Source organism: Ochrobactrum sp. SSR, from assembly GCF_030067775.1.
Taxonomy (GTDB): Bacteria; Pseudomonadota; Alphaproteobacteria; order Rhizobiales; family Rhizobiaceae; genus Brucella; species Brucella teleogrylli.
Genome location: NZ_CP125969.1, coordinates 2,320,001 through 2,433,005 on the forward strand (window position 1 = coordinate 2,320,001; position 113,005 = coordinate 2,433,005).

Genomic DNA, 113,005 nt, shown 5'->3' on the forward strand with positions numbered 1-113,005 from the left:
TGCACAGGCGATGAAGGACGTGATACGCTGCGATAAGCGTCGGGGGAGGTGCGAATACCCTTTGATCCGACGATTTCCGAATGGGGCAACCCACCTTAGATAGCTAGAAAATTTGAATTGTTGGCGCTTTGGCAAGAACAATTCAACTTTCTAGTTATCGTAATAAGGTATCTACACCTGAATACATAGGGTGTTAGAAGCGAACCTGGGGAACTGAAACATCTAAGTACCCAGAGGAAAGGACATCAAACGAGACTCCGCTAGTAGTGGCGAGCGAACGCGGACCAGGCCAGTGGCTTAATTGAGTAAAGTGGAACAACTTGGAAAAGTTGGCTAAAGTGGGTGATAGCCCCGTACACGCAACACGAAATTAAGTCCTTGAGTAGGGCGGGACACGTGAAATCCTGTCTGAACATGGGTCGACCACGATCCAAGCCTAAGTACTCGTGCATGACCGATAGCGAACCAGTACCGTGAGGGAAAGGTGAAAAGCACCCCGACGAGGGGAGTGAAATAGTACCTGAAACCGAATGCCTACAAACAGTTGGAGCCCAAGGTTCGTCCTGGGTGACAGCGTACCTTTTGTATAATGGGTCAGCGACTTAGTCTGACGAGCAAGCTTAAGCCGGTAGGTGTAGGCGCAGCGAAAGCGAGTCTGAACAGGGCGTTCAGTTCGTCGGATTAGACCCGAAACCAAGTGATCTAGCCATGAGCAGGTTGAAGGTACGGTAACACGTACTGGAGGACCGAACCCATATCTGTTGCAATAGATCGGGATGACTTGTGGCTAGGGGTGAAAGGCCAATCAAACTTGGAGATAGCTGGTTCTCCGCGAAATCTATTTAGGTAGAGCGTCCAGCGAATACCCCCGGGGGTAGAGCACTGAATGGGCTATGGGGACTCACCGTCTTACTGATCCTAATCAAACTCCGAATACCGGGGAGTACTACTGGGCAGACACACGGCGGGTGCTAACGTCCGTCGTGAAGAGGGCAACAACCCTGACCACCATCTAAGGTCCCTAAGTTATGGCTAAGTGGGAAAGGATGTGAGGATCCCAAAACAACCAGGATGTTGGCTTAGAAGCAGCCATCATTTAAAGAAAGCGTAACAGCTCACTGGTCTAAATAAGGGTCTTTGCGCCGAAAATGTACCGGGGCTAAAGCCATACACCGAAGCTGTGGATGCACGTATGTGCGTGGTAGCGGAGCGTTCCGTAAGCCTGTGAAGGGACAGTCGTGAGACATCCTGGAGGTATCGGAAGTGAGAATGCTGACATGAGTAACGATAAAGGGAGTGAGAGACTCCCTCGCCGAAAGTCCAAGGGTTCCTGCTTAAAGTTAATCTGAGCAGGGTTAGCCGGCCCCTAAGGCGAGGCCGAAAGGCGTAGTCGATGGGAACCACGTTAATATTCGTGGGCCTGCAGGTAGTGACGGATCGCGTGTGTTGTAAGGTCTTATTGGATTGATCTTGCAGCGAAGCGGTTCCAGGAAATAGCTCCTGCATATAGACCGTACCCTAAACCGACACTGGTGGACTGGTAGAGAATACCAAGGCGCTTGAGAGAACTGCGTTGAAGGAACTCGGCAAAATGCACGCGTAACTTCGGAAGAAGCGTGACCTCCATGAAGGCAACTTTGTGGGGGTGGCACAGACCAGGGGGTAGCGACTGTTTACCAAAAACACAGGGCTCTGCGAAGTCGCAAGACGACGTATAGGGTCTGACGCCTGCCCGGTGCTGGAAGGTTAAGAGGAGATGTGCAAGCATTGAATTGAAGCCCCAGTAAACGGCGGCCGTAACTATAACGGTCCTAAGGTAGCGAAATTCCTTGTCGGGTAAGTTCCGACCTGCACGAATGGCGTAACGACTTCCCCGCTGTCTCCAACGCAGACTCAGTGAAATTGAATTCCCCGTGAAGATGCGGGGTTCCTGCGGTTAGACGGAAAGACCCCGTGCACCTTTACTATAGCTTTACACTGGCATTCGTGTCGGCATGTGTAGGATAGGTGGTAGACTTTGAAGCAGTGGCGCCAGCCATTGTGGAGTCATCCTTGAAATACCACCCTTGCCTATATGGATGTCTAACTGCGGCCCGTTATCCGGGTCCAGGACCGTGTATGGTGGGTAGTTTGACTGGGGCGGTCGCCTCCTAAAGAGTAACGGAGGCGCGCGATGGTAGGCTCAGAACGGTCGGAAATCGTTCGTCGAGTGCAATGGCATAAGCCTGCCTGACTGCAAGACTGACAAGTCGAGCAGAGACGAAAGTCGGTCATAGTGATCCGGTGGTCCCGCGTGGAAGGGCCATCGCTCAACGGATAAAAGGTACGCCGGGGATAACAGGCTGATGACCCCCAAGAGTCCATATCGACGGGGTTGTTTGGCACCTCGATGTCGACTCATCGCATCCTGGGGCTGGAGCAGGTCCCAAGGGTATGGCTGTTCGCCATTTAAAGCGGTACGTGAGTTGGGTTCAGAACGTCGTGAGACAGTTCGGTCCCTATCTGCCGTGGGTGTAGGAATATTGATAGGATCTGTCCCTAGTACGAGAGGACCGGGATGGACGTATCTCTGGTGGACCTGTTGTCGTGCCAACGGCATAGCAGGGTAGCTATATACGGACGGGATAACCGCTGAAGGCATCTAAGCGGGAAACCCACCTAAAAACGAGTATTCCCTATCAGAGCCGTGGAAGACCACCACGTTGATAGGCCGGGTGTGGAAGTGCGGCAACGCATGCAGCTTACCGGTACTAATAGCTCGATCGACTTGATCACTCCCATTATCTGTATCCATCAAGCTTCGCTTGACGAATACCAGCTTTAACTTCTGTCCTCACGCTGTCGCGGCTAAAGCCGCTTCGCTCCGGATAGGGCGCCGGAAAACCGGCGGCACGCAGTCGCGTGCTTATTGTTTATCAGTGCTCTATAAGAGCGTTGATGCCATCAGCACGAAAGACAACCAGCTTCTCAATTTGTGTTCTTCGCCGACCTGGTGGTTATGGCGGAGCGGCTGCACCCGATCCCATTCCGAACTCGGCCGTGAAACGCTCCAGCGCCAATGGTACTTCATCTTAAGATGCGGGAGAGTAGGTCGCTGCCAGGTCTGCAAAGCACACAAATCAAAACATCTTCTCAAATCATACAAAACACCGAAATTAAGCGACATTCGCCAAAAATACCGACTACAACAAATAAGTGAGACAGGCTCGGAGCAGCCCGTTCGGCCTAAAATCGATACTCAATCGATTTTTTAACGGCCTCACCTCATCAGGCTACGCCTGACTTCGCTCCCGGGCCATTGAGGTCTGCACTTAATAACGCGGGGTGGAGCAGCCCGGTAGCTCGTCAGGCTCATAACCTGAAGGCCGCAGGTTCAAATCCTGCCCCCGCAACCAAATCATCACAAAAGCCCCGCATAAACAATGCGGGGCTTTCCGCGTTCTAAGGGTGAATAAAGGAAGGGGAGGGCAGCAGCGGTCGAGGATGTGAAGTTTTACCTTGTTAGACCGGTACGAACCGCGATAAGCCGGTGATAGGTATCACACCTCAAGATGCATAATCTTATAGTTCTCCTTCCGATGGGGACCGGTTATGCCCTAATTGGACAAGCACTATGACCACGCATACCACCGGCCACGGCCTCAACGATCTTTCCTCGCTCATTCAGCAACTCTCGGACAAGGCGGAGCCGAATCTGATTGAGATTCGTCGCGATATCCACGCCCATCCGGAAACCGGTTTCGATGTGGAGCGGACGGCTGGTGTCGTAGCGCGCGAGCTGGAGCGTCTGGGCATTGAGCATCAGACGGGCGTGGGACGTACAGGTGTTGTCGGGTTGATCAAAGGTGGGCGTCCTGGACCGACGCTGGTTATCCGCGCCGACATGGATGCGCTGCCCATCGAGGAGCAAACTGGCCTGCCTTTTGCCAGCACGCATCAGGGCAAGATGCATGCCTGCGGTCATGATCTCCATACGGCGACACTGATCGGCATAGGCAGCGTACTCGGGCGAAATCGCGCCGCGTCTCAGTGGTAATGTGAAGTTGATGTTCCAGCCAGCCGAAGAAACGCTGGAAAGCGGCGCCCGCGCCATGATTGCTGACGGTATTCTGGACGGTGTTGACTATGCGCTCGGTTTTCATAACCAGCCTGAAGAACCAACCGGCACCTTCACTTTTGTAGAAGGCGTGGCCAACGGTTCTTCGGACGAGTTCGACATCACCGTTCATGCGGCTTCCGGCCATGCGGCGCGTCCGCATCAGGCGGTCGATCCGATTGTCGCGACGGCGCAGCTGATCAATCAGTTGCAGACCGTGGTGTCGCGGGAAGTCGACCCGATGCACACCGCTGTGCTGACCATCGGCTCGATCCATGGCGGACACACGCATAATATCATCCCGGATGCGGTGACGCTGATGGGCACGGTTCGTTGTCAGGATGCCGCGACGCGCAATGTGGTCGAGGCCGCAGTGCGGCGCATCTGCGCAGGGCTTGAAGCCTCGATGCGGGTGCGCTGCGAAATCAATTATGTGCGTGGCGTGCCGTCAATGGTGTCCGATCCTTATTTGATCGAAACGACGGGCGCGGCCATTCGCGAACATTATGGCGATGTCTATTTCAAGCGCGGCGGCAGCCTCGGTTCGGAAGACTTCGCCCTGGTGGCTGAGAAGGTGCCGTCGTTCCAGCTGGGCATCGGTGCATCGCAGGAAGGCCGTAACGACAAGCTGCACAATTCCGATTATCAGCCCGACGAACGCTCCATTAAAAATGGTGTCGTTGCGCTTTCGCTGGCGGCGATCCGTATTCTTTCCTGATGCAAAAAAAGGCGGCCATTTTGGCCGCCTTTTTCTTTTGAGATGAAGCGCGAGATCACGCGCAGAGATATTTGCTCGACAAAGCATGGATGTGATTGGTGCCGATACCGCAGCAACCGCCGATAATGCCTGCGCCGTTCTTCACCCAGCGCTTCGCCCAGCTGCCATAGGCATCCGGATCGAGATCGGTGCGTACTTCCGTCACCGTCGCATTGGCTTCTTCGTCGCCCTGCTGGGATGGAAATGCATTGGCATAAACCCCAACCGGAATGTCCTTGCCGAGTTCATCGAAGACGTTCTTTGCTGCCAGAATGGCGGCGTCCATCACTTCGGGCATGGCGCAATTGAACAGCAGCGCTTCTGCGCCGAGCTCGGCGGCAAGACGCGCACCTTCAGCGACGGTTTCGCCTGAACGAAGCTGGGCCTCGCCCATATCTTCCGGCGCAACATCATCGCGCAGCGTATAGGACACCCAGAGCGGCTTACCGGTGCCGCGCGTGGCTTCATGAGCGGCTTTCACTTCCGCGAGGCTGCTCTGGGTCTCAGCCAGCCAGAGATCGACTGATGGCGCAAGACCGTCAACCAGAACGCCGAGCAGTTCGCCCGCACGCGCCGGGTCGAACAGGTCCGGCTGGTAGGAGCCGAAAACCGGCGGCAGCGAACCTGCCACCTTCACGTCGCGGTCGGAGGCATCGGCGGCTTCGCGGGCAATCGTGCCGGAAAGGGCTGCAAGTTTGAGACCCTCGGCGGCAAAGCGCTCTTCGCCGATATGGAACGGCACCACGGCGTAGCTGTTGGTGGTGATGACGTCGGCACCGGCGGCAATATAACCGTCATGCACTTCACGCACGAATTGCGGGCCTTCGATCAAGGCAAGCGCCGACCACTCCGGCTGGCGGAACGGCGCGCCGACGCGCTCCAGCTCGCGGCCCATGCCGCCGTCGAGAATGATTGCCTTCTTGCTCATAATGTCGTGTCCTTTCAGAGATTATTCTGTGCCGTGCAGCTCTCGTCCGGCAATGATGCCGTCGAGCCAGCCGGGTTCCATTTGCGGAACGGAAGCCAAGAGCTTGCCGGTATAGTCATCGAAGGGCGGCGTTAGCACACTGGCCTTCGGGCCATAGCGCACCACCTGTCCGCGATGCATGACTGCAATGCTGTCGGCAATGGCGCGCACGATGGCCAGATCGTGTGTCACAAAGAGATAGGATGTGCCGGTCTCGTTTTGCATCCTGCGCAAGAGATCGAGTATCCCTTCAGCCACTAGCGGATCGAGCGCCGAGGTCGGTTCGTCACAGAGCAACAGCTTTGGTCGTGCGGCAAGTGCACGCGCAATGCAGACGCGTTGCTTCTGGCCGCCGGAAAGTTCAGCCGGATAGCGCTCCAGAACGGCCTGCGGCAGCTCGATGCGATCCATCAGTTCGGCCACGGCCTTGCGCCGGTCTGCGCGCCCCATGCCGAAATAGAACTGCAACGGGCGTCCGACGATGTCGGCAATGGTGCGGCGGGGATTGAGCGCCAGATCGGGCAACTGGCTGATCATCTGGATATTGCGCAGCGTTTCCTTCGACCGGCCTTCAAGGCGCGGCGACAGGATTGCGCCATCGAAGTGAATCTCACCGGCGATTGGCGGCAGAAGCCCGCACACCACACGCGCCAGCGTCGATTTGCCGGAACCGGACTCGCCGACAATGGCGAGCGTACGGCCCTTTTCCAGCTCCAGCGAGATATCGCTCAGAACCGGATTGGCCGGGTCATAGGCAGCGCTGATCTTGCTGACGGTCAGGAGCGGTTCGGCGGCCAGTGGCTTGCCTTCCACTTCCTTCTGGCGCACGGCAACCAGCTGGCGCGTATAATCTTCGCGCGGCGCGTCGAATATCTGGCGGACGGGACCTTGTTCGACCATGCGGCCATGGCGCAGCACCATGATGTCGTCGGCGATCTGCGCAACGACCGCAAGGTCGTGCGAGATATAAAGCGCTGCCGTGCCGGTACTCTCGATCGCCTTCTTGATGGCGATGAGAACTTCGATCTGGGTGGTGACGTCGAGCGCCGTGGTTGGTTCGTCGAAAACCACCAGATCGGGCTTCGGGCAAAGCGCCATGGCGGTCATGGCGCGCTGCAACTGGCCGCCTGATACCTGATGCGGATAGCGCTCGCCGAAATGCTCCGGGTCGGGCAGGCCAAGCATGGCAAAGAGTTCTATAGCGCGCTTTCTGGCTTCCGCACGCTTCATCAGCCCGTGCCAGACCGTGGCTTCGATCACCTGATCGATCAGGCGATGGGCGGGGTTGAAGGCAGCGGCTGCCGATTGCGCCACATAGGCGACACGGCTGCCGCGCATGGCCTGCATGTCCTTGCGCGACAGCGACAGGATGTTGCTGCCGTCGAGCGTCACGGTCCCGCCAGTAATCTGCAAGCCGCCGCGTGCATGCCCAAGGGCTGCAAGACCGATGGTGGATTTTCCCGCGCCGGATTCGCCGATGAGACCAAGCACCCGGCCTTTGGCAAGGGTCAGGTCGACCTTATCGACGACAAGGCCGTCGTCGGAGCGGATTTCCAGAGCGGTGATTTTGAGCAGAGGTTCAGCCATTATCCTGCGCACCTCGCTTCAGGCTCGATGTGCGCTGCAAGACCCAATCGACGACGAAATTGACGCTGATCGCCAGCGCCGCAATGGTGCCGCCGGGAATGAGTGCGGCGAAGACGCCGAACATCAACCCGTCCTTGTTGTCTTTTACCAGACTGCCCCAGTCGGCCACCGGCGGCTGTACGCCAAGGCCGAGGAAGGAAAGGGTGGACAGGAACAGGATTGCAAACACGAAGCGCAACCCGAATTCGGCCAGCAGTGGCGACAATGCATTGGGCAGAATTTCGTTGAAGATGATCCAGCCTTTGCTCTCGCCGCGCAACCGCGCGATTTCCACATAGTCCAGCACGACCACATCCAAAGCGATGGCACGGCTGACGCGGAAAACGCGGGTCGCTTCCAGCACGGCCATGACGGCGATGAGCACGAACACGCTTTTCGGCAGAACGGCGAGTACCACCAGTGCGAAGATCAGGGTCGGGATCGCCATCAGCAGATCGTTGGTGCGTGACAAAAGCTGGTCCGGCCAGCCTTTGGAGAGCGCAGCAAGAAAGCCGAGCGGCACGCCGATTGCAAAGGCCACGATGGTTGAGGCGGCGGCAATCGACAGCGTTAGCCGCGTGCCCCAGATAACGCGGGACAGAAGGTCGCGACCAATATTGTCGGTGCCGAGAAGAGCTTGCGGCGAGGGGCCTTGCCAGACAGCGCCCACCACTTCCGAAATTGGATGCGGTGCCAGAAAATCTGCGAAAATGCCGACGAACAGGAAGAAGGCGATGCCGCCGAAACCGATGATCGCCAACAGCGGCGAAGACTGTTTGCGCTTTTTCATCGCGGGTGCCTCAGCCGTGGATTGGTCAGGATCACAATAACATCGGCGATGATGTTGAGGCCGATATAGACGGCGGCAAAGATCAGGCCACAGGCCTGCACCACCGGCACGTCACGCTTGGCAACGTGATCGACCATATATTGCCCCATTCCAGGATAAACGAAGATGACCTCGACCACCACGACGCCAACCACCAGATAGGCTAGGTTCAGCGCAATGACATTGATGACCGGCGACAGCGCATTGGGTAAAGCGTGTTTCAAAAGAATGCGCCAGCGCGGCAGGCCTTTCAGCTGCGCAGTCTCGATATAGGGCGACGACATGACGGACAAAAGCGAGGCGCGCGTCATCCGCACCATATGGCCGGTCACGGCGATCACCAGCGTCATGCAGGGCAGGGCAACAGCCGTCAGACGCTGCCAGCCGCTCATCGACGACGTGACGAGCGCGCTTGATGGCAGCAGGCCGAGCGAGATCGCCAGATAGGCGATCAGAATATAGGCTACGAAGAATTCCGGCAGCGATATGGTGGCAAGCGTTGCCACGGCAATGCCCCGGTCGATCACCGTGCCGGCATAGAGAACGGAAATCAAGCCGAGCAGCAGCGCCAGCGGTATCGCGAACAGCGCCGACATGGCAGCAAGATAGAGCGTGTTCGACAGGCGCGGCGCGATGCTTTTGGCAATGTCCTGCCGGTTGGAATAGCTGCGACCGAGATCGCCTTGCACGGCATTGACCAGCCATTCGGAGTAACGCTGGATCGCCGGTCGCTCAAGGCCGAGTTCCTTGCGGATGTTTTCGACGGCCTGCGGGGTTGCCTGCTGGCCGAGCATGGCGGTTGCCACGTCGCCGGGCAGGATCTGCGTGCCCGCGAAAATGACCACTGAAATCGCCCAGAGCAACACGATACCGAGCAATACGCGCCGCACGATCAGCCCGAGAAGCGAGTTGCCGCGCAGAAAGCCACCGGAGCGTTTGCGTGAGGAAGGCCTATAGGCTCCCGCGACGGCGGCTTGCGCGTCGATATCGGGTCGCTCTGTCGGCATGTCTGTCATTCGTGGCTCAGTGTTGGGGCGTCGTTCTGCCCCGGAGAAAAGCTTGCGGCAAAAGGGGTCGCCCGGTTTTGGGACCTGCAACGTGTTAATGGTTCGCTGCGCCGCTGCCAAGCCCTGTTTGGGCTTCATTCCTATTTTCTATAAGTTTGCTTCCGGTTCGGAATGCGCCTCGAAGACGGGGAGGGCCTAAAAAGCAAAAATCCCGAACGAAGCCGGGATTTTGCGTGTGCCTTGCTGGAAACTGGAGCGGGCGAAGGGATTCGAACCCTCGACCCCAACCTTGGCAAGGTTGTGCTCTACCCCTGAGCTACACCCGCTCGCGCCAGTTTCGACCTGAAAGCGCTTCCGAAGGAAGTCGTTTCCGTCAGGCAGGCGGTATATGAACCAACGCTTTGCAGATTGCAACAGGCAAATCGAGCCTTTCGATGGAAAATTTTTCATCGCTGTGGATGAACGAAATCATGCTCCCAAACGGTGAGCGCCGAGGCGCGAAAAGCTGATTACCGATGCAAACAGCGCAAAGCCCGAAGCGATGAACAGGATATAGGGCGAGCCTTCCACGCCCCATTGCGCCAGCAGGAACGCCACGAAGGCAGCGCCCAGAGACTGGCCGAGCAGACGAGCGGTGCCGAGCATGCCGCTTGCAGCGCCGGAGCGCGCACGCGGCGTCGAGGTGATCATCATGCGGTTGTTCGGCGCTTGGAACAGACCGAAGCCGATGCCGCAAATGGCCATGCGCCAGCAAATATCACCAATCGTCGGATGGGCGGGCAACATGCCGACCAGCGCCAGCCCGGCAGCAAAAGTGATGAGGCCGAGCAGCCCGAGTATCGCCGGGGAATATTTGTCGGAAAGCTTGCCGGATAAAGGCGCGACCAATGCCAGCGCAATCGGCCATGGCATCATCAGAAAGCCCACCTCAATCGGCTTGAAGCCGAACACGGTCTGAAACAGGAACGGCAGCGAGATGAAGGCCATCATCTGCGCGAGGAACGACATGATCGACGTGCAGATCGAGAGCGTGAACACCGGAATGCGCAACAGATCGAGCGGCAGCAGCGGGTCTGTGGTACGCAGCGAGCGGCGTGTCAGCAAAATGCCCGCCACGAGACAGGCCACGGCCTGCAGCACGACGACAGTTTGACTGACCTCGTTGCCAGCACTGTCGATGGTCGTGATCAGAAGGCCGATGGTCAGGGCGCTGAGGATGGCGCTGACGACATCGAACTTGCGCGCCGAGCGCTCATTTTCCGGCAGGGTTCGTAAGCCCATCGCGACCGCTGCGATGCCGAGCGGAATATTGATGACGAAGAGCCACGGCCAGGTCAGCGAGGACAGGATGACGCCTGCGAGCGTTGGCCCGATGGTCGAAGAAACCGCCACAAAGAGGGCGTTGAGGCCGATGGCCGTACCGAATTTGGCCTGCGGAACGGTATAACGCAACAGCGCGGTATTGACGCTCATCAGCCCCGCCGCGCCCAATCCTTGCACGATGCGCGCGAGGGTCAGCGTTTCCAGCGAGCGCGCGAAGACGCAAGCCACCGATGCGACGGTGAACAGCGTCACACCCGCCAGATAGATGCGGCGATAGCCGTAGATTTCGCCAAGCGCTGCCAGCGGCAACAGGCTGATGACGATAGCGAGCTGATAGCCGTTAACGATCCAGATCGAGGCTGCGGGTCCGGCGGAAAAATCGGCGGCGATTGTCGGCAGCGCGACATTGGCAATGGTGCCGTCGATGACGGCAAGCGTCAAACCGACCATCAAGGTTGCCCATGCCCAATAGATTCTCGGCTTGGGCAATCCGTCCGGTGCGACGGACGTGCCTTGCTTGATGACGGTTTCGTGCTTCATGTCATTGACCAGTCTGAGGGATGGCGCCAACCTTAACCCGAAAGGGAAGGTGAGCAAGCTCTCTAACCCAAAAATGCCAGCCGAACATCGTTTTTGCCCGATAAATTGATTGGGTAACGCTATTGTGTGCCATTCGCTGGCGAAACCGGCAGGTTCATCACCCGCGCATAATGGCGGGGATTGAAGCTCAGATAGAGCGGGCAGATCGCCGCGACCAGAACAAGGTGCAGGATCCAGCCGGAAGCAAAGCCGCCGGTGATACTATGAAGAAGCGCGGTTGCGACGGGTCCAAGTGCTGCAATCAGAAAACCGCCGCCTTGCATCATGGCGGCCAGAGCGCCTGCTTCCTCCGGTTTCGGCAAATGGTCCAGCGAGGTGATCATCGCAAGCGCGAAGCTGCCGCCGAGGCCGGCACCACAGATCGCCGACCACAAGACCGGCGAGATGTCCGGCGCAAAGGCAAGCCCGGCAAATCCCACAACCTGCATCAAAAGGCTGAAAAGCAGCCATGGGCGGCGGTCGGTGCTGCGTCGTGCAAGCATGGGCAGGGCGAGGGCGCTCAGAGCCTGCGCAATCGCCATGGTCGCGACAAGGCTGCCCGTCGCCGAGGCTTCAAGCCCGAGTGTCTGATAATAAGGTGCAAGCCATGCGACCATTGAGGAATAACCGGCATTGACGAGGCCGAATGCGGCCATCAGCGCCCATGTGCGCGGACGCCGTAAAAGCGTAGCTGTAATGCCCGACTTCTGGCCTGCTGCTTTCGTTGTGCTTGGGGCCTCTTTCAGGATCGGCACGGCAGCGATCAAGGCGAGCACGGCAGGTATCGCCAACAAAGAGAGCGCATAGCGCCAATTGTGGGCGGCACCGGCAAACCATGGCGCCAATCGCGCACCCAGTGCACCCCCGCCCATGATGGTTGCAGAGTAAAGCCCGGTGATCGTGGCGATGGACGATGGAAATCTGGCCTTGATGAGACCGGGCATCAGCGCCTGTATCATGGCAACGCCAGCGCCGCAGAGAATGGCTGTGAATATCAGCGACAGGCCGTCCGGCACGATGCCGCGCAGCGCCGATCCGGCTGCGAGGATTGCGAGTGCTGCGAACATGCTTCGGCGCTTACCGAAAAGCGACTGGATGCGCGGCGTGACAAATGCGCCAAGCCCCATCAGCAGCATCGGCAGAAAAGTCAGGAGTGAAAGCGCACCAAACCCCATGCCTGTATCGGCGGCGATATCCGACAGAACCGGCCCGGGGCCCGTCAGGAAAGGTCGCAGGTTGAAACCGATCAGCGCGACGAGCGCGACAAGGGCAATGGGTGCGGTCCGATTACCGCCGGTGCTGGCAGGGTTGTTCTGCATGATGAGACTTTACTGGGTGTCTGTCCGGTCCTGCCATGCGCGCAGCAGGCGTTCGCCTTCTTCCGACGGGCAATGTTCAAAGCGGATACCGGTCTGCGCGCTGACGGGCTTGGCCAGTTCAGCAGCGATTTTGGCGGTGGAAAGGCCATAGGATTCGGCCTGTTCGTTGGAATTGGCGAACAGGATCTTGTCCACGCCTGCCATGCGCATGGCGGCATAGCACATGGGGCAGGGCTGGCCACTGGCATAGACGGCGCAGCCGTCGAGACGTGGCGATTGCAGGGCCTTGCCCGCCGCGCGCAGCGCCAGCAATTCGGCATGGGCCGTTGGGTCGCAATCGGCCTGCATGCGGTTGACGCCGGTGGCAATGACGTCGCCGTCCTTGACCACCACGGCGCCGAACGGGCGTCCGCCCTGATCGACATTGTCGAATGCCAGCGCTATGGCCTGATCGAGAAAGATCCGGTCGGTGTTCATTTCGCACCTGCCTTTTCGAGAAGGGCGACCATCGGTGCATAGCCGCGCTGGCGCGCATGCTGCAATGGCGTCACGCCGTCCTTGTCGGCGATGTTTACATCGGCACCGGCATCGATCAACTGCTTGACGATTTCGACATGGCGCTCGCCGCCATCGGCCAGAATGATAGCCTCCAGCAAGGCGGTCCAATGGAGATTGTTGACGTGATCGACTTTCACGCCCGCCGCAATCAGCGTGCGAACCGTCTCGACATGGCCACGTTCGGCTGCTGGGATGAGCGCCGTTCCGCCATAGCGGTTGGTGCTTGTCAGGTCGGCACCGTGCGCCAGTGTCAGTTTCAGGATTTCCAGATGGCCGCGCGCACCCGCATATAGATAGGGGCTGTCATTGATTGCGTCCTTGGCATTCACATTCGCGCCCGCCTCGATCAAAGCGCGTGCGACATCGATGTGATTGGCATGGGTGGCGGCGAGGAGGGCCGTTTCGCCATTCTTGCCGCGCACTTCAAGATCGGCTCCAGCCTTGATGGCGGCCTTTACGGCGGCGAGGTTGCCGGCTCTGGCTGCTTCGATAAGACCGGTTTCGGTTTGTGCGATGGCCTGATGGCCGGGCAAGGTGGGTTCGCTCATGACAATGGCTCCTGCAATCAATGCCAAGGCACTCAAGCTGAATAATGTTCGGCGCATTTACGGCTCCCTTGGTTGACGGTTTTCATACAGCGTGGTGGTTATATTTGAAAATTAAATGTTGAACTGATATCCAGTGGATTTATGAATATTAACTTCAATCTCGATCTGATGCGGGCCTTTGTGGTTGTCGTCGATAGCCGCAGCTTCACGGTTGCGGCGCAGCAATTGCATTCGACGCAATCGACCATCAGCCAGAAGATATTGCGGCTGGAAGAGGCGGCGGGGCAGGCGCTGCTGGAGCGCGCACGTCGCGATGTGCGACCCACCGATGCCGGGGAAAAGTTGCTCGGTTATGCGCGGCGCATGCTGCACCTGCATGATGAAGCCGCTGCCGCCATGACCGGCAGCGCGCTTGCGACGGTGTTTCGTCTGGGACTGCCGGAAGATTTCGCATCGCGACTGGTCACGCCTGCCCTGGCGGCGTTCATGCGCGAACATCCGAACATCAAGCTGGAAGTGACGAGCGGTCTCAGCCGCGACTTGCAGAAAGGTTTTGAAACGGGTGATTTCGATCTCGTCATGGTCAAGCAGAAGCGCGGCGAGACGGCAGGCAAAATGCGCTGGCCCGAACCTTTGACCTGGCTGGAGAGTGCGGACTTTCCGGTGTCTTCAATGTCGCGGCTTGAGCCGCTGCCGCTAGTCGCCTTTCCGCCGAACGGGCTTTATCGCAGCGACATGATGGAGGCGCTCGACCGGATCGGCAGGCCATGGCATGTGGTGTTCACCAGCTCCAGTCTGGTGAGCATTCAAAGTGCTGTGGCGGAGGGGCTTGGCGTCAGCCTGTTGCCGATGCGCGTTATGCTGCCCGCCCACCGCGCCGTGCCGGAGCTTGCGGGCCTGCCTGCGGTCGAACCGATGGAAATCGTCATCCGGCACATGGATCACGGCCCCGAACAAATCCGGCAACTGGCAGGGATACTGGCCGAAACCGTCGAAAACTGATGATGACCGTTTGAAGAAAACGACCGGGCGTGCCAACCCGACGCAATTTATCCGGTCAGCATACCTTCCAGAAATTTTCAGTCGTCAACAGCCTGCAATCTTTTCAGAAAAGTCGTTGAAATTCGGATTGACCGATTTTGTATCCAGGATATAGTTTGCGAAAAGTTGGGAGGCTTTTCGATTGGCGGCTTATGAATGGCGTAGTCAGACCCGTTTGCTGGACGAAGTGGCAGAGGCGCTTCGGGAGCAGATCTATGCGGGCGTTTATGCGCCGGGCGCGATCCTCCGGCAGGAGCATATAGCCACCGAATTCGGCATCAGCCGCACGCCCTTGCGGGAAGCCTTGCGTGTTCTGGAGCGCGACGGGCTGGTCATCCATCTGCCGGGCAGGGGGTGCGTGTCGCCTCCGCCGATCTCACCCGCCTGATTGATGCTTATGCCGTGCGCGAAGTACTCGACGGTGTGGCTGCGCGTTTTGCCGCTGAACGGGCGAGCGATGCGGATATCGCCAGGCTGCGCACCCATGTCGCGGGTCAGTCGGCGGTGGTCGATCCGTGGGATGCCAAAGCCTATACCCAGTCCAATGTCGATTTTCATATGGCGGTGATGAACACGGCAGGTAATGCCTCGCTGATCGCCTTCGTGCCGTTGTTGCGCATGACATCGCAGGTTTTCGCGCCATCCTTTTCGCTATCGGTAGATCGTGCACGCGATGCAATCCGCGAACATGGCGCGATTGTTGAGGCCATTGCCGCGCGCGATGGCGAGCAGGCTGAGCGGCTGGCGCGGGCGCATATCCGCGCCACCACTGCAAGATTGGAGGCGGAACAGCCTCTTCGGGAGAATGAAGATGAAGCATGAGAACCAGACGGGAGGAGCGGGCTTGCTCCGTTACGGCAATTTTATCGCGGGTCAGTGGCAGGATGCGGCTGGCGGCGAGCATATCACGGTCAAGAACCCTTCCGATGGCAGCGATCTGGCGCTGATTGCGCGCGGCGCCAAGGCCGATATCGATCAGGCTGTAGCAGCAGCCCGCAAGGCGCTTTCCGGCGACTGGGGCAAGCTGACCGCGACCGAGCGCGGTCGTGTACTGCATCGCATTTCGGAAGAAGTGCTGAAGAATATCGACCTCCTGACGGATCTGGAATCGAAGGATGTTGGCAAGCCGGTCGGCCAAGCCCGCGCCGACGTGGTGGCGCTGGCGCGTTATCTCGAATTCTACGGTGCATCCGCTGACAAGGTGCATGGCGATACGCTGCCCTATCAGAACGGCTTCACGGTTCTGTCGATCTATGAGCCGCACGGCGTCACGGGCCATATTATTCCGTGGAACTATCCGATGCAGATTCTGGGGCGCAGCCTTGGCGCAGCATTGGCCATGGGCAATGCCGCCGTGGTCAAGCCTGCCGAAGAAGCCTGCCTGACCATTCTCGAATTTGCGCGCATTGCCGAAAAGGCCGGTCTGCCGAAGGGCGCGCTCAATGTGGTGACCGGGCTTGGCGCGGAAGCGGGTGCAGCACTCTCCGAACATCCCGATGTCAACCACATCTCGTTCACGGGATCGGTGCGCACCGGTGAAGCGGTACAGGCCGCAGCAGCGAAGAACACTGTGCCGGTGACGCTGGAACTTGGCGGAAAATCGCCGCAGATCGTTTTCGCTGATGCCGATCTCGACCGCGCTTTGCCGTTTCTGGTCAATGCCGGCATTCAAAATGCCGGTCAGACCTGCTCGGCTTCGTCGCGCATTCTGGTCGAACGCAGCATTTACGAAGATGTTGTCGCGCGCATGAGCGAACGCTACCGCGCATTGAAGGTTGGCCCTGCAAGTGCTGATCCGTCCGTCGGTCCGGTGGTGTCGCAGCGCCAGAAGGCGATTGTCGAAAGCTATCTGGATCTCGCCAAGGAAAGCGGACTGTCCATTGCCGCGCAAGGCGTGCTGACCGAAGACGCGCCGGAAGGCGGGGCCTATGTGTTGCCGACGCTGATCCGCGACGTGCCTGCCGATCATCGACTGGCGCAGGAGGAAATCTTTGGTCCGGTGCAGGTTATCCTGCCGTTCGATACCGAAGAGGAAGCCATCGCCATTGCCAATGGCACGTCCTACGGTCTCGTTTGCGGCATCTGGACCAAGGATGGCGGACGCCAGTTCCGCCTCGCCCATGCGATCCATTCGGGGCAGGTGTTCATTAACAATTACGGCGCTGGCGGCGGTATCGAACTGCCGTTCGGCGGCGTGAAGAAATCCGGCCATGGCCGCGAAAAAGGTTTTGAGGCGCTCTACGGGTTTGCCTCGCTGAAGACGATTTCCGTGTATCACGGTTAAGGAGAAGCATAGTGTCGCTTGAAGGTAAGGTCGCGCTCATTACAGGAGCAGGTTCGGGGTTTGGCGAAGGCATGGCGAAGCGCTTTGCTTCAGGCGGCGCAAAGGTCGTCATCGTCGACCGCGACAAGGCAGGCGCTGAGCGCGTCGCAGGCGAAATCGGCGATGCGGCGCTGGCCGTGGCTGCCGATATTTCCAAGGAAGCCGATGTTGATGCAGCGGTGGAAGCCGCGTTTTCGAAATTCGGCAAGGTCGATATTCTCATCAATAATGCCGGTATTGGCCACAAGCCGCAAAATGCCGAACTGGTAGAGCCGGACGAGTTCGACCGCATTCTCGGCGTCAATGTGCGCGGCGTCTATCTGATGACGCGCAAGCTCATCCCGCATTTCAAGGGCAATGGCGAAGGCGTCATTTTGAACGTCGCTTCGACGGGTGCTGGTCGCCCGCGCCCGAATCTTGCCTGGTACAATGCCACCAAGGGCTGGGTCGTTTCGGTCACGAAGGCGCTCGCCATTGAACTCGCACCGTCGAAAATCCGCGTCGTGGCGCTGAACCCGGTTGCCGGTGAAACGCCGCTGCTCACCACGTTCATGGGTGAGGACACGGAAGAAATCCGCAAGAAATTCCGCGATTCCATCCCGATGGGCCGCCTGTTGAAACCCGACGATCTGGCTGAAGCGGCGGCTTTCCTTTGCTCGCCCGCTGCCTCTATGATTACCGGGGTTGCGCTCGACGTGGATGGCGGGCGCTCGATTTAAATCCAGAAAGGTTGTAGGGGAACCATGGGTAAACTGTTTAAAGCCGGGCTTATAACGGCTGCGATGCTGGCATCGATCAACGGTGCGTTTGCAAAAGATACGCTGGTGGTCGGCGAAGTGCTGGAGCCGCCGGGTCTGGACCCGACCGCCAATGCCGCCGCCGGTATCCGGCAGGTTACCTATGCCAACCTTTATGAGGGTCTGGTGCGCATTGTCGAGGATGGCACGGTGAAGCCGCTTCTGGCTGAAAGCTGGACCGTCTCCGACGACAAGAAAACCTATACGTTCAAGCTGCGTCAGGGCGTGAAGTTCCATGACGGCACGCCGTTCGACTGCTCGGTGGTAAAATTCTCCTATGAGCGCGCCGTCGCTCCGGATTCCACCAATGCGCAGAAGGGCCTGTTTGCGCCGATTGAAAGCACGCAATGTCCTGATCCTGCGACCGCTGTTGTCACGTTGAAGCGCCCAACGTCGAACTTCCTGTTCAATATGGGCTGGGGCGACGCGGTGATGGTCGCGCCGAATTCGGCTGGCGACAACAAGACCAAGCCGGTCGGCACGGGTCCGTTCAAGTTCAAGCGCTGGGTGCAGGGCGACCGCGTCGAGTTGGAACGCAATGCGGATTACTGGGGTGAGCCTGCAAAGCTTTCCGCCGTCACGTTCCGCTTTGTGAGCGATCCGTCGGCAGCGGCAGCAGCCATTCTTGCCGGTGACATCGACGTATTCCCGATGTTCCAGGCGCCGGAGCTGATCAGCCGCTTCAAGAGCGACGACAAGTTGCAGGTTGAAGTGGGCGATACGGCGGGCAAGGTCATCCTGTCGTTGAATAATGCCAAGGCGCCGTTCGACAATGTGAAGGTGCGTCAGGCGCTGGCCTATGCCATCGACAGCAAGGCGCTGATCGAAGGCACCTATTCCGGTTTCGGCACGCCGATCGGTTCGCATTATTCGCCGGTCGATCCGGGCTATGTCGATCTCTCGCAGACCTATCCTTATGATCCGGCCAAGGCGAAGCAACTGCTGGAAGAAGCTGGCGTACCAGAGGGCACGTCGATTACCATCACGCTGCCACCACCGGCCTATGCGCGTCGTGGCGGCGAGATCATTGCGGCGATGCTGGCCGAGGTCGGCATTCAGGTCAATCTCGTGCCGATCGAGTTTGCGCAGTGGCTGGATCAGGTGTTCAAGCGGTCGGATTTCGACGCGACGATCATCGCCCATACCGAAGCGCGCGATCTCGATATCTATGCCCGCGACAAGTACTACTTCAACTACAATAACCCGGATTATAAGGCGCTCTACAAGTCTTATGCCGAGGCTGGCAGCGACGAGGAACAGCTGGAACTCGTCAAGAAGTTGCAGGAAAAGCTGGCCGCCGACGAGCCGAATGTCTTCCTCTATGCGCTGCCGAAAATCGGCGTCTGGAACAAGAACGTAAAAGGTCTTTGGAAGAACATGCCGATCCCGGCTGATGATCTGACCCAGGCTTACTGGGCCGAATAAGAACCTCCGCCCTGGCGCTTTGGCAAAGGGGCGGAAGACATAACGAATGGCCGTGCACCCCATAAATATAAGGGGAGGGCGTATGGTGAGTTGGAATGTGGAAAGCGGATATCCGTCTTTTCAAGGAGGTCGTTTTGCTGGCTTATATATCCGGGCGGTTGGTTTCGCTCTTGCTGACGACGCTTGCGGCTTCCGTCATCGTCTTTCTGTTGATGCAGGTGCTGCCGGGCGACCCGGCAGCGGTGATCCTTGGCATCAATGCGCAGCCTGAAACGCTGGCCGCGCTGCATGCCCAGCTCGGTCTGGATCAGCCGCTCTGGTGGCGCTATCTCACATGGATCGGCGGCTTTCTCAAAGGCGATTTCGGCACGAGCTATACCTATTCCGTGCCGATCAGCGAATTGCTCGGCCCACGCATCATGGTCACGCTGCCGCTGGCTTTTTTGTCGATGGTTCTGTCGGTCGCGGTCGCCATTCCGGTTGGTGTCTATGCGGCATCGAAGCGCGGCAAAACCGGCGACGTCGTCTCCATGGGGGTGGCGCAGGTTGGCGTCGCCATCCCGAATTTCTGGCTCGGCCTGCTCCTGATCCTGCTGTTTGCCTTGCAGCTCGGCTGGTTTCCGGCTTCGGGTTTCGCGGGTTGGGAAGGCGGTTTCTGGAACGGCATCCGCTCGCTGTTTCTGCCAGCACTGGCGCTGGCGCTGCCGCTTGCCGCCATTCTGGCGCGTGTCACCCGATCCGCCGTCATCGAAACGCTGGGTGAGGATTTCGTGCGCACCGCGCGTGCCAAGGGCCTGACGCGCAAGTCCGCGCTCTGGCGTCATGCGGTGCCCAATGCGCTGATCCCGGTCGTCACCATCATCGGCCTGCAATTTTCCTTTCTGCTGGCGGGAACCATCATCATCGAAAACGTCTTCAATTTGCCCGGCCTTGGAAGGCTGGTGTTTCAGGCCATCGCGCAGCGCGATCTCGTCACCGTGCAGTCGCTGGTGACGCTGCTTGCCGCTTCCGTGATCGCGGTCAATTTCATCGTCGATCTTGTCTATGGCTTCATCGATCCGCGCCTTTCGACGGGAGGCAGCCGATGAGCGACACGCAAATTCTGCCGAAGCCCGGCATTTTCCGAACGGTGCTTTTGAGCCGCAGCCTGACCATCGGGACGCTGATTACGGTTATCCTCGTTGCGATGGCGCTCATCTCCTTTTTCTGGACGCCCTATTCGCCGACGGCGATGAATTTTCGCGACAAGTTGCAGGGGCCGAGCCTCAATCATCTGTTCGGCACGGATAATTTCGGTCGCGACGTGTTTTCCATGATCATGGTCGGCGCGCGCAATTCCATCGCCGTGTCGATCATTGCCGTGCTTGTCGGTGCCGGGATCGGCATTCCGCTGGGCGCTTTCGCGGCGGCACGCGGCGGCATGGTGGACGGTTTCGTCATGCGCATGACCGATCTGGCTTTCGCCTTTCCCGCGCTGCTTACTGCCGTCATCATCACGGCGGTCTTCGGTCCCGGTGCGGTGAATGCGATGATCGCCATCGGCATTTTCAACATTCCGGTGTTTGCCCGTGTCACGCGCGGCGCGTCGCTGGGGCTGTGGAAACGCGAATATGTGCAGGCGGCCCGTTGCGCAGGGCGTGGCGATGTATCGATCACGCTTTTGCATGTGCTGCCCAATATCAATCATGTGCTGATCGTACAGGCGACGATCCAGTTCGCGCTCGCCATCGTTGCCGAGGCGGGCCTTTCCTATGTCGGTCTTGGCACCCAGCCGCCGATGCCAAGCTGGGGCAAGATGCTCAACGACGCACAGACCTTTATTTACGACGCGCCTTGGCTCGCCATTTTCCCCGGCCTCGCCATCACGTTTGCCGTGCTGGGCCTCAACATGCTGGGTGACGGATTGCGCGATGTGCTCGACCCGCGCGTGCGGAGGCAGAGATGACAGCACCCCTTCTTGAAATGGACAATATGTCCGTCGAGCTGCCCTTCGGCACTCGTTCCGCAGATATTGTCTCCGGCATCACGCTGACGCTGAACCGTGGCGAACGCCTCGGTGTCGTTGGTGAATCCGGTAGCGGCAAGTCGATCACCGCGCTTGCCGCCATGGGCCTGCTGCCGGAACGGATGCGTGTGCGCGGCACGTTGCGCTTCGACGGTCAGGACCTTGCCGCCACGCCGGAAGCGGAACTGTGCAAAATGCGCGGACGGCGCATGGCGATGATCTTTCAGGAGCCGATGACGGCGCTCAATCCGGTCAAATCCATCGGCGCGCAGATTGCCGAAGGCCGCCGTCTGCATTTGGGCGAAAGCCGTGCGGATGCCGAGCGTAAAGCGCGCGAACTGCTCGACCGCGTTGGCCTGCCTGCGCCGCGCTTCAATCTCGATCTTTATCCACACCAGCTTTCGGGCGGGCAGCGCCAGCGTGTGATGATCGCCATGGCGATTGCCTGCGAGCCGGACCTGCTGATCGCCGATGAGCCGACCACTGCACTCGACGTGACGGTGCAGGCGCAGATTCTTGATCTGATGGACGAACTGATCGACGAAACCGGCACGGCGCTGATGCTGATTACCCACGATCTCGGTGTGGTTTCGGAAATGACCGACCGGATAGCCGTCATGTATGCGGGCCGCATCGTCGAGACCGGACGCACGCAAGCCGTGTTTCAACGCATGGCGCATCCCTATGCACGCGGGCTGTTTGCAGCCTCGCCGCATGGCGCCGCCCTTGTGCGCAGTCACGCGACGGGCAAACGCCTGCGCCTTGCCGCCATTCCCGGCGTGGTGCCCGATCCGCTGACGCGTCCGCCTCATTGCACCTTCGCCGATCGTTGCGCCTTTGTGCAGGATGATTGCCGAAAGGCAATACCGGGTCTCGATTTCATCGCCGAGAATGACGGCATCGTGCATCGTGCCGCCTGCCTGCACTCGCGTGAAGGCGAGGTGGTTTCATGAGCCAGATGATTTTGCAGGTGCGCGATGTGGTGCGCGAATATCAGCTTCCGCGCGCGTCTTTCTTTTCGAGGCCGGGCTCCTTGCGTGTTCTGCATGGCGTCAATGTCGAGATCGAAGCAGGACAAAGCCTTGGCATCGTTGGCGAAAGCGGTTCCGGCAAATCCACGCTGGCTCGCGCCGTGATGGGGCTGGAACGTCCGCAGTCGGGTCAGATTCTCGTCAACGGGCAGGATATTTACGCTCTCGACCGCGCTGGTCTGCGCGAGGCACGCAAAGGCTTTCAGGCGATTTTTCAGGACCCCTATGGCTCGCTCGATCCGCGCCATACGGTGAAGCGGATTATTTCCGAGCCGATTGTGTCGCTTGAAAGCGGCACGAGCGCCAAAGATCGCGACGACCGTGTGGCGGAAGTGCTGGAAGCGGTCGGCCTGCCCAAAGCATCGGCGGAAAAATATCCGCATGAGTTTTCCGGCGGGCAGCGCCAGCGCATAGCCATTGCCCGCGCTTTGATCACCAGACCGGCGCTGATCGTGGCCGACGAGCCGGTCTCCGCGCTCGACGTTTCCATTCAGGCGCAGGTGTTGAATCTGATGATGGATTTGCAGGAAAAGTTCGGCCTTTCCTATCTCTTCATCAGCCATGATCTCGGTGTGGTGCGCGCAATTACCGACCGTGTTGCCGTGATCTATCGTGGCAATATCGTCGAGCAGGGACCGACCAATGCGGTGTTCGACAATCCGCAACATGACTACACGCGGGCGCTGGTCGATGCCGTGCCAAAACCTTTTTCCGGTCGCCGCAAGCGCGTGCGGCGATCCGATTCCACACTGAAATTGCCTGAGTGATTTGAGGAAATATCCAATGTCGAATCTTGCCGATTTGTCAGCCGTTGAACTCGTGTCCGCCTATCAGGCGAAGTCGCTTTCGCCGGTCGAAGTCACGGAAGCCGTCATCACCCGCATCGAAGCCTATGAGCCGAAGCTGAACGCGCTTTGGGCCTATGACCCGGATGCTGCGCGGGCGGCGGCCAGGGCTTCCGAAGCGCGCTGGGCGAAGGGTGAACCAGCAGGCCCCATTGATGGTGTGCCGCTGACGATCAAGGAAAACATTGCGACCGAGGGAACGGCGGTTCCGCTTGGCTGCGCGGCGCTGCCGCTGAAGCCTGCCGCCGCTGATGCCCCACCTGCGGCCCGTACCCGTGAGGCTGGCGGCGTGCTGCTCGCCAAGACGACCATGCCCGATCTCGGCATGTTGTCTTCGGGGCTGTCGAGCTTCCACAAGCTTGCGCGCAATCCATGGGACCTCGGCACCAATCCGGGCGGTTCAAGCGCCGGTGCAGGCAGTGCCGGTGCCGCTGGTTATGGTCCCTTGCATATCGGCACCGATATTGGCGGCTCTATCCGCCTGCCGGCTGGCTGGTGCGGTCTCGTTGGATTGAAGCCGTCCTTCGGGCGTATTCCGATTGATCCGCCATTCCTCGGTCGCGTGGCCGGTCCGATGACGCGCACGGTTGCCGACAGCGCGCTTTACATGTCAGTGCTGTCGCGTCCGGACCGTCGCGACGCCATGAGCCTGCCCTATCAGGACATTGACTGGATGGACCTCGCCCTCGATGTGAAGGGGTTGAAAATCGGTCTCTGGCTCGATGCCGGTTTCGGCGAGCCGACCGGCGATGAAACCCGCGCCGCGGTGGAAGCAGCCGCGAAAGCTTTCGCCGATGCGGGCGCGATCATCGAGCCGGTTGCGCCGTTCCTCAATCGCACCATGATCGACGGTCTCGACCGCTTCTGGCGCGCGCGCTCCTGGGCCGATGTGAAGAAGATGACGCCGGAAAACCGCGCGAAAATCCTGCCTTACATCTATCAGTGGACCGAGACCGCCGAAGGCTTGAACGGCGAGGAGGTCTATTCCGGCTTCGCGCAGATCGACGCAATGCGCCATGCGGCGCTCGCCGCGTCCAAGGATTTCGACTTCATCATCTCGCCGACTGCTCCAATGCCGACGTATCCGGCGGAATGGGCATCGCCGATCAACGATCCGCAGCGTCCGTTCGAACACATTGCCTTTACAGTCGCGATGAACATGTCGGAACAACCGGCGATCTCGATCAATTGCGGCTATACATCGACGGGCCTGCCGATCGGCCTGCAGATTTTCGGCCAGCGTTTCGATGATCTGGGCGTGTTGCGGATGGCAAAAGCGTATGAGGGGATGCGGCCTGCGCAGAAGCCTTGGCCGGTTCTCGGCTGATCCATAGAGGCGAGATGATCGCCAACCCCGCATCCCTCACCCTGAGGAGGCGCGAAGCGCCGTCTCGAAGGGCGAGGGGGGCTGCAAGGCCAAAATTTTGTCCCGTCTCATCCTCACCCTTCGAGACGGTGTCCTTCGACAAGCTCAGGACACCTCCTCAGGATGAGAGGGGACGCTGAGCGGCCCTTCTTATCTGTTGGGCCTGAGCGGCGCGCGTTCCTTGTAGCGGTCCACGGCGGTGAGCTTCTGGATGAGCGGCTCGGCGTCGCGCCAGCCGTAAATCTCGGTGCGCAGATAGTCGAGTTCGGCTTCGAGTTCGTCTTCGCCGATTTCGGTCCACCATGATTTCGGACGACCGTCGCTGCCGTCCGACCAGCGATAGCGACGCTCCTTCAGCTTGTCCTTCATTTCGAAGGGGCTGTTCTCGGCATAGATGCGCAGGCGCGATTTCTGGCTGGCTTGCAGCAGTTCGGCAAAGGGCGTCACATCGCCGGACTGTTCCTTCAGCACCGCAAGCAGCGCCTGACAATCATCCTCGGCGCGGTGCCCGTTATGGAAATACCCGCTCTGGCCGATCAGATAGCCAAGCTTGGTGCCTTCGAAACCGCGTGCGGTCCAGTCGATTTCCTTGACAGAACAGGCCCACGGCTTGTTGGCGAAGACCGGTGAGAACCGCTCCAGAAACGGACGGTCGAAACCGGCATTATGCGCGATGATCAGATCGGCATCGGCGATCAATGCTTCCAGCTCCGCCAGCGGGATCGTCTGCCCCTTCACCATCTCATCGGTGATGTTGGTGATACGGGTAATGTCTGCCGGGATCGGCTTTGATGGTTCCTGCAAAGCGCCGAAGGTGGCGCAGACATCGCCAATCGAGCCGTCATCGGCGTAGCAGAAGGCGACGGCGCCGATTTCGATGATTTCTTCCTGCGCGGCATTCAGTCCAGTCGTTTCCGTATCCACGACAACGCCAAGGCGAGGGAAGGCCATTCTGTCGGCATCAGGCACCACAGGCAGAGGATCGAGTCGTTGCAAAATGCGATAACGCCCGCTGTCGTTCAGCTGACGCACCATTTCCGCCTCGTTCAAGGCAGGTGCTTTGCCGATGTCGCGCTTCGGTTTCGCGCGGGCAGGACGCAGCTCCGCCCGTTCTTCCCCAGCCTTCGCAGCGGGAGTAAAAAGGTCGAACTGGTGGCGCATCGAAATTCTCCAAACAGAGCGTCACCGGCCAGATTGAGGCCGGACCCGCTCGAATAGCATGGGCACAGGATGACATTTAGCCTTTTCCAGACCAAGCCTTCATTCGCATTAGTAACAGGTAATAATGGCCGGAAATGGCTTCAAGCGCATGCTGTTTGACTTTCGCGAGCAATAACTGGGGATAAACATTATGCGCCTATTTAAGAATAGAATTCAGCGTTTGCGTGGAGGTCATTGTTTGCAATTTTATATTAGCGCTTCCTTTATTTAAATAAGTGAATATTTTATTCTGTAACTATTAATTGTGCTACAAAAGTTAATTTGACTCATATGTGCAATTGCACTTCCAGATGGGCACCACTACTTGTTGAATTATAATTCAATCGATTTTTGGTTCGGCTTCTCGTGAAAATTGTTCCCTCTTTGCTGATCATGCTGTTTGCGGTCGCGATGTCGAGTCTATGGGTGCTCGACAGGCGGCGGACGCATATGCTGCTGTTCGGCCTGAGCTTTGCAGCATTTTCGCTGGGGCATTTCGTACAGATTTCACCGTTTCTGCCCAATCTGCGCCATACATTCCTTTTGGCAATCTTGCTGCAATTTGCGGCTGGCTGGCTGTTCTGTCAGGCGGTAATGGTGCGGCTGGGGCGCGGCTTTCCGCCGAGAACCGCGTCGCTGATCACCATTTCGACGCTGGCGGTCGTCGGCCTCCTTGCATGGTATGGCGCGATCTACAGCTATCTGGTCGTTGCTGCCAATATCGGCCTTGGAACGCTGGCCGCTCTTTTGTGTGTGTATGCCCGGCGTGTGCCGGGCGACCGGTGGGTGGAATCTGCGCTGCGTCTGGTGCTGGTGCTGCTGGCGGCGCATTTCTTCCTGCGCAGTGTCTTCACGATCATCATGCTCGATGATGTGTTGAGTTCCAGGCAATTGCTGTCCTTGCCTTATTGGTCATGGGTGACGGTGGCTGCGTCGATGGGCGGCGTGCTGCTCGGCCTGTTCATTCTGACGGTGGCCGCGCTCGATAACATCGACAAATTGCGCAATGAACGCGATGCCGATCCGTTGACGGGCCTTCTCAACCGGCGTGGCATGGAACAATGCGCAAAGCGCGCGCTGGCGCAGGCTCCGCTGGACGCGACCCATGCGGTCATCATTGCCGATATCGATCATTTCAAGGCGATCAACGACCAGTTGGGCCATGCGACCGGTGACCGGGTGCTGGTCGAGTTTGCACATCTGCTGCAGTCGTTGGTCGGAAAGGACGCGCTTGTCAGTCGTGTCGGCGGCGAGGAATTCGTTCTGCTGGTCGCGGGCAGCGCCCAATATTGCGAACGCTTCGCCAAGCGACTTTGCAACCGGGTTGCCCGTCATGACTTTGCGGCGCTGCCCAGTGGTCGTCATGTGACATGCAGTTTCGGTGTCGCCATGCTGCGTCGCAACGAAACCTTATGGCAAACGGTGTCCCGGGCCGATCTTGCCTTGATGCGCGGCAAGCATCGCGGGCGCAATCGCACGGTGACCGAGGGCAAGGAATTCCCCGAAATTTCGGACGATACGCCGCCCCCTTATCGCCTGACGGGTTGATGAGGCGTTCCTCTCCGCGAGAGGAATTATCAGACGGACGCCGTTCGTAAAGACTTTGGTTACCATAATTCGCCATGCTGGAAGCGACCATTGCGGTCACTGCTTTGCTTCGGCCACTGCTTTGCCATGTCCTGTTCGCTTTTTTGCCGAACTGCCATGCGAGGCGAGGGCCCGAAAGTGGGGCCGCGAAGTCGAATTCCAGTCGGGTTAGTATCATGGCGTGTGTGACAGAAGTGTATGGCTATGCGGTTCCGCGTAGCAGCCGTATCAGCGTTCCGTTCAGTTTGCGCGGTTTTGCGCGCTTGACGGCTTTTGCCGTTACAGGGCTTTTCGCCGGTGGTTGGATGCTGACCACGCTCGGCGCGCTTGAAACGGTCATCCCGGCATTTGCACCTGTCGCGCCAGTCATGCGGCGCGCGCCCGGGGCCATGCCGCAGGCGCTCGCCCTTGTCGATCAGACCCGAACGCCATCGCACAAGATGCGCGAGAGCTTCATCAAGGCCTATACGGCGGATGGCGCCTATTCCAATCTCGATTGGCACCGCAACAAAGTGACCGACGATCAGCCGATCATTGCCGATATCGGTCCGGATTCGGTCATCGAACCAAAATCCGTAGACGTCGCATCGGTGGTCGAACCGCGCGCCGACCGGGTCAAACTGCCCGAGCCGGTTGCAGTTGCTTCAGCCGCCACGGCCATGGATAAAACGGGCGACACGGCGGCGAAACCCGCGACAGCAGCGGCTGTCACGCTTGGCTATGCAAGCGCGCCGCAAACGCCTGCCGCTCTTGTCGCGCTGGCCCAGATACAACCGCAGAACCCGTCCGGTATTTTGCCTCTGTCGCAGGCCGAAGAAGCTGATGCAGAGGGTAGTGCCACGTCCAATCTGCCGGTCGGCAAGGCGATACCGTTGCCGCAATCCGCGCCTGACCAGAAAACGAACATGGCGGCTGACGACGATACCGATAGCGATATGTTCGTGCCGGATGATGTGCCTTTGCCGGGTGCCAAGCCTGCGCTGCGCGCCTCGCGCATGCGTCCGAAGACGCAGCTTGCCTACGCGCCCGAAAGCGGCCTGACGGACAGTCCTGAGCCGGGCCTTTTCAGCCCATTGCTCAATCAGGCTGCGCGCAGCCGCGTGGCGATCTATGACATTTCCGCTGCAACCGTCTATTTGCCGAGCGGGGAAAAGCTCGAAGCCCATTCCGGCATCGGTCGCATGCGCGATAACCCCAGCTATGTGAACCAGAAGAACCGCGGCCCCACGCCGCCGCACAGCTACAATCTGCGCATGCGCGAGGCGCTCTTCCACGGCGTTGAAGCGATCCGCCTGACACCCGCTGACGGCAACAACCGCTACAATCGTGACGGGCTTCTGGCGCATACATTCATGCTGGGACGCAACGGCGATTCCAATGGCTGCGTGGTGTTCCGGGATTATCCGCGCTTCCTGCGCGCCTTCAAGCGCGGCGAGTTCAATAAGCTGGTCGTGGTGCCCCGCATGTCGTCATCCAAGCCGGCGCGCATTGCGTCACTTTTCTGATCGAAACATATCTGCGCAAAGAATTTCCGGCATCAGCTGAGTACACGAAAAATTGCCCCCGACAATATTGCAGGGGTAGCGGGAACTGATAGACATCCCGCGTTGCAATTCTTCGGAGACATCTTTCAGTGAAGCTCTATTACAAAGCCGGTGCCTGTTCGCTCGCACCGCATATCGTTCTCAGCGAAACCGGCCTGCCTTATACGTTTGAAGCCGTGGACCTGAAATCCAAGATCACCGCCAGCGGCGCCGATTTTCTGGTGGTCAATCCGCGTGGCGCGGTTCCGGCGCTGGAGATCGAGCCGGGCGTGGTGATCACCCAGAACGCCGCTATCCTGCAATATATCGGCGATCATTCGGATGTCGCAGCGTTCAAGCCTGCCTATGGTACGATGGAACGCGCACGCTTGCAGGAAGCACTCGGCTTCTGCGGCGATCTGCATTCTGCCTTCGGCGGCTTGTTTGCACCGAACCTGACGGAAGAAGCGAAGGCGGGTGTGCTTGCCAATATCACGCGCCGCATGGGCCAGTTTGAAGCCATGCTGGTGGATGGTCGCAGCTATTGGTTGGGCGAAGAACTGACCCAAGCCGATGTTTATGCGTCGGTCGTCCTTGGCTGGGGCTTTGCGATGCAGGTCGATCTCAGCGCCTATCCGAAGGCGCTCGCCCTGCGTGAACGCGTCATGGCGCGTCCAGCGGCGCAGAAGGCGCTGAAGGAAGAAGGTCTGATCTGATCCTTCGCAGCCGGAGCCATTATGGCTCCGGCTGTTATGCTTCTATTGCTTCGCTTTTCGCTCAAGGCTTTGAGCCCTCGCATCGACCGGCTGCTTATTGCCCGGCCTGCAAGAGCCATTCTTTTCATTGCGATTTTCTGGATGTGTCGGCCTCCCTTTGCGCATGCTTGGGGAGGTATGTTTTTTGCTATTTGGAGCGCAGTTAATTTCCGAAAATTATAATTATAAAATGTATAAATTTCTAATTTAGTATTTATATAATCGTAATATTGAATATATGAGTGCAATTTCATTAAATATATGAGCATAAAATTGCGATTTATTATAAATATAAGCGTATTCTGCGTTGTACGAATCTTCAACATTAGATATGGATTCGGTGTGATCTGTAAGTATTCTGCATTTTATTTGCGGAATTGCTAAATTTATTTGTTGGATTATTCGCCATGGGCCGGGGGGGCTGTAGGGGCGCATTTAGGGGCAATGATGTCGGTCATTTCAAAAGATCTGGTGCGGGTGCTGGGCTCAACAGCCGTGGCTCTCATTCTGACGAGCACAGTGGCTGCGGCGACGAGCGTTGTGGTAAACGGCGCAGCCTACCGTTATGCCGGGGGCAGTACGGCCAACCTGGACGGCTCGGGCGCGACCTACGAAGTGGCGACGACCAATAATGGGCGCGCATGGGGCGTGCTTGTCTCGACCGCAGCCGGATCAGCTTCGACGCTGAACGTGTCGAACATCAACGTCATCACGTCGGGATCGAAAGCACATGGCATTCAGGTCGGTGCGAAGGGAAGCAACGCGAATGGCATGGATCATTCGCTCATTCATCTGCTCGGCGGGGTAGCTGTCACCACTGACGGCGTCGGTTCCTATGGATTGCATGCGATTGATGGCGGCACGATTGACGGCTCAGTTCAGATCACGACGACGGGCGCCAGCGGCTTTGGCGCGTTCGCAGAAAGCTGGTCGACGATAAATCTATCGCACTCGGCAATCAACACGTCCGGCCAGAAGGCATTCGGCCTTATCGCAAATAATGACATGGGCACTGTCGCCGGGCAGATTTCCGGCGATGCGCTCACCATCACGACCGCTGGAGCCAATGCATCCGGCGCTTATGTCGATGGCGGCGGCCAGGTTCTGCTTACAGACAGCAATATTACGACAAGCGGCGCTACCGCGCACGGCGTCGAAGCCCTGTCGGGTGGCGCCGTCACGTTGAACGGTGGTTCGATCACCACTTCGGGCAGCAACGCAAGGGGCATCCAGGCCGACAATGCGACGGTCATCGCCAATGATGTGGCAATCGTGACCAACAACGCGGCCCGCTTTTCCGAAGGCGTCCAGTCGCACAACAATGCGAGCGTGACGCTCAACGGCGGTTCAATCACGACCCATGGTCTGCGCAATTACGGTCTGCTTGCCAGCAATGGCGGCTCGATTACGTCAAGCGCTGATATCACGACCTTAGGCAACAATGCCCATGCCGTGCAGGCGGGCGCATTCGGCACCAACCACCCGGGTTACGCTTATGACGGAACCACGTCCGGCACGGTCTCTCTGACTGGCGGCACCATCCGCACCGAGGCCAGCAATTTCGCTGTCGGCCTGCATACCGTCGATGAGGGGCTGATCGATGCCGAGAATATCGCCGTCGAAACCGTTGGCGCATCGAGCTTTGGCGCCTTCGCCGAATCCGCTTCCACGATCAGGCTTTCCGCTTCAACCATCCAGACGACCGGCGATCAGGCCCATGGGCTTCTGGCCAATAATGATCAGGGAACGGTAGGCGGCTCGATTTCGGCCACAAATACGCAGATTGTGACTTCCGGTGCTGGTGCTGCCGGGGCCTTGGCGCAGGCGGGCGGTTCGATTTCGCTCACGGGCGGCAGTGTCACCGCGCAGGGCGAGGCAGCGTCCGCTCTGGCGATTTCAGGCTCGGGCACGATCGTCGCCGAAGGCACGGTTCTTAAAACTGCGCAGGGACCGACAATTGGCGTTGTTCTGGCCAGCGCTGACGATGTAGCGCAAATTCGCCTCCGCAGTGGAACCGTTGCGACAGAGAATAATGGCGTCTTGTTGCAGGTGGATCGTTCCAATGGAGCGGGTTCCGGCGGCATTGTCGATATCGAACTCGATGCAGGCTCCGTCAGCACGGGCGATATTATCGACACGCAGGCTAAAACCGGGGCAGGAAACACCGTTCTGACTCTGCAGAATGGCGCAGACTGGAAGGGCCAAATTCAGGGGATCACGCATATCGAGGCGAAACGCGGCAGCAGTCTGGTTTTCGCGGGGCAATCGGTGATCGAAGGAAACCTTTCCGGCGTCCAGAGCAATTTCGATTTTGGGGATGAAGGCGATTTCATCGGCGGCAATGTCCTGCTTGCGGAGGGCTCTGCAACCCGTGGCGGCACGATTGCGATACCGATTACCGTGAGTGGCGATGTCAGTGTCGATCCTACATCCACTCTTGGCGGCAACTGGCAAATAGCCGGAGGTCTGGCCAGCTCAGGCACGATCACGCCCGGCAATTCCGTCGGCATCGTGTCGGTCGATGGCGACCTGACGCTGGCATCGTCTTCGGTCTATGCGGCGGAAATCGACGCGCAGGGCGGATCTGATCTGATCAAGGTGGGCGGAACCGCCAATCTGGCGGGTGCGGTGACCGTATCTACGCTCGGTGGCTATCAGCTGAACCGGCCTTACACGATCCTGACCGCAGGCAATCTTGCAGGCACGACATTCAGCAGCGTTTCCTGGACCGGATCGACTGATTTCATCGCGCCAAGCCTCAGCTATGATGCGAATAATGTTCTCCTGACCATCGGGCGCAATGCAGTTTCGCTTGCAAGTGTTGCGCAGACAGACAATCAGCGGGCTGTCGCTGGTGCAATCGACAGTCTGAGGCTGGGCAATCCGGTTGCGAATTCTGTCGCCTTTCTGGGTGCTGCGGGGGCAAGGCAGGCTTTCGACCAACTGTCCGGTGATGGATATGCGTCCACTAAGACAGGCTTGATCGAGACATCGCATTTGGCGGCGGATGCGATAAACAATCGCTTGCGCTCGGCATTTGCCAGTGTCGGAGCGAAGGACGTTCCGGCACTTTCTTATGCGAAAACAAAAGAACCGTCCCGTGCGTCTGCCGCAATTGATGCGGTCAGCGATGGCGCATCCCTGGGGCAATATGGGTTCTGGGCGACAGGCTTCGGCTCCTGGGTTGAGCAGGATGGAGATGCCAATGCTGCCGGTGTCTCTACATCGACAGGAGGCTTCATCTCCGGTCTCGATGTTGGGCTGGGAGAGGGCTGGCGCCTTGGTTTCGCGGGCGGTTACAGCCGGGCGGATATCGATCTCAAGGAGCGACATGCGGCTGCGACGAGTGACAATTGGCATCTCGGCATCTATGGCGGCAACCAGTGGGGCCCGCTGGGACTGCGCGCCGGGCTGATCCAGACATGGCATAGCCTCGATGCATCGCGGTCGGTTGCATTTACCGGTCTCTCCAACTCGCTGGAGGCCGATTATGATGCGCGCACGCTCCAAGCTTTCGGCGAGGTCGGATATCGGATCGACACGACCGCCGCATCCTTCGAACCGTTCGCCAATCTCGCGCATATCAGATTGCGCACGGACGCTTTCACAGAAACGGGTGGCGCTGCGGCATTGAATGTCGAAAGCGAAACGACCAACACGACCTTTACGACTCTCGGCCTGCGGGCGGAGGCTCCACTGTTGCTTGGATCAACATCCGTTAATCTGAAGGGTTCGCTCGGCTGGCGCCATGCCTATGGCGACATCATACCGGTCTCAACGCAGGCCTTCGCGGGCGGTGATGCCTTCAGTGTGGCAGGTGCGCCGATTGCCAAGGATACGGCTTTGCTGGAAGCAGGGCTTGATTTCGATGTGACGCGGGCCTCGACGCTCGGTCTCAGCTATACCGGCCAGTATGGCAGCGGTGCCAGGCAAAACGGGTTCAAGGCCTCGTTCAATATTAAGTTCTGACCTGGCCCGGTCTGCAACATGACGCAGTAAAGCCAAACTCACGTGCGGTTCCCAGCTTATCGAGCGGGAGCCGCACGGGCGACTGACAGCGGATGTAACGCGTATTTCGGTTCCCCAAGTGAGAAAGCCTGCGCTATTTCAGGGGCTGTACCTTGTATGTCAGGCTGCCCGGCGTCACTTCCTCGATCTTGATGGTAAGATCACGGATCTCAATACTTGACTGGGCGACAGGGAATTCCATTGTCTGCCCGCTCGCTGGGTGCTGCAGGTCGTGGCCGGAATAGCCGCGAATTTCGAACTGCATTTTGTCTTTTTCGATCCCTATGAACAGGATGTCGTAAATAGTGCCGCTTTCATTCGCGTCATAATCTTGAGCGCGAGGAAGGTCGGTTCCTTTGCTGTAGGCGCGCGGCGGTACGATTGGGTCGCCGGACAGGATGAATTGCGTCCGGCCGAAGCCGTCCGTTGCGGGTGCTGGCCGTTCGTCGACGTTTTCGGTTTGCGCTACGACAGCTCCGTCCGCCGCTTGCGCAATGCTCTCCGTCGCAGAACTGTAAAAGCCGAAGGACAAGCAGGCGAGGCCTGTCAAAATCGCTCGTCTCACAAAATGCATTCGGTTTTCCGACTCCGTTTGAGCCCCATCACGTTGTTTCATGTCACGCTCTGCCATTTTTGCCACGAGCATTCCAGCTGAAAAGCATCCCAATTTCACATGAAAACAAGCCGCCTACGCATCGTCGCGAATGGGCGGCAAGCGCCATACATGGTTCGGTGATGGCGACCTGAACGTGATAGCGAAGAAGGGGGGATAATACTGGCGGAGAGAGAGGGATTCGAACCCTCGATACGGTTTCCCGTATACACGCGTTCCAGGCGTGCGCCTTCAACCACTCGGCCACCTCTCCGTCTGCCTTGCTGTCGGGGAAAACCGCGTTAACGGCGAAATCTGACTGCAAACGAGATACCGCATTTCGTCTGGCGCTGGTTATTCGCCAACATGCGGTAGCGGCGCGCAATATAGCCAGAATACGCATATGTTCAATAGCTCTTTGCAAGTTTTTGCGCCAAATCGGCAGGGGCAGCGTAAATAGCCTCCATGGTCAGATATCTTACTGTTTTTAAAAGATAAATTTATGTGTATAATTTAACAGCACGAAGGATTGAGGTGCGAAGCCTTCCTTCCGTGAGGATTTGGCGGTATGAAAAGGCCAGGTCAACGACGTCGGGATGTGCCCGACGCGCTTGAATATGTGCCTGAATGTCTGGGGCAGGGAATCGTGATCCGGTTTGTGTTGCGTAGTTTCGCGGTTGTTTTTCTGGCATTGGCGGTGATCTTCGCCATTCTCGATGGCGCCCGTTCGGTCGGCGCGTCGAAGTTGGTGGCCAAACCGCTGCTTTCCATGTGGTCGCGTAACGCGCCGGAAACGTTGGCCGATGCAGAAACGCTCGTGACGCACTATATAGGAGCTACATTCTGGAACACGGTCTGTGTTCCTTTGCTCGGGCAGCCGGGATGGCTCTTCTTCGGTGTGCTCGCTTTGTTGTTCTATGTGATCGGTCATCGGCGCGGACGTCCCCTGGGGCGCTTCACTGCCTGACGGTCAATCCCACCACAGGGCCATAGGAGGTAGAAATCTATGAGTTTCCTCGACAGCTATCGCAAGAAAGTACAGATGCCCTCCACGGATGAGGCTTTGCCGGGCCGCGCAACAGCCATTCCTACATCCGCGACGCATTTCGTCTCCGGCCATCCGTTGAAAGGCCCATGGCCTGACGGCCTCAAGCAGATCATGTTCGGGATGGGCTGCTTCTGGGGCGCGGAACGGCTGTTTTGGCAGGTGCCGGGCGTCTATGTGACGGCGGCAGGCTATGCGGGCGGCATCACGCCAAACCCGACCTATGAAGAAACCTGCACCGGATTGACCGGCCATGCCGAAGTGGTGCTGGTGGTCTATGATCCCAAAGTCGTGAGCCTCGATGAGCTGCTGACGCTATTCTGGGAAGAGCATGATCCGACGCAGGGCATGCGACAGGGCAACGATATCGGCACCACCTATCGGTCGGTGATCTACACTTTCGATGACGCGGATCGGATGGCGGTTGAAAAAAGCCGTGATGCTTATGCAAAGGCGCTGGCAGCGCGGGGTTTGGGCCCGATCACCACGCAAATCGAAGATGCGCCGGTATTCTACTATGCCGAGGATTATCACCAGCAATATCTGGCGAAGAATCCGAACGGATATTGTGGCCTGCGCGGCACTGGCGTGAGCTGCCCAATCCCGCTGGCACAGTAAAACGGTCTCAAAAAAAATCGCGCGATCCTATCGCGCGATTTTCTTGTTCAGGATCAGCATGTCGGCATAGTCGCCGTCGAGCTGTTCGCAATCCTCCCAGCCGATCTGCCGGTAGAGGTCAGGCTTGTTCGTATAAAGAAAGGCCTCGCCGTGACCAAGCTCTGCCGCGGCCTTCTCGATGGCCCGGACAAGGCTCTTGGCGATGCCCCGACCGCGATAGGCGGGCGAAACGAAAACGCTCGCCACCCATGGCTTCAAATGGGCATGCGTCTCCAGATCATTATCGATCAGCAGCGCAAATCCGGCCAGTTCTCCATCTGATAGCGCTGCGCGCGCGATCTGCCCATCGTTGGTTCGCACGAGATCGTGGAAGCCGGCGATGGTCTGTTCCAGCGTTCCGCCGTTGAATTCGCCCCATTCGCCAAAGTTCCATGTCGCGCAGGCAGCTATGAGGTCGGGGCGGTCGGCGAGGTCGATTATCTGAAGCATGATCTTACCAATGCGGAGGTTTGGTGACCGGCACGTCAGGCGCGGTCTGTTCTTCCAGTTCCAGAAAACGGTCGGTCAGAGCGCTGAGCTTCTTGGAAAGCTGGTCGATAAGCTTCCACTGCTCGGCCAGCACGGACGACAGTTCGTCGATGGTCTTTTCCTGTTCGGCGACGCGAATTTCGAGCTCGGTCAGGCGTTGGTCCGCAGTCATGGTCGGTTCCGTTTCGATAAGAATCTCAAGCGCGCATCCTATCAGAGAAACAGGTTACTGCGTGAGGATGAGCGCGCCATTTGCTACTTCATAATGGCGCAGGCGCTTGAGAAAACTCATGCCGAGCAGAATGCCGGACAGCGCTTCGTCGCGCAGCACGATTGCTTCGACATTTTCCACGCGAATGCGTCCGATTTCCACGCTGTTGAGCATAGCGCGCGCTGCCGATGTTTCGCCATTGGCCGTTGAAACGCGGTAGCGGAAATCGTCGGGCCGCAGCGAAAGCCCAATGCGTCGGGCGGTGCTGGCATTGATCGCAACCGAGCCTGCCCCTGTATCGATCATCCCGCGCAGGTTCTGGCCGTTGAAGCGGATATCGGTGATGAAATGCCCGCGACTGTCCGGCGCAATCTGCGCACGGCGTCCGCTATAGGCGGATGGGTTCTGTTGGGATGATGGGGAGGGTTTTGCCGTCGCGGCTTGCTCGACCGTTGCCGACTGGAATTTCTCGAAGAGAACCGGAAAGGCCGTGGCCAATCCCGTCAGCATCAGAACAATAAAGAAAATCCGCGCCATGCTCACCCCGTTCTGAAGGCAAAGTATCCGGCGCGGATTACTGTCTGGTTACGTTTTAGTCTATTTCGTGCCGTACATGCGGTCGCCCGCGTCGCCGAGGCCCGGAACGATATAGCCCTTTTCGTCGAGGCGCTCATCGATGGAAGCGGTGTAGACATCCACATCTGGATGCGCCTTGGTGAAGCGTTCGATGCCTTCGGGTGCGGCGAGCAGGCACAGGAAGCGTATATTGGTCGCGCCGCGTTCCTTCAGCTTGTCGATGGCGGCAATGGCCGAATTGGCGGTAGCGAGCATCGGATCGACCACGATGATGAGGCGGTTGACGATGTCTTCCGGCGCTTTGAAGTAATATTCGACCGGCTGCAGCGTGTCGTGATCGCGATAAAGGCCGATATGGGCGACGCGGGCTGCGGGCACCAGATCGAGCATACCTTCCAGAAGGCCATTGCCCGCGCGCAGGATCGAAGCGAAGACCAGCTTCTTGCCTTCGAGGATCGGCGCTTCCATCGGCATAAGCGGGGTCTCGATCTCCATGGTGGTGAGTTCGAGATCGCGCGTCACTTCGTAGCAAAGCAGAAGCGAGATTTCTTTCAGAAGCCGCCGGAAGCTGGCCGTGGAAGTCTCGCGCTTGCGCATGATGGTAAGCTTGTGCTGGACAAGCGGATGGCTGACGACTGTAACGCCCATGATCTTTCCACTTTTTCTTCTTATCGTTTTGAACTTTAGCGGCAGATTGCGCCGGAGAAAACGCGTGGCAAGCGCACACGCACAGTTTTATGTCTCTTTGGCCATTTTTCAACGCCAACGCAAGCTGCGATCACAAAAGGGGTAGTGGGAAAACGTCTGTGCTTGTATCGTCCGGCACAAGCTTTATATGCATAACCGAAATTGTTTTCGTCAGACTATTCAAAAAGCAGGATGAGCTATGAGCCAGCAAAACGGCAATGCGGACCGCGTGGGCGCACAAGGTGGCATGGAACACTCGTTCGGCTTCAAGTCGGTGGACGAAAACGAAAAGCAAACCCTGGTCAATGACGTTTTCCACAAGGTCGCCAACAAATACGACGTGATGAACGATCTCATGTCGGCAGGCATGCACCGCGTCTGGAAAGATGCGATGATCGCCTGGCTGGCGCCGTCGAAGCGTCCGGGCTGGACCTCGCTCGACGTGGCTGGCGGCACCGGCGATATCGCCTTTCGCATTGTCGAGGCTTCGGGCCGTCAGGCGCATGTGACCATTCTCGACATCAATGGCTCGATGCTGGGTGTCGGTCGCGAGCGCGCGATCAAGAAGGGCCTTGCCGACAATCTCGAATTCGTTGAAGCCAATGCCGAGGAACTGCATTTCGAGGACAACAGCTTCGACGCCTATACGATTGCCTTTGGTATCCGCAACGTACCCCATATCGACAAGGCGCTGTCGGAAGCCTATCGCGTGCTGAAGCCCGGTGGCCGGTTCATGTGCCTCGAATTTTCCGAGGTCGAATTGCCGATCCTCGACAAGGTCTATGACCAGTGGTCGTTCCAGGCTATTCCGCGCATCGGCAAGATGATTACCGGCGATGCTGATTCCTACAGCTATCTGGTCGAATCGATCCGCAAATTCCCCAAGCAGCAGGATTTCGCCGCCATGATCGAGACCGCCGGTTTCGAGCGTGTGAGCTATCGCAATTTCACCGGTGGCATTGCGGCGCTTCATTCGGGCTGGAAGCTGTGATTGTGCCTGTCATGAATGCGGGCTGGGGCACTGGGGCGGGCATTATCGCATGAGTAATCTTTCCGCCGCTTTCCGGTTGGCGCGGGCCGGATGGATTTTGACACGCGAAGGCGTGATCAGTGCGCTGCCGGTCGAAGGATTGTCCGGTCTTCCGGCCTTCGGCCACAAGATTGCAGGCATGCTGGCGCGTCCGCGCGCGCGGCACATGCAGCGTTCCGAGCGCATGTCGCGGGCGATGAACAAGCTTGGCCCGTCCTATGTGAAGCTTGGCCAGTTTCTGGCCACACGCCCGGATATTGTCGGGCGCGATGTGGCTGCCGATCTGGAGCTTTTGCAGGATCGTCTCGATTATTTTCCGCAAGCCGACGCGATTGCCGGTATCGAAGGTTCGCTCGGTCGCAAGATCGACGATCTTTACCTGCATTTCGACGCGCCGATAGCGGCGGCCTCGATGGCGCAGGTGCATCCTGCCGAAGTCATGAGCGACGGCAAGCCGAAGAAGGTTGCGGTCAAGGTTATCCGCCCCGGCGTTCGCCAGCGTTTCGCCCGCGATCTCGAAGGCTTTTACATGGTCGCGCGCATGCAGGAGCGCCATGTGCCCTTCACGCGCCGCCTGCGTCCGGTACAGGTGGTCGAGACATTGCAGCAGACCACCCGCATCGAGATGGATCTGCGACTGGAAGCGGCAGCGCTTTCCGAAATTGCCGAAAACATCAAAGGCGATGAAGGTTTCCGCGTTCCGCAGGTGGACTGGGAACGGACCGGTCGCGATGTGCTGACGCTCGAATGGATCGACGGCACCAAGATGTCGGATGTTTCGGCGCTGGCCGCTGCGGGCTTCGATCTGAAGAAGCTTGCCGAAACGCTGATCCAGTCTTTCCTGCGCCACACGCTGCGCGACGGCTTTTTCCATGCCGACATGCATCCCGGCAATCTGTTTGTCGATCCGCAGGGCATCATCGTCGCGGTCGATTTCGGCATCACCGGACGGCTCAACAAGCAGCAGCGGCGCTTCCTGGCAGAAATTCTCTATGGCTTCATCACGCGCGATTATATGCGCGTGGCGGAAGTGCATTTCGAAGCAGGCTACGTCCCGCATACGCACGACGTGGCGAGTTTTGCGCAGGCCATTCGCGCCATTGGCGAGCCGATCCACGGCCAGCCGGCGGAAACCATTTCGATGGCCAAGCTTTTGACGCTGCTGTTCGAAGTGACCGAGCTTTTCGACATGGAGACCCGGCCCGAGCTTCTGATGCTCCAGAAAACCATGGTTGTGGTTGAAGGTGTGTCGCGCACGCTCGATCCGCATTTCAACATGTGGAAAGCAGCCGAGCCGGTTGTCGGCGACTGGATTCGCAAGAATCTTGGGCCGCAGGGCATGTTGCTCGACGCGAAGGACAGCGCTTATTCCCTGCTGCATTTTAGCCGCAAAACGCCGGAGTTGGTGGCGCGTGTGGAGCGCGTTTCGGTTGCGCTGGACGATATGGCCGCCAATGGCTTGCGCTTCGATGTAGCCACGGCGGAAGCCATCGGTCGCGCCGAAGCCAAGCATTCGCGTTGGGGCCGCATCGCGCAAATAGTGATTGCAATTGCGCTCGCTGCGATCGCGATCAAGCTCTATATTTGGCTATAATACACTTTTAAAGTGACAAATCACCCATAAGATGATTTCATTGATTGCACTTGCAATAAGCCGGTGCAATCAAATGGCCAGTATCACTATTCGCAATCTCGACGATGCCGCCAAGGAAAAGCTGCGTGTGCGCGCCGCGCGCAATGGGCGTTCCATGGAAGAGGAAGCGCGGCTTCTTCTGACTGCGCTGGAAGAACCCGCGCAGGTTACGCCGCCTCAGTCCGGTGCGATCACAGGCGCGTCACTCACTGGCAAGCGCGTTCTGCTGATTATTGGTGGCGGTATTGCCGCTTATAAGACGCCCGACCTGATCCGCCGCTTGCGTGAGCGTGGTGCGCAGGTTCGCCCGTTGATGACGGCGGCAGCGCAGCAATTCGTGACACCACTGACCATCGGTGCCGTTTCCGCCGATCATGTCTTTACCGATCTGTTCGCCCGAGAGGATGAGCAGGATGTCGGGCATATAAGGCTCGCCCGCGATGCGGATCTGATCGTCGTCGCGCCGATGACTGCCGATCTGATGGCGAAGATGGCGAACGGTCTGGCTGACGATCTTGCCAGTGCAGTTCTGCTGGCGCGCAAGGTTCCGGTTCTGATTGCGCCTGCCATGAACCCGGCCATGTGGGACAATCCGGCGACCCGGCGCAATCGTCTGACACTGGAAAAAGACGGTGTGCATTTCATCGGCCCCGAGCAGGGCGAGATGGCCGAGAGCGGCGAGGCGGGAACGGGCCGTATGAGCGAGCCGCTCGCCATCGTCGCGGCAGTGGAAACGCTGCTTGCACCGCGTGCACGACCACTGGCTGGAAAATCCATCGTCATGACCTCCGGCCCGACGCATGAGCCAATCGATCCGGTGCGCTATATCGCCAACCGCTCGTCGGGCAAGCAGGGCCATGCCATCGCCGCCGCTTTGGCGCGGCTGGGTGCAACGGTGCATCTGGTGTCTGGTCCGGTCGCCATTCCCGATCCCGAAGGCGTTAACGTCATTCATGTCGAGACGGCGCGTGAAATGCAGGCGGCTGTGGAGCGGCATCTGCCCGCCGACGCGGCGATCATGGTGGCTGCTGTCGCCGATTGGCGCACGGCCAATGAAGCCGGGCAGAAGATCAAGAAAAAGCCCGGCGAAAGCGCGCCGACACTGGCCATGGTCGAGAACCCCGACATTCTGGCCGGTGTCGGTCATAGCGAAAAGCGCCCGGGTCTCGTGGTCGGCTTTGCGGCGGAAACGCAGGACGTGGCAGACAATGCGCGAGCCAAGCTTGAGAAAAAGGGCGCGGACTGGATCGTCGCCAACGATGTGTCCTATGGCTCGGATGGCAGCAGCGTCATGGGCGGCGACCATAACCGCGTACGAATTCTAAGCCGCTCCGGCATCGAGGACTGGCCGGAAATGAGCAAAAGCGAGGTGGCCGAAAAGCTGGCGGAAAAGATTGCGCAACGCTTGTTGGAAAAGGAGCACTGACGCTTAGAAGAACTCGTCCAGTAAGCGGTAATAGGCGATCTTTGCTTCGTCGATGGCTTCTGCGCTATAAAGGTCGAGGAAAGGCTTCACCCATTCGTTGCCAAGATTATAGCGGATGCTCCAGCAGGCGAGTCCCAGATCCTGATGACGGTCTGCAAGGCCGAGCCTGCCGCAGTCGATAAAGCCGGTGAATGTGCCGTCGCTGGCCATGAAATTGGGCAGGCAGGCGTCGCCATGGGTGACTACAACATCTTCTTGCGACGGTTTCAGGCGGTGCAGTTCGGAGAACAGGTCTTCCGCGGTGCGGCCTTCACGCTCGGTATCGAAATCATCTTCATCGACCGCGCCCGCTTCAACGCGCTTGCGTGCATCTTTAATGCGATGTTCCAACCGGTGGTCGAATGGACAGGCGGCAGGGTCAACGCTGTGCAGCGCCTTCAAGGCTGTAGCGAGAATGGAGACGATGCGGTCAGGCGTAAGAGTGCCGACAGACGAAGCGAGATTCGATCCGGCAAGGCGCGTCATCAGGAGAAAATGGCGGTCGGCCATCCTCTCGTAAGCGACGACGCTGGGGCAGGGCAGCCCTTGGGCTGAAAGCCATTCAAGCCGGGCGCGCTCATCGGCCAGTTCGCTGACCGTGCTTGCCGGTTCGATTTTCAAAACAAGCGGTTCGTGCGCATCATGATCGAGCAGCAGGACATTGGCGCTCGAGCGGCCAAGCTCATCCTGCTGGCTGGTATAACCGGTAAGCCGATGCAGCAAGGCATCAGGCAAATCGAGAGCAGCCAGAACAGGATCGGTCATAGCAACTTACTGCATCATGCCTTGTCGCGGACCTGATAGTCCTTGATGGTTGCGAAACGGATATCCTTCCAGCGCTCGGCCTCGTAATTGAGCGAGAAGCCGTTCTGCGCTAGGAAAACCGGATCATTGTCGAGGTCATGCGCGATATCGGCGCGATGCGAGGTGATGAAGCGCTGCAATTCAGCCGGGTCGTCGGCGGAAATCCACCGGCAGACCGAGAAGCGCGACATTTCAAACCCAACCGGCAGCGAATATTCCACTTTCAAACGTTCGGTCAGAACGTCGATCTGGAGTGCACCAACGACACCGACAATCGCCGGAGAACCGTCATCGGGCACAAACAGCTGCACGACACCTTCTTCGGCCATCTGCTGCAACGCTTCGCGCAGCTTCTTTGCCTTCATCGCATCGTCCAGACGCACGCGGCGCAGAATTTCCGGCGCGAAGTTCGGTACGCCACGGAACAAGATATCCTCGCCCTCGGTCAGCGTATCCCCGATGCGCAGTGTGCCGTGGTTTGGTATGCCGACCACATCGCCGGCAAAGGCTTCGTCGGCGATCTGGCGCGAACGCGCGAAGAAGAATTGCGGTGCAGAGAGGCTCATCTGTTTGCCGGTGCGCACCAGCTTGGCCTTCATGCCGCGTGACAGCTTGCCGGAGCAAACGCGCAGGAAGGCGATGCGGTCGCGGTGGTTCGGGTCCATATTGGCCTGAATCTTGAACACGAAGCCGGTCATCTTGTCTTCGGTGGAACCGACCATGCGCGTGTCGGCCTGCTGGTCGCGGGGCGCCGGGCCGAAATCGCAGAAGGCTTCGATCAGGTCGCGCACGCCGTAATTCTTCAGCGCGGAGCCGAAATAAACCGGCGTCATATGGCCTTCGCGGAAGGAAGCGAGGTCGAACGGACGGCAAACGCCGCGTGCCAGTTCTATATTTTCCAGCCAGGCTTCGCGTTCGTTCTCAGGCAGCAAAGCGGCGGCGTCCTCCGGGCCGCTGACCTTGGTTGGCTGCTCTTCATTATCCTGACGACGCATCGTGTCGTTATGCAGGTCGAAAGTACCTGCAAAGCTCTTGCCCGAGCCGATAGGCCAGGTGATCGGCGCCGTGTCGAGCGCCAGCTTTTCTTCGATCTCGTCCAGGATTTCGAGTGGATCGCGTGCTTCGCGGTCCATCTTGTTGACGAAGGTGACGATCGGAATATCGCGCATGCGGCAGACTTCGAACAGTTTCAGCGTGCGCGGCTCGATACCTTTGGCGGCGTCGATGACCATGACGGCGCTGTCGACGGCTGTCAGCGTGCGGTAGGTGTCGTCTGCGAAGTCTTCGTGGCCCGGCGTGTCGAGCAGGTTGAAGATGCAGTCCTTGTATTCGAACGTCATCACCGAGGTGACGACCGAGATACCGCGGTCGCGTTCGATGTTCATCCAGTCCGAGCGGGTCTGGATGCGATCCTTCTTGGCCTTCACTTCACCGGCAAGCTGGATGGCGCCGCCAAACAGCAGCAGCTTTTCGGTCAGCGTGGTCTTACCGGCGTCCGGGTGCGCGATGATCGCGAATGTGCGGCGCTTGGAAACGGGATTGTCAGCAGGCATGAAGAAACTCGTGATGGCGAAATGTTGGGCCGCGCAAAGGCGCGCCGCGAAGATGTTGCGCTGCATCTAGCAGTCATTGGGCAAAATCTCAACAAGCGCCGTGCCGCTCATCGGGCCTGAAATGAAAAAGCGGCGCTGAACACGCCGCTTTAAGGAAAATGCTGCGCTTGATTAGCGGCTTTTGATGCCGAGGCCGAAGGCGATGTAGGTCCAGCCCTGGAAAATCAGATCGATGGCCAGGAAAAGGCCAAGGATGAACAGGCTGTTGACCGGCCATTGGATGGCGATGACGAGGCCGAGCAGCGCGGTTATGACACCACCGGCCACGATCCAGCCCCAGCCCGATGCCGGTTTCGACTTGAAGCCCATCCAGACGCGGAAAAGGCCGGAGCCGAGAAGGGCAGCCGCCAGCAGGAATGTCAGGACGCCTGCCGCCAATATGGGATTGATGAAGGTGACGACACCCGCCGCAGCATAAAGCAGGCCGCTCAGGAGCCAGAAGAAAAACCGCCCCCACGTTTTCACGCCGAAAGCATGGATGATTTCGACCCCACCAGCGATCAGCATCATCATGCCGACATAGTAGACCGAAACAACTGTGGCCAGCACCAGATTGCCGAAGGCGATGCCGCCCAGAATGAGAAGCGCCACGCCCAGCGCGACGAACCAGCCCCACTTGGACGTCAGCTCTGTCGGCAGCACGGGATTGTCGAAATCTTTGTTCGTCGTTGCCATCGAATAACCCTCTTGTCCCTCGAATTGTCGTGACCCAATTTTCGTAACCCACGCAACAATATAAGGCAGACGGAGCTTTTGACCAGCTTTGGCTGCGTGAGGCCGCCGCGCCAGCCTTTTGCGCGCTTGAACCGACGACCGAGACCGGGAAAAACGGCGATATCTCTTTGTTTTTGCGCATAAACTAATTCACTGCAGTTGCACTTTTTTGGCCCGTTGGGCTCTATCTCTTTGCCGTTACACCTGTTTTAATCTCTATCGGCTACATATTTCTGGAACTTGACGCGGGGGCGCTGCCGGTTTCCCGGTACTCAATTGTTGTTGGAAAAGTCTGTTCGATGTTCGATCTGATTTCCCATTACTGGCCGCATATTCTGGCTGTTCTGTCGATCGTGCTCGGCGCAATAGCCGCCATTCATGCGACCATGACCAAGGACGAGGTGCGCACTGCACTCGGCTGGGTCGGCGTGATCGTGCTGTCGCCCATCGTGGGGGCGGTGGTCTATGCCATTGCGGGCGTCAACCGGATCAGGCGCTCGACGCTCACGCAGCAGCGCGCGCTGGGGCATATTGCGCTTTATCACCTCTCGCATTTCGACACGACCAACGACCTCGTGCGCGCCGCATTCGGGCGGCAGTTCGGCGCGATGAAAATTCTGGGCGACGCCGTCAGCCTTTATGATTTCACCAGCGGCAATCGCATTGAAATGCTGGAAACCGGCGACGAAGCCTATGCGGCCATGCTGGAAGCCATCGGTAAGGCAGAGCGCAGCATCTTGCTGGAAACCTATATTTTTGACCGTGACGCCATTGGCATCCGGTTTGCCGAGGCGCTGGGCGAGGCCGTCAAGCGCGGCGTGGAAGTGCGGGTGCTGATCGATGCGGTTGGCGCACGTTATTCCATCCCGAGCATTGTCAGCCTGCTCAAGGAAAATGGCGTGACGGTGGATGTCTTCAACGGCAACATCATCATCGGCCTGCGCCTACCTTATGCCAATTTACGCACCCACCGCAAAATCCTCGTCGTCGACGGGCGATATGGCTTTACCGGCGGCATGAATATCCGTGCCGGTTTTGTGCGGGCGATTGCTGGCGATGCGGTGGCCATCGACACGCATTTCCGGCTGGAAGGACCGGCCATTGCCGACCTTTTTCACATCGCCTCCGAGGACTGGCGATTTGCAACGGGTGAATTGCTGACCGGCGACGCCTGGCGCATTGCCCCGCCGGAAAACCCGCCCGGTACAGGTACGCTGGTGCGTGTGGTCGGCTCCGGTCCCGACAAGAATGTGGAAACCAACCATCGCATGATGATGGGCGCTTTCTCGATAGCCGAGCAGCATATCCTCATCATGTCGCCCTATCTGTTGCCCGACCGCGAACTGATCAGCGCGCTGGTCACGGCGGCGCGGCGGGGCGTGTCGGTGGATATCGTCGTGCCGGGGGTCAATAATCTCAAACTGGTGGACCGCGCCATGCGCGCCCAGTTCGACCAGCTTTTGAAGGATGGCTGCCGCATCTGGCGTGCAGGCGGCGCGTTCAACCATTCCAAGCTGATGACGATTGACGGCACATGGTCCTATGTCGGCTCGTCCAACATCGACCCGCGCTCATTGCGGCTCAACTTCGAGATCGATCTGGAAATTCTGGATCGCGATGTGGCGCGTCAGGTGGAAGAGCGGATCGGGAAGGTCATCGAGGAGAGCCGTCAGGTCAATCTGACACGTCTCAACAACCGCCCGTTTCTGGTGCGTCTCATCGACCGGATTATCTGGCTCGGTTCGCCTTATCTATGAGCCGGTCCTGCTTGCGGGTATCTCCGGATAGAGATTGTGCAGAAGGTCTATTTATTTTCACGCATTTCCAGACGCAAAACCGTTTCACACTTTTGCTGGAAATGCTCTATCGCCGTCTTCAGGTCGAGATGCGCCTTGATCGGCAGATGGTCGGAGGCCATACGCGCCAGCGGCGTGTTGTGAACTTCCACCGAGGTCACGAGATTATGCGGCGCGCCCATCACGCGGTCGAGCGCGAAGACCGGGAAGCGTGACGGAAAACTCGGCACTGCCGTCGCCACATGGTTGAAGGTCGGCATCAGCGCGGCCAGCGAAGAACGCTTGCCGATACGCCATTCATTCAGATCGCCGATCAACAGCGTCGGTAGCGTGTCGCCTTCCTGCAAGGCGGTGAGAATGCTTTCCGCCTGTTGCTCGCGGGAGCGTTTCAGGAGGCCCAGATGCGCGGCAATGACGCGCAGCGGACCGGCGGGAAATTGCAGATCGGCGACGAGCGCGCCGCGCGGCTCCACGCCGGGCAGTTTCAGCTGCTGCACATTGCGCACAATGCCTTCGCGGAACAAAAGCACATTGCCGTGCCAGCCATGCCCCTTGGGCATCGTTGCATTGATGGGGACAGGAATGAGGCCGTGGCGGCGCTCCAGAAGGCCGAGGTCGAGCAGACCGGACCGCTCACCGAAACGCTTGTCGGCTTCCTGCAACGCTATAACATCCGCGTCGATTTCGCTGATCACGTCGGCGGTGCGCTGCGGATTGAACTGTTTGTCGATGCCGATGCATTTGTGAACATTATAGGATGCAATGACAATATCACCGCCAGTGATATTGGCGTTGAGAGGCCTGAAGCCCGGCCTGTTGCGGATCGCCGTCAGGATCGACTTCGATATCCGGTTTGCTTCCTTTTTCTTGTGCACCCTTTTCACCCGTAAGGTCGTCAGTTCAAGATGAATATTTCAAATTTATACTCTTCTATATAGATAGTTTGCTATGCGATTTGAACAGAGCCGCTACGCACAATTGAGTGTTTGGGGCGAAAGTTCAGCGGGCAATGAAGCGAACCAGCCAGTCGGTCAGGCCGCGATAGGGCGGCTTGATGAGATCGCTCGGGGCGGGCGCATATTTCGTCAATATAGGCATGACCTTGGAAAAGGTCAGGAAGCCGTCATAACCGTGATACTGGCCCATGCCGCTGGCCCCCACGCCGCCGAAGGGCAGGTTGCTGCAGGCAAAATGATAGAGCGTATCGTTGATGCAGACCCCGCCAGCGACCACATGGGCGAGGATGGTGTCGATCTCGGCAGTGTTCTCGCTGAAGCAATAAAGCGCCAGCGGGCGGTCATGGCCCAGCACATAGGCAATGGCGTCATCGGTCGAGCGATAGCTGATGACTGGCAGCAGCGGTCCGAAAATCTCTTCCGCCATGATGGCGCTGGTCACTTGCGGCTCAAGAATGAGCGTCGGCGTCATCAGGCGCGTTTCGGTGGAGGGCGCGAGCAGCTCGACGATGCCCTCGCTTTTGTCCTTCGCATCGGCCAGCAGGCCGGATAACCGCTGCAATTGCGCATCGTTGATGATGGTGGTGCGGTCCTGACCGGCGGATGCGCCGCCATAGCGGGCCTGCATTTCGGCTTCGAACAAGGCAATGAATTCATCGCGCTTGCTGTGGTGGATCAGCACATAATCCGGCGCGATACAGGTTTGCCCGGCATTGAAAAACTTGCCGTTTGCGATGGCGCGCGCCGCCCGCACCAGATTGGCGTTTTCGCTGATGATGGCGGGAGATTTGCCGCCAAGTTCCAGCGTTACCGGCGTCAGATTGGCAGCTGCCGCTGCCATGATCTTGCGTCCCACGGCGGTGGAGCCGGTGAAGAACAGATGGTCGAAAGGCAGGCTGGCAAAGCGGGCGGAAAGCGCTGCATCGCCTTGCACCACGGCAACGCGATTGTCCGGAAAGACCGTGCTGATGAGCTTTTGCAGGAAGGCTGCCGTCTGTGGCGTGTGTTCAGATGGTTTGAGCAGGACATGGTTGCCTGCCGCAATGGCCGCCACCAGCGGCGCGAGCGCCAGATTGACTGGATAGTTCCACGGCGCGATGACGCCCACGACACCCAGCGGCACGAAGCGGACTTCGGCTTTCGCGGGCCATAATTTCCAGCCCGCCTTGCGGCGCTTTGGCTTCATCCAGCGCTTGAGATGGTGCAGCGCGTCATCGATTTCGGCAAAAACCACGCTGGCTTCGCCAAGCAGGGTTTCATGGGCAGAGCGGTTTCCGAAATCGGCGCTGATCGCCTTCGCCATATCGTCGAGCTGTGCGGCCAGGCCAGCACGCAGGCGCTTGAGGTCATCGATGCGTTGCTCAAAGGGCGGGCGATGATCCAGCCATGCCTGACGCAGACGTGCGAAAACCGCGTCGAGATCATCGCTCATGGGTGAAATCCTCGGTCGAGCGGGCGAACAGGAATTGCGCCACATAATAGGTGGCGAGCACCCATAGCCCGCTCAGCGGAATATCGAAGCGGAACCGGTCATAGGCGAGAAGCGTGTCGCTGACCATGAAGAACAAGCCGCCCCATGCCGCGAGCCAGGCGGCGTAATGTTGTGGTGTTTCTGGTTCGGTGCCGCTTGCGCGGCTGAAAGCCTGCGCGGCCATCAGACCCAATGCGGCGGCATAGATGATGACGGGGATTTTCATGGTCCCCGGCAGGGCCGTCCAAAGGCCGGTGATCAGCGCAACTGCCGCAAACGCGAAGACGACGAAGGCGCCCTTGTTCTGCGCAAAGCGGCTATGGCGCGACAGGGCGTAAATATAGGCGCAATGGGTGATGAGAAAGCAGATCAGCCCACCCATGAAATAATCACCCGGCAGCATCAGGAAAAAATCGCCAAGCGCTGCGAAGGCAAGGCCGAAAGCCACGGCAAGGCCATAGGATTTCGAGCGCGGCTTGCCGGAACAGAGCACCGCCGCCAGCAGAAGCAGCGTTGCGGTCGGCTTGGTGAGATAATGCAGCCAGCGCCAGAACGAAGTTTCGCCAGGATAGCTCAGCAGACTGCCTGCGATGGCGCAGACCGCGCAAAACAGGAAAAGACCATAGAGCGTCCGATTCCGCCCGAATTCCAGCAGGCCTTTATGCCGCATCTCAACTCCCCCGTTTATGATGCCGGTTTTTTATTCTTGTGTTGCCGCCGCTTCGCGCCGCCTTTTGCGACCCATGCGCTCGGCCCGGGTGGAAAGCTCCGTATTGCCCTCGAGATCGGTTTGCAGGATCAAGCCTTCCTGCTTCAGCCACCGGATAATCTCGCCGAATGCGCGGTCGTAATCGGGCTGTTCCATGGCGAACCTCTTGACCATTTTACCGGGACGGGCGATACCAATTTTATTGCTAACTAATTGTTTTTACGCACATCAAACACAAAACCATTTCACACTTTTGCTGGAAATGCGTTCCGTTGCAAGGCGGAAAATGTCAGCGTCATGAACGCTTCAAATCTTGCCGCTATCAGATAGGCTTCCTGTTTCTGACCCGACCAAGGTGCGTTTGATGAAGTCTCCGCTTTTTGTTGCAGCATTTTGCGCCGTTGTTTCCCTGACGTCAGCGGCTTTCGCGCAGGATTTCAAAATGCCAGTGCTGCTGGGCGAGATCGTGCTGCCAACCGGCCTGCAAATTAAAGGCGTTGAGTTCGGCGGCGTATCCGGCCTCGACTATGATGCGGCGCAGGATATCTATTACGCCATTTCCGACGACCGTTCCGAGAAGGCTTCCGCGCGGTTCTATACGCTCAGGATCGTCGCCGACGAAAAGGGACTGCACAGCGTCGATATCCTTTCTACCGTCACGCTGTTGAATGCCGATGGCAAGCCGTTTGCGAACAAGGATGTCGATCCGGAATCCATTCGCTATCATGCGGGCACCGGCACGCAGTTCTGGACCAGCGAGGGCGACCGCAACGGCAAACCGGCCGTGCGGGAATCGCGCATCGATGGCAGTCTGATCCGTGAGTTTGCCTTGCCCGATTATTACATCCCGAATGCCGACGGCACACGCGGTATTCGCAATAACCTGTCCTTTGAAAGCCTGACCTTTTCGCCGGATGGCAAGACGCTGCTCGTCGGGCTGGAAAATGCGCTGCTTCAGGATGGTGACAAGGCAACGCTGGAAAAAGGCAGTCGCGCCCGCATACTCGCCTTCGATATTCTGTCCGGCGGGGTGAAGGCGGAATATGCCTATGATACCGGGCCGATCTTCACCAAGGCGACCAAACTGCCCTATTGGAACGACAACGGCATGTCGGAATTTCTCGCCTGGGGCGACGATCTGTTGACGGTCGAGCGCTCTTACGCGCATGGCGTGGGCAACGAGATTAATTTCTACCGCGCGCGCTTTGCCGGTGCGACGGACGTGAGCGGCATGGCGACGCTCAAGGATGTTTCGCTAACGCCGATGGCCAAGGAAGCTGTGCTGCGGCTGGGCGAAGGTGATTTCGGCCTCGACATCGATAATATCGAGTCGGTCAGTTGGGGGCCGACAATCGGCGGACATAAAACGGTGGTCATCGCTTCCGATAATAATTTCAACCCGGAACAGTTTACTCAGTTTGTCATGTTTCAGCTTAATGCAGAAGAAAATTGAACGCAGGTTCAAGTATAAATGAATTAAGTAAACATGGTAATTCTTCTAAATAAATCCTCGTCGGTCAGATATGGGTTTATACAGCCGTAAGATGTTCAAAACATTGTGTTTTGTCAGAATTACAATCCGGTAGCGAAAAAGTGACATCAGATTGTCGTCAAATCGATTATATATTCCAGCTTCGCTTTTCATATTCACCATTCATGAGGGAATACATGCTGTCACAAGCCAAGGTAGACCAACTCGGAATCACGATCGATGTGTATCAGAAAGCGGCGAAGCAGTGGGTTGCTTCCGGCATTTATGAAGGCCACCACATCGTCGTCGAAAACCAGACACAGGGTACCGCCGTCAGCGCATGGCGTGACCGGGCGCTTTCCGTTTCGGATAGCGGCACCGCATAATTTTTTTTGAGTTCGTTAGCAGGGTGGCCAAACGGATCGTTTGCCGCCAATTTCTTTTCAAAGCCGGGCTGTTACGGTCGATTTTCAGATGACTGCAACAGCCGTTACAATCAAATTTCTCGGGGCTACCCCCCGCGTTCCTCGAAACCTTCGGCATTACCTTCGTCCACCTTGTGACGCAGATATTGCTTCAGCCGGTTGATATCGTCGCTCTGCCAGTTTTCTGCGCCGGTGATGTCACGCCAGGCTTCCAGATAATGCTCCGGGGCATAGACATGTCCATGCCCCATGGGCGCGCTGTCGGCAAATGCCATGTCGACCACCAGTTGCAGCGCGGTCACGATCGGATACCAGCGTAAATCGGCTGATACATCGGGACCGCGCGGCTCTTTCATCCAGTCCGGTTCGCGATAGAACATGCTGCTGTTAAAGAACACGATGGCATCGCTGGCATATTGCAGATAGATCGTGCGCATCACGCCCCATTCGCTGCCATTGCCGGGCGCTTCGCCATTCTGGTTCATGAAGCGGACGAAGGCGCCGTCGCGCACCACAGGCAGCCATTCCGGCGTATCGGGATTGCGGCTGCGCGTCAGCGAACGCCACAGCGCGCTGGGGAAGGGCGGGCCGCTCCACAGGGCGCCGTTCAGGGGCGCATCCAGTATTTCAAACAGCGATACCGAGCTTTGCGAATTGAAAGCGCCGAGGCTCAGACCATGCAGATAAATCTTCGGTCGTTTGTCGGCAGGCAGGCTTTTCCAGTAATCATAGACCGTTTCGAACAGCGCGCGCGCCGACTCCGCGCCATATTCCGGCTGAAACAGCAGCGATAGCGGGCTGTTCAGATAGGAATATTGCACGGCGATGCTGGCCACGTCGCCGTCGCGCAGATATTCCAGCCCGATCATGGCGGAGGGATCGACCCAGCCCGTACCGGTCGGCACGATGATCACCAGCGCAGAGCGGTCAAAACCGCCCTGCCGCTTCAGTTCCTCCAGCGCCTGTCTGGCTCTTTCCTCTGGCGTACGACTGACATTGAGCCCGGCATAAACGCGGATCGGGTCCATGGCCGCGCGCCCGGTAAAGGCGGAAATCTCGGCGGCGGTGGGCGCAGAGGCGATATATTCGCGTCCGGCACGGCCAAGATCCTCCCAGCGGATCAGCGAGGCGGCGCTGCCTGTCTTGTCGGGGGAGGAGGGTTGCACGCGGTCCGGCTCCATCAGGGCGTCATAGCGCTTGAAGGACGCATCGAGCGATTTGAAGGCCGTATTGATCAGCACGCCGTTGGCGACGGTCCAGATCAGAAAAGCCGTCACCGAGGCCGCAATCACATTTGCAACGCGCCTTGGCATGATGCGGCGCATCTTCGACGAGATATAGCGCCCAATGCGAATGAGAATGCGGGCAATGACCAGCAGCACCAGAAAGACAGCGATGGCAATCGCGGTCAGGGTCGCGGGATAGGCGGAGGGCACCGGCGGCATATCCATGGCCGTGCGGATCGAATTTTGCCAGCCAGCGGATGAGCGAAGCGCGATCAGCGCCACGGCAAGGCAGACAATGCCGACGCCGATCTTCAGGAGGGCGCGCTTGCGGCCCTTGATCTCCGGCAGTTCGAGATAGCGCCACAGCGCGCCGAAAAGCACGCCGATGCCATAGCCGATGGCGAAGACCAGCCCGCACAGCGCGCCCTGAATGACATAGGTTCGGGGAATGAGGCTCGGCGTCAGCGCCGCTGCAAAGAATAACGTGCCGAACGCCAGTCCCGTGGCGCTGAAGGAACTGGTGGCGCGAAAGAGGGCGAGGACAAAGGCGCGCATCGACACTTGCTCCAACAGAATTGCTTAGTCTTTGGATATAAAGCATTTCCAACAAAAGTGCGAAGCGGTTTTGTGCCCGGAAATGCGATTGAAAACAAATCGATAGAGCGCCCAGCGCTCACACAGGGCAGAGTAAAAGGCCGTTGGCGGAAACGACGTATGGACGCTACGCGGTTACCTGCGTCCCAACCATCAAGTGCACCGAAGTATGCGGCTTATAAGTGTTAATTTTGAATTCCCTCAGCTAAGTCGAGAATTTCGGCGTTGTTCTTGCTGTTTCCTTCCACTCTGTTGGTTTAAGCCGTGATTTATTGCAGTTGATACACCCTGACTGTCGTGTTTGATTATATCCCTTCATCTTATGACAAGATAAAATATTTCACGTGAATTACTTTCAATTCCGCATAATGGCGATCTGAATAAATTTTTACAAAGAGATTTTGTGAGGCTAGGCATATGGAGCCTGAATATTTAATTTTCATGGGAAAAAATGCGTCGGAAACTAAAGCCGCACAAGAAATTGAAAAGGCCATGACGGGTGCGCTTGGAAATTTTCATCAACAGCATAGTTCCCTGTCGCCCCTCGAAAGAGCGCACGCTGTTCAGAAATATAATTATCCGATTAGTCCTTTTAATGCAGTTGGTCGCAAACGTGCTGGTTCTGGCGTTAGTGACACCCTACTGGAGAAAATCGCTCGAAGTTCCAATGATTTTTCGATTGAACCGGCGACAGGAGCTGCTGCAGCGCTTGATGCAGATGTTCCGGGAACAAGCAGTGTTAATATGTCGACCGCTGGTAATTCGTATGAAGCCATGGCTCGTGAGCGTGAAGAGCGGTTTGGTCGACTAGTTGGTAATTGGGGCACCGAACGGGAGAATGATATTAACATAAATAGTGTCATACGTGGTGCTTATCTGAGTGCAAAAAATAGCATATTAAACAATGTCAATAGTCAGGGAATGAAACATAATTTTAGTACAATAATGTATAGTAATAAATGGTATACAGAGGTTGGAACTGCTTTTCAGAGATACAGAAAAGTTAAATTATTTGAATCAATTAGAAAAGAAACTGGGCTCGAGCAAATTGAAGCAAAAGCGTTGAATCAGGTTTTTGGATATTTTGAATCCAATAAGGAAGAATATATAAAGTTCTTAGTTTTTAAGTGGGAAAAAGGCCTGTAGAGCATTATATTTACTTGTGAGTTTAAATGCATTTATGGCGCCGCCGTTCTCTGCGTCCTTGCCTTGATGCGCCCATTGGCTTCAGATTTTGTGGCCGAAAACCTGTCAGCTGCCGCTGAATATTAATTCATTCTAAAACAGAGATATCGTATGGTTGCTGCGGTTATCCAGCCATCGATTTCGCTTGTTTCACAGTGCGTTGCGATCATCCGGCAGAAGCCTGTCGCTCGGCAGATTTTGCATGTGACAAGCCGTCAGAAATCCTCTACGCCTAGTGGTGGACCGCTACGCGGCGGTCTGGGGTATCGTAGCCCCTGTAGTGTGGCTGGTGTCGCCAAAAGATGCCGAACCTTCGTCCTTTATGGTCAGGGTGCTTGCGACGTATGTCCAGGCTTCCCTGAAGCTAAAGGTCGTGAGGCCGTCACTACACGGTTACGAACACCCTGATCACCAAAGATCGAAGGGCACAGCGCGGGGGCGTACCGCGAGAGTGCACCGGGGTGGAGACCGATCGTGGCGAAAATGCTCAGTTTCTATGCAATCACCGATGACAAGATGACGGAATGGGATGACGTGTTCTATGTGGACTTGGCAGACGCCGAAGCTGCAATACAAAGGACACTGAAAGAAGTCGAAGAACAGCTCGTCTTCTGGCCCCGTCCTATACGATGTCCTACGGTGCTTTACCTTGAGCGGGTCAGCGTTCCGTTCACCGAGGAAACGCTGTTTGCCTTGCTGAATGACAAGGGGCCGCCCAGCGTTTTTGCAGAGCGGGAAGTCCTCAACATGTATTACACGAACGGAGAAACTTGGCTGGGGTCGGGCTTCTGTTCGTAAATTGAATCAGCAGGAGCGCCAGTCGGTCCTGCTGTTTTCCTGCCAGCCGCATTTGTGCAGCAGCGGCGTGTCGTCGGTGAAGCTCGGCCAGCCGACGCACAGATAAAGGCTGAAACGCCAGATTGCCGGCACGTCGAAAAGCCTTTCCATGGCCAGCGGATTGAGTATCGAAACCATGCCGACACCAAGGCCCAGCGACCGGGCGGCGAGGTTGAGGTTTTGCACGGCCATCGCCGTGCTTTGCTCCAGCGTGGAAGCCATCGACTGTCGCCCGAGGCCGTGCCCTTCCGCCGGATCCGTTTCCGTGAAAATGGCGAGCTGCAACGGGGCGATGGCAAGCCCCTCCAGTTTCAGGTCACGATAGGCCTCGGCGCGCGCGCCATCGTAAATCTCCGCCGCTTTGCGGTTGGCTTGCCTGAAGGCATCGTGGACCGCCTGACGCTTCTCAAGGCTTTCTACGGCGAGGACGCGCCAGGGCCGCGCATTGCCGACAGAGGGTGCATAATCCATCGCCTGCCGCAGCGTTTGAATCATCGCTTCGTCTATCGGATCGCTGCGAAAATGACGAACATCCCGCCGCCATTTCAGAAGCTCGAAAAAGGTGTCGCGATCGGCGTCGGTGAATTGCATATCTGTCTTCCTGAAGCTCAGGCCGGGGTTTGGACGCTTGGGAATGCGACGGGCCCAGAAAGCAAAAAAGCCCGCTTGCGCGGGCTTTTTGGGATGCTTCTGGACCTTGGTAGCGGTCTGAAGACTTGGAAATGGTGCCCAGAAGAGGACTCGAACCTCCACGCCCTTGCGAGCGCCAGCACCTGAAGCTGGTGCGTCTACCAATTCCGCCATCTGGGCGACGAGGACCCATCTAAGGGGTCGGCTTGCCTCTGTCAATCGCGTTTTCGAAATAATGTCAGCTTTTTTTCAAGCTGTCCGTTTTCCATGTTGAAAACGCTATCGGGCGCGGCTTCGCGCCCGATAAATTTGCCGCCAACTGCATGTCAGGCTTCCAGAATTTCCTTCGAGGCCACAGTCGAATCAGCATTGAGCCGGTAAATGATCGGCACGCCGGTATTCAATTCCTGCTTGAGAATCTGTTCCGGCGTCAGGCCGTCGAGCGCCATGATCAGCGCGCGCAGCGAATTGCCATGTGCAGCCACCAGAACGCTCTCGCCGCGCAGCACATGCGGCTGGATCTGATGCAGATAATAAGGCCAGACGCGCGCGCCGGTATCCTTCAGGCTTTCGCCGCCCGGAGGAGGCACGTCATAGGAACGGCGCCAGACATGAACCTGCTCTTCGCCCCACTTGGCGCGGGCATCGTCCTTGTTGAGACCGGACAGATCGCCATAATCGCGCTCGTTCAGCGCCTGATCGCGGATCGTTTCAAGGCCGGGCTGGCCCAGCTCATCCAGAATGTGCTGGCAGGTGGTCTGCGCGCGGGTCAGCACTGACGTATAGGCGATATCGAACTTGAGACCTGCGGCCTTGAGGCGCTGGCCAGCGGCCTTGGCTTCGGCATGGCCCTGTTCGGTCAGGCCCGGATCGCGCCAGCCGGTGAAAAGATTCTTCAGGTTCCATTCGCTTTGGCCATGGCGAACCAGGACGAGAGTACGAGACATAGGCAAGGCTCCGTTGGTGGGTAAATCAAAGCGCATCCCGAAAAGTGTGAAACGGTTTTCGGAAAAGATGCGCGTTCAAACAAAATAGTAGAGCGCCGATCTGATGCAATCAGATCGAAACGCGCTCTAGTCACTCAGCCCGAGCACGTCGAGCATGGAATAGAGGCCGGGCTTTTTGCCATAAGCCCAGAGTGCGGCTTTGACGGCGCCGCGTGCGAAGATGGTGCGGTCCTCGGCATGGTGCGACAGCACAATGCGTTCGCCGGGGCCAGCGAGAATCACCGAATGGTCGCCGATCACCGAGCCGCCGCGCAGCGTGGCGAAGCCGATGGTGCCTTCCGTGCGCGGGCCGGTATAGCCGTCACGCGCCCGCACGCTGTTGTCTTCAAGGCAGATGCCGCGGCCTTCGGCGGCCGCTTGGCCAAGAAGCAGGGCAGTGCCGCTTGGTGCATCCACCTTGTGCTTGTGGTGCATTTCGAGAACTTCGATGTCGAAATCTTCCGGTCCCAGCGCCTTTGCGGCCTTCTGTACCATGACGGAAAGCAGATTGACGCCGAGACTCATATTGCCCGACTTGACGATGGTTGCATGGCGGGCGGCGGCGCGGAATTTCTCGTCGTCTTCTGCCGAGCATCCCGTGGTGCCGATGACATGGACGATGCGGGCCTGTGCAGCGAGCCCGGCAAAGGCCACGCTCGCGGCAGGGCTGGTGAAGTCGAGTACCCCTTGCGCCTGGGCAAAGACCGGCAGCGGATCGTCGGTAATCTTCACGCCAAGCGCGCCGACACCGGCCACTTCACCGGCATCCTTGCCGATCAGCGGCGAGCCGGGGCGCTCGATAGCGCCCGCAAGCTTCGCGCCGTCTATCGACTGGATCGTCCGGATAAGGGTTTGGCCCATGCGGCCACCGGCGCCGACGACGACGAGGCCCATTTCGCTGTTTCGGCTATCCGGTTCACCGGTCATTTTGTCCTCCTGTGCCCGCAGGCACATCATCCGCAGTCAGTTCTTCGATTGTCGGCTCGGTCATACTGTCGGCGCTGCCGCTCTGCAATTGATAGAAGCGGGCATAGACGCCGTTCGGTATGGCGATCAGCTGTTCATGACGGCCTTCTTCCACCACGCGCCCCGCTTCCATAACCACGATACGGTCGGCATTGACGACCGTGGACAGGCGATGGGCGATGACGATGGTGGTGCGGCCCTTCATGATCGTTTCCAGCGCCTGCTGGACGCGCTTTTCCGATTCGTTGTCGAGTGCGGATGTTGCTTCATCGAGCAGCAGCACCGGCGCCTTGCGCACGATGGCGCGCGCAATCGAAATGCGCTGCCGCTGGCCGCCGGAAAGCGTTGCGCCGTTTTCACCAATCGGTGTGTCGTAGCCCTGCGGCTGTTGCAGGATGAAATCATGCGCATGGGCAAGCTTGGCCGCCTTGACGATTTCATCATCGGTCGCATCCGGGCGTCCATAGCGGATATTGTCGGCAATGGTGCCTTCGAACAGATAGGGCTGTTGCGAGACATAGGCCACGGCGTGGCGCAGCGAGCGCTTGGTGACCTTGGAAATATCCTGCCCGTCGAACAGGATCGTTCCCTTGTCGAGATCGTAGAACCGCTGCACGAGATTGATGAGCGTTGACTTGCCCGCACCCGATGCGCCGATGATCGCCGTGGTTTCCCCTGCCTTGGCGGTGAAGCTGACACCATGCAGAACCGGCGCAAGCTCGCTATAGGAGAAATGCAGGTTCTCGAACTGGATTTCGCCGGGGCCGGGGTTCAGCGGCACCGCATCGGCGGCATCGCGCTGGTGCGGCTTGATATCCAGCACTTCATAGATCATGCGGGCATTGACCAGCGCCTTTTCCAGCCCGACCTGAAGGCGGGCAAGACGGCGGGCCGGGTCATAGGCCAGCAACATGGCGGTGATGAAGGCAAAGGTTGCGCCGGGCGGCTGTTGTTCGAGGATGGCGCGATAGCCGCTATAGGCCAGAACGCCGGATACGGCGATACCAGCCAGTATTTCGGAAATCGGTGTGGTGCGTTCGGACACCTTGGCGATCTTGTTGCTGCGTCCTTCCGACAGGTCGATCAGATTGCCGATCTTGGCGCGCAACTGGTCTTCCATCGTGAAAGCCTTCACGACGGCAATGCCCTGCACGGATTCCTGCATGGCGCCGAGAAGATGCGAATTCAGATGCACCAGATCGCGGGTGACCGAGCGGATGCGGCGCGAAATATAGGCGACGGCCAGAATGAGCGGCGGACCGATGAGGAAGATCGCAACCGACAGCATCGGGTCCATATAGAACATCATCGCGATCAGGCCGATCAGCGAGATAAAATCGCGCGCAATCGACGAAATCGTCATGTTCAGAAGGTCGCGGATGCCGGAAACATTCTGGTTGATCTGCGCCGCCAGATGGCCGGAACGGGTATCGTTGTAGAAATCGAGACCGAGCTTCATCAGATGGTCGAAAATGCGCTTTTGATAGCGCGCGACCAGATTATTGCCGATCTTGGCAAGCTCGACGGCCTGCACATAGCCAGACAGACCGCGCAGAATGAAGATCGCCAGAAGCGTGCCACAGATGACCCAGATCAGCGGCAGGTTCTGCTCATAGAAGATCTTGTCGATCATCGGCTTCATCATATAGGCAAGCGCGGCGTTCGATCCGCCGACGATCAGCGATGCTATGATGGCGATGATATAGTTCTTCTTATATTCACCGATGTTTTCCGACATCATGCGCCGGATTACGCGGGTCGCTTCGCCCGTGTCGATTTTCTTCTTTTTCTTTTTGAATAGGCTCACGTGCAAAAGCGCTTCATTCCTGAGCTCGGTATGTCCGAGACTGCCGTTGAAAATGCGTTGGTATTAAAACCAAAAACGCGGCGGTGAAAAGGCCGAAAGCCAATTCCCCGACGCGTTTCTATAGCTTTAAGTCGCGTAATTATCCATCCCTGGTATCCGATCCAAAAGTCGCCATGCCGGTCTGCAAAGGGCGATTTCTGCGCTTACCTAGGCTCACGTACCCAAAAGTACGCTCCGCTTCGGTTCTCGAAATCACCATTTTCGCCACGGCCTGCCGCTTTTTGATTCAGACACCCTGATCCTCTTGCTGGCGGAACTTAGCCGATGCGCCAGCGCCGCCCGTCCGTCGAGACTTCGAAGCGCGATGGTGCGCAGGCGAAAGCCGACAAGCCGCTCAGCGCCGCCAGCGGATAAGTGATCACGCGGACCGGAATGTCGTGCATGATAGCCTGATGCGGCGCTTTATCCTCAAAAGCCGTGCGGAAACCGCCAGCCCGCAAGGCTGGAATAATGCGCTGCGGAATGCCGCCCGACAGGTAAACGCCGCCATGCGCCATGAAGACAAGCGCCATGTCGCCCGCCACACGGCCAAGATAGGTCGCAAACAGGTCGAGCGTTTCGCTGGCTTGCGCATTGCTACCATCGAGACCGGCAGAGGTGATGTCGGCGGGCGTTTCCAGCGTCGGGGTCACACCGTCGGCGGTGCAGATTGCCACATAGAGATTGTGCAGGCCGCGTCCGCTCAAAATCTGCTCGGCGGAAACGCGCCCGTCGATCTGCTCAATATGCGGGAAAATCTGATAGTCGCGTTCGCTGCGCGGGCCGACATCGACATGGCCGCCTTCACCCGGAACCGGCACCCAGGCCTTGCGGGTACGCACCAGACCGGCCACACCGAGGCCAGTGCCCGGTCCGAGTACGACGCGGGTTGCAACCACCTCGTCGGGCTTGCCGCCGATCTGTTCCATATGGTGACCTTCGAGCGACACCACGGCCAGCGCCTGCGCCTCGAAATCGTTGAGCACGGTCACATCCTTGAAGCCGAGATCGGCGATCAGCTTCTTCGGGCGCACAACCCAATCGCAATTGGTGAGGTCGATTTCATCGCCTTCGACGGGCCCGGCAATGGCCAGAATGACCGAGCGCGGCTGCAGCGACGTCTGGTCGAGAATAGCCGTCTGAATGGCTTCATCGATGGTCGCATAATCCGCCGTCTGAAGAACCGGAAATTCCTTCGGGTCGGAGTTAGCATCGACAAGGATCGCAAAGCGGGCATTGGTGCCGCCGATATCGCCGACAAGGACTGGAAACTGAAAACTCTGTTCGGCGTCGATCATGGCCTGCATTCTCTCTCCCTGTCGTTTCTTGTGGCCCTTGGGAGCTTACCAAAGGCTGTTATTTCTTCGCTCGTATCAGTCCAAAGCCTTGATCAGCTTTTCCGCCGTGGCCGGGTTCAACGCCATCGGAATGTCGTAGACGCTGCCAAGCCGCGTCAGCGCCTTGACATCCACATCATGCGGAAGCGGCGACAGCGGGTCGATGAAGAAGATCAGCACTTCAACGGTACCTTCGGCAATCATCGCACCGATCTGCTGATCGCCACCGAGCGGGCCGCTTTTGACACGCTGGATCGTCAGCGAAGGGCAGGCTTCAAGGATCAGCCCGCCGGTCGTGCCCGTGGCGACGATATCGAAACGCGACAGCGCCTTTTCATGCGCGCGCGCAAAGGCGACCATGTCGTCTTTCTTCAAATCGTGGGCGATCAATGCGATGCGCAGGCGCTCTGTCATGAAGTTGATAACCTTGTCATCTGGCTCTAAATCGTTTTAAACCTATAGCTGAGCCATAGGTCGGTGAAAAGAGGGCTTAGAGAAAATGCCCCGCCGTCAAGCGTCGGGGCATGATAGTTGTTTACTGTACCCCATAGGTCACTTCGGCGACCGAATTGGGAGCCGGACCATCCAGCACAGCGGCACATGCCTTTGGAAGATCGGATACCATGACGGGGCGGGGCTTCTTCGGCGGTTCCTTCGATGGCTTGGCTGGCTTCCACGGCTCATCGGTAAACCACCATGCAAGTGACTTGTCGCAACCGTCGCCAGCGGCCACCTTGGGCTGCGACTTGCATTGCGGCGAGCCAGGCTGGCAGGTCAAGCGCACATGGAAATGGTAGAAGTGCCCCCAATAGGGACGAACCTTGCCGAGCCAGCTTCTGTCGCCGGTCACGGTGTCGCAAAGCTGCTTCTTGATGCCGGGATGCACGAAGATGCGTTCGACTTCCGGATAGCTCGCGGCATGTTTGATCAGCGCCGTGCGGGCAGGGGTCCATTTCTTTTGATCGACGTAAAGCGAATCCCCTTTCAGCATCGACACGGCGGAAACGCTTTCGCGTTCGGCATCGGTGAAGCGCTTCTTAGGCATCGGCGTCAGCCAGATATCGGCGTCGAGGCCGACCTGATGCGAGGCATGACCCGTCAGCATCGGGCCGCCGCGCGGCTGCGAAATATCGCCGACAAGCAGTCCCGGCCAGCCATCCTTGGCAGCATCGCGGGAGAGTTTTTCCAGAAGACCGATCATACGCGGATGGCCCCAGCGGCGATTGCGCGACAGGCGCATCACCTGCCAGTTCGGGCCGTCTGTCGGCAGCGCGACAGCGCCCGCAAGGCAGCCCTTGGCATAAAAGCCGATCGATTGTGGCGATTGCGCCAGCACGGGCAGCTTTTCCGCACCGAATGCCTGCTTGGCGGGCCTATCATCCGCCATGGCCACGGGCACGAAATCGGGCGCGATCATCGCCGCCAGCGAGGCGATGAGGACAAATTTCTTCAGTTTGTTTGCGATCATGGGGCAATTCCATGGTTTGCCAAAGGGCGCTGCGATTGCGAATCAAACAGCGAAACTGCGGGCATTATGCTGTGTGAAATGCTGGCCAGCAATGCCGGTCGGCGGTTTGTGACAACCGACCGGCTTTTCGATCAGCTCCGTTGCAACCTTGCAAGCATGGTCAGGACCACAAGGGGCATGACGGTACAGAACGCGATCAGCGGCCATGCCGTGTCGCCGGGCAGCAAGATGACGAGGACCGTTCCCGCCAGACTGACCATCAGGCTCTGTATGCAGAAGTAAAGCGCGACAGCCATGCCCGCGCTGTCGTCAAAGGCCGCCAAAGCGCCGTTTGCCGTCATGGATGCTGTCAAAACAATGCCGATGGCCGCCAGCCACATCGGCGCTATCAGGCTGGCGAAGGATGGCAGCAGCAGCTGTTCGGTCAGGAGCAAAGCCAGCGCGCTGGCAAGGAGCACGACCATGCCCAGCGCCACGCTTTTGCGCACCCCCATTTCCGCGTGTGACGTGACAGGAGGCGCGTGGCGGCGATCATGACAAGGGCAACGCTTGCAAATGTCAGGCTGAATTCCGTTTCTCCGTAGCCGCCTCTTTCGATCAGAATGCGCGGCGCGGTGGAGAAGAAAACGAAGAAGGTGCCCATCGCGGTGCCGAAACCCAGCGTGTAGGTCCAGAACGGGAAATCCTTCAATATTTTCAAGGTATTTGCATTGTTCGCCCCAGTGCATTCAGGGCGCGTTTCGGGCCAGTGGCGGTAGGCCCGTCCTGTTGCGATAAGGCCAAGTAGACCGAGTGTCATGAAGATCGCGCGCCAGCCGAAACCGCTGGCGATCAGTGCACCAGCGATTGGGCCAATCGCCGGAACGAAGGACAGCATGGCACTGAAAAGGCCGTAGATCGTCGCGCCTTCCGGGCGGTTGGCATAGACGTCGCGCACCGTGGCAAAAGTTGCGACAAGTGCTGCCGACGCGCCGACAGACTGGGTGAACCGCAAGGCGACGAAAAGCGTGGCGCTATCGGTCGCTGCCAGCGCGAAGGAAGAAAGCGCAAAAACGACCCCGCCGCCAAGCAACACCGGCTTGCGCCCGATGCGGTCCGACAATGGGCCGAAGATGAGTTGCCCGACGCCCAGCATCACCATGTAGAGACTGAGTGTCAGTTGCACCATGGAAGGCGTCGTTTGCAGAATTGCGGGCATGGAGGGCACCACCGGCAGGTAGATATCCATGGCCAGCGAGGCAAGAATGTCGAAGGGAGCCATCAGCGCAAGCGCGAATGGCAAGGTGAAGCTCCAGGATGGAGTTTTCTGAGGATCAAATGGCATGACAAAGCATCCGCTCGAAGACAATCGGGCGGCAATCTGCCTGCAATGGAAGAAATTGGTCCGGGACAGATGCCGCAACAGGTTGGAAAAGCTGTTGCGGCTTATTTATCTGCTGACTTGCTGTTACCCATCGTTCTTGTCCCGATTTGAAATTTGTATCAGCGCTTTTACCCGAAGGTGCGCGCGCATGCAATCAGCGCCAGTTTTCGTCGCGCCACATGGCCGAAAAGGCGGTTCTGTAGTCGGGATAAGCGAAGGAATAGCCCAGCGCTTCAATACGCTTATTGGAGACGCGCTTGTTCTCACCATAGAAGGAGCGCGCCATCGGTGTCAGTTCCGCTTCTTCGAACGGCACTTCCGGCGGCGGCGTGACGCCCATCAGCTCCGCTGCATAGGCAACGACATCCTGCGGCGGCGATGGTTCATTGTCGGTAATGTTGAAAATACCGCCCGTATCGGTGCCCGCGAGAAAGCGCAAAGCGCCCGCAATGTCTTCCACATGGATGCGGTTGAAAACCTGATCCTGCTTGACGAGACGTCGCGCCGTGCCGCGCTCCAGATTGACGAAAGCATTGCGACCGGGACCGTAAATGCCCGACAGCCGCAGAATAGCCAGCGGCGTTCCATGCCGCTCGCTCAATTCTGTCCAGGCCTGCTCCGCCTCGACGCGTTCTAGGCTGCGGCGCGAAACCGGCTTGCAGGGTGTGGTTTCATCCACCCAAGCGCCCTTGTGATCGCCATAAACGCCGACGGTCGAGAGATAGCCGATCCAGCGAATCGTATTGTCTGGGCGGCGCAGCGCTTCTTCGACCCATGCGAGCGTCGGGTCGCCCGCTTCGCCGGGCGCAACCGAGACCACCACATGGGTTGCCTTGGCAAGCCGTTCCAGAAGGTCGGGCGAGGGCGTTTCACCATCGAACAAGACCGGCGCAATGCCGGATTTCTCAAGGATCGGGAATTTCTGTTCATGACGGGTGGTTCCGTCGATGCGCTCTGTTTCTCCCGTCATCCGCTTGGCAAAGGCTTGCGCCGAATATCCGGCCCCGAACAGGAAAATGCGCATATCAGACTGTCTCCGTATTCCACTCTTCCTGCACCGTAGCATCCTCCTCCGTGGAGGCCAGACGTTTTTGCAAGGCATCGACATGGCCCGGCTCGGCCAGTTGCTTCAAGGCCCAGACTGCCGCCCCGCGTACGACAGGTGCGGCATCGCCAAGCAGCGCTTCGATCTGTGGCAAAAGCGTTGTATCGCCGGAATTGCCCGCCGCGATCAGCACATTGCGGATGAAGCGGTCGCGCCCGATCCGCTTGACCGGCGAGCCGGAAAAAGCGCGCGAAACGCCGGATCGTCGAGCGCCAGCAGGTCGCTGAGACGGGGCGCTTTCAGATCGTCGCGCGCCTTCAGCTTCATTTCGCTGGTTGCCTGCGCAAATTTGTTCCACGGGCAGACCGAAAGGCAGTCGTCGCAACCATAGATGCGGTTGCCCATCACCTTGCGGAACTCCGCCGGAATAGGCCCCTTGTTCTCGATGGTGAGATAGGAAATGCAGCGGCCTGCATTGATGCGGTAGGGTGCTGGAAAGGCCCTGGTCGGGCAGGCGTCGAGACAAGCGCGGCAGGAGCCGCAATGATCCCGGTCTGGCTCATCTGGCGGGATTTCCGCCGTGGTGAAGATCGAGCCGAGAAACAGCCATGACCCCAGTTCGCGGCTGACCAGATTGGTGTGCTTGCCCTGCCAGCCAAGGCCTGCGGCTTCCGCCAGCGGCTTTTCCATGACGGGCGCAGTATCGACGAAGACTTTGACGTCCTGCCCGGCCCGCGCGGCGAAGCGGCTTGCCACATGCTTCAGCTTGCCCTTGATGATGTCGTGATAATCGCGGTTCTGCGCATAGACCGATATGGCCGCACGATCTTTCTGGTCGAGGATAGCCAGCGGGTCGGTGTCCGGCCCGTAATTCATGGCCAGCATCATGATGGAACGGACTTCGGGCCACAGCACGCCGGGATTGGCGCGGCGCTCTTCGGTCTCTTCCATCCAGAGCATATCCGCGTGATGGCCGTCGGCAATATATTGCCGCAGGCGTTCAGGCGCCTGCGGGATAGCATCGGGCGTGGTGAAGGCGACGGCGTCGAACCCCACGGCTTTGGCTTCTTCGATGAGGAAGCGCTTCAGTTTTTCTGTTTTCGAATTAGAAGTCGAGATCGCCATATTGGGCCACCGGGGCAAGCCCGCGCACGCGATCAGACAGAAGCGGGCGGAAAGCGGGACGCGACTTCATGCGCGCATACCAGTCGCGTGCCGCGCGCGTTTCGCCCCATTCGATTTCGCCGAGATAATCCAGCACGGAAACTGCCGCTGCCGCCGCCATATCGGCATAGCTTGGATGCGCGCCTGCCAGCCAGTCGCGGGTTGCGGCCAGCCAGTCGATATATTTCATATGCTGGCGGATATTGGTGCGGGCTGCGCGGATCGCGGTCGAATCCGGTGCACTGCCACCCATTTCAGCCGCCATCTGCAATTTATAAACGCGCTCGCGGGTGATGTGGCGCGTGACTTCGTTTTCGAATTTCAGCAGGAACCAGTCTACCAGACGGCGCACTTCGGCGCGCTCCATCGGGCTTTCCGGCAAAAGGCGACGGTTGCGCTTCAATGCGCCGCGTGTCTCATCGAGATATTCGGCAATCACCGTTGCGCCCACGACCGGCAGGTCGTTTTCCGCCAGCAGCACCGGCAAAGTGGCGGCAGGATTCAGCGCCAGGAATTCCTTGCGGCGCGACCACGGCCTCTCCTCGATCAGTTCCGCTTCCACGCCATATTCGCCGAGGATAAGCCGCACATAACGCGAGCCTGAAGACATGGGATGATGAAACAGCGTAAGCATGATCGACGCGGTACTCTCGACTGACACAGCTTGAATTGAACGTCCGGAGATTGGCATGGCGTTTGCGCATGCAGCAGGCTATTTCTGCTGCCAAGCGATTCGGCGCCGCCTCAACGGAATATAAAGTCTATAAGACCTATGTTTGCGGGAGACAAGCAATCGCTGGACGTGCTCGTTTTCACCTCAACACCCGCAATCGCGGGCCAGTTCAGATGCCTCCATTGTGCTCATCATTCTAAGGTACTGACTTCATGGATATTTTTAATCTGCTGGAAGCCGCGTTTCTCGGTCTGATCGAAGGTTTGACCGAATTTATCCCGGTTTCCTCCACGGGGCATTTGTTGCTGGTCGGGCATTTTCTGGGCTTTGAATCCACAGGAAAGACGTTCGAGGTGCTGATCCAGCTCGGCGCTATTCTGGCCATTCTGACCGTTTATTCGGCGAAATTGCTCAAGCTTCTGGCGGATTTTCCGCGGGACGCGCGCACGCGGCGTTTTGTTTTCGGTATCCTGATCGCCTTCCTGCCCGCCGCTGTCATTGGCGCGCTGGCGCATGGCTTCATCAAAAGTGTGCTTTTCGAAACGCCGATGCTGGTCTGCATCATGCTGATCCTCGGCGGTCTGATCCTTCTCTGGGTAGATCAGCTCAATTTGCGCCCGCGCTATCATGATGTGATGGATTATCCGCTGCCGATGTGCCTCGCCATCGGCTTCATCCAGTGCCTTGCGATGATCCCCGGCGTGTCGCGTTCGGGTTCCACGATTGTCGGCTCGCTGCTGCTCGGCGCCGACAAGCGCTCGGCTGCTGAATTCTCGTTCTTCCTCGCCATGCCGACCATGGCCGGTGCCTTCGCTTATGATCTTTACAAGAGCCGCGACATGCTCACGGTCAATGATGGCGCGTTGATTGGCGTCGGCTTCGTGATGGCCTTCATTTCGGGCGTGTTCGTCGTGCGCTATCTGCTCGACTATGTCTCGCGCCACGGCTTCAAACTATTTGCCTGGTGGCGCCTGATTGTCGGCTCGGCTGGTCTTGCCGCACTCCTCATTTGGGGATGAGCAAAAGAAAAGGGGCCGTGAGGCCCCTTATTCATTTCCGACTATCGATATCTCACGCAAAACCGGTCTTGGTATACTGACCGGCCACGCGATAGCGCCAGAGATAGGCGGGCAGAATGGCGTCGACGCCTTCCGGGGTAATGCCCATGCCCTGCAATGTACGACCTTCCTTGATGGCGGCTTGCGAAACCACATTGTCGGATTTCAACAGCCGTATCTGATCCTTGGTGATCGGCGGATTCGGCAGCACGCTGAGAACGGTCGCCTGAAGACCGGCGGCCCACCATGGCAGCGAAATGAGAACGCGCTTGCGGTCGATGACGCGCAGCATGTCCTTCATCCAGTTCTTGAACGGTTGCACATCCGGGCCGCCGAGTTCGTAGATGCCGCCCGGCATCAGCTTGCCATCGACGGCGCGGGCAACAGCTTCCGCCACGTCGCCGACATAGACCGGCTGGAGCTTCGTTTCGCCGCCGCCGATGACCGGCAGGAAGGGCGAGAAGCGCGCCATATTGGCGAAGCGGTTGAAGAAGCGGTCTTCGTGACCAAAAATGATCGAGGGACGCAGGATAACGCTTTCCGGCAGCACGGAAAGCACGGCGTTTTCGCCTTCAGCCTTGGTGCGCGCATAGTCCGAAGCCGAGTTTACATCGGCAGCGAGCGACGAAATGTGGGTCATCGGAATACCGGCGGCCTTGGCGGCTTCGGCGATGTTCTTCGCGCCCAGCACCTGAACCGTGTTGAAACGCTGGCGACCGCCTTCGGCCAGAATGCCGACGAGGTTCACGACATGATCGGAACCCTTGACGACCAGATCGACCGAAGCGCGATGGCGGACATTGGCCTGCACCATCTGGATCTGCCCGACATTGCCGAGCGGCGCCATGTAATAAGCCACTTCGGGCTTGCGCACGGCAACGCGCACACGATAGCCACGCTTGGTGAGACTTGCTACGACCGCGCGCCCGACAAAGCCGGAGCCGCCGAAAACGGTGACCAGTTTCGGCCTGTTGTGGACTTCGTTCGGTTCGGTCTTCATCCTAAACTCCTGCATGAAAGCCAGTTGCGCCGCTTGTGAGCAGCAGCCGCAATGTGTCTGTATTGCCGGTGATTTATCGCCTTTTTGCCACAAGGCAAAGGGGACTTGTTGTCACGATCATGATAGCAGGGCTTTTTCCCGCAATTAAAGCGCAATAGAGCTTTGAGATTTCGCTGCTTGCTGTTAAATCGCGCGCATGAGCACACCACTTGACCATATTCGCAATTTTTCGATCGTCGCCCATATCGATCATGGCAAATCGACGCTGGCCGACCGCCTCATTCAGTTGACGGGCGGTCTGGATACGCGCGAGATGAAGGATCAGGTTCTCGACTCGATGGATATCGAGCGCGAGCGCGGCATCACCATCAAGGCGCAGACCGTTCGTCTCACCTATAAGGCGAAGAACGGCGAAGATTATGTGCTGAACCTGATCGACACCCCCGGACATGTCGACTTCGCCTATGAAGTCTCGCGTTCGCTGGCGGCATGCGAGGGTTCGCTTCTGGTGGTCGACGCTTCCCAGGGCGTGGAAGCGCAGACGCTGGCCAATGTCTACCAGGCCATCGACAACAACCATGAAATCGTGGTCGTGCTGAACAAGATCGATCTGCCCGCTGCCGAGCCTGAGCGCGTCAAGGAGCAGATCGAGGAAGTGATCGGCATCGATGCGTCGCAGGCCGTTCATATTTCCGCCAAGACCGGCCTCGGCATCGAAGATGTGCTGGAAGCCATCGTCACCCAGCTTCCAGCACCGAAGGAAGGCGATCGCAATGCACCGCTCAAGGCGATGCTGGTCGACAGCTGGTACGATTCCTATCTCGGCGTCATCGTTCTGGTGCGCGTCATCGACGGCGTGCTAAAAAAGGGCCAGACCATCCGCATGATGGGCACGGGCGCGAAATATCCGGTGGAACGCACCGGTGTCTTCACGCCGAAAATGGTGCAGATGGACGAACTCGGCCCCGGCGAGCTCGGCTTCATCACCGCTTCCATCAAGGAAGTGGCCGATACGCGCGTCGGCGATACGATCACCGAAGATCGCCGCCCGACCGAGAAAATGCTGCCCGGCTTCAAGCCTGCGCAGCCGGTGGTGTTCTGCGGCCTGTTCCCGGTCGATGCGGCGGATTTTGAAGATCTGCGCGGCGCCATGGGCAAGCTGCGCCTCAACGATGCTTCGTTCTCGTTCGAAATGGAAACCTCTGCAGCGCTCGGTTTCGGCTTCCGTTGCGGCTTCCTCGGTCTGTTGCATCTCGAAATCATTCAGGAACGTCTTGAGCGCGAGTTCAATCTCGACCTCATCACGACCGCGCCTTCGGTTGTCTATCGGCTGAACATGATCGACGGGTCGCAGAAGGAATTGCACAACCCCGCTGACATGCCGGATGTGGTGAAAATTTCGGCCATCGAAGAGCCGTGGATCAAGGCAACCATCATGACACCGGATGATTATCTCGGCGCGATCATGAAGCTCTGTCAGGAACGCCGCGGCATTCAGGTGGACCTCACCTATGTCGGCCCGCGCGCCATGATCACTTATGAACTGCCGCTCAATGAAGTGGTGTTCGATTTCTACGACCGTCTGAAGTCGATCTCGAAGGGTTATGCGTCGTTCGACTATAATCTCTCGGAATATCGCGAGGGCGATCTGGTCAAGATGTCGATCCTCGTCAACGAAGAGCCGGTCGATGCGCTGTCGATGCTGGTGCACCGTTCGGCTGCAGAAAAGCGTGGCCGCGCGCTTTGCGAGAAGCTGAAAGAGCTGATCCCGCAGCACATGTTCAAGATTCCGATTCAGGCAGCGATTGGCGGTCGCATCGTGGCGCGCGAGACCATCTCGGCGCTGCGCAAGGACGTGACGGCCAAGTGCTACGGCGGCGACGTGACGCGTAAGCGCAAACTTCTGGAAAAGCAGAAGGAAGGCAAGAAGCGCATGCGCCAGTTCGGCAAGGTCGAAATCCCGCAGGAGGCCTTCATTCAGGCGCTCAAGATGGGCGATGATTGATGCCCGTTCCTTTGATCCGTTGTAGGGATTGCTTCTGCGTAGGCGCGCACCTAAGCTGAAAGAATATCACTGTGATAAAGGGCACTTTGGTGCCCTTTATCTTTTTGGGGTGTTGGAAGGGCGCGCTGCGCTTTCCCTCATCCTGAGGAGCCGTTGAAAACGGCGTCTCGAAGGGCGAGGGAAAGTCGCTGAGAGCTGGCTGTATTTAATAGTGCAAATTTTTATGTTTTTACCGTCCTGCGATTAAGTCTGGATCCGGGAGACAGCAGACGCGGCGCAACCGCCCCTCGCCCTTCGAGACGCCACCTTTGGTGGCTCCTCAGGATGAGGAGCGGGGCAGGCGGCATCAATGGTGCCGGCGTGGGCGAGGTTTATAGCTTGCGGCGCGACAGTTCCGGCAGGCCTTCGTAGTTCAGCGCAATTAATGCTTCTTTCTTTGCCCGTGACCAACCTTTGATCTGTTGTTCGCGTGCAATGGCATCCACGATCCGATCATAGGTTTCCGTAAAAACAAGCTCGACGGGCCTCCGCTTCTTTGTGTACCCGTCATAAATACCCTCATTATGCTCCCATAACCGAGCTTCGATGTTCTGCTTGGTGAGCCCGGTGTAATAAGATCCATCCACGCAACGCAGAATGTAGATTGTTACTTCCATGACTTGCCCCCGCGCGTCTTGGGAAGCTAAATGTTGCTGCAAATTTGACTGTCGAACAAGCCACGGCGACCGGCTACAGGATCGCTCGCGCTCGGAAAGTTGAAATCAATGTCTGTAAATCCCCGCGTCTCCATCACCTACTGCACCCAATGCAATTGGCTTTTGCGCGCTGCTTGGATGGCGCAGGAGCTGTTGCAGACTTTCGGGCAGGATCTGGCGGAAGTCGCATTGCGTCCGGGCACTGGCGGGGTTTTTGAAATCCGGGTGCTGATGCCCGATGGCAACGAGGAACTCATCTGGGAACGCAAGCGCGATGGTGGCTTTCCGGAAGCCAAGGTTCTGAAACAGCGCGTGCGCGATCTCGTCTGGCCGGAACGCGATCTCGGTCATACAGATCGGCCAGTAAGTTCGTGAGGGGATTTTTACCCGATCCTTCGATGAACTCAGGATGAGGTGTCGCTTTGCTCCGCACCTCAGGATGAGGGAAAACAGGGTCAGTCCTCATCCACCACGCGCAGGCGCATTTGGGTGGGCGCGCTTTCCGCTGGTCTCGCTTGGGGCCGTGGCGTTTCCTCGGCTGGCTTTTCGCCGAATTCCAGCGCTTCGATCTTCGCGCCGCGCCGGGTAACCTTGTTGGACGACACCAGAATATCGTCAATATCCTTGTTGGCCTGCACAAAGTGGGTTTGCAGCTTGCGCACACGTTCGTCCAAACGGCCCACATCTTCCATCAGGCGGATCACTTCGCCCTGAATGACATGCGCCTGTTCGCGCATGCGGGCGTCTTTCAGGATTGCCTGAATAACCTGAATGGACAGCATCAGCAGCGATGGCGAGACGATCACGATCCGCGCCCGGTGCGCACGCTGGATAAGCGCTTCGAAATGCTCGTGAATATCGGCAAAGATCGACTCTGACGGCACAAACAGAAACGCCGTGTCCTGCGTTTCGCCGGTAATCAGATATTTGTCGGAAACATCCTTGATATGGATTTCCATGTCACGGCGGAACTGCGCGACGGCAGCTTTGCGGGCGTCCGGATGTTCCGTTTCGCGCATGGCGTTCCATGCTTCGAGCGGGAATTTGGCGTCGATTACCAGCGATGGCGCTTTATTGGGCATGCGCACGAGGCAGTCGGGGCGGGTGCCGTTGGACAGCGTCGCCTGAAATTCATAAGCGCCTTGCGGCAGGCCGTCAGCGATGATCGCTTCCATGCGTGACTGGCCGAATGCGCCGCGCGTCTGCTTGTTGGCGAGGATCGCCTGCAACTGCACCACCTGTCCGGCGAGCGACTGGATATTGTTCTGCGCCGTGTCGATGACGGCAAGGCGCTCCTGCAACTTGGCGAGGTTCTCATGCGTCGAGCGCGTCTGCTCGGTCATGGTCTGGCCGATGCGATGCGTCATGCCGTCGAGCCGTTCGCGGATCGACTGGTTCAACTCCGCCTGCCGCGAGCCGAAAACCTCCGCCATGGTCTGCATGCGGCCCTGCATCTCTGCCTGTGCCTTCAGGATTTCCGCCATGCGATATTCGGCATCGCGGGCGCGGTCTTCGGCCTGCACTTCGGCAACGGCACGCAGGCGCGCAGAGCGCGACGCGGTGATCAGGAAAATGACTAGGCAAAGCACGACCACCACGATGCCAGCCAGAAGAATATCTCCCAGCGTGAGCGATGTGGCACCAAGCTGCAAAAGCGGCTCATTCAGGAGGTTCTGGTTTTCCATGCAACAAGCTTAGCTGATTCGTACTGCCTTGAAGAGATCAAAACGAGAACATTTTGCAAAGCACAATTGACGATTCTGTCTCAAGCGATTACGTGAAGCGCATGTCAGTAAAACCGCTTGTCATCCTTCCCGATCCTGTGTTGCGCCTGGTTTCCAAGCCAGTGGAGCGCTTTGACGATCAGCTGCGCAAATTTGCCGGCGATATGTTCGACACCATGTATGACGCGCCGGGCATCGGCCTTGCCGCCATTCAGGTGGGCGAGCCGATCCGTATGCTCGTCATCGACCTTGCCAAGGAAGGCGAGGAAAAAGCGCCGCATGTCTTCGTCAATCCCGAGATTGTCGGTGTGACGGATGAAGTCAGCACCTATGAAGAAGGCTGCCTGTCCATTCCGGATTATTATGCGGAAGTGGAACGGCCAGCCGCCATTCAGGTCAAATATTTCGATGCCGATGGCAAGCCACATGCGATGGAAGCCGATGGGCTGATGGCCACCTGCCTGCAGCACGAGATCGATCATCTCAATGGCGTGCTTTTCATTGATCATATTTCAAAGCTGAAGCGCGATATGGTCATCAAAAAGTTCAAGAAGCTCGCCAGCCAGCGGGCGTCGAAGAAGGTTCTTTAATGCGTATCGTCTTCATGGGCACGCCGGATTTTTCCGTGCCGATCCTGACCGCTATTATCGGGCAGGGCTATGATGTGGTCGCGGTCTATTCGCAGCCACCGCGTCCGGCAGGGCGCAGAGGGCTGGAGCTGACCAAGTCGCCTGTCCATGAAAAGGCCGAGCAGTTCGGCATTCCCGTCTTCACGCCGAAGAGCCTCAAGGGCGCGGAAGAACAGGACGTCTTTGCGAGCCTTGAAGCCGATGTCGCCATCGTTGTGGCCTATGGGCTGTTGCTGCCGAAGGCCATTCTCGATGCGCCGCGGCTCGGCTGCTATAACGGCCATGCCTCGCTTCTGCCGCGCTGGCGCGGTGCAGCGCCTATCCAGCGGGCCATCATGTCGGGCGATAGCGAAACCGGCATGATGATCATGAAGATGGACGAGGGGCTCGATACGGGCCCGGTCGCCATGGCCGAAAAGGTGGCGATCACGCCGGATATGACGGCGGGCGAATTGCATGATCGCCTGAGCATGATCGGCGCCGATCTGATGGTGCGGGCGCTGGGAGCGCTCGAGCGCGAAAGTCTGGCCTTGCAGCCGCAGGCCGAAGAAGGCGTTACCTATGCCGCCAAGATCGACAAGGCCGAAGCGCGCATTGACTGGTCGAAGCCAGCGAAGGACGTGCATAACGCCATTCGCGGCCTTGCGCCTTTTCCGGGTGCTTGGTGCGAAATGGAAATCAACGGTGCGGTCGAACGGGTAAAGCTTCAGCGCTCGACGCTGGCCGAAGGTTCCGGTGCGCCGGGTACGGTGCTGGACGACCGGCTGACAATTGCCTGTGGCGAGGGCGCGGTGCGGCTCGTCACTTTGCAGCGCTCGGGCGGCAAGTCTTTGCCTGCGCAGGAATTCCTGCGCGGCGCAACGGTTACGAAGGTTTTGTAGGCCCGTGCCGCGCTACAGACTTCTGGTCGAATATGACGGCACGCCCTATGCGGGCTGGCAGCGTCAGGAAAACGGCCACACGGTTCAGGGCGCTATTGAGCAGGCGTTCAAGAAATTCTGCGGTGAAGATCTGGCGTTAAGTGCTGCGGGCCGCACCGATGCGGGCGTTCACGCGACGGCGCAGGTTGCGCATGTCGATCTGACGAAGGATTGGGGCGCGGGCAAGGTGCGCGATGCGGTCAATGCGCATCTGGTCATGGCCAATGAGCGCGTAAGCATCCTCAATGTCGAGAAGACGACCGAGAGTTTCGATGCGCGTTTTTCCGCGCAGGGACGACATTATCTCTATCGCTTCCACAATCGTCGTGCCCCGCTGGCCGTCGATTATCAGCGCGCCTGGTGGGTGCAAAAACGCCTCGACCACGAGGCGATGCATGAAGCAGCGCAGCTGCTTCTGGGCGAGCATGATTTCACCACGTTTCGTGCTACGCAATGCCAGGCCAAAAGCCCGGTCAAGACGCTTGATCGGCTCGACATCACGCGCCATGGCGAGATCATCGAAATGCGCGTTTCGGCGCGCTCTTTCCTGCATAATCAGGTGCGATCCTTCGCGGGCAGCCTGATGGAAGTGGGCGTCGGTCGCTGGACGGCGGATGATTTGCAGGCGGCGCTTGAAGCAAGAGACCGCAAGGCCTGCGGACAGGTCGCGCCACCTTACGGTCTCTATCTGATCGGCGTCGATTACGCTTTTCCGTTTTAGAGCGGTTCCGTTAAAACGGTATCGTGGAACCGCTCTATCTATTTGTTTTTACGCATTATCCTGCGTATCGAAGCGGGATCAGAAATCAGTCCAGTGAACTGATTTCCCCGCGTAGGCGCTTCGCACTTTTGCTGGAAATGCTCTAATAAGCATGCGGGTCGAAGCCGATGCCGAAAATCTGCTGAAGCAGCACGGTAAGGAACAGCGACCCGAAGAAGACGCAGGCGAAGAATGGCGCGACAAACGCGTGCTGGCGTTGTAGCGCCACGTGGGTCAGCCGATAGCTCAGCACAATCGAAGCGCCGAACATGATCAGCGCGAACAGCGTCGCCACATCGAAGCGCCCGGGAAAAAACAGCTGTAGCAGCGTGATCGGTGCAAAGATCCAGGCCAGCAGCGCGCTGCCCCAGTTGGTGGCAATCACATAGGCCGCATAGCGTTTGACGATACCGATCCGCTTGGCCAGCATGCCGATGATGGCCAGTGGCACCACCCACGCCGCCACATCGACGAAGGCGGCCCGCAGCACGATGGCAAAGCGGATGCCCGCTTCCTCGCGTCCGGCGGTGAGGTCGGCGGCATAGGCCACCCAGCTGGCAAAAAGCGGCGGCAGAGCCACCGCTATTGCGAAAAACGAAGACCAGAACCCCTCGGCGGTTATATCGAGATAATCGAGACCGTCGCGGCGACCGAGCATCATTTTCCAGACGCCCCGAAAATATCTGAAAATATCGTCCAGGCTCGGCATGAAGAACCTTATTTACCCAAAGAAGTCAGCGATGAAGCGCTCATAAATCTGTGTCAGTCCTTCGAGGTCGGCAAGGGCCACACGTTCATCGACCATATGCATGGTCTGGCCGACAAGGCCGAACTCCACCACCGGGCAATAATCCTTGATGAAGCGCGCATCGGACGTGCCGCCGGACGTCGACAGTTCCGGTCGCTTGCCAGTCACGGCCTCGACGGAAGCGGTCAGCGTGCCGATCAGCTTTTCATCGCGGGTCAGGAACACATGGCTTGGGCTCTCGCGCCATGTCAGCTCATAGCTGATCGGCGTGTCGCGGCCCGGACGCAGGCGATTGTCGCGCGCTGCCTTTGCGAGGCGAGCGCTGATTTCGGCCTGCAGGCTTTCTGCGGTCCATGTGTCGTTGAAACGGATATTGAACGAAGCCGTTGCCTTGTTCGGAATGACATTGGTGGCCTTGTTGCCAACATCAATGGTGGTGACTTCCAGATTGCTGGCCTGAAAATCCGCCGTGCCCTGATCGAAGGCCGGATAAAGCAGGCTGTCCACCAGCGTGGTGATGCCGCGCACCGGATTTTCCGCCAGATGCGGATAGGCCGCATGGCCCTGCACGCCCTGAACGGTGATCGTGCCGGAAAGCGAACCGCGACGACCGATCTTGATCATATCGCCAAGCGTGTTGGGATTGGTCGGTTCGCCGACGATGGATGCGTCCCAGCTTTCGCCGCGTTGCTTTGCCCAGTCGAGCAGTTTCACCGTTCCATTGACTGCCGGGCCTTCTTCGTCACCGGTGATCAGGAAGGAGACGCTGCCCTTGAGGTTGCCGTGCTTTTCGATGTGCCGCGCGACGGCTGCCACAAAGCAGGCAACGCCGCCTTTCATGTCTACAGCGCCGCGCCCATACATGATGCCGTCTTCGATGGCGGCTGAGAAGGGCGGGTGCTTCCAGTCGCTTTCATCGCCGGGCGGCACCACATCCGTATGACCGGCAAACATCAGATGCGGTCCGTTGCCGGATTTGCGCGCATAGAGATTTTCGATGTCGGGCGTGCCCTCTTCGCTGAAGACGGGGCGCTCGACGGAAAAGCCCAATGGCTTCAGCATCGCTTCGAGCGCCGTCAGCGCGCCGCCTTCGGCAGGCGTTACGGATGGGCAGCGGATCAGGGCGGCAAGATTTTCGGCGGGATTGACTGAAAGGCTCATGATGTCGGCTTCTTACTCAAGAATCGTCTGTTGTGTGAGACTAGATCGGGATGCGTACGGATGGAACCACAAACCTTGGTTCTGACCATGGCAGAAAATTCGCTCTTCACGCGCTTTTCCAACTTGGTTGCAATTTGGGAACGAAATTTCCTTGACCGGATGGCCCCTGTCATCGTTAGTTAAAAAAGAGTTGATAACGAGACCCGGGAAACGGGCCGGTCAGCGGGAACTTTTTTCAAAATGGGAAACTGTGTATGCGTTTAATCACCACAACTGTAGCAGGCATGATGGCGCTCTTCGGAGCAACGATGGTTCCAGCCAAGGCTGCACAGTGGAGTGAAGCGGGCGGACTGACAAGCATCCCTTACGGACACAAAGACTATTGCGGGCGCAATCCACGCGATTGCCGCAGCCATAGTGTATTGCCCCCGATGCAGCTGACACCGCAGCGCCTGAAGCTTTTGCAAAGCGTAAGCAGCTCCGTCAATCACCGTATCAAGCCGGTTTCCGATCAGGATAATTACGGCAAGCGCGACTACTGGACCATGCCGGTCAACGGCAAGGGCGATTGCGAGGATTATGTTCTGATGAAGCGCGCGCAACTGATGGCGCGCGGCATCAGCGCCTCGCAGCTTCTGATTACCATGGTGCAGGGTAGCGAGGCGCATATCGTGCTGACCGCCCGCACCGATCATGGCGATTATATTCTCGACAATATGCGTGACGAGGTTCTGCCGCTCGAGAAGACGTCCTATCGTTATATCAAGATGCAGTCGCCTTCCAATTCCGGCCAGTGGGTTTCCATCGCCGGACGTTCGGTTGCCGTTGCCAATAATTGAACGTTGCCGGAGAGCTCGCTGAGCCTCTCGCAATGAGAGCCATCGCTGAAGGCCGCATCTTTGATGCGGCTTTTTGTTTGCGGGGTTTGCGGTGGATCGAGGCGTCTTTTTACCGGACCCGTTGAAGATTGGGAGCATTTGCACGAACCGGTCTGATGCGGCAGGATAAGGCCTTGCTCCATTAAAAATCGCTCATTGTTCACGTTTATTATACAATAACCTCAAACACACTGTTCGAGATTGGTGAACAAATTAAGGGCTGTAACACGGCCGTGATGGAGAAATCGTAATCCATCATTTTGTTTTTAATTATTTTTTTTTGTATTAATTGCAACGATTGTGGCAGGCGATGTGCACAAATCTGTGAAGTTTTTAAAATTTTCGTGACTGGAACTTTTCCCCATTGTTACCCATTTGGGATGTATCGGAACGACGAATTCATACGCCGCTCCATTTTGTTAGGAGATAGAAAATGAAGAAGCTTGTTCTTACCGCTGCTGCCCTTGCCCTGAGTGCCGGTGCTGCTTTCGCTGAAAACCCACGCGTAGGCGAACCTGAAAATCTCTATGCAAATGACCGTACCCCGGTCGCGTCGCAGTCCGTTGATTATACCGCGCCCGCAGCGATCAGTGCTCCGGTTTATCGCGATGGTTCTGCCAATCGTTTTGGCGATGCCAACCAGGGCTAATGGCTCTCCGGAACTATAGCCCGCCCGGTTCTGATGGAGCGGGATCTTTCAAAACACCCGCTTTGCATGTCGTCCCAAAGGTGTCGCCGGTGCAGGTTTTGAAGATCTGCCGGACACCGGGAGGGAAAGCCTCGAAGGCTTAGTCCAACTTGAAAGTCCCTGTTGCCTGAAACAAGGCTTCGAACGGCCAGATGCCGATGATGGGACAACATGATGCGAAGGAATAGGAAAATGAAAAAGCTCGCTCTTGCCGCCCTTGCTGTCGCTCTAAGCGCTGGTGCAGCCTATGCCGAAAATCCTTATGTCGGCATGCCGGAATCTCAGGTTATTCAGGAGAAGGCCTTCAAGACCCCGAATACGGGTCCGCTCTTCGGCACGAAGGGTGATGTCGATTACACCGCAACGGCGACCATTCGCCAGTCGACTCCGGTTTATCATGATGGTTCGGCCAACCGCTTCGGTGATGCTTCGCCTTCCAGCTATGAAAATTAATGCCCCGGTAGCTTAGCAATCTCCCCGGAGGATGGCTGCGAGGCCTCCCCGGACCACGGCCCGGACCAGAGGCTTTGCGCCATCCGAAGGGGCGACCCATCTTGAAGCGCAAATGCTGGAATGAAAAAGGCGAAGCACCAGCTTCGCCTTTTTGCTTTGTATTAGTCGCGCATCAGTCGCGCAGCAATTCATTGATCGAGGTCTTCGAGCGGGTCTTTTCATCGACGCGCTTGACGATCACGGCGCAATAGAGGCTCGGGCCCCAGTTTTCACCGGGTACGTTCTTGCCGGGCATGGTGCCTGCGACGACGACCGAATAAGGCGGGACTTCGCCATAGAAGACTTCGCCGGTCGCACGGTCGACGATCTTGGTCGATTTGCCGATGAAGACGCCCATGCCGAGCACCGAACCTTCGCGCACGATGCAGCCTTCCACGACTTCCGAACGCGCGCCGATGAAGCAATTGTCTTCGATGATGGTCGGTCCGGCCTGCATCGGTTCCAGAACGCCGCCAATGCCGACGCCGCCGGAAAGATGCACATTCTTGCCGATCTGCGCACAGGAGCCGACGGTCGCCCAGGTGTCGACCATGGTGCCTTCATCGACATAAGCGCCGAGATTGACGAAAGACGGCATCAGGATGGCGTTCGGCGCGATATAGGCCGAGTGGCGCACGACGCAGTTCGGCACGGCGCGGAAACCGGCCTTCTCGAATTCGTTGGCAGTCCAGCCGTCGAACTTGGACGGCACCTTGTCCCACCAGGAAGACTGGCCGGGGCCTCCCTTGATGACTTCCATCGGGTTGAGACGGAAGGAGAGCAATACTGCTTTCTTCAGCCATTGGTTGACTTGCCAGTTGCCGTCCGCCTGTTTTTCTGCGACACGGGCCTCGCCGCGATCGAGCAGGATAAGCGACTGTTCGACGGCATCGCGGATTTCGCCACGGGTTGCCGTGCTGATACCGTCGCGCTCGTCAAAAGCCTTGTCGATGGTCTTTTCGAGGGAGGCGAGGTCTGGCTTGGTCATGGGGTGCAGTCTCCGTGAATGGGCAGCGGATGGCAGGCCGGTAAGTGATCCGGCCGATTGTCATGAAAGTGATTAAGCGAAGGCGCCAAATGGGTCAATCATGATCACGGCGCAATTGCGCGCTCTTGATCTCATTCTCGAACAATGTCCGACATGTTTGAGACAGATTAAACATTTGGCCTGAGAATGAGTATGGTAACAGGTTTTAAGGAGCAGGTGAGAAGCATGAACCCGATGGAGAAGTCTGGCTGGACGCCTTTCCCGAATTCCGAGGAAGCGATCAAGCAGGCAAAAACCGTACCGCAAACGCCCCAGACGGAAGCGCCTGCCTATCGCCTTGCTTTCACGGACGACGATTTTTTGACGCGCCGTGACCTGCGCCCGGTGCGCCTGCAACTTGAACTGCTCAAGCCGGAGCTGATCCTTGCCGACCGCGGCATCAAATCGACGGTGGTGATGTTCGGCGGCGCGCGCATCCCAGAGCCGGGCGGCGAGGCATGGGCGGCGAAGAACGAGGTGCAGAAGAAGAATCTCGAAGCCAATTCTCATTATTATGAGGAAGCGCGTAAATTCGCGCGGATTTGCTCAGAATATTCGGCCACGACCTATTATCGCGAATTCATCGTGGTGACGGGCGGCGGACCGGGCGTGATGGAAGCAGGCAATCGTGGTGCCGCCGATGTCGGTGCACCGACCATCGGCCTCAATATCGTGCTGCCGCATGAACAGGCACCGAACCCTTATGTGACGCCGGAGCTCTGCTTCAACTTCCATTATTTCGCGATCCGCAAGATGCACTTCCTGATGCGCGCAAAGGCGATCTGCGTGTTTCCGGGCGGCTTTGGCACAATGGACGAACTATTCGAGGCGATGACGCTGATCCAGACCAACCGTATGGAACGCATGCCGCTGATCCTGTTCGGCAAGGAGTTCTGGACCAAGGCGATCAATATCGAATTTCTGGCCGAGCAGGGTACAATCTCGCCAGCCGATATCGAGCTTCTGAATTTTGTCGAAACGGCGGACGAAGCCTGGGAGCAAATCAAGGATTTTTACAAGCTCTGATCGAAGGTTAGACAGAGTTTTAAGGCAAATAGAAGGCCCGATCTGTTTTCAGGTTGGGCCTTTTTTGTAATGAAAGAATGCTGCCGTAGATGTGTATATTATTTAAAAGTAATTATAAATAATAATCATATGTTCTAATATGGAACAATTGATATTGCCGGAGTTAAAAATATATTTATAATAAAAATACATGGTTTTGTGAGGGGTATCATGTATTCTAATATTATAATTAAAAGATCTATTCCCGTAATATATCCTATTTTTATTTAAGAGGTCGCTATGAAAGCGATCCTTAAGAATGTTTCCGGGTTGCTGCTCGGGATGATGGTCTTTGTTTGCCCGGCGCATGCCGCTGATGTGAAACAATCGGGTCTGCCGCTTGATTTCGGTGCACTTGCTGGCGATGCCTTCGCCACTGCCGTATCTGCGAATGGGGCGGTCATAGCGGGCAGGGCGCAGACATCCGGTGGCATTTCGGCGGTATCGTGGGCCGGGGGATCGCCACGCCGACCGTCCTTTCTGTGACGGGCGGCAGCAATTCCGTCGTCAATGCCGTCTCGGCGGATGGCACATTCATTATCGGGCGGGCGACGATTGGCGCTGCGCAACACGCTGTGTCGTGGGCGGATGGCGCGACAATGGCCACCGACCTTGGAACGCTGGGGGGCGATTTTTCAGATGCTGTTGCCTTGTCCGCTGACGGCAGCATCATTGTCGGCAATTCCACAACGTCTGCCGGCAAGAACCGGGCGGTGAAGTGGACGAACGGTGTAACATCTCCAGTCGATCTTGGAACGCTCAACAACAACACATCCTATGCCAAGGCCGTTTCCGCCGATGGGATGGTAATTGTCGGTTATGCGGAATATGCGCCCAATGTTTCTCATGCCGTGTCCTGGATGAACGGGGCGCTGACGCCGACCGATTTGGGAACGCTTGGTGGTGCAACGTCGACCGCAAATGTCGTATCTGCGAACGGGCGCGTCATCGCAGGACAGTCGGAGACGGGCAACGGAGAACTCCACGCCGCGTCATGGACTGATGGTGCCTTGTCGCCGTCTGATCTCGGCACGCTTGGCGGCTACTATTCTGATGTTCTCACCCTGTCAGCTGACGGTTCCGTGCTTGCGGGCGTATCCAACAATGAGTTCGGCGAATTCCGTGCGGTATCCTGGCGGAACGGCGCGACCACGCCGACCGATCTTGGCACGCTCGGCGGGTATTCATCCGACGTTGCGTCTATCTCGGCTGACGGTTCAATCATCGTCGGGTCTTCGACCACAAGGAAGGGCAATTCCCACGCGGTTTACTGGGCGAATGGCGCCACCGTACCAACCGATCTCGGCACACTTGGCGGTGTGTCGTCGACGGCCATGGCCATGTCGGCTGATGGCACGGTCGTGGTGGGCACCTCGACGCTGGCATCCGGAGTGTCGCATGCGGCAGTCTGGAAACTGCTGATTTCGTCTCCGCCGGTGACGACACCAAAGCCCGATCCAGACCCGGGCGAGACGGGGCCGCCGCCTGTTACCGGAACGCCAACACCGGAGCCGGGTTCGGGCGGAACCGAGCCGGAGACCCCGGGGTCGGAAACCGGGTCCGGCTCTCAACCGGGATCGCCGCCCGATGGGCAAAATCCTCCGCCACCAGTTATCGAAACGCCTGCGCCAGAGACCGGTGCGGGAAGTCCCGAACAGGAGGTCCCGGGTACAGGAACCGGGTCGCCGCCGCCGATACAATCGGTCGCCGTCGATGTGACCAACACGACGAAAACTGTTGCTGCGCTGGCCGGGGATACATTTTCGGTGATGGAATCGCAGCGTGGAAAACTGGGGCGGTTGCAGCGTTCTTGCGACGTCGCGAAGGCGGGAGAGAGCTGCTACTCGCTTTCAGCGGATATCGGACGTTCAGGCGAGACGACCGATGCACTCGGCTGGATTTCCATGGCGCATGCCTTTACCGATAATTTTCTGGCAGGCATCACTGTGGCGCACTCCTTCTGGCGCGATATGCCGGATAGTTTCGACCGGGATAATGACAATATTGGCGGCGGTTTCTATGCCCGCTGGCGTGCGCCGACGACGACGGGCCACTGGTATCTGCAAGGTTCCGTTGCCGCCAGTCGCTACGATGTCGAGCGCACGCGCCAGATGCTGGACTATACCGAGGCTGGCATGGGCGAGAGCACGATCAAAGGCTGGGGCGCGTCGCTGGAAGCCGGGCGGTCGCACGAACTCTCCAGCGGTTCCGTCTTCGGCTATTATGCCGGGCTGCGTCACAGCGATCTGAAGATGGACGATTATACGGAAACCAACGCTTATTTCCCGTTCACCTATTCGAATGTGAAGTCGCGCCGCACTGCGGTCTATCTCGGGGCAAACTATGCCATGCCGTTGAGCGACAAGGTGCGGTGGCTGATCAATGCAGAGATCGAACAAGACATCGCGCATGATGATCCGAGCGTGACGGCAAGTGCCGATTATATCGGGGCGCTCAGCTTCGATGCTGATGTGGCGCATACGCGTGGCAGCCTGTCGACCACTTTATCCTATGCGTTCAGCGAGGTTTTGAGTGTGGGCGTGACGCCTTATCTCGCGCGCACCGTAAACCGGGATATGGCCTATGGTGCGAACATCGATGTTACGGGCAGATTCTAACCGGGAGGCAGGGGCTATGCTTCCGCCTTTTCCGGAACGGGAGACCGGGCGTCCTCCTCTTCCTGATAGGGGCGAGGGTGATGAACGAGCGTGACCAGCACGACCGAGATGATCATCAAAAGATACCATGAGCCGAGCTTGCCGAGCGAAACCGGCACCCAGCCATTATGCTGGTTGGGGTAGAGCCAGGCCTTCGACCATGTGCCGATATTTTCCGCAAACCAGATGAAGAACGAGGTCAGCAGGAACGCGACGAGCAGAGGCATTTTGTGCCGAAAACGAAACACGCGATAATGCATGCTGGTGCGCCAGAACAAGGCGAATGTCAGCGCAAACAGCGGCCAGCGAATATCCCAGATGAAATGATGGGCGAAGAAATTGACGTAGATCGCGGCTGCCAGCACCAGCGTTGTCCAGAGCGGCGGATAATGGTTCAGTCTGATATCGAAGATACGGTTGATGCGCGCCATATAGGAGCCGACCGCCGCATACATGAAGCCTGAAAACAGCGGTACGCCGCCAATACGGAAGAAGTTTTCTTCAGGATAGACCCATGAACCCGCATGGGTCTTGAACACTTCCATCGCCGTGCCGACAACGTGGAAAATCAGGATGACCTTGGCTTCCTCCCATGCCTCCAGCTTGAAGACCAGCATGGCAAGCTGGATGGCGACAGCGGAAAGGAACAGAAAGTCATAGCGGGTGACGATATTGGCGATACCGCCGATGCCGCTTTCCGGCCAAAGCCAGCGGGTGAGGATGATAAGGCCGAGCATGGCACCGCCGAACAGGCATGCCCATGCCTGTTTCAGCCCGAAGACCAGAAATTCGATCAGCCCGTCGGTCAGGTGATTGCGCGGCAGCCGGTCGAGGACGCGGTGGGCCGCCGCATCGATTGATTTTTCGAGGCCGGTAAAATGCCTATCTGCCTGCAATAATTTGTTCCAGAAATTGGGTCAGGTTATCCGTCACATAATCGACCTGATCGGTAAATTCCGGGTCGCTTTCCCATATTTCCGAGAAGGTTGGCTCAAAATTGTTCGGCACCACCAGGACGGTTTTCATGCCAAGCGCTTTCGGCACGACGAGATTGCGCGCCAGATCCTCGAACATCACGGCCTTGCTGGCATTGATGCCGAAAGCGCCGAGGAAGCGGTCATAGGTGACGCGCTCGGGTTTTGGCATCAGCCCCGCAGCGACAATGTCGAAGATATCGTCGAAATTATCCAGAATGCCGAGCTGGCGCGCCGCGCGTTCCGCATGGCCGCGATCGCCATTGGTGAAGATGAAGCGACGGCCCGGCAGCGACTTGATCGCTTCGCCGAGCGCCGGATCGGGCTTCAGCCAGCTATAGTCGATATCGTGAACCTTTTGCAGAAAGTCGTCCGGGTCGATCTGGTGGCATTCCATCAGGCCTTTCAGCGTGGTGCCATAGTCGAGATAGAACTGTTTCTGGATGCGGCGAGCTTCCTCGCGTGGCAATTGCAGCAGGTTTTCGACATAGCTCGTCATCTTCACGTCGATCTGCGAGAATAGATTGGCGGCGTGGGGATAGAGCGTGTTGTCGAGGTCGAACACCCAGTCAGTGACGTGCTCAAAGGCTGGGGTGAAGGCCGAAGGATTGGAACTATTGGTCATGGGTCTTTATGGCACGATGAGCGTGCCGGCACCATGTTCGGTGAAGAGTTCCAGCAGGACGGAATGCGGCGTCTTGCCATTCAGGATGACAACGCCTTCCACGCCACGGCGGATTGCTTCGATGCAGGTTTCGACCTTCGGGATCATGCCACCGGAAATCGTGCCGTCCTTGATGAGCGCCTGCGCATCGGCAACGGAGAGTTCCTTGATCAGCTTCTTGTCCTTGTCCAGCACGCCGGGAACGTCGGTCAGGAACAGAAGACGGGTTGCGGCCAGCGCGCCTGCGATAGCGCCTGCAAAAGTGTCGGCATTGATGTTGTAGGTATGGCCGTCACGGCCCGGAGCGACCGGTGCGATGACCGGGATCATTTCGGAACGCGCCAGAAGATCGAGCAGGGTGCGGTCGACTTCCGCCGGCTCGCCGACAAAGCCCAGATCAAGCACTTTCTCGATATTGGAATCGGGGTCGATGACGGTCTTGTGCGCCTTCTGCGCGAAGACCATGTTACCGTCCTTGCCGCACAGGCCGATGGCCCATTCGCCTTCGGCATTGATCAGAGCGACGATTTCCTTGTTGATGGAACCGGCCAGAACCATTTCCACCACTTCGACGGTCTTTTCGTCGGTGACGCGCAGGCCGCCCTCAAAACGGGATTCGATGCCAAGCTTGGTTAGCATGGCCTGAATCTGTGGGCCGCCGCCATGCACCACAATCGGGTTGATGCCCGATTGCTTCAAAAGCGCGATATCGCGAGCAAAGGCCTTGCCGAGCTCCGGATTGCCCATGGCGTGGCCGCCATATTTCACGACGACATGCTTGTTCTCGTAGCGCTGCATATAGGGCAGGGCGGCGGAGAGGAGTTGTGCTTGCATTTCGGGATTATCAAGGGTCGTCATCGCGGGCTCCATGGCTGGCGACAGGGCAGAAGAGGCAGGCTTTTCTAGACCGGTTTTGATTCAAATGGAATCCGCGAAAACGGTCTCGCTGCTTATTTTTCACGAATAGTTTGCTGGAAACGGCTTCTTATGTATGTGCCTATGTTCTATCCAAAATATGATTTTATAGTTTCACGGTTCCATGAAGAAAGTTGTTTCGATGCGCCGGTTTATTTTGACCGCTGTGGGGTCACTCCTTGCCCTCAATGCCGCCCAGAATTTTGCGATGGCGGCATCCTCCACTCAAACCGTGGTCTTTGTTAGACACGGCGAAAAGCCGGAAAACGGGTTGGGCCAGCTAAGCTGCCGTGGACTGAATCGCGCGCTGAAACTGCCCGCGATCATCGCAAAACAGTTCGGCAAACCGGCTGCGATTTTCGCGCCCAATCCGTCGGAGGAGAAGGACGACAAGGGCGGAACCTATGCCTATGTGCGTCCGCTCGCCACGGTCGAACCGACCGCGATTTCGCTTGGCCTGCCGGTGGATACGCGCTTCGGTTTCGAAGATATCGACAAGCTGGAAGAAGCGCTGGAAGCGCCTGCCTATCGCAATGCAACTGTTCTGGTTGGCTGGGAGCATAAGCAGATCGTCAAGCTGGTGCGCGACATCGTCAAGGAGAACAGCGGCGACAAGCATAGCGTGCCCAAATGGTCGGGCGACGATTTTGACAGCATCTATGTGCTGCGCATTACCCGCGACGGGGCAAAGACCAATGTACAGTTCGAGCGCCGCAATCAGGGACTGAACAACCTGCCGGAAACCTGTCCTCTCTGAGGACAGGTCAGGCTGAAATCATGACTCTTTGATCACCAGAGCCACAGCTGCGCGCAAATCGTCGAGGCCGAGGCCCTTTTCCGACGAGGTGGCGATAATGCCGGGGAAGCAGGCTGCACGACGGAAGGTGAGCTTGTGCGTATCCGCCATCAGGCGCGGCACGCCTGCCGGTTTGATCTTGTCGATCTTGGTCAGCACAATCTGATAGGACACGGCGGCCTTGTCGAGAAGGTCAAGCACTTCGGCGTCGTTCTTCTTAATGCCGTGGCGCGCATCGATCAGCACATAGACGCGCTTCAGTGTGGTACGTCCGCGCAGATAGTCGAAAACGAGTCGCGTCCAGGCATCGACATGGGCTTTTGGCGCTTCGGCAAATCCGTAGCCCGGCATATCCACGAGGGCGAGCGGCGGCAGGTCGCCGTTTTCGCCGGAATAACCGTCCGGCACGAAATAGTTCAGTTCCTGCGTGCGGCCCGGCGTATTGGACGTGCGCGCAAGGCCCTTCTTGTTGACCAGAGCATTGATCAGCGATGACTTGCCGACATTGGAGCGTCCCGCAAAGGCGATCTCCACCGGACCTTCCGGCGGCAGGAATTGCATCGACGGCACGCCACGGATGAAGATCCATGACTTCTTGAACAGCGCACGGCCTTGCTCGACCAGTGCCGCCTGCGCCGCGCGGGTCGCATCTGCCGCTGCCTGAGCCGCATTGATTGCCGCCTGCTTCTTATCCTGCTCGCTCAATGTTCTTATCCTGGTCGCTTTATTCTGTCAGTGACACGCATCAATGGTATGGGCCGCATTGTCAACATGACGGCATAAAAAAACCCCGCCTAAGCGGGGTTTTTCAGATTTTACTTTTTGGCCTCTTTCGGCTTTCGCTTGAAGAGGTCCCTCAGATTGTCCCAAAGCTCGATCTTGACGCCCTGACGCTTCATGATGATGCCCTGCTGGGTGATCGAGAGCAGGTTGTTCCATGCCCAGTAGATCACGAGACCAGCCGGGAACGAAGCCAGCATGAAGGTGAAGATAATCGGCATCCAGGTGAAGATCGCAGCCTGCGTCGGGTCTGGCGGCGTCGGGTTCATGCGCATCTGCAGGAACATTGTGATGCCCATCAGCAGCGGCCAGACGCCGATCATCAGGAAGTGCGGTACTGCGAAAGGCAGAAGGCCGAACAGGTTGAAGAGCGATGTCGGATCGGGCGCTGCAAGATCCTGAATCCAGCCAAAGAACGGCGCATGGCGCATTTCGATGGTGACGTAGAGAACCTTATACAAGGCGAAGAACACCGGAATCTGCACCAGCACCGGCCAGCAGCCTGCAAGCGGATTGATCTTCTCTTCCTTGTAGAGCCGCATCATTTCCTGCTGCTGCTTCATCTTGTCGTCCGCGTATTTCTCGCGGATTTCCGTCATCTTCGGCTGAACCAGCTTCATGCGCGCCATCGACTTGTACGACTTGTTGGCGAGCGGGAAGAACAGGCCCTTGAGCAGAACGGTGACAACCAGAATGGCGACGCCGAAATTGCCCGAGAACTTGTAGATCCAGTCGATGAGGTAGAACATCGGCTTGGTGATGAAGTAGAACCAGCCCCAGTCGATCAGCAGTTCGAACTGCTTGATGCTGAGCTGCTTTTCGTAAGCCTGAATCTGCGTGACGACCTTTGCACCGGCGAAGACCTGGTTCTTCAGCGAATGCGACTGGCCGGCCTCAATGGTCATCGGCGCGCCGAGGAAATCGGTCTGGTAGCGCGGGCGATCATTGGTGAAGTGCGAGAAGCGGCCGGTGAACTTTTCGTCCTGCGGCGGTACGAGCGTTGCAGCCCAATACTTGTCGGTGATGCCGAGCCAGCCGCCCATGACGTCCTTGAACGAGATGTCCTTGTCGTCTTCGACCTTGGAATATTTGATTTCCTGTAGGCCGTCCTGACCCATAACGCCGATCAGGCCTTCATGCAGAACATAGGTAGCGCTGGCATGTTCCGGCTGGTTGAAGCGGGTTACGCGGCCATAAGAGGCCAGCGAAATCGGTGCGCCGGTATTGTTTGTGATCGTGTCGTCAACGGAGAACATATAGGCGTCGTCAACCGAGATGACGCGCTTGAAGGTGATGTTCTTCTCGTTGGTATAGCTCAGCGTGACCGGCGTGGATGGAGTCAGCTTGTTGTTGCCTTCCACGGACCAGACCGTGTTCGGACCCGGAACCGGGCCGGTCGTGTCATTGCCGGTGAAGCCGAGCTCAACGAAATAGCCCTGCTTCAGCGCCGATGGCGCGAGCAGTTCGATATTCGGAGAATTGTTGTCGACGGTTTCGTGATAATTTTTGAGGAAGAGATCGTCGAGACGCGCGCCGGTCAGGTTGATCGAACCGCGCAGCGAAGGCGTGTCGATCTGAACGCGCTCAGTCTGAGCGATTGCGGCTTCGCGGGTCAGCGTGCCGCCTGCGGCTGCCACATCACCATGGCCGGGAATTGTGCCCGAAGCGGCTGGCGCCTGTGGCGTATCGCCCGCACCGTTGCCTGCCTGGCCACCCTGGGCTGCCTGCTGGGCCTGCCGCTGCTGCTCCTCAATGCGTGCCTGCTCCCGCTGGGCTTCCGTTTTCGGACCCAGATAAAACACTTGCCACAGCGTCAGTATGAGGATGGACAGGGCAATGGTGATGAAGAAATTGCGTTTATTTTCCATTGACGGGTCCTGATTCCGGTCTTTCCGTTCGGCGTTTCCCTTCGCCTTTCCGCTCGCCCTTCGCCTTGATGCGGCGGGTGAGTTCATCGGTCAGTCGCGAAAAGGGCGCAGTGAGAGCTTGCTCGCGCGCTACGATCACATAGTCGGTCGAAGGCGCCATGTCACGCCCTGCGTGACAACGTACCGCTTCTCTCAGCCTGCGGCGGATGCGATTTCGTATCACGGCGTTGCCGTTCTTCTTGGTGACGGTGAAGCCGGCGCGGGGCTTGTCGCCAATTTTGGCGGCTGCCGATTCCTCTTCCGTCCGCACGCTGACTTCGAGAAGAAACAGCGGGCCACGCCGCTTTTCACCGTTCCTTAAAGCCAAAAACTCCGCTCTCTTACGAAGGCGGAGTATTTGTTTCGGCTTTTTCATATCTTTATTCACCGCGCAGCTGCGCGGGCAAAGATTAAGCGGAAAGCCGCTTACGGCCGCGCGAACGGCGAGCGGCGAGAACCTTGCGGCCGCCGGTGGTAGCCATGCGTGCACGGAAACCGTGACGACGCTTGCGGACGATCTTGGATGGCTGATAAGTGCGCTTCATTTTTTTTAATACCGCGGTGTGCGGCCCTTCTTAATTCTGTTTTTCAGTGGAACATGATCTGGCCCGAAACCGGTTACCCTTATTCGGGATCATGCTCTATTGAACAGGAGCTGGTTCTTTTCCCTGCGGCGGACAGCATAAACCATCCGTAGACCCGCGCGGGCGAACGTGACGCGGCTTATAGGGGGAGGGGCCTCAAGAGTCAATCCGCAGATGCGATCAAAGCTGTGCTTCGATAGAAGCTTTGTCGATGATCGACCAGACCCCTTTAATCAGTCCATTGTCAAAGGTGTAAAAGACGTTTTCGGCGAACTGGATTTTGCGGCCATTGACCGGCAAGCCGAGAAAGACGCCAACGGGCGTGCAATCGAAAGCCAGACGGGCTGCAACTGTCGGTGGTTCGCAGACCAGCAGGTCTATACTGAATTGGAGATCGGGGATCGCCTTGAAATCCTGCTCCAACATGGCGCGATAGCCCGCCAGTCCGAAAGCTCTGCCATTATGCGAGACCGCCTGATGGACAAAGTGGCCGAGATTTTCCCAGTCCTGTCCGTTCAGGCAGGCGATGTAATCGCGGTAGATGTCGGCAAGCGGCTTCTCCATGGTCGGTCCTCCTGTTTTCGAATTTAAGCGATCACGCATGGCAACGCCATTGCCAAACGGCACTTGGGCTTCCATAAGAGAGCGCACATTTTTTCCAATGCGGAACACTTTCCGCAGCAGCATTCAGAGGAGTTCACCATGAGCATCCGTCGCATCGGAGTTGGTCCACGCATGAGCCAGGCCGTGGTCCACGGCAACACCGTTTATCTCGCCGGTCAAGTGGGTGTGCCCGGCGCCAGCGTGACCGATCAGACCAAGGCCGTTCTGGCCGAAGTGGACCGCCTGCTCAAGGAAGCCGGTTCGGACAAGTCGAAGATTCTTCAGGCGATCATCTGGCTCGCCGACATGAAGGATTTCGCCGAAATGAACGCTGTCTGGGATGCCTGGGTCGATCCGGCCAACACGCCAGCTCGTGCAACCGGTGAAGCAGCCCTTGCAACGCCGGACTACAAGGTCGAAATCATCATCACCGCTGCGATCTGATCCCAGCGCGAATGCTTGAGAAAGCCCCGCTGCGAAGCGGGGTTTTTTATTCGCGGATGCGTTGCGAGAAGCCGTCGCGTCCGCCTGCCTGCGCTTTTGCGTCGATGGATGCGCGCTGGCGTATTTCTTCCAGCGAACCGCCATTCTCGATCCAGCCATTGTCGAAAAGATAGCCGGGCAGAAAGCCTGACAGCAGAATGCGATAGTCGAACGGGAATGTTGGATCGAGCAGCCGCGCCATGTCGAAGATCATGGTCGTGCAGTTGGTGGTCAGCGTGTTGTAGAATTCCGCCTTTGCGGCCAGCTGGTTGCCGCGCTCGACATAGGACAGGAACAATTGTCTGGCCGGGCCGGGCGGCAGTTTGACCTGATAGCGGTAGACGTCTTCCTTGCGGATATTGGTGCGCAGATAGATGATGTCCCGTTCCTCGGCGGCGATCATCGCCAGCTCGAATTCCCGGAAAAAGCCGCCAATAGACGAGAAGACCTCATGATGCTCGCGGCGGATTTCGCCGGAGAAGACCACATGACGCCCATCCGCAAAGCCGAATGAAAGCAGCGTGTGAGCGATGGCCGGGCTCGACCAGTAGGACAGGTAGATATCAACCGAAGTAATCTTGCTGAGATCGTAGGTTTCGTCTTTCCAATTTTCGGTAAAGTCTTCCGTCGTGCGCCATTCGAAATCGCGAACATTGGTGAGCGTGACGATATCGCCATCCACCTTGCCGGTAACGATGCGCGCGACGTCCGGCGCCCACATGCGGTCGAGGGAAGGGCGGATGGTCGTCCACCAGCCGAGGATGATGAGCGCGAGGAGGCAGAAGAACAGCCGTTTGCGCCAGCAGGAGAAGCGCCTTTCCCCGGCTATGGTCCAGAGGGTGAAGAGCAACCACAGCGCGATGATCGCCTGGCGAACAACGCTGCCGAAGGGCAACTGATACCACATCGCCAAACTCGCCCAGATCGCAAAGATAAGAGCGAAAAGGATGAAGATAAACTTGCCTGCGATGCGAACGGGCGCCGATTTCAAAATAGACGTCATGGGCCTCAGTGCTCGCCAGTTGTGGTAATCAATGTGGAATTGGCGGCGATACTGACATGATTTGCGGCGCAATGTCATTGCTTATCCAAAAAATGGATAAATTTAGTTCAGTACATTGGAATCTGTAAAAAGAAGCTCTTCTATTAGCCGTTACTTCTTTAAGGCGACAGCCTCTCCACGCGGGCGCGGCGCGGATGTCTTTCGATTGCGCCTGTAGGGACGCACCAGCCGCCACAGCAGCAGCGCTGCGACGATGGCGGCATAGATGATCGGCTCTGCGGGCCAGCTTTTCACGGATAGGATGAAATGGATCGCACCGCCTGCAATGGCCACATAGACGAGCTTGTGCAGGCTGGTCCAGCGGCGTCCGAGCCGACGGATCGACCAGTTGTTGGAGGTCAGCGCCAAAGGCACAAGCAGCACGAGACTGATCATGCCGATGGTGATGAAGGGGCGGCGGAGAATATCGGCGATGATAACCGGAAAATTCAGCGCCTGATCGAGCACCATATAGGTCGCGAAATGCATAAGCGCATAATAGAAGGCGAGAAGACCGAGCGCCCGGCGATAGCGCAGCAGGCTGATGCCGGTCAGGTCGCGGATCGGGGTGACGAGCAATGTCAGGATCAGCAAGCGCAGCGCCCAGAGACCGAGCGTATGTTCGAACGTCTTGACCGGATCGGCACCAAGGCCGCCGGTCGCGCCGAGATAGAAGGTCCAGACAGCCGGAACAAACCCCGCCGCATAGAGCAGCCAGACCTTCCAGCCATCAGTCTGGCGACGCGTCGGCTTTTTCGCGCCCCCTTCGGTTGCACCCATTCTCTCGGCTGCCATGTCAGTAATTCGCCTTCAGGTCCATGCCGGTATAAAGCGACGCGACTTCGTCCGCATAGCCGTTGAAGGGCAGGGTCGGGCGGCGGCTGGAAGCGAAGAAACTGTCCTCGCCGATGCGCCGTTCTGTCGCCTGGCTCCAGCGGGGATGATCGACCGCCGGGTTCACATTGGCATAGAAGCCATATTCATTGGCGGCCTGCTGCTGCCACGAGGTGGGCGGCTGCTTCTCGACAAAGGAGATACGGGTAATGGCCTTGATGCCTTTGAAACCATATTTCCACGGCACCACGAGCCGGATCGGCGCGCCATTGGCGTTGGGAAGCGTCTCGCCGTAAAGGCCAACCGCCAGGATGGTCAGCGGATGCCGGGCTTCGTCCAGTCGTAACCCTTCGACATAGGGCCAGTCCAGCACCTGAAACAGCCCCTTCTGGCCGGGCATTTCCTCCGGGCGCACGACACCGGTGAAGGCGATATATTTGGCAGAGCCGAGTGGCTCCACCTGTGACAGCAGGCTTGCCAGCGGAAAGCCGATCCACGGGATTACCATCGACCACGCCTCGACACAGCGCATACGATAGATGCGCTCTTCCAGCGGCATCTTGTCGATCAACTCGCGCATGTCGAATTCTTTCGGCTGCTTCACCAGCCCATCGATGGTCAGCTTCCAGGGCAGCGGCTTGTAATCGCTGGAATTGGCGGCTGGGTCGCTCTTGTCTGTGCCGAATTCATAGAAATTATTGTAGCTGGTGACATCGGCCTTCGGGGTCAGCTTTTCATCGACCTTATAGGCGGATGCGACAGCCTTGAGCGGGTCTGCAAAAGCCGACGACGCAAAACCTGCGGTAGCGAGCGCGCCGAGGCCCGCCATAAACTGCCGACGGTGCAGATAGAGGTTCTTCGGTGTCACCGCATCATAAGTGAGACGGGCATGCGAAAGACGGCTGAATTTAAAGCTGCTCATGGGCGTTGATCTCTTTCTCCCGCATAATAGCTGATTTTCTCGCCAAACACGTCAAAAGCAAGGAGTTTTCATCGCTTCGGTGTGGCTCACGCTTTAGTGATGGCGAATAAGTCTCGCAATGGAGATGTAACAGAATTGTAACAGGTCGTAATTTTTCGTGCATTTCGCCACATTCCTGCTAAATCTCTGCTGTTAAGAGAGTTCCATTCGCCGCGAAGGCCGTGCTCAATCGCCTTGTTGAGGGGCCGCTTTCAAACCTTCGTTAACGTCTCGTTGGCTATGTAGAGATCATGGTAAAGAAGATGTTTATTGCCGCTTTGGCGGCTGCGCTTATGGTATCGACCGGCTCGGCTTTTGCTGAGGGGCAGCCTGTGGCTGTTTCCACGAAAGGTCAGGGCAAGGCACTGAGCGGTATTGCCGCTTCAATGAAAGAAGAAGAAGGCGCCCCGAAGCTCGGCGAAGGCGTCACCATGCGCGAGAAGAAGATGGATACGGAAATTACGCCGGAACAGAATTTCTCCCGCAGCAGGCAGTTCATCCACCGCTTCTATACGCCGGAAAAAGCGTCCAACGAACTGGTTATCCTGCTGCACGGTTCGGGCGGCAATGAAACCAGCCTTATCCCGCTGGCGTCGAAAATCTGGCCGCGCGCGACACTGCTCGGCATTCGTGGTCGTGTCATGCAGGACGGCGGCACGCGCTGGTACAAGCGCATCACGCCGGTCAAGTTCGACCAGAAGGATATCAAGCTCGAAGCCAATGCCTTCGTGACGTTCCTGACGCGGCTTGCCGACGACAAGGACCTCGACCTTACGCACGCGACTTTCGTGGGCTATTCGAACGGCGCCAATCTCCTGGCGGCAACCATGATGCTGCATCCTGATCTGGTGAAGCGTGCCGTGCTGATGCGCTCGATGCCGGTGCTGGACAATGCGCCGGTTGCCAATCTGAGCAAGACGCGCGTGCTGACGATCACCGGCGAGGAAGACAAGCTCTACTCACCCTTTGCGCCCGCGCTTTCCGCGCTTCTGCGCTCCAGCGGCGCGCGCGTCGATGCGCGCACGATTGATGCCGATCACATGCTCGGCGACAAGGATGCCGCCGCAATCAGCCAGTGGGTCGCGTCGCTTGGACCAGACGGTGCGCCTGCGGTGTCGATGCGCAGACCGTGAGTTAGGGGAGTAGGGGAATAAGGGAATAGGGGAGTATGTTGGGCGAGAAGCGCCTGACACTCTTTTAAAACCTACTCCCTTATTCCCCTAATCCCTTAAAGAGACGATGCCACAATCCCCCACTTCCGAACCGAAAGCGAGGCGGTGGCCCTGATCGTCCCAGCCCATGCTGGAGATGGCGCCCTTGCCGGGGCGGCGCAGCAGAACTTCCTTTTGATCGGCAAAACGAACCAGCATGATCATGCCGTCATTATAACCAATGGCGACGATATCCTCGACCGGATGGCAGGCAACCGTCGTCACCATGCTGTCGCCGCGCAGGCCAAGCTCAAGCGGGGCCTTACCCATCGGGCCGTCCTTGCCCGCAAAAGGCCAGACGATGGCCGCAGGCGCGCCGGATGTTGCAAGCCACTTGGCCTTCACGCTCCACGACCAGTCCTTCACCTTTGCCGGATAGCCGGTCATGCGCATGTGCTTGGCGTCTTCCAGACGCCAGCCATGCAAGGCATTTTCCTGCATCGAGGTGATGAGAAAGCGGCCATCGGGCGAGAAAATGACGCCGATATGCGCGCCTTTCCATTCCAGTTCGACGGGCTTGGCGGCGGTGCCGGTCCAAATCAGCGTCGCCCCGTTGTAGCGGGCAATCGCAAGCCGCTGGCCCTTCGGCGCAAAGGCAATGCCTTCAACGCTGCGTTCCTGCGTGTATTCCTGCACCTTGCCGTCAGAGTTGCGCACCCATGCCGAACGGCCCGAGGCAAAGCCGACCGTACCGCCGGGACCGGCTGCAACAGCCGTCATCCATTTGCGCGGGACCTTGGCGAGTTCGGTCACCGTGCCGCTGGCATCGGTGCGGCAGACGCGACCGTCTTCGCCGCCGGTGATGAGCGACTTGCCGTCAACGGCAACCACAGCGCTCAACAGTCCGTCATGGGCCGTCGAACTCTGGTTGCCGTTATCCAGCCGATGGATCGTCCCATCAGCCATGGCAAAGAAAGGAACGTCGCCGATGAAGCGCGCATGAAGACAATGACCTTCGAGGTCAAACGGGGCAACTGTAGGCATCAGTGTCCAGTATTTCTTATTTGACTTGGCAGTTTTCGAAACCGGCTTTCAATTCAGCCGGGTCGAGTTCGCGTCCGATGAAGACAAGACGGCTTTCCCGCTTTTCTTCCGGCTTCCATGCGCGCTGGTGATCGCCTTCGATGATCATGTGAACGCCCTGAACCACATAGCGGTCCGGATCGTCCTTGAAAGCGATAATGCCCTTGAGGCGCAGAATGTTCGGCCCCTGCGTCTGGGTGATGTTCTGAATCCACGGGAAGAATTTTGCCGGATCGATATCACCGGCCCGCAACGAAACAGACTTAACCGTCACATCGTGGATTGGCGAGGCATGATCGTGGTGGTGATGATCGTGGTCACAGTCCGGGCCGCAGACATGATCGTGGTCATGGTGATGATGATCATGGTCGTGATCATGCGCATGGTGGTGGTGCCCGTGGTGGTCATGATGATGGTCGTCATGCCCATGATCATGGTCGCAATCCGGGCCACAGACATGATCGGGATGATCATGGTCGAGGAAATGCGGATCGTTTTCCAGCACGCGCTTCAGGTCGAAGGCGCCACGGTCCAAAACGCGCTCAAGCGGGATCGAGGCGCGCTCGGTGCGGTGGATGATGGCATGCGGGTTGATGGCGCGAACCGTGGCTTCGATGGTGGCCAGTTCTTGCGGCGTCACCAGATCGGTCTTGTTGATCAGCACGACATCGGCAAAGGCAATCTGGTCTTCGGCTTCGCGGCTGTCCTTGAGGCGCAGCGGCAGATGCTTGGCATCCACGAGGGCGACAACGGCGTCGAGGCCGGTCTTGGCGCGCACGTCGTCATCCATGAAGAAGGTCTGCGCGACCGGAACCGGATCGGCAAGGCCGGTGGTTTCCACGACGATGGCGTCGAAACGGCCTGGACGGCGCATCAGACCTTCCACCACGCGGATCAGGTCGCCGCGCACGGTGCAGCAGATGCAGCCATTGTTCATTTCGTAGATTTCTTCATCCGACTCGACGATCAGGTCGTTGTCGATGCCGATCTCGCCGAATTCATTGACGATAACGGCATAACGCTTGCCGTGATTCTCGGTCAGAATGCGGTTGAGAAGGGTGGTTTTGCCCGAGCCCAGATAGCCGGTCAGAACGGTAACGGGAATGCGGCCAGCTTCAGTGGTCGCCTCTGCTGTGGTTTGGGCTTCAGCCTGGCTCATGATCATGCCTCTAGACGTTGCGGCCCCGGATCGGTCGGTGCGCAAAGGCGCATGCCGGGACTTCGGATCGGACATTTCATATAAGGGAACGACGACAGTAATGCCATATGCAATGCTATATTATTACATATGCCCCTTCACATTCGCGCCATCGGTATGAACCCTAGGATTTGAACCGCGCCAGATCGAAGCGATGGACATCGCGCAGCAGTTCGACAAAGCCGGATACGGCATTGGCGATCAGCTTTTCGCCTGCTTCCGCCGTTGCTGCGGCAGCGTTGCCTGCAACGCCTTCCGGGTTGAGATCGTGCATCTTCCAGCCAAATGCGTGCGGACCATAGGCGCGCAGGAACTTGAATTCCTCGGCGTAGCGTGACTGGGCGTTGCTGAAATTGCGTGCTTTCGACATATCCACCAGATCGGGCCGCAGCGCTAGCATCACCGAGGTTTCGATAAAGCCGCCATGAATATCGAGCGCCTTTTCTTCCGGCGTGATCAGGCCGTCCGGCAGGCCGAAGCGGGTCCAGCTCGTCGCGACTGCGAGCATGCCGAGCCGGACGCGCAATTCGGTCGCCACGATGGTCATCAATGGCGAGTTGCCGCCATGGGCGTTCAGCATCACCAGCTTGCGGATGCCGCCCGCATGCAGGTTTTCGCCGATGCCGATCCACTGGTTGACCGCTTCCGAAAAGGCGAGGCTCTGTGTGCCTTCGGTATCCATGTGTTCGATGGAATAGCCGACTGGCTGCACCGGCAGGAAATTGACGTTCAGACCAGCCGGTATCGCCTCGCCAACCCGCGCGGCAATGCTTTCCGCGATGATCGTGTCCGTCTCGAACGGCAGGTGAGGGCCATGCTGTTCGTGTGCGCCAAGGGGCAGGACGACAATCATATCGCTGTTCTGATCGCGCAGTTCCGTCATATTTTCCTCACTGTTTTTTCTGGTGGTCGAACCTAACGTCGGTTCGCCGGGGGGCAACCCAAGCGGTAAAAACACCGCCCCTCACTTCAGCGAAATGTTTTTAACCTTGTTGTTTCATAAGTCGGACAATATTTTACGCTATAAACATCTCCGGCAATGTCGATCGAGCGACAGAATGAAGTCGCAACAAAGGGTGAGGTGGCGATGAACAAGGACAATAAAGCGGTTGTACTTTATCGGCTGCAATCCGTGGCGCGTCTTTCAAGAACAGTTCTGGCCACAAGGCTTCTGGAACAGGGACTTTATGCCGGACAGGATGCAGTCATGCTGCAACTGGCCGCTGAAGACGGTCTCACGCCCGGCGTGCTTGCGCAGCGGCTTGGCGTGCGCCCGCCAACCATCACCAAGACGATTGCCCGTCTGCAAGGGCAGGGTTTTGTCGCCAAGCGTGCATCCGATACCGACCAGCGCCAGTCGCATGTTTATCTGACGCAGGCGGGACTTGAGACGATCAAGGCCATCGAGAAATCCATTCGCAAGACCGACAAGGACATGCTGAAGGGCCTCGACAAGAAGGAGCGCAAGACGTTCCTGAAAATGCTGGGTCGAATGGAAGGCAATCTGGCGCTGCGCGGTCTGTCGCGTGTGGCGGAAGAATCGTCCGCCGATGCCATTGACGACGACGAAGCTGAATAAGCGGCGGCGGTTTCAGCTTGATGCCAAAAAATACTTTCAATTCAATAATTGCAATGGCATAACCGTTTTAATGATGACGCCCTTGTGACATGTGACGCGGGGCTTTCGTGGCATGGACCGTTGGGGAGGCGACTTGGCCCAGAAAATCAAGCTTTCGACCATCGCTGATGCGCTGGGTGTTTCGACGGCTACCGTTTCGCTTGCGCTGCGCGACAGTCCGCTTGTTGCCGACCAGACCCGTGAGAAGATCAAGGAACATGCCCGCGCCATCGGTTATATCTATAACCGCAGGGCAGCGAGCCTGCGCACGTCGCGGTCGGGGATTGTCGGTGTCGTGGTGCACGACATCATGAACCCGTTTTTCGCGGAAATTCTGAAATCCATCGAATCGGAACTCGACCGGTCCCGCCAGACCTTCATTTTGTCCAACCATTACGACCAGCTGGAAAAGCAGCGCACCTTCATGGACACGCTTTTGCAGCTTGGCGCCGACGGGGTGATCATGTCGCCCGCCATCGGTACGCCGCCGGAAGATATCCAGATCGCCGAGGATAACGGCCTGCCGGTCGTTTTCATCGCGCGCAGTGTCGAGGGCGTGCATGCGCCCGTGTTTCGGGGCGACGATGCTTATGGCGTCGGCCTTGCCACCAATCACCTGATTTCGCTTGGTCACAAGCGCATCGCAATGATCGGCGGCACTGACCAGACCTCGACCGGTCGCGACCGTTATCGCGGTTATGTTCAGGCGATGGAGAAGGCCGGGCTTGAAGTGCGCGACGACTGGCGCATCGCGGGTCCGCGCACCAAACAGGGCGGGTTTGAAGTCGCGCCGCAGTTCCTCGCCTTGAAGGACAAGCCGACGGCTGCCGTGTGCTGGAACGACCTGACCGCAATCGGCCTGATGAATGGCATCGCGCGCGCCGGGCTTGTGCCGGGCGACGACATATCCGTGACCGGCTATGACGATCTGGAAGAGGCGGCGATTGCAACGCCTGCGCTTACGACCGTCTGGAACGGCCAGCGCGAGGTCGGACGCCGCGCCGCCCGCGCTTTGCTCGATCAGCTGAACGGTGTCGAGGTTGCCTCGACGCAGGAACTCATCAAGCCGGAACTGCATATAAGGCAATCGACGTCCAAGCCTAAACAGCCCTGATTTCCACGCTCCGGGTCCGGTTCAAGCTGACCGGCTACCGGTCTCCCACGAACTGCGAAATGCCCAGAGGAATATTGTCATGACCAAGCGCGACGCAACCGTTCTGGTGCTCGGTAACTTCAACGATTATGCCGTCGAACGCCTGTCGGGTGAGTTTTCGGTACGCCGCATCCCGCGCGGCGACGCGGCGCTCGTTGATGCGGCCTGGGCTGGCGATGTGCAGGGCATTGCCAGCATGTCCACCGTGGATGCCGCGCTCATCGACGCTTTGCCCAATCTGAAGATCATCGGCAATTTCGGCGTCGGTTATGATGCCGTCGATGCCAAACATGCCGCCACCCGCAACGTGATGGTCACCAACACGCCGGACGTACTGACCGACGAAGTGGCCGACACGGCGCTCGGCCTTTTGATCGATACGGTGCGCGAATTGTCGAAGTCGCAGGAATTCCTGCGTGCGGGCCGCTGGGAAAAGGAAGGCCGCTATCCGCTGTCGAAGCTTTCGCTGCGCGGACGCAAGGTCGGCATTTTCGGCCTTGGCCGTATCGGCAAGGCGGTCGCCCATCGTGTGGAAGCGTTTGGCCTGCCGGTTTCCTACCATAACCGCCGCAAGGCGGAAGGTGTCGCTTACGATTATTATCCAAGCCTGCTTGAGCTGGCCAAGGCGGTCGACACGCTTATTCTGGTTGCGCCGGGTGGTGCGGAAACGGCCAAGGCGGTCAATGCTGACGTGCTGCAAGCACTCGGTTCCGATGGCGTTCTGATCAATGTCGGTCGCGGCTCGCTGGTCGATGAAGACGCGCTGGCCAAGGCTTTGAATGACGGCACGATTGCGGCTGCGGGACTGGATGTTTTCTCCAACGAACCATCGGTGCCGCAGGGCCTGCTCGATGCACCGAATACGGTTTTGCTGCCGCATATCGCATCCGCATCGCACAAGACCCGTCAGGCCATGGCCGATCTGGTGATCGATAATCTCATTGCGTGGTTCGATACCGGCAAGGCGATCACGCCGGTGCCGGAGACGGCGGAGGTAAGGCAGTAGGGCAGTATGGGAATAAGGCAGTATGTTTTGGTTGCGGACGGCCGAAACGACCATAATCTTCTACTGCCCTACTGCCCTACTGCCCTACTGCCCTACTGCCCTACTGCCCTATCTTATGCTCCCGCACCGCCTCGCCAAACGCCTCGAATATCTTCCGCGAGGGGGCATCGGACTGGACCCAATATTCCGGGTGCCATTGGACGCCGACGACAAAACCCTTGGCGTCCTTGACGGAGACGGCTTCCACGGTGCCGTCTTCGGCCACGGCTTCCACTTCAAGGCGCGGCGCAAGCCGGTCGATGGCCTGACGGTGCACCGAGTTCACCTTTACGCTGTCTTCTTTCAAAATTGCGCCAAGGCATGAATCCGGCTTGATCCGGATCGGGTGCTGGATCGCGAAACGCTCGGCCTGACTTTCGGATTGCGGCGCACGATGGTCCATCCGGCCCTGCAATTCCTGAATTTCGGTGGCCAGCGTGCCACCCAGCGCCACATTCAATTCCTGAATGCCGCGGCAGATCGCCAGTACCGGCACGCCTTTTTCAATGGCCGCGCGGATCAGTGGCAGCGAGGTCGCGTCACGCGCATCGTCATAGGGTTCGAAGGCCGCACTCGGCTCGACACCGTAGAGGGCAGGGTTGACGTTGGATTTCGAGCCGGTGATCAGCACGCCATCCACCGCGTCGAGAATGGCGTCAAGATCCATCTTGTCGCCGAAGCTTGGCACCAGAAGCGGCGTCACTTGCGCGACATCGATGGCCGCAGCCAGATATTGATCCGGCGCTGCATGCCAGGTGTAATTCTCGAAAGGTTTGACGTCAGTCGGTACGGCAATGAGGGGGCGGGACTTCGACATAGCACTCAAATCCATGAATTTGGCTCTCAGCCTTCTGCAATAGAGCACATCCTCAAAACTGTGAAACAGTTTTCGGATAAGATGTGCGTGAATGAAGGCTTCTGCAATTGGCAGGAAGTGTCGTCTTTTCATCACGCTCGTGCGGCTTTTGTGTATTGTCTTGATTTGAAGCGTTTTTTGCCTCTATGCACGGGTTAAATGCCGTTATGAATGTCCTGGAGCGGTTCCGGTTAAGACGATTTGTGGAACCGCTCTATCTATTTGTTTTTGAGCATTATCCTACGCATCGAAGCGGGATAAGAAATCAGTCCAGCGAATTGATTTCCCCGCGCAGACGCTACGCACTTTTGCTGGAAATGCTCTAATAGGGGTGAAAATGGATTGGCAGTTGAGGGGATGCATGACTGACGATCAGCTTTTTTCCGTCCGGGGCAAGGTCATTGCCGTGACGGGAGGTTCCTCGGGTCTGGGCCTGCGCATGGTGCATGTGCTGGCGGGCCATGGAGCAAAAGTGATCTCCATTTCGCGCACGCATGCCGGTGAAAGCCTGTGTCCGTCGGGCGGCGAAGTTTTGGAAATCATGGCTGATGTAACCCATCCTGACGAAATCATACGCGCCTTCGATGAAGCCGAGCAGCGTTTCGGGCCGATTACGACCCTGTTCAATAATGCCGGTGTGGCCCATATGGCGCGGGCGCTTGATACGACACGCGATATGCTGGAGCATATTTTCGAGGTCAATGTGGCTGGCGCTTTCTTCGTGGCGCAGGAAGCCGCGCGCCGCATGATCGCTCATGGCGCAGGCGGTTGCATTATCAATACGACCAGCATTCTGGGCGACAGGCCGCAGAAGGGTGCGGCGGCTTATTCCATGTCCAAAGCCTGCATTACCCAGATGACGCGCGCGCTCGCGCTTGAATGGGCCGGGCACGATATCCGCGTCAATGCGATCTCTCCGGGCTGGTTTCCGACCCGAATCAACGAGGAACAGCTCAGCGGACCCGCCGCAGGCTACTTCAAAGGGCGTAATCCACTGCGCCGCCTTGGCGAACCGCAGGATCTTGACGGCGTGGTGCTGATGCTGGCCTCGGATGCCAGCCGCTATATGACCGGCACAATCGTCAATGTGGATGGTGGGCACAGCCTTTGAATGTGTCCATCCGAGCTAGCGATTTATCCGGCTCTGGCAGGCTTTCATCCGGGTTTCCTCCAGTGGTTGTGAAATCCCGGCGATATTCTCTAGTTTTGCTGTAGATCACCCGTGAAGAGCTGATGCCGGGGAAGGCGAAATACAGCCCGTTTTCGCGCTCTGCTTTCGCGGTCAAATTGTTTGAGGTGCTTCGCTTTAAAAGCTTATGGTTGTATTGCTGTTCTCCAGCTTGCAGATAAGTTGTTCCCGTAAAAATAGTTGGGATACATCTTATGGTGGCGGTGGTAACAGCTTGTGGTTTCATTTCGCGAAAGATATTTTTAAGTCATTAGTGCAATAATCGCCCTCACGATAGGGACACAAGCAAGGACATGTGGCGAAGCCGTAAACCTGACATACCTGCAGACGTGCGGCTTTCTTTCATGCGATCACTTTATGGTAATCGCACTACGCTCTGGTTTGGCTTGCTGGCCCATGTGGTGGCCTGTGTCGTCATTTATGTAAAAACACTCGACTGGCATTTCATCGGCTTTGCCGGGCTTTTTGCTGTGGTCGCTCTCGGTCGTCTCTACGACATGCGGCAGTTCGATCGCGCCAGGCTTACCCAACTCACATCCGCCGATCTCGACCGCTGGGAATTGCGCTATCTCATAGGCGCTTCACTGGTCTGCGCAACGCTCGGCATGTTGTGCTTCTTCTCGATCTTCGTGCTGCGCGATCCCTTTGCCGAACTGGCGAGCCTGACCATTTTGCTGGCTTCCGTCGTTTCCATCGTCGGGCGCAATTATGCCTCGGCGAAGGCGGTCGTTCTGATGTCGATCTGCACGCTCATTCCGGTTCTGGCCGGGCTCGTGCTTGCGGGGACTCCCTTTCACATCATTATCGGCCTGCTGCTGATCCCGTATTTCCTGTCCAATATCGAGATGGCGAACGGCCTGCGCGAATTTCTCTTCGCTGCCGTCATGGGCAAGCGGCGCCTGTCGATTGTGGCGGGGCGGTTCGATGCCGCGCTCAATAATATGCCGCAGGGCCTTCTCATGCTCGACGGCCAGAGCCGCATTGCGGTGATCAACAACAAGGCCAAGGCGATGCTGCGGATCGCCGAACACACCAAGCTGCACGGGCGCAGGCTGGAAGTGCTGCTGCGCTATTGCGCGCGGGAAGGGCTGTTTCCGCACAACGACATGACCAATGTGCGCGCCCGCATGACCGATCTCGTTGCCGGGCGCAAGACACGCGACATTTTTCAACTTTCCGGCGAGCGCTATATAGAATGTATCGGCAACCAGACTGTTGGCGACGGCGCGGTTCTCATGTTCGAGGACGTGACGCAGCGTGTCGAGGCAGAAGCCCGCATTCAGCATATGGCGCGGTTCGATGGTCTGACCGGCCTTCCGAACCGTAATTATTTCGAGACCATGGTGCGCACGCTGCGCGCCCACCAGCCGTCGGACAGTTTTGCCGCTCTGGTCGTCATCGACATCAACCACTTCAAGCATGTCAACGATACGCTTGGCCATCACACGGGCGATGTGTTGTTGCGGCTGTTTGCGGAGCGGCTTTATTCGCTCGACCAGCAGCGCTTTGTGGTGTCACGTTTCGGCGGCGACGAGTTCGTGGTGTTTGTGTTCAATCTTCAGACGCAAGCCGAAATTACCGGCGTGATGGATCATATCACCTCGGTCGTGTCCGGCGTTTATGATCTCGATGGCGATCATGTGCATATCGAGATCAGCGCCGGTATCGCGATTGAGAATATCGCGAGCTGCGATGTCGGCAATATGCATATCAATGCCGATCTGGCGCTTTACGAAGCAAAAGGTCATGAAGACCGGCAATGGGCAGTTTTCGTCGGCGCGATGGATACCAAATATCGCAGCCGCCAGAAGCTCAAGGCCGATCTCCGACAGGCCATCGGCAATAATGAAATCAAGGTCGTCTATCAGCCCATCGTCAGTGCGCAGTCTCTGCGCATTGTTGCTTGTGAAGCACTGGCGCGCTGGGAGCATCCGGAGCTGGGCAATGTGCCGCCTGCGGAATTCATCCCGCTGGCTGAGGAAATGGGGATTATCACCGATATCACCCGCTTCATGCTGGAACAGGCCTGCATGGATTGCCTGACCTGGGGGGACCGTATCGGTGTTTCCGTCAATCTGTCGGCCATCGACCTGAAAAGCAGCGAGATTGCCCGTGATATCGCCGCAGCCTTGCAGAAATCCGGGTTGCCTGCACACCGTCTCGAAGTCGAGGTGACGGAAAGCGCGATCATTGCCGACCGCAACAAGACATCCATGGTTCTGCAGCGGCTGAAGAATGCGGGCATCAACATTGCGCTCGACGATTTCGGCACGGGCTATTCCAGCCTGAGCTATCTCAACACGCTGCCGCTGACCAAGGTGAAGGTGGACCGTTCCTTTGTGCGCGACATCACCACCGACCGCCGGTCGCTGATGCTATTGCGCGGTGTGACGCAGCTTTCGCACGAGCTTGGTCTCGGCGTGACCGTCGAAGGCGTGGAAACCGAAGAACAGCTGGCGCTGATCCGCGTTGCCGCCGGTGCCGATCTGGTGCAGGGTTATCTTCTCGGCATGCCGCTGCCCGCCGACACGATCGGCTCGATGACGACGAAATCCGTCACATGGCGCGAGGGCGGCCGTACGGTTGCCTGATCCTTTTTAGGTCGGGACCGTGCGCCCCGTGACAATTGCGCGCGACGGATGCGCTGAACTTCGCTTCAAGAATGAAAAACAGGTTGCCGGGACCGGTCATCGAATTATGGCAAACACGGCAAGAGGCCCTGAAATGCGCTTCAACGCGCATTTATCATCCGGTGGCCCACAAAAACGCTGTCTCGATGTGGCGAATCTGTGGCAATATTATGTCTCAAAAATGGCGCGGGGGCGTATATGCGGTTGAACTTATACCTTTACATGAAGGGAAAGCTGCTTATTCTGCGCGCTGAATTGAAGTGCATGATTTGCATGATTTGGTGGTGCGGAAATCGCTTATATGACTGATTCAGCTGTTTCGGGGGAGAAGCCGCCGCTATCCAATTTTGCGCGACAGCTGCTGCATTTTCTGGATCGTGTCGAGTATCGGCGAATTGTCCATGCGGAGGATCTGGAAGAGATCGGTCGGCTTCGTTATCGTTCCTATCGTACCCGCAATGTGATGGACGAGGCCGAAGTACCGTCCATCATCGACGATATCGACCGGGACAGCCACGCTTTCGTCTATGGCGTGCATGTCGACGGGCAGCTTGTCAGCACATTGCGCATTCATCACATCACGCCCGATCATCGCAAGGGAACGAGCTATGCTCTGTTTCCCGATATTCTCGATCCGCTGCTCAATAGCGGCATGCACTTTGTCGATCCGACCCGCTTTGCCGCCGATCCCGAATTGCTGAGTGAATATCCGGCCATCCCCTATATCACATTGCGCATTGCGGCGATGGCGTCAGAATTCTTCGTGGCAGATCAATGCCTTGCCTCGGTGAAGCCTGAGCATATGGCCTTTTACAAACGCATCTTCGGCACGACGATGATGGCCGATGCGCGCGAACATGCGGGCTATGGCATCAAGGTCGGGCTGGGTGCAGCGCCGATCCGCAATATTCGCGATGCGGTTGCGGTGCGCTTCCCGTTCTTCAAGTCATTACCGCGCGAGCGGCAGGCGATGTTTGCCGATATGCGGGGCGGCTCCGTGCCGCTGACCATCATGGCGACCGCGAAATATACCGGCCTCGGCGCATAAACTGTTCTAAACATTTAAATGTAGCGCATCGCGTGAATTCGATTTACGAACACTGCGGAACCGCTTCATGCGGAGAGAGGGTTGGCTGCGACGAAAAGACTTGCCGTATAGGCCGGGCTTTTGTTGCGGACACGTTGAAGATTGCAGGTGTTTTCGCTTAACATCATGGATGTTGGGTGGAAAATCTGAATGGGTGGAACGAAAATGGCAGAACATCATACGACGGCTCCGGCTGAACTTGGCGCACCGATGGACTATGCTGAGCATGAGAAAACTTATGCCGGTTTCACGGGCCTGGTTAAATGGGGCACGGTGGCGCTCGTCGCCCTTATGATTGCCATGGCGTTCGGCTTTTTCGCTGGTGGTTTCTTTTCCGCGACCATTCTATTTGTCCTAGTCTGCGTCGCCGCCTGGTTCATCCTTTAGCGCATTGACGCGGGCTGGATGACGACATCCGGCCTTGCGAAAATGCAGCAAGATCTAAGAGAGAACCGGGATTAACCCCGCATGATTTGATCGAATGCCTTGGCGTGGGTTACCATGCCGAGGTTTTATGCATGTCTTAGCACTACAGTCGCATTCTTCGCCATGCCGGGCTGCAACCCGCAATTTCCTGCGCACCGGTGCTCGCGTACCCAAAAGTACGCTCCGCTCCGGTGCTCGAAAATCACTCGTTTCGCCACGGCCTGACGAATTTGCAACTGTCGCGTCAATATCAGTTCTTATGAAAGAGCCTCATTTGAGAGGCTCGCAATTCTGCCCGACCGCAAGGCCGGATCAAGCCCGGATCAAGACCATGAAAGGGAAACCAGCTTGGCCCAGACGTTATTTATCCCGCTAGAGAGTGACCCCAACGAGACACGCGTTGCGGCATCGGCGGAGACGGTGAAGAAATTCATCGCGCTCGGCTTCGATGTCGTTGTGGAAAAAGGCGCCGGTGAGAAATCGCGCATCCCCGATGCCGAGTTTACGGCAGCGGGCGCCCGCATCGGCACGGCGGCGGATGCCAAAACGGCAGACGTTGTCCTCAAAGTGCGCCGTCCTACGGATACGGAACTCAAAGGGTATAAATCGGGCGCGGCGCTTTTTGCCATGCTGGACCCTTATGGTCATGAAGACGCGGTGGCAGCACTTGCCAAGGCTGGCATTTCGGCTTTCACGATGGAATTCATGCCGCGCATCACCCGTGCGCAGGTGATGGACGTGCTATCGAGCCAAGCGAACCTTGCCGGTTACCAGGCGGTGATCGACGCGGCGAAAGTCTATGACCGCGCCATGCCGATGATGATGACGGCAGCCGGTACGGTTCCAGCCGCCAAGGTGTTCGTGATGGGGGCAGGCGTTGCGGGTCTTCAGGCCATCGCAACGGCACGACGTCTCGGTGCGGTCGTGACGGCAACCGACGTTCGCCCGGCCGCCAAGGAACAGGTCGCCTCGCTCGGCGCGAAATTCATCGCGGTCGAGGATGATGAGTTCAAGGCTGCCGAAACCTCTGGCGGTTATGCCAAGGAAATGTCGAAGGAATATCAGGCGAAGCAGGCCGCACTCGTCGCCGACCATATCGCCAAGCAGGATATCGTCATCACCACGGCGCTCATTCCGGGCCGTCCGGCCCCGCGTCTGGTGTCCAAGGAAATGGTTGCTTCCATGCGTCCGGGTTCCGTGCTGGTCGATCTCGCGGTCGAGCGCGGCGGCAATGTCGAAGGCGCTGTCGCCGGTCAGATCGCCGAGGTCAATGGCGTCCGGATTGTTGGTCATCTCAACGTTTCGGGCCGCATTGCCGCGAGTGCCTCGCAGCTTTATGCACGCAACCTGATCGCTTTCGTGGAAACGCTGGTCGACAAGGAAACCAAGCTTCTCAAGATCGATCCGGAAGAAGAACTGGTCAAGGCGACGCTTCTGACCCATCAGGGCAAGATCCTGCACCCGGCTTTCGCCAAGGCCGATGCCGCGCCTGCTGTTGTCGCTGAAAAACCGGCTGCAAAGCCGAAAGCCGCACCAAAGCCGAAGGTCGCCAAGGCAGAAGTCGTTGGCGATGCAGCGAAACCTGCTGCGCCGAAAGCGGCGAAAAAAGCGCCTGCAAAAGCACCGAAGGCCGCTGCAAAGTCTTCGTCTTCCCCCAAGTCTCCAGTTGATGGAGGAGAGGCATAATGGCCGAAACTAGTCTCGATAAAGCTCTTGAGAGCTTGAACCAGGCCGCGGATGCCGTCCGTCAGGCTGCGGAAAATGCCGGTGGTCTGGGTGACGCTGCGGCGGCTGCCGCGCATGCCGCATCGGGCGGCGCGATCGATCCGTTCGTGTTCCGCTTTGCGATTTTCATCCTGTCGATTTTCGTCGGCTATTACGTGGTCTGGTCGGTTACGCCTGCACTGCATACGCCGCTGATGGCCGTGACCAATGCCATTTCCTCGGTGATCGTGGTGGGTGCGCTTCTGGCGGTTGGCCTTTCTCTTTCGGGCTGGGCAACCGGCTTCGGTTTCATTGCGCTCATTCTGGCGAGCGTCAACATTTTTGGCGGCTTTCTGGTCACCCAGCGCATGCTCGCCATGTACAAGAAAAAAGAAAAGTGAGGCTGAACCATTATGAGCGTTAATCTCGCAGCCTTCCTTTATCTCGTGTCCGGCGTGCTGTTCATTCTGGCGCTGCGCGGCCTGTCGCATCCGACGACCAGCCGTCAGGGCAATATGTACGGCATGATCGGTATGGCGATTTCCATCGTCACCACGCTTCTGCTAGCGCGTCCAAGCTTCGGCGGTCTGGCACTCATCGTCGTCGGCATCGCCATTGGCGGCGGTATCGGTGCGGTCATCGCGCGCCGGATCGCCATGACGGCCATGCCGCAGCTTGTGGCCGCGTTCCACTCGCTGATCGGTCTTGCCGCCGTTCTGGTGGCCGCTGCCGCACTTTACTCGCCGCATTCCTTCGGTATCGGCGAAGTGGGCCAGATCCACGGTCAGGCGCTGATCGAAATGTCGCTGGGCGTCGCCATTGGCGCGATCACCTTCACCGGCTCGATCATCGCCTTCCTCAAGCTTGACGGTCGCATGTCGGGCAAGCCGATCATGCTGCCGGGACGCCATGTCATCAACGCGGCTCTTGCCGCAGCCATCGTGCTGCTGGTTGTTGTGCTGGTGAATACCGAAAGCCATTTCGTGTTCTGGCTGATCGTGCTTCTGTCGCTGGTGTTCGGCGTGCTGATCATCGTGCCAATCGGTGGCGCGGATATGCCGGTCGTGGTCTCCATGCTCAATTCCTATTCGGGCTGGGCAGCGGCAGGCATTGGTTTCACGCTTGGCAACCTGGCGCTGATCATCACCGGCGCGCTGGTCGGCTCTTCGGGCGCGATCCTGTCCTACATCATGTGCAAGGGCATGAACCGTTCGTTCATCTCGGTCATTCTCGGCGGCTTTGGCGGCGATACGTCTGGCGGCCCGGCTGGCGAGGTTGAACAGCGTCCGGTCAAGCAGGGTTCTGCCGACGATGCGGCCTTCATCATGAAGAACGCTTCCAAGGTCATCATCGTGCCGGGCTATGGCATGGCGGTGGCGCAGGCCCAGCACGCGCTGCGTGAAATGGCTGACAAGCTCAAGGCGGAAGGCGTGGAAGTCAAATACGCCATCCATCCCGTGGCTGGTCGTATGCCGGGCCATATGAACGTGCTTCTGGCCGAGGCCAACGTGCCTTACGATGAAGTGTTCGAGCTGGAAGACATCAATTCGGAATTCGCGCAGGCCGATGTGGCTTTCGTGATCGGCGCCAATGACGTCACCAATCCGGCGGCGAAGACCGATCCGAAGTCACCGATCTTCGGCATGCCGATCCTCGATGTCGACAAGGCTGGCACGGTTCTGTTCATCAAGCGCGGCATGGGCTCCGGCTATGCAGGCGTGGAAAACGAACTGTTCTTCCGCGACAACACCATGATGCTCTTCGCCGATGCGAAGAAGATGGTGGAGAGTATTGTGAAGGCGTTGGATCATTAAGAAGGGAATAGGGGAGTAGGGGAATAGGGGAGTATGTTTGACTTGCAAATATACGGACCGTATTGCCTTACTCCCTTACTCCCTTACTCCCTTACTCCCTTACTCCCTTACTCCCTTAACATCGCATCCTGCAAAGCGCGCAGTTCGGCGATCTTCGATCCGGGCTGCGGCGCGGCGTTGGCATAGGTGATGAGTTCGCCCTTCTTAATGGGCGCGATGACCGAGCCGTTCTGGAGCAGGCCGCAGGGAATGGCCTTTGCCGCACGTGCTTCCGGCGTCGTCATGATCCACGAGCGATAGCAATATTGGCCAATGGCATCGAGACGGTCGCCGGGCCGCAATTCCTTCTTGGCAACCGCGCAGACTTCCGCCACCGGCTTCGGCAGCGGCACCATGTCGGTTTTGCCGTGCAACACCACGCGCGCCACGGTTAGCGGCACTTCCAGCGAGGTGAGGTGGAAAGGGCGGTGGAAGGTGAAATACGGGCCTTTTCCCATTTTCAAATCTTCCAGACGCTCGACGAGACGGGGATGCTCCATCTTGGCAATGACGAAGACGCCGGGCGATACGCCGCGCCCGATGGAATAATCGACCACGCCGGATTTGTTGAGAACGCCGCCGTCTTCCTTCGGGATCAGGGTGCGATTCAACTCGTCGATTGCGGCCTTGGGGCCGTGCATGCCCGCAATGTCCGGCACAAGCCCGGTGGCGTTGGCGATGGCCGCCATTTCAACCATGGTCTTGGAACCGTCGACGAATTCGACCAGCAGGCGGACATTCATGTTCCGGCGGTCGGCCTCTTCCTGATAATCGTCGGGGATC

At 58.0% G+C, this 113,005-nt stretch carries 103 protein-coding genes, 4 tRNA genes, 2 rRNA genes and 3 pseudogenes (2 of these 112 cut by a window edge); 54 read left to right on the top strand and 58 right to left on the bottom strand.

Translation table 11 applies throughout. The features are described 5' to 3' along the window. The 5 genes from QLQ11_RS10975 to QLQ11_RS10995 all read left to right on the top strand — a co-directional run. Nucleotides 1-2,775 (top strand): 23S ribosomal RNA (locus tag QLQ11_RS10975); it begins 39 nt to the left of the window's first position. Nucleotides 2,776-2,988: 213 nt separating this feature from the next. Beyond that, nucleotides 2,989-3,103 (top strand): 5S ribosomal RNA (gene rrf / locus QLQ11_RS10980). A gap of 215 nt (nt 3,104-3,318) precedes the next feature. Beyond that, nucleotides 3,319-3,395 (top strand) — tRNA-Met (locus QLQ11_RS10985). Nucleotides 3,396-3,613: 218 nt separating this feature from the next. After that, nucleotides 3,614-4,036, top strand: a complete 423-nt coding sequence (locus QLQ11_RS10990) for a M20 family metallopeptidase (RefSeq protein WP_371835877.1) — start codon at nt 3,614-3,616, stop codon at nt 4,034-4,036. 10 nt (nt 4,037-4,046) lie between these two features. After that, nucleotides 4,047-4,814, top strand: a complete 768-nt coding sequence (locus QLQ11_RS10995; RefSeq protein ID WP_371835878.1) for a M20 family metallopeptidase — start codon at nt 4,047-4,049, stop codon at nt 4,812-4,814. A 55-nt stretch (nt 4,815-4,869) separates the two neighbouring features. Here QLQ11_RS10995 and QLQ11_RS11000 read toward each other — a convergent pair whose 3' ends face one another. The 9 genes from QLQ11_RS11000 to QLQ11_RS11040 form a co-directional block, all read right to left on the bottom strand. Continuing rightward, the gene (locus QLQ11_RS11000) at nt 4,870-5,781 is read right to left on the bottom strand and encodes a homocysteine S-methyltransferase family protein (protein WP_121538880.1); all 912 of its coding nucleotides are present in this window, start codon (nt 5,779-5,781) and stop codon (nt 4,870-4,872) included. A 21-nt stretch (nt 5,782-5,802) separates the two neighbouring features. Then, complete coding sequence (locus QLQ11_RS11005; RefSeq protein ID WP_121538879.1) at nt 5,803-7,407, bottom strand: ABC transporter ATP-binding protein; 1,605 nt, start codon at nt 7,405-7,407, stop codon at nt 5,803-5,805. After that, nucleotides 7,400-8,236, bottom strand: coding sequence for an ABC transporter permease (locus tag QLQ11_RS11010; RefSeq protein WP_121538878.1), 837 nt, complete (start codon nt 8,234-8,236; stop codon nt 7,400-7,402). Before QLQ11_RS11010 ends, QLQ11_RS11005 begins: the two co-directional genes overlap by 8 nt. Next, entirely contained in the window at nt 8,233-9,282 is a 1,050-nt protein-coding gene (locus QLQ11_RS11015) for an ABC transporter permease (protein ID WP_121538886.1), read from the bottom strand. Before QLQ11_RS11015 ends, QLQ11_RS11010 begins: the two co-directional genes overlap by 4 nt. Before the next feature lie 251 nt (nt 9,283-9,533). After that, nucleotides 9,534-9,608: transfer RNA gene (locus QLQ11_RS11020), tRNA-Gly, on the bottom strand. A gap of 142 nt (nt 9,609-9,750) precedes the next feature. Then, nucleotides 9,751-11,145, bottom strand: coding sequence for an MFS transporter (locus tag QLQ11_RS11025; protein WP_121538877.1), 1,395 nt, complete (start codon nt 11,143-11,145; stop codon nt 9,751-9,753). A 119-nt stretch (nt 11,146-11,264) separates the two neighbouring features. Then, nucleotides 11,265-12,503, bottom strand: a complete 1,239-nt coding sequence (locus tag QLQ11_RS11030) for a cyanate transporter (RefSeq protein WP_121538876.1) — start codon at nt 12,501-12,503, stop codon at nt 11,265-11,267. Nucleotides 12,504-12,512: 9 nt separating this feature from the next. Beyond that, a complete protein-coding gene (locus QLQ11_RS11035; RefSeq protein WP_121538875.1) occupies nt 12,513-12,980 on the bottom strand; it encodes a nucleoside deaminase in 468 nt (155 codons plus the stop codon). Next, nucleotides 12,977-13,609, bottom strand: a complete 633-nt coding sequence (locus tag QLQ11_RS11040; protein ID WP_235858997.1) for an ankyrin repeat domain-containing protein — start codon at nt 13,607-13,609, stop codon at nt 12,977-12,979. Before QLQ11_RS11040 ends, QLQ11_RS11035 begins: the two co-directional genes overlap by 4 nt. A 141-nt stretch (nt 13,610-13,750) precedes the next feature. Between QLQ11_RS11040 and QLQ11_RS11045 the strand changes: the two genes are divergently transcribed. The 10 genes and pseudogenes from QLQ11_RS11045 to QLQ11_RS11090 all read left to right on the top strand — a co-directional run bounded on the left by QLQ11_RS11045 (nt 13,751) and on the right by QLQ11_RS11090 (nt 24,403). Beyond that, nucleotides 13,751-14,611, top strand: a complete 861-nt coding sequence (locus tag QLQ11_RS11045; RefSeq protein ID WP_121538873.1) for a LysR family transcriptional regulator — start codon at nt 13,751-13,753, stop codon at nt 14,609-14,611. A gap of 181 nt (nt 14,612-14,792) precedes the next feature. After that, a pseudogene (locus QLQ11_RS11050) lies at nt 14,793-15,472 on the top strand (GntR family transcriptional regulator). After that, nucleotides 15,462-16,934: an aldehyde dehydrogenase family protein gene (locus tag QLQ11_RS11055; RefSeq protein ID WP_121538872.1), complete on the top strand. Its 1,473-nt coding sequence runs from the start codon at nt 15,462-15,464 to the stop codon at nt 16,932-16,934. The pseudogene QLQ11_RS11050 and the gene QLQ11_RS11055 overlap by 11 nt, the downstream one beginning before the upstream one ends. Nucleotides 16,935-16,945: 11 nt before the next feature. Continuing rightward, a complete protein-coding gene (locus QLQ11_RS11060; protein WP_121538871.1) occupies nt 16,946-17,692 on the top strand; it encodes an SDR family oxidoreductase in 747 nt (248 codons plus the stop codon). Between the two features lie 24 nt (nt 17,693-17,716). Further along, a complete protein-coding gene (locus QLQ11_RS11065; protein ID WP_109369691.1) occupies nt 17,717-19,195 on the top strand; it encodes an ABC transporter substrate-binding protein in 1,479 nt (492 codons plus the stop codon). A gap of 134 nt (nt 19,196-19,329) precedes the next feature. Further along, nucleotides 19,330-20,283: an ABC transporter permease gene (locus QLQ11_RS11070; protein WP_109370302.1), complete on the top strand. Its 954-nt coding sequence runs from the start codon at nt 19,330-19,332 to the stop codon at nt 20,281-20,283. Continuing rightward, nucleotides 20,280-21,140: an ABC transporter permease gene (locus QLQ11_RS11075; protein ID WP_109369690.1), complete on the top strand. Its 861-nt coding sequence runs from the start codon at nt 20,280-20,282 to the stop codon at nt 21,138-21,140. The genes QLQ11_RS11070 and QLQ11_RS11075 overlap by 4 nt, the downstream gene beginning before the upstream one ends. Beyond that, nucleotides 21,137-22,153, top strand: coding sequence for an ABC transporter ATP-binding protein (locus tag QLQ11_RS11080; RefSeq protein WP_109369689.1), 1,017 nt, complete (start codon nt 21,137-21,139; stop codon nt 22,151-22,153). Before QLQ11_RS11075 ends, QLQ11_RS11080 begins: the two co-directional genes overlap by 4 nt. Further along, nucleotides 22,150-22,998 (top strand): ATP-binding cassette domain-containing protein, encoded by an 849-nt coding sequence (locus tag QLQ11_RS11085; RefSeq protein WP_109369688.1) that lies wholly within the window; start codon nt 22,150-22,152, stop codon nt 22,996-22,998. Before QLQ11_RS11080 ends, QLQ11_RS11085 begins: the two co-directional genes overlap by 4 nt. A 16-nt stretch (nt 22,999-23,014) precedes the next feature. Beyond that, nucleotides 23,015-24,403 carry an amidase gene (locus QLQ11_RS11090; RefSeq protein WP_109369687.1) on the top strand — a complete coding sequence of 463 codons (1,389 nt, stop codon included), beginning with the start codon at nt 23,015-23,017 and terminating at the stop codon, nt 24,401-24,403. Between the two features lie 189 nt (nt 24,404-24,592). On the opposite strand, the gene QLQ11_RS11095 is transcribed toward QLQ11_RS11090, so the two are convergent. Beyond that, nucleotides 24,593-25,603 (bottom strand): 3'-5' exonuclease, encoded by a 1,011-nt coding sequence (locus QLQ11_RS11095; RefSeq protein ID WP_109369686.1) that lies wholly within the window; start codon nt 25,601-25,603, stop codon nt 24,593-24,595. A 450-nt stretch (nt 25,604-26,053) separates the two neighbouring features. Between QLQ11_RS11095 and QLQ11_RS11100 the strand changes: the two genes are divergently transcribed. The 4 genes from QLQ11_RS11100 (at nt 26,054) to QLQ11_RS11115 (ending at nt 33,476) form a co-directional block, all read left to right on the top strand. Then, nucleotides 26,054-27,190, top strand: a complete 1,137-nt coding sequence (locus QLQ11_RS11100; protein WP_244597175.1) for a diguanylate cyclase — start codon at nt 26,054-26,056, stop codon at nt 27,188-27,190. A gap of 215 nt (nt 27,191-27,405) precedes the next feature. Further along, the gene (locus QLQ11_RS11105; RefSeq protein WP_235858995.1) at nt 27,406-28,734 is read left to right on the top strand and encodes a DUF2778 domain-containing protein; all 1,329 of its coding nucleotides are present in this window, start codon (nt 27,406-27,408) and stop codon (nt 28,732-28,734) included. Nucleotides 28,735-28,862: 128 nt separating this feature from the next. Then, complete coding sequence (gst, locus tag QLQ11_RS11110; RefSeq protein ID WP_109369684.1) at nt 28,863-29,468, top strand: glutathione transferase; 606 nt, start codon at nt 28,863-28,865, stop codon at nt 29,466-29,468. 483 nt (nt 29,469-29,951) lie between these two features. Beyond that, a complete protein-coding gene (locus QLQ11_RS11115; protein ID WP_121538870.1) occupies nt 29,952-33,476 on the top strand; it encodes an autotransporter domain-containing protein in 3,525 nt (1,174 codons plus the stop codon). Nucleotides 33,477-33,609: 133 nt separating this feature from the next. Here QLQ11_RS11115 and QLQ11_RS11120 read toward each other — a convergent pair whose 3' ends face one another. Next, a complete protein-coding gene (locus tag QLQ11_RS11120) occupies nt 33,610-34,131 on the bottom strand; it encodes a hypothetical protein (RefSeq protein ID WP_371835879.1) in 522 nt (173 codons plus the stop codon). Between the two features lie 160 nt (nt 34,132-34,291). After that, a tRNA-Ser gene (locus QLQ11_RS11125) sits at nt 34,292-34,381 on the bottom strand. Between the two features lie 372 nt (nt 34,382-34,753). Between QLQ11_RS11125 and QLQ11_RS11130 the strand changes: the two genes are divergently transcribed. Next, nucleotides 34,754-35,074, top strand: a complete 321-nt coding sequence (locus tag QLQ11_RS11130; protein WP_109370300.1) for a hypothetical protein — start codon at nt 34,754-34,756, stop codon at nt 35,072-35,074. Nucleotides 35,075-35,113: 39 nt separating this feature from the next. Further along, the gene (msrA, locus tag QLQ11_RS11135; protein WP_109369681.1) at nt 35,114-35,770 is read left to right on the top strand and encodes a peptide-methionine (S)-S-oxide reductase MsrA; all 657 of its coding nucleotides are present in this window, start codon (nt 35,114-35,116) and stop codon (nt 35,768-35,770) included. 27 nt (nt 35,771-35,797) lie between these two features. Here the strand turns inward: msrA and QLQ11_RS11140 are convergent, their stop codons facing one another. The 4 genes from QLQ11_RS11140 to upp are packed head-to-tail and all read right to left on the bottom strand — an operon-like array spanning nt 35,798 to nt 37,733. Continuing rightward, nucleotides 35,798-36,259 (bottom strand): GNAT family N-acetyltransferase, encoded by a 462-nt coding sequence (locus tag QLQ11_RS11140; RefSeq protein ID WP_109369680.1) that lies wholly within the window; start codon nt 36,257-36,259, stop codon nt 35,798-35,800. 4 nt (nt 36,260-36,263) lie between these two features. Continuing rightward, on the bottom strand, nt 36,264-36,470 hold the full coding sequence (locus tag QLQ11_RS11145; RefSeq protein WP_109369679.1) for a SlyX family protein: 207 nt from the start codon (nt 36,468-36,470) through the stop codon (nt 36,264-36,266). Nucleotides 36,471-36,524: 54 nt separating this feature from the next. Then, nucleotides 36,525-37,046 (bottom strand): TIGR02281 family clan AA aspartic protease, encoded by a 522-nt coding sequence (locus QLQ11_RS11150; RefSeq protein WP_371835880.1) that lies wholly within the window; start codon nt 37,044-37,046, stop codon nt 36,525-36,527. A gap of 60 nt (nt 37,047-37,106) precedes the next feature. After that, on the bottom strand, nt 37,107-37,733 hold the full coding sequence (gene upp / locus QLQ11_RS11155) for a uracil phosphoribosyltransferase (RefSeq protein ID WP_109369677.1): 627 nt from the start codon (nt 37,731-37,733) through the stop codon (nt 37,107-37,109). 238 nt (nt 37,734-37,971) lie between these two features. Between upp and ubiE the strand changes: the two genes are divergently transcribed. The 3 genes from ubiE to coaBC all read left to right on the top strand — a co-directional run bounded on the left by ubiE (nt 37,972) and on the right by coaBC (nt 41,861). After that, nucleotides 37,972-38,763, top strand: coding sequence for a bifunctional demethylmenaquinone methyltransferase/2-methoxy-6-polyprenyl-1,4-benzoquinol methylase UbiE (gene ubiE, locus QLQ11_RS11160; RefSeq protein ID WP_109369676.1), 792 nt, complete (start codon nt 37,972-37,974; stop codon nt 38,761-38,763). Nucleotides 38,764-38,812: 49 nt separating this feature from the next. Next, a complete protein-coding gene (gene ubiB, locus QLQ11_RS11165) occupies nt 38,813-40,396 on the top strand; it encodes a 2-polyprenylphenol 6-hydroxylase (protein WP_109369675.1) in 1,584 nt (527 codons plus the stop codon). 73 nt (nt 40,397-40,469) lie between these two features. After that, nucleotides 40,470-41,861 (top strand): bifunctional phosphopantothenoylcysteine decarboxylase/phosphopantothenate--cysteine ligase CoaBC, encoded by a 1,392-nt coding sequence (gene coaBC, locus QLQ11_RS11170; RefSeq protein WP_235858994.1) that lies wholly within the window; start codon nt 40,470-40,472, stop codon nt 41,859-41,861. A 3-nt stretch (nt 41,862-41,864) separates the two neighbouring features. Here coaBC and QLQ11_RS11175 read toward each other — a convergent pair whose 3' ends face one another. From QLQ11_RS11175 to QLQ11_RS11185, 3 genes are all read right to left on the bottom strand, one after another. Next, complete coding sequence (locus tag QLQ11_RS11175; protein ID WP_109369674.1) at nt 41,865-42,665, bottom strand: APH(3')-II family aminoglycoside O-phosphotransferase; 801 nt, start codon at nt 42,663-42,665, stop codon at nt 41,865-41,867. Nucleotides 42,666-42,679: 14 nt separating this feature from the next. Continuing rightward, complete coding sequence (locus QLQ11_RS11180; RefSeq protein WP_109370298.1) at nt 42,680-44,257, bottom strand: peptide chain release factor 3; 1,578 nt, start codon at nt 44,255-44,257, stop codon at nt 42,680-42,682. A gap of 171 nt (nt 44,258-44,428) precedes the next feature. Continuing rightward, nucleotides 44,429-44,992 carry an HdeD family acid-resistance protein gene (locus tag QLQ11_RS11185; RefSeq protein ID WP_109369673.1) on the bottom strand — a complete coding sequence of 188 codons (564 nt, stop codon included), beginning with the start codon at nt 44,990-44,992 and terminating at the stop codon, nt 44,429-44,431. A gap of 338 nt (nt 44,993-45,330) precedes the next feature. Here QLQ11_RS11185 and cls point away from each other — a divergent pair, with 338 nt between their 5' ends. Further along, nucleotides 45,331-46,788: a cardiolipin synthase gene (gene cls / locus QLQ11_RS11190; RefSeq protein WP_109369672.1), complete on the top strand. Its 1,458-nt coding sequence runs from the start codon at nt 45,331-45,333 to the stop codon at nt 46,786-46,788. Nucleotides 46,789-46,835: 47 nt separating this feature from the next. Here the strand turns inward: cls and QLQ11_RS11195 are convergent, their stop codons facing one another. The 4 genes from QLQ11_RS11195 to QLQ11_RS11210 all read right to left on the bottom strand — a co-directional run bounded on the left by QLQ11_RS11195 (nt 46,836) and on the right by QLQ11_RS11210 (nt 50,119). Then, a complete protein-coding gene (locus QLQ11_RS11195) occupies nt 46,836-47,702 on the bottom strand; it encodes an endonuclease/exonuclease/phosphatase family protein (RefSeq protein ID WP_283735939.1) in 867 nt (288 codons plus the stop codon). Nucleotides 47,703-47,826: 124 nt separating this feature from the next. Beyond that, nucleotides 47,827-49,215 carry a coniferyl aldehyde dehydrogenase gene (locus tag QLQ11_RS11200; RefSeq protein WP_235858993.1) on the bottom strand — a complete coding sequence of 463 codons (1,389 nt, stop codon included), beginning with the start codon at nt 49,213-49,215 and terminating at the stop codon, nt 47,827-47,829. Continuing rightward, complete coding sequence (locus QLQ11_RS11205; RefSeq protein WP_109369669.1) at nt 49,205-49,924, bottom strand: lysoplasmalogenase; 720 nt, start codon at nt 49,922-49,924, stop codon at nt 49,205-49,207. The genes QLQ11_RS11200 and QLQ11_RS11205 overlap by 11 nt, the downstream gene beginning before the upstream one ends. Before the next feature lie 30 nt (nt 49,925-49,954). Continuing rightward, nucleotides 49,955-50,119 (bottom strand): hypothetical protein, encoded by a 165-nt coding sequence (locus tag QLQ11_RS11210; RefSeq protein WP_167836107.1) that lies wholly within the window; start codon nt 50,117-50,119, stop codon nt 49,955-49,957. Between the two features lie 208 nt (nt 50,120-50,327). On the opposite strand from QLQ11_RS11210, the gene QLQ11_RS11215 reads away from it, so the two are divergent. Both QLQ11_RS11215 and QLQ11_RS11220 read left to right on the top strand, forming a co-directional pair. After that, complete coding sequence (locus QLQ11_RS11215) at nt 50,328-51,416, top strand: esterase-like activity of phytase family protein (RefSeq protein ID WP_109370297.1); 1,089 nt, start codon at nt 50,328-50,330, stop codon at nt 51,414-51,416. A gap of 215 nt (nt 51,417-51,631) precedes the next feature. Then, the gene (locus tag QLQ11_RS11220; protein ID WP_109369667.1) at nt 51,632-51,820 is read left to right on the top strand and encodes a hypothetical protein; all 189 of its coding nucleotides are present in this window, start codon (nt 51,632-51,634) and stop codon (nt 51,818-51,820) included. Between the two features lie 125 nt (nt 51,821-51,945). Here the strand turns inward: QLQ11_RS11220 and QLQ11_RS11225 are convergent, their stop codons facing one another. Next, a complete protein-coding gene (locus QLQ11_RS11225) occupies nt 51,946-53,640 on the bottom strand; it encodes an alpha/beta-hydrolase family protein (protein ID WP_109369666.1) in 1,695 nt (564 codons plus the stop codon). A gap of 456 nt (nt 53,641-54,096) precedes the next feature. Between QLQ11_RS11225 and QLQ11_RS11230 the strand changes: the two genes are divergently transcribed. Together QLQ11_RS11230 and QLQ11_RS11235 are read left to right on the top strand one after the other, a co-directional pair. Continuing rightward, nucleotides 54,097-54,825 (top strand): hypothetical protein, encoded by a 729-nt coding sequence (locus QLQ11_RS11230; protein WP_109369665.1) that lies wholly within the window; start codon nt 54,097-54,099, stop codon nt 54,823-54,825. A gap of 513 nt (nt 54,826-55,338) precedes the next feature. Continuing rightward, nucleotides 55,339-55,662 (top strand): hypothetical protein, encoded by a 324-nt coding sequence (locus tag QLQ11_RS11235; RefSeq protein ID WP_109369664.1) that lies wholly within the window; start codon nt 55,339-55,341, stop codon nt 55,660-55,662. 6 nt (nt 55,663-55,668) lie between these two features. Here QLQ11_RS11235 and bluB read toward each other — a convergent pair whose 3' ends face one another. From bluB to QLQ11_RS11295, 12 genes and pseudogenes are all read right to left on the bottom strand, one after another. Continuing rightward, complete coding sequence (gene bluB / locus QLQ11_RS11240) at nt 55,669-56,292, bottom strand: 5,6-dimethylbenzimidazole synthase (RefSeq protein WP_109369663.1); 624 nt, start codon at nt 56,290-56,292, stop codon at nt 55,669-55,671. A gap of 132 nt (nt 56,293-56,424) precedes the next feature. Next, a tRNA-Leu gene (locus tag QLQ11_RS11245) sits at nt 56,425-56,511 on the bottom strand. A 146-nt stretch (nt 56,512-56,657) separates the two neighbouring features. Further along, complete coding sequence (locus QLQ11_RS11250) at nt 56,658-57,278, bottom strand: 2,3-bisphosphoglycerate-dependent phosphoglycerate mutase (protein ID WP_109369662.1); 621 nt, start codon at nt 57,276-57,278, stop codon at nt 56,658-56,660. A gap of 126 nt (nt 57,279-57,404) precedes the next feature. Beyond that, nucleotides 57,405-58,244, bottom strand: a complete 840-nt coding sequence (dapB, locus tag QLQ11_RS11255; RefSeq protein ID WP_109369661.1) for a 4-hydroxy-tetrahydrodipicolinate reductase — start codon at nt 58,242-58,244, stop codon at nt 57,405-57,407. Beyond that, nucleotides 58,234-60,090, bottom strand: a complete 1,857-nt coding sequence (locus tag QLQ11_RS11260; protein WP_109370296.1) for an ABC transporter ATP-binding protein — start codon at nt 60,088-60,090, stop codon at nt 58,234-58,236. Before QLQ11_RS11260 ends, dapB begins: the two co-directional genes overlap by 11 nt. A gap of 317 nt (nt 60,091-60,407) precedes the next feature. Then, nucleotides 60,408-61,436 carry a glucokinase gene (locus tag QLQ11_RS11265; RefSeq protein WP_109369660.1) on the bottom strand — a complete coding sequence of 343 codons (1,029 nt, stop codon included), beginning with the start codon at nt 61,434-61,436 and terminating at the stop codon, nt 60,408-60,410. Nucleotides 61,437-61,502: 66 nt separating this feature from the next. Next, on the bottom strand, nt 61,503-61,880 hold the full coding sequence (locus QLQ11_RS11270; protein ID WP_109369659.1) for a methylglyoxal synthase: 378 nt from the start codon (nt 61,878-61,880) through the stop codon (nt 61,503-61,505). Nucleotides 61,881-62,001: 121 nt separating this feature from the next. After that, entirely contained in the window at nt 62,002-62,934 is a 933-nt protein-coding gene (gene mepA / locus QLQ11_RS11275) for a penicillin-insensitive murein endopeptidase (protein ID WP_109369658.1), read from the bottom strand. Between the two features lie 131 nt (nt 62,935-63,065). Then, nucleotides 63,066-64,258: pseudogene (gene cml, locus QLQ11_RS11280) on the bottom strand (CmlA/FloR family chloramphenicol efflux MFS transporter). Between the two features lie 193 nt (nt 64,259-64,451). Continuing rightward, the gene (locus QLQ11_RS11285) at nt 64,452-65,321 is read right to left on the bottom strand and encodes an SDR family oxidoreductase (RefSeq protein ID WP_109369656.1); all 870 of its coding nucleotides are present in this window, start codon (nt 65,319-65,321) and stop codon (nt 64,452-64,454) included. Nucleotide 65,322: 1 nt separating this feature from the next. Further along, a pseudogene (gene queG, locus QLQ11_RS11290) lies at nt 65,323-66,467 on the bottom strand (tRNA epoxyqueuosine(34) reductase QueG). Next, nucleotides 66,448-67,140, bottom strand: coding sequence for a glutathione S-transferase family protein (locus QLQ11_RS11295; RefSeq protein WP_109370295.1), 693 nt, complete (start codon nt 67,138-67,140; stop codon nt 66,448-66,450). The pseudogene queG and the gene QLQ11_RS11295 overlap by 20 nt, the downstream one beginning before the upstream one ends. Before the next feature lie 251 nt (nt 67,141-67,391). Here QLQ11_RS11295 and QLQ11_RS11300 point away from each other — a divergent pair, with 251 nt between their 5' ends. Next, nucleotides 67,392-68,198, top strand: coding sequence for an undecaprenyl-diphosphate phosphatase (locus QLQ11_RS11300; protein WP_109369654.1), 807 nt, complete (start codon nt 67,392-67,394; stop codon nt 68,196-68,198). Nucleotides 68,199-68,250: 52 nt separating this feature from the next. Here the strand turns inward: QLQ11_RS11300 and QLQ11_RS11305 are convergent, their stop codons facing one another. Beyond that, nucleotides 68,251-69,237, bottom strand: a complete 987-nt coding sequence (locus QLQ11_RS11305) for a complex I NDUFA9 subunit family protein (protein ID WP_109369653.1) — start codon at nt 69,235-69,237, stop codon at nt 68,251-68,253. A gap of 196 nt (nt 69,238-69,433) precedes the next feature. On the opposite strand from QLQ11_RS11305, the gene lepA reads away from it, so the two are divergent. Beyond that, nucleotides 69,434-71,242: a translation elongation factor 4 gene (gene lepA, locus QLQ11_RS11310; protein ID WP_109369652.1), complete on the top strand. Its 1,809-nt coding sequence runs from the start codon at nt 69,434-69,436 to the stop codon at nt 71,240-71,242. A gap of 371 nt (nt 71,243-71,613) precedes the next feature. Here the strand turns inward: lepA and QLQ11_RS11315 are convergent, their stop codons facing one another. Beyond that, complete coding sequence (locus tag QLQ11_RS11315) at nt 71,614-71,898, bottom strand: GIY-YIG nuclease family protein (protein WP_109369651.1); 285 nt, start codon at nt 71,896-71,898, stop codon at nt 71,614-71,616. A gap of 108 nt (nt 71,899-72,006) precedes the next feature. Between QLQ11_RS11315 and QLQ11_RS11320 the strand changes: the two genes are divergently transcribed. Next, a complete protein-coding gene (locus QLQ11_RS11320; protein WP_109369650.1) occupies nt 72,007-72,312 on the top strand; it encodes a SelT/SelW/SelH family protein in 306 nt (101 codons plus the stop codon). 80 nt (nt 72,313-72,392) lie between these two features. Here the strand turns inward: QLQ11_RS11320 and QLQ11_RS11325 are convergent, their stop codons facing one another. Next, the gene (locus QLQ11_RS11325) at nt 72,393-73,622 is read right to left on the bottom strand and encodes a DNA recombination protein RmuC (RefSeq protein WP_109369649.1); all 1,230 of its coding nucleotides are present in this window, start codon (nt 73,620-73,622) and stop codon (nt 72,393-72,395) included. Between the two features lie 101 nt (nt 73,623-73,723). Between QLQ11_RS11325 and def the strand changes: the two genes are divergently transcribed. From def to truA, 3 genes are read left to right on the top strand one after another with little or no spacing between them, the layout of a single operon-like run. Then, nucleotides 73,724-74,251: a peptide deformylase gene (def, locus tag QLQ11_RS11330; RefSeq protein WP_109370294.1), complete on the top strand. Its 528-nt coding sequence runs from the start codon at nt 73,724-73,726 to the stop codon at nt 74,249-74,251. After that, nucleotides 74,251-75,171 (top strand): methionyl-tRNA formyltransferase, encoded by a 921-nt coding sequence (gene fmt, locus QLQ11_RS11335; RefSeq protein ID WP_109369648.1) that lies wholly within the window; start codon nt 74,251-74,253, stop codon nt 75,169-75,171. The genes def and fmt overlap by 1 nt, the downstream gene beginning before the upstream one ends. Nucleotides 75,172-75,175: 4 nt before the next feature. Continuing rightward, a complete protein-coding gene (gene truA, locus QLQ11_RS11340) occupies nt 75,176-75,931 on the top strand; it encodes a tRNA pseudouridine(38-40) synthase TruA (RefSeq protein ID WP_109369647.1) in 756 nt (251 codons plus the stop codon). 142 nt (nt 75,932-76,073) lie between these two features. Here truA and QLQ11_RS11345 read toward each other — a convergent pair whose 3' ends face one another. Both QLQ11_RS11345 and dapE read right to left on the bottom strand, forming a co-directional pair. Next, nucleotides 76,074-76,679, bottom strand: coding sequence for a hypothetical protein (locus QLQ11_RS11345; protein ID WP_121538866.1), 606 nt, complete (start codon nt 76,677-76,679; stop codon nt 76,074-76,076). Nucleotides 76,680-76,691: 12 nt separating this feature from the next. After that, nucleotides 76,692-77,879: a succinyl-diaminopimelate desuccinylase gene (gene dapE / locus QLQ11_RS11350; RefSeq protein ID WP_109369645.1), complete on the bottom strand. Its 1,188-nt coding sequence runs from the start codon at nt 77,877-77,879 to the stop codon at nt 76,692-76,694. A 287-nt stretch (nt 77,880-78,166) separates the two neighbouring features. Here dapE and QLQ11_RS11355 point away from each other — a divergent pair, with 287 nt between their 5' ends. The 3 genes from QLQ11_RS11355 (at nt 78,167) to QLQ11_RS11365 (ending at nt 79,898) form a co-directional block, all read left to right on the top strand. Continuing rightward, entirely contained in the window at nt 78,167-78,718 is a 552-nt protein-coding gene (locus QLQ11_RS11355) for a transglutaminase-like cysteine peptidase (protein WP_109370293.1), read from the top strand. Between the two features lie 472 nt (nt 78,719-79,190). After that, the gene (locus tag QLQ11_RS11360) at nt 79,191-79,406 is read left to right on the top strand and encodes a hypothetical protein (protein WP_109369644.1); all 216 of its coding nucleotides are present in this window, start codon (nt 79,191-79,193) and stop codon (nt 79,404-79,406) included. 231 nt (nt 79,407-79,637) lie between these two features. Further along, the gene (locus QLQ11_RS11365; protein ID WP_109369643.1) at nt 79,638-79,898 is read left to right on the top strand and encodes a hypothetical protein; all 261 of its coding nucleotides are present in this window, start codon (nt 79,638-79,640) and stop codon (nt 79,896-79,898) included. 172 nt (nt 79,899-80,070) lie between these two features. On the opposite strand, the gene dapD is transcribed toward QLQ11_RS11365, so the two are convergent. Continuing rightward, nucleotides 80,071-80,925, bottom strand: coding sequence for a 2,3,4,5-tetrahydropyridine-2,6-dicarboxylate N-succinyltransferase (gene dapD, locus QLQ11_RS11370; RefSeq protein ID WP_109369642.1), 855 nt, complete (start codon nt 80,923-80,925; stop codon nt 80,071-80,073). A 225-nt stretch (nt 80,926-81,150) separates the two neighbouring features. Here dapD and QLQ11_RS11375 point away from each other — a divergent pair, with 225 nt between their 5' ends. From QLQ11_RS11375 to QLQ11_RS11385, 3 genes are all read left to right on the top strand, one after another. After that, nucleotides 81,151-81,990, top strand: a complete 840-nt coding sequence (locus QLQ11_RS11375) for an LOG family protein (protein WP_109369641.1) — start codon at nt 81,151-81,153, stop codon at nt 81,988-81,990. A gap of 279 nt (nt 81,991-82,269) precedes the next feature. Continuing rightward, entirely contained in the window at nt 82,270-82,515 is a 246-nt protein-coding gene (locus QLQ11_RS11380; protein WP_109369640.1) for a hypothetical protein, read from the top strand. Beyond that, nucleotides 82,476-84,647, top strand: coding sequence for an autotransporter domain-containing protein (locus QLQ11_RS11385; RefSeq protein ID WP_371835881.1), 2,172 nt, complete (start codon nt 82,476-82,478; stop codon nt 84,645-84,647). The genes QLQ11_RS11380 and QLQ11_RS11385 overlap by 40 nt, the downstream gene beginning before the upstream one ends. Before the next feature lie 14 nt (nt 84,648-84,661). Here the strand turns inward: QLQ11_RS11385 and QLQ11_RS11390 are convergent, their stop codons facing one another. Genes QLQ11_RS11390 through argB form a run of 3 tightly spaced genes read right to left on the bottom strand, consistent with a single transcriptional unit; the run spans nt 84,662 to nt 87,182 of the window. Continuing rightward, a complete protein-coding gene (locus QLQ11_RS11390; RefSeq protein ID WP_109369638.1) occupies nt 84,662-85,582 on the bottom strand; it encodes a DUF817 domain-containing protein in 921 nt (306 codons plus the stop codon). Continuing rightward, entirely contained in the window at nt 85,569-86,285 is a 717-nt protein-coding gene (locus QLQ11_RS11395) for a pyrimidine 5'-nucleotidase (protein ID WP_109369637.1), read from the bottom strand. Before QLQ11_RS11395 ends, QLQ11_RS11390 begins: the two co-directional genes overlap by 14 nt. Before the next feature lie 6 nt (nt 86,286-86,291). Then, nucleotides 86,292-87,182, bottom strand: a complete 891-nt coding sequence (argB, locus tag QLQ11_RS11400; protein WP_109369636.1) for an acetylglutamate kinase — start codon at nt 87,180-87,182, stop codon at nt 86,292-86,294. A 199-nt stretch (nt 87,183-87,381) separates the two neighbouring features. Here argB and QLQ11_RS11405 point away from each other — a divergent pair, with 199 nt between their 5' ends. Then, nucleotides 87,382-87,996 (top strand): hypothetical protein, encoded by a 615-nt coding sequence (locus QLQ11_RS11405; protein WP_109369635.1) that lies wholly within the window; start codon nt 87,382-87,384, stop codon nt 87,994-87,996. Nucleotides 87,997-88,014: 18 nt separating this feature from the next. Here QLQ11_RS11405 and yihA read toward each other — a convergent pair whose 3' ends face one another. From yihA to QLQ11_RS11430, 5 genes are all read right to left on the bottom strand, one after another. Beyond that, nucleotides 88,015-88,659 carry a ribosome biogenesis GTP-binding protein YihA/YsxC gene (gene yihA, locus QLQ11_RS11410; RefSeq protein ID WP_235858999.1) on the bottom strand — a complete coding sequence of 215 codons (645 nt, stop codon included), beginning with the start codon at nt 88,657-88,659 and terminating at the stop codon, nt 88,015-88,017. Nucleotides 88,660-88,850: 191 nt separating this feature from the next. Beyond that, complete coding sequence (yidC, locus tag QLQ11_RS11415) at nt 88,851-90,683, bottom strand: membrane protein insertase YidC (protein ID WP_121538858.1); 1,833 nt, start codon at nt 90,681-90,683, stop codon at nt 88,851-88,853. Then, the gene (gene rnpA / locus QLQ11_RS11420; protein WP_109369632.1) at nt 90,673-91,098 is read right to left on the bottom strand and encodes a ribonuclease P protein component; all 426 of its coding nucleotides are present in this window, start codon (nt 91,096-91,098) and stop codon (nt 90,673-90,675) included. The genes yidC and rnpA overlap by 11 nt, the downstream gene beginning before the upstream one ends. Nucleotides 91,099-91,132: 34 nt before the next feature. After that, on the bottom strand, nt 91,133-91,267 hold the full coding sequence (rpmH, locus tag QLQ11_RS11425) for a 50S ribosomal protein L34 (protein ID WP_006467565.1): 135 nt from the start codon (nt 91,265-91,267) through the stop codon (nt 91,133-91,135). A gap of 219 nt (nt 91,268-91,486) precedes the next feature. Further along, nucleotides 91,487-91,870: an ester cyclase gene (locus tag QLQ11_RS11430; protein WP_109370292.1), complete on the bottom strand. Its 384-nt coding sequence runs from the start codon at nt 91,868-91,870 to the stop codon at nt 91,487-91,489. 138 nt (nt 91,871-92,008) lie between these two features. Between QLQ11_RS11430 and QLQ11_RS11435 the strand changes: the two genes are divergently transcribed. Then, nucleotides 92,009-92,353, top strand: a complete 345-nt coding sequence (locus QLQ11_RS11435; protein WP_109369631.1) for a RidA family protein — start codon at nt 92,009-92,011, stop codon at nt 92,351-92,353. 46 nt (nt 92,354-92,399) lie between these two features. Here QLQ11_RS11435 and QLQ11_RS11440 read toward each other — a convergent pair whose 3' ends face one another. From QLQ11_RS11440 to msrP, 3 genes are all read right to left on the bottom strand, one after another. Continuing rightward, on the bottom strand, nt 92,400-93,395 hold the full coding sequence (locus QLQ11_RS11440; protein ID WP_109369630.1) for a DUF4105 domain-containing protein: 996 nt from the start codon (nt 93,393-93,395) through the stop codon (nt 92,400-92,402). Nucleotides 93,396-93,545: 150 nt separating this feature from the next. Continuing rightward, nucleotides 93,546-94,214 carry a protein-methionine-sulfoxide reductase heme-binding subunit MsrQ gene (gene msrQ / locus QLQ11_RS11445; protein ID WP_109370291.1) on the bottom strand — a complete coding sequence of 223 codons (669 nt, stop codon included), beginning with the start codon at nt 94,212-94,214 and terminating at the stop codon, nt 93,546-93,548. A gap of 16 nt (nt 94,215-94,230) precedes the next feature. After that, nucleotides 94,231-95,190: a protein-methionine-sulfoxide reductase catalytic subunit MsrP gene (msrP, locus tag QLQ11_RS11450; RefSeq protein WP_121538853.1), complete on the bottom strand. Its 960-nt coding sequence runs from the start codon at nt 95,188-95,190 to the stop codon at nt 94,231-94,233. A gap of 290 nt (nt 95,191-95,480) precedes the next feature. Here msrP and QLQ11_RS11455 point away from each other — a divergent pair, with 290 nt between their 5' ends. Beyond that, a complete protein-coding gene (locus QLQ11_RS11455; protein ID WP_283735937.1) occupies nt 95,481-96,362 on the top strand; it encodes an alpha/beta hydrolase in 882 nt (293 codons plus the stop codon). An 87-nt stretch (nt 96,363-96,449) separates the two neighbouring features. On the opposite strand, the gene QLQ11_RS11460 is transcribed toward QLQ11_RS11455, so the two are convergent. From QLQ11_RS11460 to QLQ11_RS11470, 3 genes are all read right to left on the bottom strand, one after another. Beyond that, entirely contained in the window at nt 96,450-97,424 is a 975-nt protein-coding gene (locus QLQ11_RS11460) for a WD40 repeat domain-containing protein (protein WP_109369628.1), read from the bottom strand. Between the two features lie 16 nt (nt 97,425-97,440). Then, nucleotides 97,441-98,622 carry a GTP-binding protein gene (locus QLQ11_RS11465; protein WP_181376101.1) on the bottom strand — a complete coding sequence of 394 codons (1,182 nt, stop codon included), beginning with the start codon at nt 98,620-98,622 and terminating at the stop codon, nt 97,441-97,443. A gap of 163 nt (nt 98,623-98,785) precedes the next feature. Continuing rightward, the gene (locus tag QLQ11_RS11470) at nt 98,786-99,544 is read right to left on the bottom strand and encodes a creatininase family protein (RefSeq protein ID WP_109369626.1); all 759 of its coding nucleotides are present in this window, start codon (nt 99,542-99,544) and stop codon (nt 98,786-98,788) included. 204 nt (nt 99,545-99,748) lie between these two features. On the opposite strand from QLQ11_RS11470, the gene QLQ11_RS11475 reads away from it, so the two are divergent. The 3 genes from QLQ11_RS11475 (at nt 99,749) to QLQ11_RS11485 (ending at nt 102,438) form a co-directional block, all read left to right on the top strand. Continuing rightward, complete coding sequence (locus QLQ11_RS11475) at nt 99,749-100,240, top strand: MarR family winged helix-turn-helix transcriptional regulator (RefSeq protein ID WP_109370290.1); 492 nt, start codon at nt 99,749-99,751, stop codon at nt 100,238-100,240. A 133-nt stretch (nt 100,241-100,373) separates the two neighbouring features. Then, nucleotides 100,374-101,393 (top strand): LacI family DNA-binding transcriptional regulator, encoded by a 1,020-nt coding sequence (locus QLQ11_RS11480; protein ID WP_109369625.1) that lies wholly within the window; start codon nt 100,374-100,376, stop codon nt 101,391-101,393. 79 nt (nt 101,394-101,472) lie between these two features. Then, nucleotides 101,473-102,438 carry a 2-hydroxyacid dehydrogenase gene (locus tag QLQ11_RS11485; RefSeq protein ID WP_109369624.1) on the top strand — a complete coding sequence of 322 codons (966 nt, stop codon included), beginning with the start codon at nt 101,473-101,475 and terminating at the stop codon, nt 102,436-102,438. 100 nt (nt 102,439-102,538) lie between these two features. Here the strand turns inward: QLQ11_RS11485 and QLQ11_RS11490 are convergent, their stop codons facing one another. Beyond that, nucleotides 102,539-103,294, bottom strand: coding sequence for a gamma-glutamyl-gamma-aminobutyrate hydrolase family protein (locus tag QLQ11_RS11490; protein ID WP_109369623.1), 756 nt, complete (start codon nt 103,292-103,294; stop codon nt 102,539-102,541). Nucleotides 103,295-103,694: 400 nt separating this feature from the next. Between QLQ11_RS11490 and QLQ11_RS11495 the strand changes: the two genes are divergently transcribed. From QLQ11_RS11495 to QLQ11_RS11525, 7 genes are all read left to right on the top strand, one after another. Next, nucleotides 103,695-104,444, top strand: coding sequence for an SDR family NAD(P)-dependent oxidoreductase (locus tag QLQ11_RS11495; RefSeq protein ID WP_109369621.1), 750 nt, complete (start codon nt 103,695-103,697; stop codon nt 104,442-104,444). A 371-nt stretch (nt 104,445-104,815) separates the two neighbouring features. Beyond that, nucleotides 104,816-107,113, top strand: coding sequence for a bifunctional diguanylate cyclase/phosphodiesterase (locus QLQ11_RS11500; protein WP_109369620.1), 2,298 nt, complete (start codon nt 104,816-104,818; stop codon nt 107,111-107,113). 340 nt (nt 107,114-107,453) lie between these two features. Then, nucleotides 107,454-108,200 (top strand): acetyltransferase, encoded by a 747-nt coding sequence (locus tag QLQ11_RS11505; protein WP_109369619.1) that lies wholly within the window; start codon nt 107,454-107,456, stop codon nt 108,198-108,200. Nucleotides 108,201-108,404: 204 nt separating this feature from the next. Next, on the top strand, nt 108,405-108,626 hold the full coding sequence (locus tag QLQ11_RS11510) for an aa3-type cytochrome c oxidase subunit IV (protein ID WP_109370289.1): 222 nt from the start codon (nt 108,405-108,407) through the stop codon (nt 108,624-108,626). Between the two features lie 387 nt (nt 108,627-109,013). Further along, nucleotides 109,014-110,351 (top strand): Re/Si-specific NAD(P)(+) transhydrogenase subunit alpha, encoded by a 1,338-nt coding sequence (locus QLQ11_RS11515; RefSeq protein WP_109369618.1) that lies wholly within the window; start codon nt 109,014-109,016, stop codon nt 110,349-110,351. After that, nucleotides 110,351-110,770, top strand: coding sequence for a proton-translocating transhydrogenase family protein (locus tag QLQ11_RS11520; protein ID WP_021587083.1), 420 nt, complete (start codon nt 110,351-110,353; stop codon nt 110,768-110,770). Before QLQ11_RS11515 ends, QLQ11_RS11520 begins: the two co-directional genes overlap by 1 nt. 12 nt (nt 110,771-110,782) lie before the next feature. Next, nucleotides 110,783-112,183: an NAD(P)(+) transhydrogenase (Re/Si-specific) subunit beta gene (locus tag QLQ11_RS11525; RefSeq protein WP_109369617.1), complete on the top strand. Its 1,401-nt coding sequence runs from the start codon at nt 110,783-110,785 to the stop codon at nt 112,181-112,183. A gap of 107 nt (nt 112,184-112,290) precedes the next feature. On the opposite strand, the gene QLQ11_RS11530 is transcribed toward QLQ11_RS11525, so the two are convergent. Continuing rightward, nucleotides 112,291-113,005, bottom strand: the 3' portion of a protein-coding gene (locus QLQ11_RS11530; RefSeq protein ID WP_109369616.1) for a 1-deoxy-D-ribulose 5-phosphate reductoisomerase. Its footprint extends 602 nt past the window's final position; 715 of the gene's 1,317 nt are visible here — the last part of the coding sequence; the start codon falls outside the window, past its right edge; its stop codon occupies nt 112,291-112,293.

Excerpts from the sequence above, each read along its gene's own strand:
- QLQ11_RS10990 (WP_371835877.1), top strand. The coding sequence starts at position 3,614 with ATGACCACGCATACCACCGGCCACGGCCTCAACGATCTTTCCTCGCTC.
- QLQ11_RS10995 (WP_371835878.1), top strand. The coding sequence starts at position 4,047 with ATGTTCCAGCCAGCCGAAGAAACGCTGGAAAGCGGCGCCCGCGCCATG.
- QLQ11_RS11000 (WP_121538880.1), bottom strand. The coding sequence starts at position 5,781 with ATGAGCAAGAAGGCAATCATTCTCGACGGCGGCATGGGCCGCGAGCTG.
- QLQ11_RS11005 (WP_121538879.1), bottom strand. The coding sequence starts at position 7,407 with ATGGCTGAACCTCTGCTCAAAATCACCGCTCTGGAAATCCGCTCCGAC.
- QLQ11_RS11010 (WP_121538878.1), bottom strand. The coding sequence starts at position 8,236 with ATGAAAAAGCGCAAACAGTCTTCGCCGCTGTTGGCGATCATCGGTTTC.
- QLQ11_RS11015 (WP_121538886.1), bottom strand. The coding sequence starts at position 9,282 with ATGCCGACAGAGCGACCCGATATCGACGCGCAAGCCGCCGTCGCGGGA.
- QLQ11_RS11025 (WP_121538877.1), bottom strand. The coding sequence starts at position 11,145 with ATGAAGCACGAAACCGTCATCAAGCAAGGCACGTCCGTCGCACCGGAC.
- QLQ11_RS11030 (WP_121538876.1), bottom strand. The coding sequence starts at position 12,503 with ATGCAGAACAACCCTGCCAGCACCGGCGGTAATCGGACCGCACCCATT.
- QLQ11_RS11035 (WP_121538875.1), bottom strand. The coding sequence starts at position 12,980 with ATGAACACCGACCGGATCTTTCTCGATCAGGCCATAGCGCTGGCATTC.
- QLQ11_RS11040 (WP_235858997.1), bottom strand. The coding sequence starts at position 13,609 with ATGAGCGAACCCACCTTGCCCGGCCATCAGGCCATCGCACAAACCGAA.
- QLQ11_RS11045 (WP_121538873.1), top strand. The coding sequence starts at position 13,751 with ATGAATATTAACTTCAATCTCGATCTGATGCGGGCCTTTGTGGTTGTC.
- QLQ11_RS11055 (WP_121538872.1), top strand. The coding sequence starts at position 15,462 with ATGAAGCATGAGAACCAGACGGGAGGAGCGGGCTTGCTCCGTTACGGC.
- QLQ11_RS11065 (WP_109369691.1), top strand. The coding sequence starts at position 17,717 with ATGGGTAAACTGTTTAAAGCCGGGCTTATAACGGCTGCGATGCTGGCA.
- QLQ11_RS11075 (WP_109369690.1), top strand. The coding sequence starts at position 20,280 with ATGAGCGACACGCAAATTCTGCCGAAGCCCGGCATTTTCCGAACGGTG.
- QLQ11_RS11080 (WP_109369689.1), top strand. The coding sequence starts at position 21,137 with ATGACAGCACCCCTTCTTGAAATGGACAATATGTCCGTCGAGCTGCCC.
- QLQ11_RS11085 (WP_109369688.1), top strand. The coding sequence starts at position 22,150 with ATGAGCCAGATGATTTTGCAGGTGCGCGATGTGGTGCGCGAATATCAG.
- QLQ11_RS11090 (WP_109369687.1), top strand. The coding sequence starts at position 23,015 with ATGTCGAATCTTGCCGATTTGTCAGCCGTTGAACTCGTGTCCGCCTAT.
- QLQ11_RS11095 (WP_109369686.1), bottom strand. The coding sequence starts at position 25,603 with ATGCGCCACCAGTTCGACCTTTTTACTCCCGCTGCGAAGGCTGGGGAA.
- QLQ11_RS11100 (WP_244597175.1), top strand. The coding sequence starts at position 26,054 with ATGTCGAGTCTATGGGTGCTCGACAGGCGGCGGACGCATATGCTGCTG.
- QLQ11_RS11105 (WP_235858995.1), top strand. The coding sequence starts at position 27,406 with ATGGCGTGTGTGACAGAAGTGTATGGCTATGCGGTTCCGCGTAGCAGC.
- QLQ11_RS11115 (WP_121538870.1), top strand. The coding sequence starts at position 29,952 with ATGATGTCGGTCATTTCAAAAGATCTGGTGCGGGTGCTGGGCTCAACA.
- QLQ11_RS11120 (WP_371835879.1), bottom strand. The coding sequence starts at position 34,131 with ATGAAACAACGTGATGGGGCTCAAACGGAGTCGGAAAACCGAATGCAT.
- msrA (WP_109369681.1), top strand. The coding sequence starts at position 35,114 with ATGAGTTTCCTCGACAGCTATCGCAAGAAAGTACAGATGCCCTCCACG.
- QLQ11_RS11140 (WP_109369680.1), bottom strand. The coding sequence starts at position 36,259 with ATGCTTCAGATAATCGACCTCGCCGACCGCCCCGACCTCATAGCTGCC.
- QLQ11_RS11145 (WP_109369679.1), bottom strand. The coding sequence starts at position 36,470 with ATGACTGCGGACCAACGCCTGACCGAGCTCGAAATTCGCGTCGCCGAA.
- QLQ11_RS11150 (WP_371835880.1), bottom strand. The coding sequence starts at position 37,046 with ATGGCGCGGATTTTCTTTATTGTTCTGATGCTGACGGGATTGGCCACG.
- upp (WP_109369677.1), bottom strand. The coding sequence starts at position 37,733 with ATGGGCGTTACAGTCGTCAGCCATCCGCTTGTCCAGCACAAGCTTACC.
- ubiE (WP_109369676.1), top strand. The coding sequence starts at position 37,972 with ATGAGCCAGCAAAACGGCAATGCGGACCGCGTGGGCGCACAAGGTGGC.
- ubiB (WP_109369675.1), top strand. The coding sequence starts at position 38,813 with ATGAGTAATCTTTCCGCCGCTTTCCGGTTGGCGCGGGCCGGATGGATT.
- coaBC (WP_235858994.1), top strand. The coding sequence starts at position 40,470 with ATGGCCAGTATCACTATTCGCAATCTCGACGATGCCGCCAAGGAAAAG.
- QLQ11_RS11175 (WP_109369674.1), bottom strand. The coding sequence starts at position 42,665 with ATGACCGATCCTGTTCTGGCTGCTCTCGATTTGCCTGATGCCTTGCTG.
- QLQ11_RS11180 (WP_109370298.1), bottom strand. The coding sequence starts at position 44,257 with ATGCCTGCTGACAATCCCGTTTCCAAGCGCCGCACATTCGCGATCATC.
- QLQ11_RS11185 (WP_109369673.1), bottom strand. The coding sequence starts at position 44,992 with ATGGCAACGACGAACAAAGATTTCGACAATCCCGTGCTGCCGACAGAG.
- cls (WP_109369672.1), top strand. The coding sequence starts at position 45,331 with ATGTTCGATCTGATTTCCCATTACTGGCCGCATATTCTGGCTGTTCTG.
- QLQ11_RS11200 (WP_235858993.1), bottom strand. The coding sequence starts at position 49,215 with ATGAGCGATGATCTCGACGCGGTTTTCGCACGTCTGCGTCAGGCATGG.
- QLQ11_RS11205 (WP_109369669.1), bottom strand. The coding sequence starts at position 49,924 with ATGCGGCATAAAGGCCTGCTGGAATTCGGGCGGAATCGGACGCTCTAT.
- QLQ11_RS11210 (WP_167836107.1), bottom strand. The coding sequence starts at position 50,119 with ATGGAACAGCCCGATTACGACCGCGCATTCGGCGAGATTATCCGGTGG.
- QLQ11_RS11215 (WP_109370297.1), top strand. The coding sequence starts at position 50,328 with ATGAAGTCTCCGCTTTTTGTTGCAGCATTTTGCGCCGTTGTTTCCCTG.
- QLQ11_RS11220 (WP_109369667.1), top strand. The coding sequence starts at position 51,632 with ATGCTGTCACAAGCCAAGGTAGACCAACTCGGAATCACGATCGATGTG.
- QLQ11_RS11225 (WP_109369666.1), bottom strand. The coding sequence starts at position 53,640 with ATGCGCGCCTTTGTCCTCGCCCTCTTTCGCGCCACCAGTTCCTTCAGC.
- QLQ11_RS11230 (WP_109369665.1), top strand. The coding sequence starts at position 54,097 with ATGGAGCCTGAATATTTAATTTTCATGGGAAAAAATGCGTCGGAAACT.
- bluB (WP_109369663.1), bottom strand. The coding sequence starts at position 56,292 with ATGCAATTCACCGACGCCGATCGCGACACCTTTTTCGAGCTTCTGAAA.
- QLQ11_RS11250 (WP_109369662.1), bottom strand. The coding sequence starts at position 57,278 with ATGTCTCGTACTCTCGTCCTGGTTCGCCATGGCCAAAGCGAATGGAAC.
- dapB (WP_109369661.1), bottom strand. The coding sequence starts at position 58,244 with ATGACCGGTGAACCGGATAGCCGAAACAGCGAAATGGGCCTCGTCGTC.
- QLQ11_RS11265 (WP_109369660.1), bottom strand. The coding sequence starts at position 61,436 with ATGCAGGCCATGATCGACGCCGAACAGAGTTTTCAGTTTCCAGTCCTT.
- QLQ11_RS11270 (WP_109369659.1), bottom strand. The coding sequence starts at position 61,880 with ATGACAGAGCGCCTGCGCATCGCATTGATCGCCCACGATTTGAAGAAA.
- mepA (WP_109369658.1), bottom strand. The coding sequence starts at position 62,934 with ATGATCGCAAACAAACTGAAGAAATTTGTCCTCATCGCCTCGCTGGCG.
- QLQ11_RS11285 (WP_109369656.1), bottom strand. The coding sequence starts at position 65,321 with ATGCGCATTTTCCTGTTCGGGGCCGGATATTCGGCGCAAGCCTTTGCC.
- QLQ11_RS11295 (WP_109370295.1), bottom strand. The coding sequence starts at position 67,140 with ATGCTTACGCTGTTTCATCATCCCATGTCTTCAGGCTCGCGTTATGTG.
- QLQ11_RS11300 (WP_109369654.1), top strand. The coding sequence starts at position 67,392 with ATGGATATTTTTAATCTGCTGGAAGCCGCGTTTCTCGGTCTGATCGAA.
- QLQ11_RS11305 (WP_109369653.1), bottom strand. The coding sequence starts at position 69,237 with ATGAAGACCGAACCGAACGAAGTCCACAACAGGCCGAAACTGGTCACC.
- lepA (WP_109369652.1), top strand. The coding sequence starts at position 69,434 with ATGAGCACACCACTTGACCATATTCGCAATTTTTCGATCGTCGCCCAT.
- QLQ11_RS11315 (WP_109369651.1), bottom strand. The coding sequence starts at position 71,898 with ATGGAAGTAACAATCTACATTCTGCGTTGCGTGGATGGATCTTATTAC.
- QLQ11_RS11320 (WP_109369650.1), top strand. The coding sequence starts at position 72,007 with ATGTCTGTAAATCCCCGCGTCTCCATCACCTACTGCACCCAATGCAAT.
- QLQ11_RS11325 (WP_109369649.1), bottom strand. The coding sequence starts at position 73,622 with ATGGAAAACCAGAACCTCCTGAATGAGCCGCTTTTGCAGCTTGGTGCC.
- def (WP_109370294.1), top strand. The coding sequence starts at position 73,724 with ATGTCAGTAAAACCGCTTGTCATCCTTCCCGATCCTGTGTTGCGCCTG.
- fmt (WP_109369648.1), top strand. The coding sequence starts at position 74,251 with ATGCGTATCGTCTTCATGGGCACGCCGGATTTTTCCGTGCCGATCCTG.
- QLQ11_RS11345 (WP_121538866.1), bottom strand. The coding sequence starts at position 76,679 with ATGCCGAGCCTGGACGATATTTTCAGATATTTTCGGGGCGTCTGGAAA.
- dapE (WP_109369645.1), bottom strand. The coding sequence starts at position 77,879 with ATGAGCCTTTCAGTCAATCCCGCCGAAAATCTTGCCGCCCTGATCCGC.
- QLQ11_RS11355 (WP_109370293.1), top strand. The coding sequence starts at position 78,167 with ATGGCGCTCTTCGGAGCAACGATGGTTCCAGCCAAGGCTGCACAGTGG.
- QLQ11_RS11360 (WP_109369644.1), top strand. The coding sequence starts at position 79,191 with ATGAAGAAGCTTGTTCTTACCGCTGCTGCCCTTGCCCTGAGTGCCGGT.
- QLQ11_RS11365 (WP_109369643.1), top strand. The coding sequence starts at position 79,638 with ATGAAAAAGCTCGCTCTTGCCGCCCTTGCTGTCGCTCTAAGCGCTGGT.
- dapD (WP_109369642.1), bottom strand. The coding sequence starts at position 80,925 with ATGACCAAGCCAGACCTCGCCTCCCTCGAAAAGACCATCGACAAGGCT.
- QLQ11_RS11375 (WP_109369641.1), top strand. The coding sequence starts at position 81,151 with ATGAACCCGATGGAGAAGTCTGGCTGGACGCCTTTCCCGAATTCCGAG.
- QLQ11_RS11380 (WP_109369640.1), top strand. The coding sequence starts at position 82,270 with ATGAAAGCGATCCTTAAGAATGTTTCCGGGTTGCTGCTCGGGATGATG.
- QLQ11_RS11395 (WP_109369637.1), bottom strand. The coding sequence starts at position 86,285 with ATGACCAATAGTTCCAATCCTTCGGCCTTCACCCCAGCCTTTGAGCAC.
- argB (WP_109369636.1), bottom strand. The coding sequence starts at position 87,182 with ATGACGACCCTTGATAATCCCGAAATGCAAGCACAACTCCTCTCCGCC.
- QLQ11_RS11405 (WP_109369635.1), top strand. The coding sequence starts at position 87,382 with ATGCGCCGGTTTATTTTGACCGCTGTGGGGTCACTCCTTGCCCTCAAT.
- yidC (WP_121538858.1), bottom strand. The coding sequence starts at position 90,683 with ATGGAAAATAAACGCAATTTCTTCATCACCATTGCCCTGTCCATCCTC.
- rnpA (WP_109369632.1), bottom strand. The coding sequence starts at position 91,098 with ATGAAAAAGCCGAAACAAATACTCCGCCTTCGTAAGAGAGCGGAGTTT.
- rpmH (WP_006467565.1), bottom strand. The coding sequence starts at position 91,267 with ATGAAGCGCACTTATCAGCCATCCAAGATCGTCCGCAAGCGTCGTCAC.
- QLQ11_RS11430 (WP_109370292.1), bottom strand. The coding sequence starts at position 91,870 with ATGGAGAAGCCGCTTGCCGACATCTACCGCGATTACATCGCCTGCCTG.
- QLQ11_RS11435 (WP_109369631.1), top strand. The coding sequence starts at position 92,009 with ATGAGCATCCGTCGCATCGGAGTTGGTCCACGCATGAGCCAGGCCGTG.
- QLQ11_RS11440 (WP_109369630.1), bottom strand. The coding sequence starts at position 93,395 with ATGACGTCTATTTTGAAATCGGCGCCCGTTCGCATCGCAGGCAAGTTT.
- msrQ (WP_109370291.1), bottom strand. The coding sequence starts at position 94,214 with ATGGGTGCAACCGAAGGGGGCGCGAAAAAGCCGACGCGTCGCCAGACT.
- msrP (WP_121538853.1), bottom strand. The coding sequence starts at position 95,190 with ATGAGCAGCTTTAAATTCAGCCGTCTTTCGCATGCCCGTCTCACTTAT.
- QLQ11_RS11455 (WP_283735937.1), top strand. The coding sequence starts at position 95,481 with ATGGTAAAGAAGATGTTTATTGCCGCTTTGGCGGCTGCGCTTATGGTA.
- QLQ11_RS11460 (WP_109369628.1), bottom strand. The coding sequence starts at position 97,424 with ATGCCTACAGTTGCCCCGTTTGACCTCGAAGGTCATTGTCTTCATGCG.
- QLQ11_RS11465 (WP_181376101.1), bottom strand. The coding sequence starts at position 98,622 with ATGAGCCAGGCTGAAGCCCAAACCACAGCAGAGGCGACCACTGAAGCT.
- QLQ11_RS11470 (WP_109369626.1), bottom strand. The coding sequence starts at position 99,544 with ATGACGGAACTGCGCGATCAGAACAGCGATATGATTGTCGTCCTGCCC.
- QLQ11_RS11475 (WP_109370290.1), top strand. The coding sequence starts at position 99,749 with ATGAACAAGGACAATAAAGCGGTTGTACTTTATCGGCTGCAATCCGTG.
- QLQ11_RS11485 (WP_109369624.1), top strand. The coding sequence starts at position 101,473 with ATGACCAAGCGCGACGCAACCGTTCTGGTGCTCGGTAACTTCAACGAT.
- QLQ11_RS11490 (WP_109369623.1), bottom strand. The coding sequence starts at position 103,294 with ATGTCGAAGTCCCGCCCCCTCATTGCCGTACCGACTGACGTCAAACCT.
- QLQ11_RS11495 (WP_109369621.1), top strand. The coding sequence starts at position 103,695 with ATGACTGACGATCAGCTTTTTTCCGTCCGGGGCAAGGTCATTGCCGTG.
- QLQ11_RS11500 (WP_109369620.1), top strand. The coding sequence starts at position 104,816 with ATGTGGCGAAGCCGTAAACCTGACATACCTGCAGACGTGCGGCTTTCT.
- QLQ11_RS11505 (WP_109369619.1), top strand. The coding sequence starts at position 107,454 with ATGACTGATTCAGCTGTTTCGGGGGAGAAGCCGCCGCTATCCAATTTT.
- QLQ11_RS11510 (WP_109370289.1), top strand. The coding sequence starts at position 108,405 with ATGGCAGAACATCATACGACGGCTCCGGCTGAACTTGGCGCACCGATG.
- QLQ11_RS11520 (WP_021587083.1), top strand. The coding sequence starts at position 110,351 with ATGGCCGAAACTAGTCTCGATAAAGCTCTTGAGAGCTTGAACCAGGCC.
- QLQ11_RS11525 (WP_109369617.1), top strand. The coding sequence starts at position 110,783 with ATGAGCGTTAATCTCGCAGCCTTCCTTTATCTCGTGTCCGGCGTGCTG.